The sequence below is a fragment of the Pantoea sp. MBD-2R genome (assembly GCF_039134845.1).
GTDB lineage: Bacteria > Pseudomonadota > Gammaproteobacteria > Enterobacterales > Enterobacteriaceae > Erwinia.
On record NZ_CP152417.1, the window covers coordinates 461,372 to 573,607 of the forward strand.

General features: G+C 53.1%; 111 protein-coding genes, 5 tRNA genes, 1 other RNA gene and 1 pseudogene (2 of these 118 only partly in view). 62 read left to right on the forward strand and 56 right to left on the reverse strand.

Features of this window, described 5'->3' with window-relative positions; genetic code table 11:
* Positions 1-692, reverse strand: partial view of a TolC family outer membrane protein gene (locus AAGQ96_RS01900; protein ID WP_147194247.1) — the 5' portion only. The gene continues 625 nt to the left of window position 1, outside the view; the window shows 692 of its 1,317 coding nt (coding positions 1-692); the start codon lies at positions 690-692; its stop codon lies beyond the left edge, outside the window.
* A gap of 2 nt (positions 693-694) precedes the next feature.
* Positions 695-1,357 (reverse strand): LuxR C-terminal-related transcriptional regulator, encoded by a 663-nt coding sequence (locus tag AAGQ96_RS01905; protein WP_342754690.1) that lies wholly within the window; start codon positions 1,355-1,357, stop codon positions 695-697.
* Positions 1,358-2,664: 1,307 nt separating this feature from the next.
* Here AAGQ96_RS01905 and AAGQ96_RS01910 point away from each other — a divergent pair.
* On the forward strand, positions 2,665-3,255 hold the full coding sequence (locus AAGQ96_RS01910; RefSeq protein WP_147194252.1) for a helix-turn-helix domain-containing protein: 591 nt from the start codon (positions 2,665-2,667) through the stop codon (positions 3,253-3,255).
* Between the two features lie 175 nt (positions 3,256-3,430).
* On the opposite strand, the gene AAGQ96_RS01915 is transcribed toward AAGQ96_RS01910, so the two are convergent.
* From AAGQ96_RS01915 to aspA, 5 genes are all read right to left on the reverse strand, one after another.
* Positions 3,431-3,506 (reverse strand) — tRNA-Phe (locus tag AAGQ96_RS01915).
* Positions 3,507-3,615: 109 nt separating this feature from the next.
* Positions 3,616-4,194, reverse strand: a complete 579-nt coding sequence (locus tag AAGQ96_RS01920) for a transcriptional regulator (protein WP_342754691.1) — start codon at positions 4,192-4,194, stop codon at positions 3,616-3,618.
* Positions 4,195-4,255: 61 nt separating this feature from the next.
* Positions 4,256-6,013: a protein-disulfide reductase DsbD gene (locus tag AAGQ96_RS01925; RefSeq protein WP_342754692.1), complete on the reverse strand. Its 1,758-nt coding sequence runs from the start codon at positions 6,011-6,013 to the stop codon at positions 4,256-4,258.
* 185 nt (positions 6,014-6,198) lie between these two features.
* A complete protein-coding gene (locus tag AAGQ96_RS01930) occupies positions 6,199-7,500 on the reverse strand; it encodes an anaerobic C4-dicarboxylate transporter (RefSeq protein ID WP_147194417.1) in 1,302 nt (433 codons plus the stop codon).
* 114 nt (positions 7,501-7,614) lie between these two features.
* Positions 7,615-9,048, reverse strand: coding sequence for an aspartate ammonia-lyase (gene aspA, locus AAGQ96_RS01935; protein WP_342754694.1), 1,434 nt, complete (start codon positions 9,046-9,048; stop codon positions 7,615-7,617).
* 337 nt (positions 9,049-9,385) lie between these two features.
* Between aspA and AAGQ96_RS01940 the strand changes: the two genes are divergently transcribed.
* The 4 genes from AAGQ96_RS01940 to AAGQ96_RS01955 all read left to right on the forward strand — a co-directional run bounded on the left by AAGQ96_RS01940 (position 9,386) and on the right by AAGQ96_RS01955 (position 12,616).
* Positions 9,386-9,847, forward strand: coding sequence for an FxsA family protein (locus tag AAGQ96_RS01940; protein ID WP_174822348.1), 462 nt, complete (start codon positions 9,386-9,388; stop codon positions 9,845-9,847).
* Between the two features lie 231 nt (positions 9,848-10,078).
* Positions 10,079-10,372 carry a co-chaperone GroES gene (locus AAGQ96_RS01945; RefSeq protein WP_147194426.1) on the forward strand — a complete coding sequence of 98 codons (294 nt, stop codon included), beginning with the start codon at positions 10,079-10,081 and terminating at the stop codon, positions 10,370-10,372.
* Positions 10,373-10,417: 45 nt separating this feature from the next.
* Positions 10,418-12,064 carry a chaperonin GroEL gene (groL, locus tag AAGQ96_RS01950; RefSeq protein ID WP_147194429.1) on the forward strand — a complete coding sequence of 549 codons (1,647 nt, stop codon included), beginning with the start codon at positions 10,418-10,420 and terminating at the stop codon, positions 12,062-12,064.
* 195 nt (positions 12,065-12,259) lie between these two features.
* Entirely contained in the window at positions 12,260-12,616 is a 357-nt protein-coding gene (locus tag AAGQ96_RS01955; RefSeq protein WP_147194432.1) for a DUF4156 domain-containing protein, read from the forward strand.
* Between the two features lie 175 nt (positions 12,617-12,791).
* Here the strand turns inward: AAGQ96_RS01955 and epmB are convergent, their stop codons facing one another.
* Positions 12,792-13,820 (reverse strand): EF-P beta-lysylation protein EpmB, encoded by a 1,029-nt coding sequence (gene epmB / locus AAGQ96_RS01960; RefSeq protein WP_342754695.1) that lies wholly within the window; start codon positions 13,818-13,820, stop codon positions 12,792-12,794.
* 41 nt (positions 13,821-13,861) lie between these two features.
* On the opposite strand from epmB, the gene efp reads away from it, so the two are divergent.
* The 3 genes from efp to AAGQ96_RS01975 all read left to right on the forward strand — a co-directional run bounded on the left by efp (position 13,862) and on the right by AAGQ96_RS01975 (position 14,850).
* Positions 13,862-14,428 (forward strand): elongation factor P, encoded by a 567-nt coding sequence (gene efp / locus AAGQ96_RS01965; protein WP_024965921.1) that lies wholly within the window; start codon positions 13,862-13,864, stop codon positions 14,426-14,428.
* 50 nt (positions 14,429-14,478) lie between these two features.
* Positions 14,479-14,610: an entericidin A/B family lipoprotein gene (locus tag AAGQ96_RS01970; RefSeq protein ID WP_147194438.1), complete on the forward strand. Its 132-nt coding sequence runs from the start codon at positions 14,479-14,481 to the stop codon at positions 14,608-14,610.
* A gap of 105 nt (positions 14,611-14,715) precedes the next feature.
* Positions 14,716-14,850: an entericidin A/B family lipoprotein gene (locus AAGQ96_RS01975; protein WP_147194441.1), complete on the forward strand. Its 135-nt coding sequence runs from the start codon at positions 14,716-14,718 to the stop codon at positions 14,848-14,850.
* Positions 14,851-14,882: 32 nt separating this feature from the next.
* On the opposite strand, the gene AAGQ96_RS01980 is transcribed toward AAGQ96_RS01975, so the two are convergent.
* The 5 genes from AAGQ96_RS01980 to frdA all read right to left on the reverse strand — a co-directional run bounded on the left by AAGQ96_RS01980 (position 14,883) and on the right by frdA (position 18,774).
* Positions 14,883-15,407, reverse strand: a complete 525-nt coding sequence (locus AAGQ96_RS01980; protein ID WP_147194444.1) for a lipocalin family protein — start codon at positions 15,405-15,407, stop codon at positions 14,883-14,885.
* 83 nt (positions 15,408-15,490) lie between these two features.
* The gene (gene frdD / locus AAGQ96_RS01985; RefSeq protein ID WP_147194447.1) at positions 15,491-15,847 is read right to left on the reverse strand and encodes a fumarate reductase subunit FrdD; all 357 of its coding nucleotides are present in this window, start codon (positions 15,845-15,847) and stop codon (positions 15,491-15,493) included.
* Between the two features lie 2 nt (positions 15,848-15,849).
* Entirely contained in the window at positions 15,850-16,251 is a 402-nt protein-coding gene (gene frdC, locus AAGQ96_RS01990; RefSeq protein ID WP_342754696.1) for a fumarate reductase subunit FrdC, read from the reverse strand.
* Positions 16,252-16,262: 11 nt separating this feature from the next.
* A complete protein-coding gene (locus AAGQ96_RS01995; protein ID WP_147194453.1) occupies positions 16,263-16,997 on the reverse strand; it encodes a succinate dehydrogenase/fumarate reductase iron-sulfur subunit in 735 nt (244 codons plus the stop codon).
* Entirely contained in the window at positions 16,990-18,774 is a 1,785-nt protein-coding gene (gene frdA, locus AAGQ96_RS02000; RefSeq protein WP_342754697.1) for a fumarate reductase (quinol) flavoprotein subunit, read from the reverse strand. Before frdA ends, AAGQ96_RS01995 begins: the two co-directional genes overlap by 8 nt.
* 269 nt (positions 18,775-19,043) lie before the next feature.
* Between frdA and epmA the strand changes: the two genes are divergently transcribed.
* A complete protein-coding gene (gene epmA, locus AAGQ96_RS02005) occupies positions 19,044-20,021 on the forward strand; it encodes an elongation factor P--(R)-beta-lysine ligase (RefSeq protein WP_147194458.1) in 978 nt (325 codons plus the stop codon).
* 62 nt (positions 20,022-20,083) lie between these two features.
* Here the strand turns inward: epmA and mscM are convergent, their stop codons facing one another.
* The 3 genes from mscM to rsgA form a co-directional block, all read right to left on the reverse strand.
* A complete protein-coding gene (mscM, locus tag AAGQ96_RS02010) occupies positions 20,084-23,419 on the reverse strand; it encodes a miniconductance mechanosensitive channel MscM (protein ID WP_342754698.1) in 3,336 nt (1,111 codons plus the stop codon).
* A 9-nt stretch (positions 23,420-23,428) separates the two neighbouring features.
* Positions 23,429-24,328, reverse strand: coding sequence for an archaetidylserine decarboxylase (asd, locus tag AAGQ96_RS02015; protein WP_342754699.1), 900 nt, complete (start codon positions 24,326-24,328; stop codon positions 23,429-23,431).
* A 96-nt stretch (positions 24,329-24,424) separates the two neighbouring features.
* Positions 24,425-25,486, reverse strand: coding sequence for a small ribosomal subunit biogenesis GTPase RsgA (gene rsgA / locus AAGQ96_RS02020; RefSeq protein WP_342754700.1), 1,062 nt, complete (start codon positions 25,484-25,486; stop codon positions 24,425-24,427).
* A gap of 96 nt (positions 25,487-25,582) precedes the next feature.
* On the opposite strand from rsgA, the gene orn reads away from it, so the two are divergent.
* From orn to AAGQ96_RS02045, 5 genes are all read left to right on the forward strand, one after another.
* Complete coding sequence (gene orn / locus AAGQ96_RS02025; RefSeq protein WP_147194468.1) at positions 25,583-26,128, forward strand: oligoribonuclease; 546 nt, start codon at positions 25,583-25,585, stop codon at positions 26,126-26,128.
* Positions 26,129-26,371: 243 nt separating this feature from the next.
* A tRNA-Gly gene (locus AAGQ96_RS02030) sits at positions 26,372-26,447 on the forward strand.
* A gap of 29 nt (positions 26,448-26,476) precedes the next feature.
* Positions 26,477-26,552 (forward strand) — tRNA-Gly (locus AAGQ96_RS02035).
* Between the two features lie 28 nt (positions 26,553-26,580).
* Positions 26,581-26,656 (forward strand) — tRNA-Gly (locus AAGQ96_RS02040).
* Between the two features lie 470 nt (positions 26,657-27,126).
* A tRNA-Gly gene (locus tag AAGQ96_RS02045) sits at positions 27,127-27,202 on the forward strand.
* Between the two features lie 315 nt (positions 27,203-27,517).
* Here AAGQ96_RS02045 and queG read toward each other — a convergent pair.
* Positions 27,518-28,657: a tRNA epoxyqueuosine(34) reductase QueG gene (gene queG / locus AAGQ96_RS02050; protein WP_342754701.1), complete on the reverse strand. Its 1,140-nt coding sequence runs from the start codon at positions 28,655-28,657 to the stop codon at positions 27,518-27,520.
* On the opposite strand from queG, the gene nnr reads away from it, so the two are divergent.
* The 15 genes from nnr (at position 28,656) to AAGQ96_RS02125 (ending at position 46,868) form a co-directional block, all read left to right on the forward strand.
* Positions 28,656-30,179 (forward strand): bifunctional ADP-dependent NAD(P)H-hydrate dehydratase/NAD(P)H-hydrate epimerase, encoded by a 1,524-nt coding sequence (nnr, locus tag AAGQ96_RS02055; RefSeq protein WP_342754702.1) that lies wholly within the window; start codon positions 28,656-28,658, stop codon positions 30,177-30,179. The genes queG and nnr overlap by 2 nt on opposite strands.
* Positions 30,176-30,649: a tRNA (adenosine(37)-N6)-threonylcarbamoyltransferase complex ATPase subunit type 1 TsaE gene (gene tsaE, locus AAGQ96_RS02060; RefSeq protein ID WP_342754703.1), complete on the forward strand. Its 474-nt coding sequence runs from the start codon at positions 30,176-30,178 to the stop codon at positions 30,647-30,649. The genes nnr and tsaE overlap by 4 nt, the downstream gene beginning before the upstream one ends.
* A gap of 11 nt (positions 30,650-30,660) precedes the next feature.
* Positions 30,661-32,322, forward strand: a complete 1,662-nt coding sequence (gene amiB, locus AAGQ96_RS02065; protein ID WP_342755510.1) for an N-acetylmuramoyl-L-alanine amidase AmiB — start codon at positions 30,661-30,663, stop codon at positions 32,320-32,322.
* A gap of 16 nt (positions 32,323-32,338) precedes the next feature.
* On the forward strand, positions 32,339-34,213 hold the full coding sequence (mutL, locus tag AAGQ96_RS02070) for a DNA mismatch repair endonuclease MutL (RefSeq protein ID WP_342754704.1): 1,875 nt from the start codon (positions 32,339-32,341) through the stop codon (positions 34,211-34,213).
* Positions 34,206-35,156, forward strand: coding sequence for a tRNA (adenosine(37)-N6)-dimethylallyltransferase MiaA (gene miaA, locus AAGQ96_RS02075; protein WP_147194484.1), 951 nt, complete (start codon positions 34,206-34,208; stop codon positions 35,154-35,156). The genes mutL and miaA overlap by 8 nt, the downstream gene beginning before the upstream one ends.
* Positions 35,157-35,260: 104 nt before the next feature.
* Positions 35,261-35,572, forward strand: coding sequence for an RNA chaperone Hfq (hfq, locus tag AAGQ96_RS02080; RefSeq protein ID WP_147194487.1), 312 nt, complete (start codon positions 35,261-35,263; stop codon positions 35,570-35,572).
* Between the two features lie 203 nt (positions 35,573-35,775).
* Positions 35,776-37,056, forward strand: coding sequence for a ribosome rescue GTPase HflX (hflX, locus tag AAGQ96_RS02085; RefSeq protein ID WP_147194490.1), 1,281 nt, complete (start codon positions 35,776-35,778; stop codon positions 37,054-37,056).
* A gap of 62 nt (positions 37,057-37,118) precedes the next feature.
* Positions 37,119-38,363 (forward strand): FtsH protease activity modulator HflK, encoded by a 1,245-nt coding sequence (gene hflK, locus AAGQ96_RS02090; RefSeq protein WP_147194493.1) that lies wholly within the window; start codon positions 37,119-37,121, stop codon positions 38,361-38,363.
* 1 nt (position 38,364) lies between these two features.
* Complete coding sequence (gene hflC, locus AAGQ96_RS02095; protein ID WP_147194496.1) at positions 38,365-39,369, forward strand: protease modulator HflC; 1,005 nt, start codon at positions 38,365-38,367, stop codon at positions 39,367-39,369.
* Positions 39,370-39,560: 191 nt separating this feature from the next.
* A complete protein-coding gene (locus tag AAGQ96_RS02100; RefSeq protein WP_147194500.1) occupies positions 39,561-39,761 on the forward strand; it encodes a DUF2065 family protein in 201 nt (66 codons plus the stop codon).
* A gap of 132 nt (positions 39,762-39,893) precedes the next feature.
* Complete coding sequence (locus tag AAGQ96_RS02105) at positions 39,894-41,192, forward strand: adenylosuccinate synthase (protein WP_147194503.1); 1,299 nt, start codon at positions 39,894-39,896, stop codon at positions 41,190-41,192.
* Between the two features lie 192 nt (positions 41,193-41,384).
* Complete coding sequence (gene nsrR / locus AAGQ96_RS02110) at positions 41,385-41,825, forward strand: nitric oxide-sensing transcriptional repressor NsrR (protein WP_147194508.1); 441 nt, start codon at positions 41,385-41,387, stop codon at positions 41,823-41,825.
* 19 nt (positions 41,826-41,844) lie between these two features.
* Positions 41,845-44,295: a ribonuclease R gene (gene rnr / locus AAGQ96_RS02115; RefSeq protein WP_342754705.1), complete on the forward strand. Its 2,451-nt coding sequence runs from the start codon at positions 41,845-41,847 to the stop codon at positions 44,293-44,295.
* 108 nt (positions 44,296-44,403) lie between these two features.
* Positions 44,404-45,138, forward strand: a complete 735-nt coding sequence (gene rlmB / locus AAGQ96_RS02120; RefSeq protein WP_147194514.1) for a 23S rRNA (guanosine(2251)-2'-O)-methyltransferase RlmB — start codon at positions 44,404-44,406, stop codon at positions 45,136-45,138.
* 101 nt (positions 45,139-45,239) lie between these two features.
* Positions 45,240-46,868: an isovaleryl-CoA dehydrogenase gene (locus AAGQ96_RS02125; RefSeq protein WP_342754706.1), complete on the forward strand. Its 1,629-nt coding sequence runs from the start codon at positions 45,240-45,242 to the stop codon at positions 46,866-46,868.
* On the opposite strand, the gene bsmA is transcribed toward AAGQ96_RS02125, so the two are convergent.
* A complete protein-coding gene (gene bsmA / locus AAGQ96_RS02130; protein WP_342754707.1) occupies positions 46,842-47,168 on the reverse strand; it encodes a biofilm peroxide resistance protein BsmA in 327 nt (108 codons plus the stop codon). The genes AAGQ96_RS02125 and bsmA overlap by 27 nt on opposite strands.
* Positions 47,169-47,219: 51 nt before the next feature.
* On the reverse strand, positions 47,220-49,154 hold the full coding sequence (locus AAGQ96_RS02135; RefSeq protein WP_342754708.1) for a Cache 3/Cache 2 fusion domain-containing protein: 1,935 nt from the start codon (positions 49,152-49,154) through the stop codon (positions 47,220-47,222).
* A 175-nt stretch (positions 49,155-49,329) separates the two neighbouring features.
* On the opposite strand from AAGQ96_RS02135, the gene yjfP reads away from it, so the two are divergent.
* Positions 49,330-50,079, forward strand: coding sequence for an esterase (gene yjfP, locus AAGQ96_RS02140; protein ID WP_342754709.1), 750 nt, complete (start codon positions 49,330-49,332; stop codon positions 50,077-50,079).
* A 54-nt stretch (positions 50,080-50,133) separates the two neighbouring features.
* Here yjfP and AAGQ96_RS02145 read toward each other — a convergent pair whose 3' ends face one another.
* Entirely contained in the window at positions 50,134-50,343 is a 210-nt protein-coding gene (locus AAGQ96_RS02145) for a hypothetical protein (RefSeq protein WP_147194528.1), read from the reverse strand.
* Between the two features lie 362 nt (positions 50,344-50,705).
* On the opposite strand from AAGQ96_RS02145, the gene rpsF reads away from it, so the two are divergent.
* Genes rpsF through rplI form a run of 4 tightly spaced genes read left to right on the forward strand, consistent with a single transcriptional unit; the run spans position 50,706 to position 52,149 of the window.
* Positions 50,706-51,101 carry a 30S ribosomal protein S6 gene (rpsF, locus tag AAGQ96_RS02150; protein WP_125290324.1) on the forward strand — a complete coding sequence of 132 codons (396 nt, stop codon included), beginning with the start codon at positions 50,706-50,708 and terminating at the stop codon, positions 51,099-51,101.
* Between the two features lie 6 nt (positions 51,102-51,107).
* Entirely contained in the window at positions 51,108-51,425 is a 318-nt protein-coding gene (gene priB / locus AAGQ96_RS02155; protein ID WP_147194531.1) for a primosomal replication protein N, read from the forward strand.
* A gap of 4 nt (positions 51,426-51,429) precedes the next feature.
* Positions 51,430-51,657: a 30S ribosomal protein S18 gene (rpsR, locus tag AAGQ96_RS02160; RefSeq protein WP_000135199.1), complete on the forward strand. Its 228-nt coding sequence runs from the start codon at positions 51,430-51,432 to the stop codon at positions 51,655-51,657.
* A 39-nt stretch (positions 51,658-51,696) separates the two neighbouring features.
* Positions 51,697-52,149, forward strand: a complete 453-nt coding sequence (gene rplI, locus AAGQ96_RS02165) for a 50S ribosomal protein L9 (RefSeq protein WP_147194534.1) — start codon at positions 51,697-51,699, stop codon at positions 52,147-52,149.
* Positions 52,150-52,197: 48 nt separating this feature from the next.
* On the opposite strand, the gene AAGQ96_RS02170 is transcribed toward rplI, so the two are convergent.
* Positions 52,198-52,746, reverse strand: a complete 549-nt coding sequence (locus AAGQ96_RS02170; protein ID WP_168199582.1) for a LysM-like peptidoglycan-binding domain-containing protein — start codon at positions 52,744-52,746, stop codon at positions 52,198-52,200.
* Positions 52,747-53,030: 284 nt separating this feature from the next.
* On the opposite strand from AAGQ96_RS02170, the gene fklB reads away from it, so the two are divergent.
* Entirely contained in the window at positions 53,031-53,651 is a 621-nt protein-coding gene (gene fklB, locus AAGQ96_RS02175) for an FKBP-type peptidyl-prolyl cis-trans isomerase (RefSeq protein WP_147194540.1), read from the forward strand.
* Between the two features lie 74 nt (positions 53,652-53,725).
* Here fklB and AAGQ96_RS02180 read toward each other — a convergent pair whose 3' ends face one another.
* Positions 53,726-55,666 (reverse strand): bifunctional 2',3'-cyclic-nucleotide 2'-phosphodiesterase/3'-nucleotidase, encoded by a 1,941-nt coding sequence (locus AAGQ96_RS02180; RefSeq protein WP_342754710.1) that lies wholly within the window; start codon positions 55,664-55,666, stop codon positions 53,726-53,728.
* Positions 55,667-56,008: 342 nt separating this feature from the next.
* Here AAGQ96_RS02180 and cysQ point away from each other — a divergent pair, with 342 nt between their 5' ends.
* On the forward strand, positions 56,009-56,749 hold the full coding sequence (cysQ, locus tag AAGQ96_RS02185) for a 3'(2'),5'-bisphosphate nucleotidase CysQ (RefSeq protein WP_342754711.1): 741 nt from the start codon (positions 56,009-56,011) through the stop codon (positions 56,747-56,749).
* A 38-nt stretch (positions 56,750-56,787) separates the two neighbouring features.
* Here the strand turns inward: cysQ and AAGQ96_RS02190 are convergent, their stop codons facing one another.
* Positions 56,788-57,348 carry a YtfJ family protein gene (locus AAGQ96_RS02190; protein ID WP_342754712.1) on the reverse strand — a complete coding sequence of 187 codons (561 nt, stop codon included), beginning with the start codon at positions 57,346-57,348 and terminating at the stop codon, positions 56,788-56,790.
* Positions 57,349-57,662: 314 nt separating this feature from the next.
* Here AAGQ96_RS02190 and AAGQ96_RS02195 point away from each other — a divergent pair, with 314 nt between their 5' ends.
* Positions 57,663-57,869, forward strand: coding sequence for a DUF1107 domain-containing protein (locus tag AAGQ96_RS02195; protein ID WP_147194551.1), 207 nt, complete (start codon positions 57,663-57,665; stop codon positions 57,867-57,869).
* Positions 57,870-58,025: 156 nt separating this feature from the next.
* Here AAGQ96_RS02195 and AAGQ96_RS02200 read toward each other — a convergent pair whose 3' ends face one another.
* From AAGQ96_RS02200 to AAGQ96_RS02210, 3 genes are all read right to left on the reverse strand, one after another.
* Positions 58,026-58,493, reverse strand: a complete 468-nt coding sequence (locus tag AAGQ96_RS02200; protein WP_342754713.1) for a DUF943 family protein — start codon at positions 58,491-58,493, stop codon at positions 58,026-58,028.
* Positions 58,477-59,325, reverse strand: coding sequence for a YPO3983 family protein (locus tag AAGQ96_RS02205; protein WP_342754714.1), 849 nt, complete (start codon positions 59,323-59,325; stop codon positions 58,477-58,479). The genes AAGQ96_RS02200 and AAGQ96_RS02205 overlap by 17 nt, the downstream gene beginning before the upstream one ends.
* 243 nt (positions 59,326-59,568) lie before the next feature.
* Positions 59,569-60,897: a hemolysin family protein gene (locus AAGQ96_RS02210; RefSeq protein ID WP_147194560.1), complete on the reverse strand. Its 1,329-nt coding sequence runs from the start codon at positions 60,895-60,897 to the stop codon at positions 59,569-59,571.
* Between the two features lie 552 nt (positions 60,898-61,449).
* Here AAGQ96_RS02210 and AAGQ96_RS02215 point away from each other — a divergent pair.
* Genes AAGQ96_RS02215 through AAGQ96_RS02225 form a run of 3 tightly spaced genes read left to right on the forward strand, consistent with a single transcriptional unit; the run spans position 61,450 to position 67,289 of the window.
* Entirely contained in the window at positions 61,450-63,165 is a 1,716-nt protein-coding gene (locus AAGQ96_RS02215) for an autotransporter assembly complex family protein (RefSeq protein ID WP_342755511.1), read from the forward strand.
* Positions 63,162-66,935: a translocation/assembly module TamB domain-containing protein gene (locus tag AAGQ96_RS02220; protein WP_342754715.1), complete on the forward strand. Its 3,774-nt coding sequence runs from the start codon at positions 63,162-63,164 to the stop codon at positions 66,933-66,935. Before AAGQ96_RS02215 ends, AAGQ96_RS02220 begins: the two co-directional genes overlap by 4 nt.
* Positions 66,936-67,289, forward strand: coding sequence for a gamma-glutamylcyclotransferase (locus AAGQ96_RS02225; protein WP_147194569.1), 354 nt, complete (start codon positions 66,936-66,938; stop codon positions 67,287-67,289).
* A gap of 93 nt (positions 67,290-67,382) precedes the next feature.
* On the opposite strand, the gene ppa is transcribed toward AAGQ96_RS02225, so the two are convergent.
* Complete coding sequence (gene ppa, locus AAGQ96_RS02230; protein WP_147194572.1) at positions 67,383-67,910, reverse strand: inorganic diphosphatase; 528 nt, start codon at positions 67,908-67,910, stop codon at positions 67,383-67,385.
* A gap of 11 nt (positions 67,911-67,921) precedes the next feature.
* The gene (locus AAGQ96_RS02235; RefSeq protein ID WP_168199583.1) at positions 67,922-68,089 is read right to left on the reverse strand and encodes a hypothetical protein; all 168 of its coding nucleotides are present in this window, start codon (positions 68,087-68,089) and stop codon (positions 67,922-67,924) included.
* Between the two features lie 143 nt (positions 68,090-68,232).
* On the opposite strand from AAGQ96_RS02235, the gene AAGQ96_RS02240 reads away from it, so the two are divergent.
* Positions 68,233-69,795: a methyl-accepting chemotaxis protein gene (locus AAGQ96_RS02240; protein WP_342754716.1), complete on the forward strand. Its 1,563-nt coding sequence runs from the start codon at positions 68,233-68,235 to the stop codon at positions 69,793-69,795.
* A 174-nt stretch (positions 69,796-69,969) separates the two neighbouring features.
* Here AAGQ96_RS02240 and fbp read toward each other — a convergent pair whose 3' ends face one another.
* Positions 69,970-70,968: a class 1 fructose-bisphosphatase gene (gene fbp, locus AAGQ96_RS02245; protein WP_147194578.1), complete on the reverse strand. Its 999-nt coding sequence runs from the start codon at positions 70,966-70,968 to the stop codon at positions 69,970-69,972.
* Between the two features lie 168 nt (positions 70,969-71,136).
* Here fbp and mpl point away from each other — a divergent pair, with 168 nt between their 5' ends.
* Positions 71,137-72,492, forward strand: a complete 1,356-nt coding sequence (gene mpl, locus AAGQ96_RS02250; RefSeq protein WP_342754717.1) for a UDP-N-acetylmuramate:L-alanyl-gamma-D-glutamyl-meso-diaminopimelate ligase — start codon at positions 71,137-71,139, stop codon at positions 72,490-72,492.
* Positions 72,493-72,582: 90 nt separating this feature from the next.
* On the opposite strand, the gene yjgA is transcribed toward mpl, so the two are convergent.
* A complete protein-coding gene (gene yjgA / locus AAGQ96_RS02255) occupies positions 72,583-73,125 on the reverse strand; it encodes a ribosome biogenesis factor YjgA (protein ID WP_342754718.1) in 543 nt (180 codons plus the stop codon).
* Positions 73,126-73,287: 162 nt separating this feature from the next.
* Between yjgA and pmbA the strand changes: the two genes are divergently transcribed.
* The 13 genes from pmbA (at position 73,288) to AAGQ96_RS02320 (ending at position 84,673) form a co-directional block, all read left to right on the forward strand.
* Positions 73,288-74,628, forward strand: coding sequence for a metalloprotease PmbA (gene pmbA / locus AAGQ96_RS02260; RefSeq protein ID WP_147194586.1), 1,341 nt, complete (start codon positions 73,288-73,290; stop codon positions 74,626-74,628).
* Positions 74,629-75,041: 413 nt separating this feature from the next.
* Entirely contained in the window at positions 75,042-75,380 is a 339-nt protein-coding gene (locus AAGQ96_RS02265) for a glycine dehydrogenase (RefSeq protein ID WP_342754719.1), read from the forward strand.
* Between the two features lie 19 nt (positions 75,381-75,399).
* Positions 75,400-75,762 carry an SFCGS family glycine-rich protein gene (locus tag AAGQ96_RS02270; protein ID WP_147194592.1) on the forward strand — a complete coding sequence of 121 codons (363 nt, stop codon included), beginning with the start codon at positions 75,400-75,402 and terminating at the stop codon, positions 75,760-75,762.
* Positions 75,763-75,764: 2 nt separating this feature from the next.
* Entirely contained in the window at positions 75,765-76,061 is a 297-nt protein-coding gene (locus tag AAGQ96_RS02275) for a DUF4312 family protein (RefSeq protein ID WP_147200498.1), read from the forward strand.
* A gap of 52 nt (positions 76,062-76,113) precedes the next feature.
* On the forward strand, positions 76,114-76,890 hold the full coding sequence (locus AAGQ96_RS02280) for a DUF4311 domain-containing protein (RefSeq protein WP_342754720.1): 777 nt from the start codon (positions 76,114-76,116) through the stop codon (positions 76,888-76,890).
* Positions 76,891-76,900: 10 nt separating this feature from the next.
* Entirely contained in the window at positions 76,901-77,545 is a 645-nt protein-coding gene (locus AAGQ96_RS02285; RefSeq protein WP_147194598.1) for a DUF4310 family protein, read from the forward strand.
* 19 nt (positions 77,546-77,564) lie between these two features.
* Positions 77,565-78,698: an amidohydrolase/deacetylase family metallohydrolase gene (locus tag AAGQ96_RS02290; protein WP_342754721.1), complete on the forward strand. Its 1,134-nt coding sequence runs from the start codon at positions 77,565-77,567 to the stop codon at positions 78,696-78,698.
* Positions 78,682-79,803, forward strand: a complete 1,122-nt coding sequence (locus AAGQ96_RS02295; protein ID WP_147194604.1) for a DgaE family pyridoxal phosphate-dependent ammonia lyase — start codon at positions 78,682-78,684, stop codon at positions 79,801-79,803. The genes AAGQ96_RS02290 and AAGQ96_RS02295 overlap by 17 nt, the downstream gene beginning before the upstream one ends.
* Positions 79,800-80,540 (forward strand): KDGP aldolase family protein, encoded by a 741-nt coding sequence (locus AAGQ96_RS02300; protein ID WP_342754722.1) that lies wholly within the window; start codon positions 79,800-79,802, stop codon positions 80,538-80,540. The genes AAGQ96_RS02295 and AAGQ96_RS02300 overlap by 4 nt, the downstream gene beginning before the upstream one ends.
* A gap of 99 nt (positions 80,541-80,639) precedes the next feature.
* Positions 80,640-82,550 carry a PRD domain-containing protein gene (locus AAGQ96_RS02305; RefSeq protein ID WP_147194611.1) on the forward strand — a complete coding sequence of 637 codons (1,911 nt, stop codon included), beginning with the start codon at positions 80,640-80,642 and terminating at the stop codon, positions 82,548-82,550.
* A gap of 102 nt (positions 82,551-82,652) precedes the next feature.
* Positions 82,653-83,306 (forward strand): hypothetical protein, encoded by a 654-nt coding sequence (locus AAGQ96_RS02310; protein WP_342754723.1) that lies wholly within the window; start codon positions 82,653-82,655, stop codon positions 83,304-83,306.
* The gene (locus AAGQ96_RS02315) at positions 83,293-83,997 is read left to right on the forward strand and encodes a hypothetical protein (protein ID WP_342754724.1); all 705 of its coding nucleotides are present in this window, start codon (positions 83,293-83,295) and stop codon (positions 83,995-83,997) included. Before AAGQ96_RS02310 ends, AAGQ96_RS02315 begins: the two co-directional genes overlap by 14 nt.
* A complete protein-coding gene (locus AAGQ96_RS02320; protein ID WP_342754725.1) occupies positions 83,987-84,673 on the forward strand; it encodes a protein phosphatase 2C domain-containing protein in 687 nt (228 codons plus the stop codon). Before AAGQ96_RS02315 ends, AAGQ96_RS02320 begins: the two co-directional genes overlap by 11 nt.
* A 65-nt stretch (positions 84,674-84,738) precedes the next feature.
* Here the strand turns inward: AAGQ96_RS02320 and dolP are convergent, their stop codons facing one another.
* From dolP to AAGQ96_RS02340, 4 genes are read right to left on the reverse strand one after another with little or no spacing between them, the layout of a single operon-like run.
* Positions 84,739-85,311 carry a division/outer membrane stress-associated lipid-binding lipoprotein gene (dolP, locus tag AAGQ96_RS02325; RefSeq protein WP_147194614.1) on the reverse strand — a complete coding sequence of 191 codons (573 nt, stop codon included), beginning with the start codon at positions 85,309-85,311 and terminating at the stop codon, positions 84,739-84,741.
* 10 nt (positions 85,312-85,321) lie between these two features.
* Positions 85,322-85,912, reverse strand: a complete 591-nt coding sequence (gene diaA, locus AAGQ96_RS02330; RefSeq protein ID WP_147194616.1) for a DnaA initiator-associating protein DiaA — start codon at positions 85,910-85,912, stop codon at positions 85,322-85,324.
* Positions 85,913-85,944: 32 nt separating this feature from the next.
* Positions 85,945-86,337 carry a YraN family protein gene (locus tag AAGQ96_RS02335; protein WP_147194619.1) on the reverse strand — a complete coding sequence of 131 codons (393 nt, stop codon included), beginning with the start codon at positions 86,335-86,337 and terminating at the stop codon, positions 85,945-85,947.
* Complete coding sequence (locus AAGQ96_RS02340) at positions 86,295-88,367, reverse strand: penicillin-binding protein activator (RefSeq protein WP_342754726.1); 2,073 nt, start codon at positions 88,365-88,367, stop codon at positions 86,295-86,297. The genes AAGQ96_RS02335 and AAGQ96_RS02340 overlap by 43 nt, the downstream gene beginning before the upstream one ends.
* A 62-nt stretch (positions 88,368-88,429) precedes the next feature.
* On the opposite strand from AAGQ96_RS02340, the gene rsmI reads away from it, so the two are divergent.
* A complete protein-coding gene (gene rsmI / locus AAGQ96_RS02345) occupies positions 88,430-89,287 on the forward strand; it encodes a 16S rRNA (cytidine(1402)-2'-O)-methyltransferase (protein WP_342754727.1) in 858 nt (285 codons plus the stop codon).
* Positions 89,288-89,319: 32 nt separating this feature from the next.
* Positions 89,320-89,816, forward strand: an RNA gene (gene rnpB / locus AAGQ96_RS02350) — RNase P RNA component class A.
* 336 nt (positions 89,817-90,152) lie between these two features.
* Here rnpB and AAGQ96_RS02355 read toward each other — a convergent pair.
* The 3 genes from AAGQ96_RS02355 to AAGQ96_RS02365 form a co-directional block, all read right to left on the reverse strand.
* Positions 90,153-90,503 (reverse strand): type II toxin-antitoxin system HicB family antitoxin, encoded by a 351-nt coding sequence (locus AAGQ96_RS02355; protein WP_147194628.1) that lies wholly within the window; start codon positions 90,501-90,503, stop codon positions 90,153-90,155.
* Positions 90,500-90,775: a type II toxin-antitoxin system HicA family toxin gene (locus tag AAGQ96_RS02360; RefSeq protein WP_342754728.1), complete on the reverse strand. Its 276-nt coding sequence runs from the start codon at positions 90,773-90,775 to the stop codon at positions 90,500-90,502. The genes AAGQ96_RS02355 and AAGQ96_RS02360 overlap by 4 nt, the downstream gene beginning before the upstream one ends.
* Before the next feature lie 79 nt (positions 90,776-90,854).
* A complete protein-coding gene (locus tag AAGQ96_RS02365) occupies positions 90,855-91,559 on the reverse strand; it encodes a pirin family protein (RefSeq protein ID WP_342754729.1) in 705 nt (234 codons plus the stop codon).
* A gap of 125 nt (positions 91,560-91,684) precedes the next feature.
* Here AAGQ96_RS02365 and AAGQ96_RS02370 point away from each other — a divergent pair, with 125 nt between their 5' ends.
* Positions 91,685-92,590: a LysR family transcriptional regulator gene (locus tag AAGQ96_RS02370; protein WP_147194638.1), complete on the forward strand. Its 906-nt coding sequence runs from the start codon at positions 91,685-91,687 to the stop codon at positions 92,588-92,590.
* A gap of 27 nt (positions 92,591-92,617) precedes the next feature.
* Here AAGQ96_RS02370 and AAGQ96_RS02375 read toward each other — a convergent pair whose 3' ends face one another.
* Complete coding sequence (locus AAGQ96_RS02375) at positions 92,618-93,604, reverse strand: glutathione S-transferase family protein (protein WP_342754730.1); 987 nt, start codon at positions 93,602-93,604, stop codon at positions 92,618-92,620.
* 358 nt (positions 93,605-93,962) lie between these two features.
* Between AAGQ96_RS02375 and AAGQ96_RS02380 the strand changes: the two genes are divergently transcribed.
* Positions 93,963-94,253 (forward strand): hypothetical protein, encoded by a 291-nt coding sequence (locus tag AAGQ96_RS02380; protein WP_342754731.1) that lies wholly within the window; start codon positions 93,963-93,965, stop codon positions 94,251-94,253.
* 202 nt (positions 94,254-94,455) lie between these two features.
* On the opposite strand, the gene AAGQ96_RS02385 is transcribed toward AAGQ96_RS02380, so the two are convergent.
* The 10 genes from AAGQ96_RS02385 to AAGQ96_RS02430 form a co-directional block, all read right to left on the reverse strand.
* Positions 94,456-94,848 (reverse strand): DoxX family protein, encoded by a 393-nt coding sequence (locus tag AAGQ96_RS02385; protein WP_147194643.1) that lies wholly within the window; start codon positions 94,846-94,848, stop codon positions 94,456-94,458.
* Positions 94,849-95,083: 235 nt separating this feature from the next.
* Positions 95,084-95,365 (reverse strand): YqjK-like family protein, encoded by a 282-nt coding sequence (locus AAGQ96_RS02390; RefSeq protein WP_147194646.1) that lies wholly within the window; start codon positions 95,363-95,365, stop codon positions 95,084-95,086.
* Entirely contained in the window at positions 95,365-95,757 is a 393-nt protein-coding gene (locus AAGQ96_RS02395) for a phage holin family protein (RefSeq protein WP_147194649.1), read from the reverse strand. Before AAGQ96_RS02395 ends, AAGQ96_RS02390 begins: the two co-directional genes overlap by 1 nt.
* Position 95,758: 1 nt before the next feature.
* A complete protein-coding gene (locus AAGQ96_RS02400; protein WP_147194652.1) occupies positions 95,759-96,064 on the reverse strand; it encodes a YqjD family protein in 306 nt (101 codons plus the stop codon).
* A gap of 42 nt (positions 96,065-96,106) precedes the next feature.
* On the reverse strand, positions 96,107-96,478 hold the full coding sequence (locus tag AAGQ96_RS02405) for a DUF1090 domain-containing protein (protein ID WP_342754732.1): 372 nt from the start codon (positions 96,476-96,478) through the stop codon (positions 96,107-96,109).
* Positions 96,479-96,654: 176 nt separating this feature from the next.
* Entirely contained in the window at positions 96,655-97,041 is a 387-nt protein-coding gene (gene mzrA, locus AAGQ96_RS02410; RefSeq protein WP_147194658.1) for an EnvZ/OmpR regulon moderator MzrA, read from the reverse strand.
* Positions 97,041-97,718, reverse strand: coding sequence for a DedA family protein (locus AAGQ96_RS02415; protein WP_342754733.1), 678 nt, complete (start codon positions 97,716-97,718; stop codon positions 97,041-97,043). The genes mzrA and AAGQ96_RS02415 overlap by 1 nt, the downstream gene beginning before the upstream one ends.
* A gap of 510 nt (positions 97,719-98,228) precedes the next feature.
* Positions 98,229-99,461, reverse strand: coding sequence for a serine/threonine transporter SstT (gene sstT / locus AAGQ96_RS02420; protein WP_342755512.1), 1,233 nt, complete (start codon positions 99,459-99,461; stop codon positions 98,229-98,231).
* A gap of 187 nt (positions 99,462-99,648) precedes the next feature.
* Positions 99,649-100,617, reverse strand: a complete 969-nt coding sequence (locus AAGQ96_RS02425; RefSeq protein ID WP_147194664.1) for a TerC family protein — start codon at positions 100,615-100,617, stop codon at positions 99,649-99,651.
* 250 nt (positions 100,618-100,867) lie between these two features.
* Entirely contained in the window at positions 100,868-101,863 is a 996-nt protein-coding gene (locus tag AAGQ96_RS02430) for a Gfo/Idh/MocA family oxidoreductase (protein ID WP_342754734.1), read from the reverse strand.
* A gap of 185 nt (positions 101,864-102,048) precedes the next feature.
* On the opposite strand from AAGQ96_RS02430, the gene AAGQ96_RS02435 reads away from it, so the two are divergent.
* A complete protein-coding gene (locus AAGQ96_RS02435; protein ID WP_342754735.1) occupies positions 102,049-103,740 on the forward strand; it encodes a chloride channel protein in 1,692 nt (563 codons plus the stop codon).
* Between the two features lie 4 nt (positions 103,741-103,744).
* Here the strand turns inward: AAGQ96_RS02435 and AAGQ96_RS02440 are convergent, their stop codons facing one another.
* On the reverse strand, positions 103,745-104,245 hold the full coding sequence (locus AAGQ96_RS02440) for a M48 family metallopeptidase (RefSeq protein ID WP_147194674.1): 501 nt from the start codon (positions 104,243-104,245) through the stop codon (positions 103,745-103,747).
* Between the two features lie 190 nt (positions 104,246-104,435).
* Between AAGQ96_RS02440 and AAGQ96_RS02445 the strand changes: the two genes are divergently transcribed.
* A complete protein-coding gene (locus AAGQ96_RS02445; protein ID WP_147194677.1) occupies positions 104,436-104,939 on the forward strand; it encodes a thioredoxin family protein in 504 nt (167 codons plus the stop codon).
* Positions 104,940-105,066: 127 nt separating this feature from the next.
* Here AAGQ96_RS02445 and AAGQ96_RS02450 read toward each other — a convergent pair.
* Positions 105,067-105,198, reverse strand: a pseudogene (locus AAGQ96_RS02450) (nucleoside triphosphatase NudI); the annotation flags it as partial.
* A 91-nt stretch (positions 105,199-105,289) separates the two neighbouring features.
* On the opposite strand from AAGQ96_RS02450, the gene rlmG reads away from it, so the two are divergent.
* Positions 105,290-106,417: a 23S rRNA (guanine(1835)-N(2))-methyltransferase RlmG gene (rlmG, locus tag AAGQ96_RS02455; protein WP_342754736.1), complete on the forward strand. Its 1,128-nt coding sequence runs from the start codon at positions 105,290-105,292 to the stop codon at positions 106,415-106,417.
* A gap of 30 nt (positions 106,418-106,447) precedes the next feature.
* Here rlmG and AAGQ96_RS02460 read toward each other — a convergent pair whose 3' ends face one another.
* The 6 genes from AAGQ96_RS02460 to AAGQ96_RS02485 form a co-directional block, all read right to left on the reverse strand.
* The gene (locus AAGQ96_RS02460; RefSeq protein ID WP_342754737.1) at positions 106,448-107,158 is read right to left on the reverse strand and encodes a polyphenol oxidase family protein; all 711 of its coding nucleotides are present in this window, start codon (positions 107,156-107,158) and stop codon (positions 106,448-106,450) included.
* Positions 107,159-107,218: 60 nt separating this feature from the next.
* Positions 107,219-109,225 (reverse strand): NADPH-dependent 2,4-dienoyl-CoA reductase, encoded by a 2,007-nt coding sequence (locus AAGQ96_RS02465; protein WP_342754738.1) that lies wholly within the window; start codon positions 109,223-109,225, stop codon positions 107,219-107,221.
* Positions 109,226-109,344: 119 nt separating this feature from the next.
* On the reverse strand, positions 109,345-109,773 hold the full coding sequence (locus tag AAGQ96_RS02470) for a type II toxin-antitoxin system VapC family toxin (protein ID WP_147194690.1): 429 nt from the start codon (positions 109,771-109,773) through the stop codon (positions 109,345-109,347).
* The gene (locus AAGQ96_RS02475; RefSeq protein WP_342754739.1) at positions 109,770-110,024 is read right to left on the reverse strand and encodes a type II toxin-antitoxin system Phd/YefM family antitoxin; all 255 of its coding nucleotides are present in this window, start codon (positions 110,022-110,024) and stop codon (positions 109,770-109,772) included. The genes AAGQ96_RS02470 and AAGQ96_RS02475 overlap by 4 nt, the downstream gene beginning before the upstream one ends.
* A 102-nt stretch (positions 110,025-110,126) precedes the next feature.
* On the reverse strand, positions 110,127-111,422 hold the full coding sequence (locus tag AAGQ96_RS02480; RefSeq protein WP_342754740.1) for a cytochrome c: 1,296 nt from the start codon (positions 111,420-111,422) through the stop codon (positions 110,127-110,129).
* Positions 111,419-112,236 carry the 3' portion of a GMC family oxidoreductase gene (locus tag AAGQ96_RS02485; protein WP_342754741.1) on the reverse strand. 796 nt of this gene lie beyond the right edge of the window, so 818 of the gene's 1,614 nt are visible here — the last part of the coding sequence; the start codon falls outside the window, past its right edge — the gene reads right to left on this strand; the stop codon is at positions 111,419-111,421. The genes AAGQ96_RS02480 and AAGQ96_RS02485 overlap by 4 nt, the downstream gene beginning before the upstream one ends.

Here is a 112,236-nt window from a genome sequence, read left to right on the forward strand (position 1 = left end):
AGCGATCTTTTAACAGGATGAAAGAGACATTGCATATTTGTTTCTTTTATCTCATCCGCAGCCAGGCCTGTTAACCGGTTAAAATCAATGTTGGCATGGTTTAGTTCGTTTTCAGCAGAAATCATCTCTGCTCTGGAACGATCAAAACTAGCTGCAGCTTCATCAACATCTAACTGGGTACCATCACCAATTTGCATGGCTCGTTTTGCTTTCTCTAACTGAATTTCATACGCTTTTACCTCTTGCTGCAGCGTTGCCAACTGCTTACGTGAAAAAATAACAGTAAACCAGGATTTACTGACATCTTGTATTAATTTTTGCTGAGAAAGTAAAAAGTTTGCATCAGCCAGGTCAGCCGTAGCATCGGCTCTTTTCCATGCGGCAAAACGCGAAATATCGAATATTGGCTGAGCGACATTTACACTGTAGTTATGCCTTTTTATACCAGCAGCATATGAAGCACCTGGCTGGTCCTGTTTATAATATGTTCCTGTTAAAGTAACTTCAGGTAGTAACCCTGCAAAGCCTTGATATCTTTTTTGGCCTTCAGCATCATGCAAATTAGCTGCGGCCCGGTACTCGGTGTCATAAGTACTGGCAGCTAAAATAGATTGCTGTAGTGTAATTGCATGAACGTTCGAAACAAAAAAAATTGCTGGAACAGTGAGTAAAGAAAATTTCCATATTTTCATATTTATAACATTCCATTCATATAAGCATACTTCAGCAGTTCAGCATTAGTCTTGATGTCTAATTTTTTCATGACATTCTGTTTTTGCGTAGCAATTGTACTAATCGCTCTGTTTTTCTTTGCTGCAATGTCGGAAAGAGAATACCCTTGCGTAACCAGGAAAAAAACTTCCCATTCTTTAGACGTGAGTGAGTTTTTCCCCTGATCATCGGTTGATTCGCGTAGTATTTTCTGAATCGACTTCGAAATAAATGGTTGTGTACTCTCTGATGTTAAATGGTGAATTGCTTTCTGAAACTCTCCCATATCATCTTGAGTACCGATAAGCGCATTAAATTTTCTATTAATTATTTGCTTAATAACTGCCCTGTTTTTTATTTGCACAAAAACCAATATCTTGACATTGTTCTTAGTGCATAAATTCTGAAAAAACAATAGCTCACTTGTTGTGCAGTTTTTGTAGAGAAAATTATAATCAGTAAATATTATATCAACTTCCCCATTGCTAATTTTTTTGATGAGCTCCTGGTGCTGGGCATGAGAAGTTACAGATATAGCATCTGGTTCAACTTTTTTCTTTATATACTCACAAATTGCATTATCAAAAATGACAAAGTCATAGTAAATAACAACGTTTACAATTTTTTTTACATCTTCCATATGCATTATTTCTCCTGGTACTTTATACTACATAAGTAAAGCTTACCTTTTGAATATTCTAAGGTTTAAAATTAAATATTACTTATGTTTTTTTTCGATACACATTCGTTCATTAGCAAGTAGCGGCTCTCTATTAAAATAAAAGGTAATTTTAACGCGTTGAACAACCCAACATTCTCATCCAATTTTATCAAAAGGCATGAGGCGGCCGTTCATCTTATAGATGAATTTATATTTTTTTAAATGGAAAGTAATGAATTTTTTTAATCGAGTACCTCCTCATTATAAGCTCATTTTGTATCAGAAATCATTCTTTCATCTATAAGCGGGATTGGCAATAGCAGACTTAAATTTGCTTACGAGAAATTTACGCCATAAAAATTTCATTATTGGCTGTTTGTATAAGTTTTAGGATATTTTTGGAGTTTCTTTCTTATTCATAGGGTTAAAAGACGTTGTGGAGTACATTTAGAAATTATCTGAATCTTATGTTATTGTTTTTTATGTGTTTTAATTTTTTCCTGTAAGGGGTAAGCGCCACTAAGTGTTAACATATAAGGTAATAAAACAGAGTCTTTTTATTTATTTTTTCCTGTGTAAATTTCTGGTTAGGCAGGGTGGTAGGGAGTACCTTATGTACTCAAATGTATTTGTCTGGTTTTACATTAATGCTATCCAAAAGTTTACTAAAAATTTCCTAAATGTTTATCTAAAGTGATGTGTGAGCGCCATTCAAGAATTCCAACTTCCTTTTTCTCATTGAAGTTATTAACCTGTCAAGCATTGTAGTAATAAAAAGAATAATTATTTTAAGAAAGAGTATAACATTTAATGCAAACTGACTATAAGAATGTTTCTTCAAGATGAGGAAAATCGTCATGAAAATGGCATACTATTGAAGTTTTTCTTACATGGGAGGATCTCTAACCTTTTTTTAAGATGATTTAGAAAGGATTGTTAATTTTTTGTTCTTATCTTGCAACAAAGAACATAAAATAAATATCTTGCTTTAGTTAGCTCAGATCCTGGTCGTTTTAGACTGTTATACAGATATCACGATGGAGAAGTTTATGGAGTCAACTTATCACGGAATGATTTTATTTTATCCGGATGCATACAGCAATAGCATGCCTGTCGCGTTATTGGGCATTTGTCACTGATATCTGGCAAGGCGGGAAATTTCTGATTCAGGCTCGTTTTATAATCAATGAATAATTGAGAAGAGTGCGATCGGTAAGATTTTCCATTGCCACGTATGATTATAAAAAATTAAATTTTTATTCGTAATTACACAGATAACATCTGGATTATATATGTTTGATTCCTATGAAAGTAATAAGAAACTCATTGAGTTACTGATGCCCATTGCCGTTAACTCAGAGCCTGATGAAATCTCCAGAGGAAAGCGGAGATATACTTTTTCAAAAAAAGGACAGCGTGTCGTATACCTTCTTACTGACGGAGATTTTTTTATAAAAGTGAGAGAGGGGAATAAGATAATGAGCATTGTGTCTGCTCCTCTTGTGACGGGATTCACACCTTACAGGGAAGATATGCCCTTATATCTTGAACGGGTGGACTATGGAAAAATAAAGCACGTCAGCTACGATGTGTTTTGGCAGTGCGTGAAAGAGCATGGCATGTTAGATGATGCGATGGCTATCCTGGCATTAGAGTATACGAATTTAATGCAGCATATTTCACTCAACCGGGACACCTCAGCGAGTGAAGTTCGGGCGCTCATTGAACGCTGGCAGACAATACCAGAACATTTGAAGAGACGATTTTCTGTGATGTACCTTATTGAAAACAGTTCTTATTTATCTAAAAGTTCGATCAGTCGGGTATTGAAAGATATGAGGGAGGAGGGAACGCTTGCTCTGGACCGAGGGAAATTTGGCTAATCTTCTTAAGATTTTGTGCAAATAAATTACTATAACAATAACAGTGAATATTGATAAAAAATTAATCCACATACTACCGATGCAGCTAAAAATTTGTTGAGACAGACTTTTTTGGAAGCCCATTTCTTTTCGGGTAAAAAGCAAAAACCCGCCGTAAGGCGGGTTCTTTAAATGATGGTGCCCGGACTCGGAATCGAACCAAGGACACGGGGATTTTCAATCCCCTGCTCTACCGACTGAGCTATCCGGGCAACGGGGCGCATTAAACCGTAAAGCCCGTCTTACGTCAATGGTTTTTCAAAAAAAACGACGAATTGCAGGTTAACTGGCTGCAATTCATCCATCCAGCACGAAAGACGTTCAGGCCAGCGCGCCATTTTTACGACACAGAGCAATACTCAGCACATCTTCAGCAAGAGAGCGGGCAACCACCACTTCCTGAACGTTGCGTTTTACCAACAGTCGACTGAGGCAACCTTCCAGTATCAGCTCCATCTGATGCGCCACAAGCGTAGGATTATCCAGCTCAAGCTGAGACAGCAAGTCATGGCTATATTGCCAGGATGCTCGTTTCTGCTGATCGGCGACCTGATGGACAGGATGGTCTGGCTGTGGGTAAAAGCTACAGGCGGCAACAAACAAACAACCCGGATAGCGGTTATTGTTTACGGCGTCTTCCAGAACCTGATAGCGCGCCAGCAGTTTCTGTTCCCTGTTTAGCGAGTCATCCAGCAGCAGTTTGCGCCGCCAGATGTCAATCTGCTGACTGTGATAGCGTAAGGCGTCATACAGTAGCGCCTCACGATCGGGCCAGTAGCGATGTAAATCCTGCTCCTGGCAGGCCGCAGCGTCCGCCATCATAGCGAAAGATGTTGAAGCGGCCAGCCCGTTTTGCTCGAGTACATTTAGCGCATGCTCGAGTACCTGTTCACGTTGCAAGTGACTCTCCTCTTGTATGCATTCTCAGGGCCGGAGCCGTGAGTTCCTTATCCAGTGTCGTTTACCGTGCCAGTTTCTGCAAATGCTGCATAAAAGTGGTGGCGTCCATAAAACCCGTGACGCGCGACTGAGGAATTTCATTTCCCTTAGCGTCAAAAAACAGAATGGTGGGCAATCCTAAAACGTTCAGCTGCTGTAATAGCTGGCTGTCATCACTATTATTCGCCGTTACGTCTGCCTGCAGCAATTGGGTTTTTCCTAATGCATGCTGGACTTCCGGCTGACTGAATGTGTACTTTTCAAACTCTTTACAGGCTACACACCAGTCGGCATACAGATCCAGCATGGTGATTCGTCCGTTACTTTGTTGCAGCACCTGGTCAAGCTGCGCCACATTATGGATACGCTTAAAGTCCAGGTGAACGGCGTCGGTTTGCCCAACAGGCGTAGCAAAGGCCCAATCCTGAAGCGGGCGAGCAGCGATGAGTGCAGCCATCAGCATCAGAATTTTTCCGCAACGCAGCCATCCGTTATTCGGTTTAACGCTGATAAATGCCCAGCCGAAAAATGCCACGGCCAGTACGCTCCAAAGACGCACGCCCCATGTTTCGCCCGTGACTCTTTCCAGCAAAAAAACCGGTAGTGCAAGGATCACAAAACCAAACCCTTCTTTTACCGTTTGCATCCAGGCACCGCTTTTCGGCAGCAGACGATTGCCAAACAGCGTTACGGCAATCAGCGGCAGTCCCATGCCTAACGCATAGAGATATAAGGTCCCCGCACCCGCCAGCATATTTCCGCTTTGCGCAATATAGAGCAGGATAGCGCTGAGCGGTGCCGTGGTGCAGGGTGAGCAAATCAGCCCCGCCAGCGCGCCCATTAAGAATACGCCAGGCAGCGAGCCGCCTTGCTGACGATTACTTAACAACGTCAGACGGGTTTGCAGTGAGGAAGGCAGCTGTAACGTGAAGAGACCAAACATTGACAGCGCCAGTAAGATAAATAACGTGGACAGTCCAATCAGCACGGCTGGAGACTGAAGGGCAGCCTGGAAGCGTAAACCGGCTGCCGCGACGACAATGCCCATCACCGTATAGGTCAGCGCCATTCCCTGTACGTAAATCATCGCCAGCGCAAACAGGCGGCGTAGCGAATAGCGTCGATTGCTACCCAGAATGATGCCGGATATCAGCGGATACATCGGTAACACGCAAGGCGTGAACGCGACGCCAATGCCGATTAAGAGCGCCCAGAGCGGCGAAAAAGGCAACTCTTCAGGCTGCTTTTTCTGCGCTGCATTCGCCGGTTTAGTGCGGCTGTCACCCGACGTCGATGCTGACTTTCCAGCCTTCATCTCCTGAGCATCTGTTGTAATACTGGATGCGTTAATCGGATCTAAGGGGACCGTGCGGGTTTCCGGTGGATAGCAAAAGCCTGCGGCGGCACAGCCCTGATAAGTAACGCTTACCGTGGCACCTTTTTCAGCCTGTAATAGCGTTAAAGGGATCGTCAAACTTTCTGGGTAAATTTCAGTTTTCCCGTAAAACTCATCTTCATGAGGTTTACCCGCAGGCAGCGTCCAGTCCGCCAGTGTGGCACCCTGGCTCTTAATATGGATTTGCTGGCGATAGAGGTAATAGCCAGGCTTAACCTGCCAGCTGAGCGTCAGGTTCCCGGCGCGTTGGCTGAAGTCAAAGCTGAAGGCCTGATTAACCGTGCCGAAATGCGTGCCGTTGCCTGGCCCGAACAAAGAGGCGTGGGCACCTGAGGACAGGATCATAAATAGCAGCAAAAAACAGTGCGTGAGGCGTTTAACCATGGCGGAACTCACTTTCTCCATCTGGGAATACATCCGAGAGCGCTAACTTACAGCACGCTCATGGTGAGCGGTACTGGCGATCTTTCGCGGGGCGCAGACTATATCATGACCTGATGGGTGGTGCTTTTACAGGATGTAAACGGTGTACCGGGCTGAGCGCATTAACACGCAGCCCGGTAAGCAGCCTAGAGAAGTAAATGGCCGAAGATAAAGCCGAATGCGACAGATAGCACAATTGCCAGCGTGCCGGGAACAATAAATGAATGATTAAATACGAACTTACCGATGCGTGTTGAACCCGTATCGTCCATTTCAACGGCTGCCAGCAAAGTGGGGTAGGTCGGCAGAACAAATAAAGCAGAAACGGCAGCAAATGAGGCCACAGCGGTCACGGGTGAAACGCCAAGCAGCAGCGCAGCAGGCATTAATGCTTTAGCCGTCGCGGCCTGTGAATAAAGTAATGTGGACGCGAAAAACAAAATCACGGCCAGCATCCAGGGATAGTCTTGCAGCAACTGACCGGCAAACTGCTGGATTTCACCGATGTGCGCTTTAACAAAGGTATCGCCAAGCCAGGCAACGCCCATGACGCAGATACAGGCACTCATCCCCGATTTGAACGTGCTGGCAGAGAGAATGCTGCTGGTATCGACTTTGCAGCTCAGGCATATCAGCGCGGCAATGGTCAGCATAAACACGACGATCGCTTCGTTGCGAGGTAAGACAGGATTAGCGATCAGCCCAACGGTTTCACTGATAGCGGTGGCATACAGCATTACGGCAAGGATACCGAACAGAAAAAGCAGTACTGAGCGCTTTGCGCCAGGTTTTTCTTCAAATACCGTCTCACCTCGCAGCACAACCTCACCTTTAGCCAGACGTTGTTGATAAACATCATCCTCTTTTAGCTCTTTACCAAGAAAGTTAGTCACCAGCGCCGTAAGGAAAATAGCGATCATCGTCGATGGGATAGCGACAGAAAGCAGTCCCAGATAGCTGATGCCTTTCGGCTCCAGGATACTGGAAAAGAACACCACGGCCGCAGAAAGAGGCGAGGCCGTTATGGCCACCTGTGAGGCTATGACCGCAATGGAAAGCGGACGGGAAGGGCGCACCCCCTGTTCTTTAGCAACTTCGGCGATCACCGGCAAAGTAGAAAAAGCGGTATGGCCAGTGCCTGCCAGCAAGGACATAAAATAAGTGACCAGAGGGGCCAAAAAAGTAATGTAGCGTGGATGCTTACGCAGGAGCCGCTCAGCAAGGCTAACGAGGTAATCCATACCGCCGGCAACCTGCATAGCGGCAATAGCGGCGATCACCGCCATGATAATTTCTATCACGTCGAAAGGAATGGCGCCGGGCTTAATCTGGAATCCCAGCGTAAGGATCAGTACTCCAACCCCGCCGGCAAGGCCGATACCTGGCCCACCGAGGCGTGCGCCTAAATATATCGCCGCCAGCACGATAATCAGCTCTGGCAAAATCATACGTTGCTCCATTGGTAGTAGTGTTAGTAACGGGTTGAAAATATGTAAACACAGGCAAAAAAAAGGGCACGTTGTTCGCTGAACTAACGTGCCCTTATGGCTTACCGGTGCATATTACTCATTGTCATCGGTATAGCGTTTGGCTTTATAAACCGGATACATCAGGTTCTGGGTTGAGAAAATATCGTCCAGTTCCGCTTCGGTCAGCAGCCCACGTTCCAGCACCACTTCCCGAACGCTTTTACCCGTTTCAGCACAAATTTTACCGACGATATCGCCGTTATGGTGCCCAATATAAGGGTTCAGGTAAGTGACGATACCAATAGAGTTAAACACGTAAGCTTCACAGACGGCTTTGTTTGCCGTAATCCCGTTGACGCATTTTCCCAGCAGGTTAGAGCAGGCGTTAGTCAGGATATGAACCGACTCGAACAGTGCCTGGCCAATCACAGGTTCCATAACGTTCAGCTGCAGCTGGCCAGCTTCAGAGGCCATAGTCACCGTAACGTCATTGCCGATGACCTTAAAGCAGACCTGATTCACAACTTCAGGCACGACCGGGTTGACCTTGGCAGGCATAATTGAGGAACCGGCCTGAAGTTCCGGCAGGTTAATTTCATTTAAACCCGCTCGCGGACCTGAAGAGAGCAGGCGCAAATCGTTACAGATTTTCGACAGCTTAACAGCCAGGCGCTTAAGCGCGCTGTGCACCATCACATAGGCACCGCAGTCTGACGTCGCTTCAATAAGATCTTCCGCCGGTACGCAAGGCAGGTTGCTGACTTCCGCCAGCTTTTTCACGGCCAGATGCTGATAACCTTCTGGCGTATTCAGGCGCGTACCGATAGCCGTTGCGCCAAGATTCACCTCCAGCAGCAGCTCACCGGTACGCAGAAGGTTTTTAATCTCTTCATTAAGCAGCACGTTAAAGGCATGGAATTCCTGCCCCAGCGTCATAGGCACGGCATCTTGTAACTGCGTACGGCCCATCTTCAGCACGGAAGAGAACTCGGCCGCTTTCCGCTCAAAGCCTTCACTCAGCTGTCCGATGGCATCCAACAGCTTCAAAATCGAGGTGTAAACGGCAATACGAAAACCCGTAGGGTAGGCATCGTTAGTGGACTGACATTTATTAACGTGATCGTTAGGATTAAGGAACTGATAATCCCCTTTCTGATGACCCATCAGCTCCAGACCGATATTGGCCAGAACTTCATTGGTATTCATGTTCACCGACGTGCCTGCACCACCCTGATAGACATCTACCGGAAACTGGTCCATGCATTTGCCGTTGTTCAGCACTTCGTCGCAGGCCTGAATAATCACATTAGCAATGTTGCGTGGAATGGTTTGCAGCTCTTTATTCGCCATTGCCGCTGCTTTTTTTACCATCACCATGCCGCGAACAAACTCTGGAATGTCGCTGATCTTGCTGTTACTGATATAAAAATTTTCAATCGCACGTAGAGTATGAACACCATAATAAGCATCGGCCGGGACTTCGCGCATGCCTAACAGGTCTTCTTCGATACGAATGTTATTTGCCATGAGAACCTTCTTGTAAGTGCTGCAGGATTATCATTATCAAAGGGGAAATTGGTCGTATAGAGCCCGGACAATATGGTAGCGGTTTGCGTGTGGCTGAGCACGATTATATTCAGCTTATCGACCAACTCCTGGAGGCGGATCGCGAAAAATTACGGTTTCTTTATCATGGCGTTAACTGTAGCGTATCCTGCCTGGCCCTGCGGGTTTACACGAATTTACTAAGCCAGCGTTGAAAAGCCCTGACGCGGCGCCCATTTCAAGCAGATACGATCGTTTTTTGATCCCTTTTACGCCTTCACGCTTGCGGCGGGATGGCCCGGACAGACAGGAGAGTGCGGTGCGTTGGTTACCGTTTTTAGTACTATTTATTCTTGCATGGATTGAGATTAGCCTCTTTATTCAGGTTGCCCACGTGCTCGGTGTGTTGCTGACGCTGCTGCTGGTGGTGTTCACTTCCTGCATTGGCATCTCGCTGGTGAAAAACCAGGGAATGAAAAATTTCATGTCCATCCAGCAGAAAATGGCGGCGGGAGAAAGCCCGGCCGCTGAGATGATGAAAAGCGTCTCGCTGATCCCGGCAGGCTTTTTGCTGCTGTTGCCTGGCTTTTTCACCGATTTTCTTGGACTGCTGCTACTTTTACCGCCTGTGCAAAAGTACCTGATGCTCAAGCTGATGCCGCATATCCGCGTGTGGCGTGGCCCGGGTGCAGGCCCGGATAGCGGCGTTACCGTTGATGGTGAATATGAACGCAAAGGCTCAAAGCTCATCGAGCACGACGATCGCCCCGACGATCGCTGATTTTTGCATATAACTGAATAGTGAAGATAAAGGCGCTCAGAGCGCCTTTTTACTTTTTTAGTTATAACGGTGGCGCTTATTTGTCTGTTTTTTACGCAGAAGAGAATTTTTTATTTTTTCCCCCTTGAAAGCTCTACTGGCTGTCCCTATCTCTTCCGTCACGAGCCCGGCGCCTGACGCCCGGCGTTCATCCCAAAAAGACTGATTGGACTTCTCAAAGGAGAGCTATCAATGAAAATTCGTCCATTGCACGACCGTGTTATCGTCAAGCGTAAAGAAGTGGAATCTAAATCAGCTGGTGGCATCGTTCTGACCGGCTCCGCAGCTGGGAAATCTACCCGCGGCGAAGTGCTGGCTGTTGGCAATGGCCGTATCCTGGAAAATGGCGAAGTGAAACCACTGGACGTTAAAGTGGGCGACCTGGTTATTTTCAGCGAAGGCTACGGTGCGAAAACTGAGAAAATCGACAACCAGGAAGTGCTGATCATTTCTGAAAGCGACATTCTGGCAATTGTTGAAGCGTAATTACGCGTAACTCACTGAACGAAACGAATTTAAGGGATATTGATAATGGCAGCTAAAGACGTAAAATTCGGTAATGACGCACGCGTAAAAATGCTGCGTGGCGTGAACGTACTGGCAGATGCAGTTAAAGTGACTCTGGGTCCAAAAGGCCGTAACGTAGTGCTGGATAAATCTTTCGGCGCACCGACCATCACTAAAGACGGCGTTTCCGTTGCACGTGAAATCGAGCTGGAAGACAAGTTCGAAAACATGGGCGCGCAGATGGTTAAAGAAGTTGCCTCTAAAGCGAACGACGCTGCGGGTGACGGTACGACTACTGCGACCGTACTGGCACAGTCCATCATCACCGAAGGCCTGAAAGCCGTCGCGGCGGGCATGAACCCGATGGATCTGAAGCGCGGTATCGACCAGGCGGTTATCGCTGCGGTTGAAGAACTGAAAAAACTCTCCGTTCCTTGCTCCGACTCTAAAGCTATCGCTCAGGTTGGTACCATCTCTGCTAACTCCGATGAAACCGTGGGCGAACTGATTGCTCAGGCAATGGAAAAAGTCGGCAAAGAAGGCGTAATCACCGTTGAAGAAGGCACCGGCCTGCAGGACGAGCTGGACGTGGTTGAAGGTATGCAGTTCGATCGCGGCTACCTGTCTCCTTACTTCATCAACAAGCCAGAAACGGGCGCAGTAGAGCTGGAATCACCATTCATCCTGCTGGCTGACAAAAAAATCTCCAACATCCGTGAAATGCTGCCAGTGCTGGAAGCCGTTGCGAAAGCAGGCAAACCACTGCTGATCATCGCTGAAGATGTTGAAGGCGAAGCGCTGGCGACCCTGGTGGTGAACACCATGCGCGGCATCGTTAAAGTGGCTGCGGTTAAAGCACCTGGCTTCGGCGACCGTCGTAAAGCTATGCTACAGGACATCGCGGTTCTGACCGGTGGTACCGTTATCTCTGAAGAGATCGGTATGGAGCTGGAAAAATCAACGCTGGAAGACCTGGGCCAGGCGAAACGCGTTGTGATCAACAAAGACACCACCACCATCATCGATGGCGTGGGTGAAGAAGCCACTATCTCTGGCCGTGTGACTCAGATCCGTCAGCAGATTGAAGAAGCAACGTCTGATTACGATCGTGAAAAACTGCAGGAGCGCGTCGCTAAACTGGCAGGCGGCGTAGCCGTACTGAAAGTGGGCGCAGCAACTGAAGTTGAGATGAAAGAGAAAAAAGCGCGCGTTGAAGATGCCCTGCACGCTACCCGTGCTGCGGTAGAAGAAGGCGTTGTTGCTGGTGGTGGCGTTGCGCTGGTGCGCGTTGCTGCGGTACTGGCTGGCCTGACTGGTCAGAACGAAGACCAGAACGTGGGCATCAAAGTTGCGCTGCGCGCGATGGAATCTCCACTGCGTCAGATCGTTTCTAACGCCGGTGAAGAGCCTTCTGTAGTGGCCAACATGGTGAAAGCTGGCGAAGGTAACTACGGTTACAACGCGCAGACCGAAGAGTACGGCAACATGATCGACTTCGGTATCCTGGACCCAACTAAAGTGACCCGTTCTGCTCTGCAGTACGCGGCATCCGTTGCTGGCCTGATGATCACCACCGAATGTATGGTGACTGACCTGCCGAAAGGCGACGCTCCAGACTTAGGCGCTGGCGGCGGCATGGGCGGCATGGGTGGTATGGGCGGCATGATGTAATCCCCCCACCGTTTGAAAGAAAACCCTCTGTCTCTGACAGGGGGTTTTTCTTTTTTGGGGGAAAATAGTATAAGTAAGGGCGCAAGAACTCACCGGGAAAACATTTTTTCGGCTGCCCGGCAGCAGATGTTGAGAGGTTTACCTGGACTTTCGGTACGATCAGGGATAGCTCTGATGACAATAATGGGGATTAAAATGCGGATTAACGTCTTGCTGGGACTTTCTGTAGCGGCAACGCTGCTGGTGGGCTGTAGCACCTCGACAACGCTCAGTTCGGCGGGTGAACGAGTGACTTTTACCGACCAACAACCCGCCAGCCAGTGCCAGCTGCTGGGGAACCTCACGGGTTCACAGAGTAACTGGTTCAGCGGAGCAGGCGGCGGCGAAAGCAGTTCGCTGCGTGGTGCAGCAAACGATCTGCGCAATCGCGCCGCAGAAATGGGCGGCAATGTTATTTATGGCGCAACCAGCCCGACCCAGAATATCTGGTCAAGTCTGGCACCGCTGGACAGCAAGATGAGCGGTCAGGTTTACAAGTGCCCGCAGGCATAAAAACGAAAAATGATAGTGTCCTGACCGCCGGCTGAAAGCATTGTTCATCAGCCAGCTCGCCCGGCATACAGCGGAGGATAATCCTCCCTGTATGCCTGCTTTTACCTCAGATGTTTTCTCACCCTGGTATCATCAGGATTACAGGGCCTGCGGGACCAGCCACGGCAAACGATCGCTATTCCTGACGCAGCTGCAAATCCAGCGGCGTTTTGCTTGGCTCGCCCCCAATTTCTCTTGCCAGCTTTGGCACCATATAGCCGGAAACCCGACGCAATAGCTCCCGAACTATCGCTCTGGCCTGCTCATCAGAGACATAGAAATGGGCTGCACCCTGAACCTTATCCAACACGTGCAGGTAGTAAGGCAGAATCCCCGCATCAAACAGCGCATTACTCAACGCAGCCAACGTCACCGCATTATCATTGATTCCGCGCAGCAAGACGCTCTGGTTTAACAACATGACGCCGGCGCGTTTTAGCTGCTGCATGGCCTCTCGCAGCTCGTCGCCAATTTCCTGAGCATGGTTGATGTGCGTGACTAGCAGCGTTTGCAGACGCGATTGCGCCAGACGCTGGCAGAGCGCGGAGGTGATCCTCGCAGGGATTACAACTGGCAAACGGCTGTGGATGCGCAGACGTTTCAGATGCGGGATCTGTTCCAGTTCGCTAATCAGCCAGTCCAGTTCGCTGTCTTTTGCCATCAATGGGTCGCCACCAGAGAAAATAATCTCATCCAGTTCTGGCTGCTGTCGGATATACTCCAGGGCCTGCTGCCAGTTGCGCTTGTTGCCCTGATTATCAGAGTAAGGAAAATGGCGGCGGAAACAGTAGCGGCAATTGACGGCGCAGCCACCTTTGACTAACAGCAGCGCGCGATTACGATATTTATGTAACAGACCCGGCACAACGCTGCTCTGCTCATCAAGCGGATCGGTACTGTAACCCGGTGCATCAACAAATTCCTGGCTTTGGGTGATGACCTGTAGCAGGAGCGGATCTTGCGGATCGCCTTTTTGCATTCTGGACGCAAAGGCTCTGGGCACGCGCAGGGCAAAAAGACGACGAGCTTCAGCGCCCGCCGCCAGCGCCGGGTGCGAATCGAGGCCTAAAAGTTGCAGTAATTCATTTGGATCGGTGATTACATCTGCAAGTTGATGCAACCATTCTTCTCGCGAAGGGTTATTTAGGGTTACAATGTGTGCCATTTTTTTGGCTAAGTACCAGTATTAAATTGTAGAGGGCCTTTATGGCGACTTATTCTAGCAACGATTTCCGTCCCGGTCTTAAAATCATGTTCGAAGGCGAACCTTACGCTATCGAATCCAGCGAGTTCGTTAAACCAGGTAAAGGCCAGGCTTTCGCACGCGTTAAAATGCGCCGTCTGCTGACCGGTACCCGTGTTGAGAAAACCTTCAAATCTACCGATTCTGCTGAAGGTGCTGACGTAGTAGATACTAACCTGAACTACCTGTACAACGACGGTGAGTTCTACCACTTCATGCATCCGGAAACTTTTGAACAGCACCCTGTTGAAGAGAAAACCGTGGGTGATGCAGCGAAATGGCTGCTGGATAATGCAGAGTGTATCGTGACGCTGTGGAACGGCAAACCGATTCAGGTGTTACCGCCAAACTTTGTTGAGCTGGAAATCGTTGATACCGATCCAGGCCTGAAAGGTGATACCGCAGGAACCGGCGGCAAGCCAGCAACGCTGTCTACCGGTGCCGTGGTTAAAGTTCCGTTGTTCGTACAGATCGGCGAAGTGATCAAAGTGGATACCCGTTCGGGTGAATACGTTTCTCGCGTAAAATAACCACTTATGGGCCTGGTTTCAGGCCCTGTTCCCTGATGGAGCCTGAGTAAATGATTAACTGGGTTAAGCTCATTGCTGTTGCCTTATTAATGACCAGCTCACTGAGCGCCTGCAATACGTTTCACGGTTTTGGTGAAGACGTCCAGCACCTGGGCGGCGCAATTTCACACGCAGCCAGCTAATTTTTCTTTCTTTACGATGTCCTGAGTAAGGTTGCAGAAGCATCCGGCTGAATTACGGCTATGCTTAAAACGCTGTACTTTACTTCTACTAAAAAGGACATGGTTATGTTAAAGAAAAGTATTGTCTCAATCCTTTCTGTTCTGGTGCTTTCATCCGTGCTTACCGCCTGTAACACCACGCGTGGCGTAGGTGAAGACGTGTCAGCCGGCGGCCAGGCAATTCAAAGAAGCGCTCAGTAAACGGTGTGCCGGTGCTCTGGCACCGGCCCTGATCACGTCTGTTTTACCCAAATCAGCTTAGTGACATCAAACCCCGCCTGACGGGCTTTCGCCGTCAATTCCTCTTTCACGCTGTTATCGATCTGCGGCGTCCGCGACAGGATCCACAGATAATCACGGTTCGGGCCACATATCAGCGCGTGCTGATAAGCGTTGTCTAACGCAATAACGTTATACCCACCGTAGAAAGGGCCGAAGAACGAGACTTTTAGTGCCGCCTGGCTTGGCGACCCCGTAAAGTACGCTTTACCGATACTTTCCTGCCAGCGCTGTTTCTTCACGTTGAAACCACGATTGACGACCTTAAGGCCACCGTCGTCACGTTTGCTATAGGTTGCTGTTACATGATCGAGGCCGCGTTCGAAGCGGTGATCCAGCCTGGCGATTTCGTACCAGCTGCCTAAATAAAGATCGGCGTTAAAGCCTTCGATGGGCGTGACGCCTTTCGGCGGCGTAGTGCTACAGGCGACGGAGAGAAGGGCGCCGGCACCTGCGGCCAGCATTTTCCAGAGAGACATAAGCGATTCCTTTTCATTTGAACAGCTTAAGTATAGGCGCGTTTTGCGCAGGCGGCATATTGCCGCCTGATAATAACCGACTGTCACAAGGTTAGAATGCCGATAGCCGTAACCACGGTCAGGATCGCGGCGAAGCCGTAAAAAACCCACTTACTGGCTGGAATATGCAGTTTCAAATCGTGCATGCCATGATGGAGCCGGTGAAGCGCGCACCAGATGGGCATCACAATCGCCAGAAACAAAAAGCCACGGCCAGTCAAAGACTGTGCAAGGCTTTGCAGATGCTCAAAACTAAAAGCGGATGATTTGCCCACGCTCAGCGGCAGTAAAATACCTGTAAGCAGCACAACAACCGGCGAGACGATTGCCGCCCACATGCCGCCCGCGCCAAAAAGCGACCAAAAAATCGGTTCGTCAGAGCGAGTATTTTTCGTTTGCATAGTTACCTCTGTAAAAGAAAAAACGCGGCCAGGAGTGCAAGGCTGACCAGAATCATGACAACCCATAACCCTTTGATCACCGGCGCGGGCGACAGCTTTTTATCCCCAATAACGATAACCGAGGCTTTGGGTGCCAGTTCAAACCAGGTTTTGCTGTGCAGCAGCGAGGCTGCCAGCGCCAGGACATTCAGTAACAGCACGACAGGATGCTGTAAAAAAGCGACGAAACTGGCCCAGCTTTCCGCGCCGTTTTTAAGCGCAAACAGGCCAAAGATTAATTCCAGGCTAAACCACAGTGCCGGGATGGCCGTCGCTTCACGCAGCATATAAAAGCGGTAGAAAGAGGATTTTTGCCACCAGTTAGCGGCAACCGGGGGATGATAAGCGTTACGTTTGGTGGTCATCGGATCGCTCCTTATTGCGGCCTGAGACTGGCAATCAAAAAGTCTTTCGCGCTTTCCACTTTGCTTTGCTGGATGGCGGCGGCGGGATCGACATGTTTCGGGCAAACCTCTGAGCAGAACCCAACAAAGGTGCAGGGCCAAACGCCGTTTTCACCGTTCAGCTGGGGCATGCGCTGTTTTTTCCCCCGGTCGCGGCTATCCAGGTTATAGCGGTGCGCCAGCGTGATGGCGGCGGGGCCAATAAATTCCGGGTTCAGCCCAAACTGCGGGCAGGCGGCGTAGCAAAGGCCACAGTTGATGCAGCCTGAAAACTGGTGATATTTCGCCATTTGCGCCGGGGTCTGCGCGTTGGGGCCGTCTTGTGGTGCGCGCGTGTTGCCGATAATCCAGGGCTTGATCGCTTCAAGGCTTTCAATAAAGCGGGTCATATCGACAATCAGATCCCGTTCAACGGGAAAATTAGCCAGCGGCTCGACGCGCATCCCTTTTGGATAGTTACGCAGGAAGGTTTTGCAGGCCAGTTTGGGAATATTATCGACCATCATTCCACAAGAGCCACAGATGGCCATACGGCAGGACCAGCGGAACGACAGGTCGTAAGCGAGATTATCTTTGATATAGCCCAGGGCATCTAACAGCGAAGTTTGTTCATCCCACGGCACCTCAAAAAATTCGCTACGGGGTAGCCTGTCCGTTTCCGGATTATAACGTTGGATCTCAATTTTGCAGCGGGGTAGTTCACTCATGTGGGATTGCCTCCTTCGTCTCGCCTTCAGCGCCATAAACCCGTTTTGCCGGCGGCAGACGGGTAATGTTCACCTCACCCCAGCCGATTTCCGGTGCACCCTGCTCGCGATAGTAGCTGAGTGAGTGCTTAAGGAAGTGCGCGTCGTCTCTTGAGGTACAACCTTCGTCCAGACGCTGGTGAGCGCCGCGCGATTCTTTTCGCTGGAAGGCCGCGTGCGCCATGCATTCTGCCACGTTCAGGCCGTGCGCCAGCTCAATGCTGTAAAGCAGTTGGGTATTGAAAACGCTGGAGGTATCGCTGATGCGCACGCGTTTAAAGCGCTCTTTCAGCTCTGCCAGTTTATCCATGGTGGTTTGCATCAGTTCCGGTGTGCGATAGATGCCGCAGCCTTCTTCCATAGTCATGCCCATTTCATCGCGCAGCGTTGACCAGCTTTCTTCTCCCTGCTGATTAACCAGCGCTTTCAGCCGTTGTTCACAATCACGCGCCTGAGCATCCAATAGCGAAGCGGGTTTTTTACGGTTTTCCAGCGCGCGCGCGGCCGCGTTTTCGCCTGCGAGCCGGCCAAAAACTACCAGTTCTGCCAGCGAATTAGATCCGAGGCGGTTAGCGCCGTGCAGGCCGACCGATGAGCATTCCCCCACGGCAAACAGCCCACGGATACGCGTTTCACACTCTGCGTTAGTCTCGATACCGCCCATGGTGTAATGCGCCGTAGGACGAATGGGGATGGGCGTGGTGACAGGATCGACGCCGACGTAAGCCTTACTTAATTCACAGATAAACGGCAGCCGCTCCAGCAGCTTTTTCTCACCCAGATGCCGTAGGTCCAGATGCACAACTTCGCCACGCGGTGTATGAATGGTGCGGCCTTTTTGTGACTCATGCCAGAATGCTTGTGAAACCTTATCGCGCGGCCCCAGCTCCATATATTTATTTTTCGGCTGGCCGAGTGGCGTTTCCGGCCCCATACCGTAGTCCTGCAAATATCGGTAGCCATCTTTATTCACCATAATGCCGCCTTCGCCCCGACAGCCTTCCGTCATCAAAATGCCGGAACCTGGCAGGCCGGTAGGGTGATACTGGACGAACTCCATATCCCGCAGCGGAACGCCATGGCGCAGCACCATTCCCATACCATCTCCGGTAACAATCCCGCCGTTGGTGTTATAACGATAAACCCGACCCGCGCCTCCGGTTGCCAGCACGACTGCACTGGCCTGTATCTGAATAAGCGTGCCTTCCATCATATTCATCGCAATCAGGCCGCGCGCTTCGCCGTCATCGACCAGCAGATCAAGCACAAAATGCTCATCGAAACGGGTTATCTGCGGATATTTCAGCGACGTCTGGAACAGCGTATGCAGCATATGAAAGCCGGTTTTATCCGCAGCGAACCAGGTACGTTCGATCTTCATGCCACCAAAACGACGTACGTTGACGGATCCGTCCTGACGCCGACTCCAGGGACAGCCCCAGATTTCAAGCTGCGCCATCTCCTGCGGGCAATGCTGAACGAAGTAATCTACCACATCCTGCTCACACAGCCAGTCACCGCCGGAAACGGTGTCATGAAAGTGGAGGTCGAAGCTGTCATGGGCCTGGCTCACGGCGGCCGACCCGCCTTCAGCCGCCACGGTGTGGCTGCGCATGGGATAAACTTTGGAAACAAGGGCGATAGAAAGGGCGGGGTTGGCTTCAGCAGCGGCGATGGCGGCACGTATTCCTGCGCCGCCTGCGCCGACTATCACCAGATCGGCAGTAAAGGTTTGCACGGTGTTCTCCCTGTCAGGCTGGATGAGGGGATTCCTCAGTTTTCAGGAGCCTCAGTATAAAACCGGCTATCGGGGCTAAACTTGATATGCTCAGGTATTTGAGTGAGAAATAAACAGCAAAACGCGCTGCGGACTGCTGTTTTTTTAACGGGCTGGAAAGGCATATCACCTTGCAGATAAACCGGGCCATCTATTTTATCTGTGCAGGTTTGTTTGTCCGGGCCGGGTCGGGTAGACTGCTTCACCCTGTGTGATTAGGAGTACAAATTATGAGCGATACGGCCAGCTGGCAGCCCAGCGCCCCGATTAGCAATTTATTGAAACGGGCGGCGATCATGGCGGAAATCCGGCGCTTTTTTGCCGATCGTGGGGTGTTGGAAGTCGAAACCCCGGCGATGAGCCAGGCTACGGTGACCGATATCCATCTGTTTCCTTTTCAGACGCGCTTCGTCGGCCCTGGTGCCGCCCAGGGGATGGATCTTTATCTGATGACCAGCCCGGAATATCACATGAAGCGGCTGCTTGCTGCGGGCAGTGGCCCGATTTTCCAGCTTTGTCGCAGCTTCCGTAATGAAGAAGCGGGCCGTCACCACAACCCTGAATTCACCATGCTGGAATGGTATCGCCCGCATTATGATATGTACCGGCTGATGAATGAGGTAGACGATCTGCTACAGCAGGTGCTGGAATGCGGAGCGGCGGAAACGCTCTCTTATCAGCAGGCCTTTATCCGCCATCTGGAGATAGACCCGCTCTCTGCGGACAAAGCTCAGCTGCGTGAAGCGGCGGATAAACTGGGCGTCGGCGATCTGGCGAACCGGGAAGAAGATCGCGACACGCTGTTACAGCTGCTGTTCGTGGTGGGCGTGGAGCCGCTGATTGGTAAAGATAAGCCGGCCTTCGTGTATCACTTCCCGGCCAGTCAGGCCGCGCTAGCCGAGATCAGCACCGAAGATCACCGGGTGGCCGAGCGTTTTGAGGTGTATTTCAAAGGGATTGAGCTGGCTAATGGTTTCCGCGAACTGACTGACAGCCGCGAACAGCGCCAGCGCTTTGAACAGGATAACCGTAAGCGCGCCGCTCGTGGCCTGCCACAGCAGCCGATTGATACTTATCTGCTGGATGCATTGGCTCATGGCATGCCGGATTGTTCTGGCGTGGCGCTTGGCGTAGATCGCATTGTGATGCTGGCGCTGAACGCGTCAGCGCTGAGTGAAGTGATTGCTTTCCCGGTTGGACGCTGCTGATTCCCATCAGACTGGCCGCCGACAGGCTCAGGAACCCATACTGCTGCTCCTGAGCCTGCTGCTTACAATCCCCCAGACTTATAGGTCCGTGCCGCAGGCGCGCCATTGCCAGCGGGTGTCTTTCGGCCCAACGTTTCCATCCGGACCTGGAAAGGTGGGAAAGGCATTTCCAAACCGTGCTCCTGATAACCGCGCAGGATCTGCTGATGCAGTTCATGACGCAACGGCATGCGATGGCCCATTTCTGCGGCGTGAATACGCAGCTCAAAGAGCTGGATGCCCTGTTGCAGATCGACCAGATAGGCTTCCGGTTGTGGGGTTTCCAACACGTACTGACAGCGTTTTGCCGCGGCTAACAGCACGTTGGTGACTTCTTCACTATTGGCTTCTGCCGCTGCCGGAATCGTCAGCACGACGCGCGTGACCGAATCTGACAGTGACCAGTTAATAAACTGCTCGGTGATAAAGGCCTTGTTCGGCACGATGATCTCTTTGCGATCCCAGTCGGTAATCGTGGTGGCACGCGTGTTGATTCGGGTGATGCTGCCCGTCAAATCGCGGATCGTCACGGTATCGCCAATACGAATCGGCTTTTCGAACAGAATAATCAGGCCAGAGATAAAGTTAGCGAAGATCTCCTGCAAGCCAAAACCTAATCCCACACCCAGCGCGGCGACCAGCCATTGTAGTTTTGACCAGTCGACGCCAATCATGGAAAAACCGGCCAGTCCGCCGACCAGGATCAGCGTGTATTTCGTCAGCGTGGTGATGGCATAGCCGGTGCCGGGGGTCAGATTTAAATGCTGAAGCAGCGCCAGCTCCAACAGCGCGGGCATGTTTCGCACCAGCTGCGTGGTGATAATCAGCACTAAAATAGCAATCAGTACCGATCCGAGCGTAATCGGCTGCAGGCTCTCCACGCCCTGCACCGTGGTGCTGGCATCCCACAGCCTGATGTTTTCCAGGAAGCCAAAGGCCGAGTGGATTTCCGACCACAGCACAATCACCGAAACCAGCGCAATAAGCGTCAGGATAGAACGCACCAGCCGCAGCGACTGGGCGCTGATGGCATCCAGATCGATAACCGGTTCGTCAACTTCCTGCGCTTCCGAGTTGTTTTGCGTGGCCGTAGCGTCTTCTTCACCTTTAGCACGTTGTGCAAGGATATCGGCACGCCGGTTGCGGGCACGATCAAAAGCGATGCGACGGCGCTGGATCAGCATCCAGCGGCGGATAATATGGTAGATGACCAGCAGCAGGAACCAGATGGCCAGTGAGGTTTCCACCCTTGCCAGCAGCGCCTGAGAAGTCGCCAGATAACCAATGCAGGAAGCCAGCGCGGCAATCAGCGGAATGCCGATCATCAGGTTCCATAAAAGATTCGTGACAAAGTTTTCGCCATTGCCTTCTTTATCGAGATAAAGCGGAATGCCCGCGCGTTTCAGGCTTACCGTAACAAGGCTCAGCGCACCGCAAATCAGGATAAAGCAGAGCCTTCCCAGGGTGGCTGAAAACTGCCGATCGTCAAGATTATCGAAGCCGATTAGCAGCATAATCAGCGGCACGACAAAGCCGATACACAGGGTATAAAAACGCATTGCGCGCGCGACCCGATTCTGTTGCCAGCGAAAATGGACGATAAACAGACCTTTGGAGCGAGCGAACCCGGCACTGATCATAAAGGCCCAGAGCAGCGGCACGGTCGCGGTGACGCCATCGCCAATCGCCACAGCAATCGGATAAGGCCAGGCGTGCTGAAGACCGTAGCCCAGCGCCATCCACAATACGGGCAGCGGCAGGGCGACCAGAATTGACCAGAAGACGGTACGAACCGTCAGGCCGAAACGATCCTGCGTGACCTTGCCCACCTTGCTGGCCGAACGATTGAGAAAATCACGGTAATGACGACGAGAACTGAGGCTGAAACCCACCAGCAGCAGGGCACCAAGAATCGGCAACACGGTTTCACGGCTGGTAAACATCATGACCAGCGCGCCGGCCATTTGCCCCAGCGTATCCAATGACAGCAGGCTTTTCAGATCGCGCACCAGATCGAGCGGGAAACTGAGATGCAGCGCGCTGACATCTGCCGTCCAGAACAGATAGCGGTGAGTCGCCTCTTTGACTTCTTTCAGCGCATCTTCGAGCTGGCCGTTGGCGACCTTCAGCTTGGTCACTTCGAGGATCAGATTATCGCTGCCTGAAAGCAAAGAACCGATCAGCTCCCGCTGCGTTTTGAGCTGAGCTTCCAGAATTTTACGCTGATCGGCCGTTAACGGCGTACCGTCATCCTGCCTGATTTGACGCAGCTGCTGCTGATGTTCAAGCAGATCCTCATAGTGCAGGCGTTGTACCCGCAACTGACCCATTTCGCTATCCAGCTGCTGAGGCTTTGGCATTTCCGGCAGGCGGGCGACCTGAGCCCGTAAAGCTTCGCCCAGTACGTTAGACACGCCCAGCCACTGCGACTGTTCGCGTATGGTACTTAGCGCCTGACGAACCTGAATCGTCTGGTTGACCGCCGTACGCTGCTGTGAAGCGACCAGATCCATGCGTTGAGCCTGCTGGTTCAGCGCGGCAGAGAGTTCACGGTTAACGCGAAACTGTTTGCTGATGTTCAGCGGCAGTTCGCCGCTGTTTTCCGCCAGCTGCTCGGTTTTCTCCAGCGCCTGCTCCGCCTCGTGTTGACGGCGACTGTTCAGCTGATTACGTAATTCCTGAAGATAAGCATCAAGCTGGCCTGCCTTGCGCTGGTGGATTTCGCCACGCATCCGCGCCAGCTCCTGACGGTTGTTGGCGGAAAGCTGGGCGAGTTCCAGTTCATCAACCCGCGCTTTCTGCGCCGCCGATTCGGCCTGGCGGGCAGCAAGCTGTGCCTGAGCCAGCGGAGTCGCGGGCGAAGGTTGACCTTGCAGACGACGTTCGATTTCATTTAAGGCACGTCGTGCATCGGTCTGCTGCTGGGGAAGCTGAGCAAGCGAATCGCTGATTTCTCTGGCCCGATCCTGCTCCTGCTGAGACTGACGGCCTTCTTCCAGCAGCTGGCTGCTAACCTGAAGGATTTCCTGATCCAGCTCTGCGGCCGTCATGGTGCTGCGAACGGTTTTAGGATTGTCAGCCAGCGCAGCCATCTGCTGGCGAAGCTCGCGCGAGATCTGCGGAAAATCATCAATGATTTGCTGATAATCACGGGTGTTGTTCAGCGACTTCTGCTGCTCATCCAGCCAGTTCAGCGTGGTTTGTAGAGCATCTATAGTTTCCGCCTGATTCGGCGTATCTTTATCCGACTTCGCCGCGTCAAGGGCCTGTTTGATCTGCGCGGTATCCGGTGCGCTGGCGGCCCAGGCGGGCTGGAGCAAAGCCCAGCCCAGTAAGAAAGGTATAATCAGGCGTAACATGCTTATCTACTATGGATGATGTAAAACTTCTTCTGCACTGGTTTTTTGCAGTGCAATGGCCAGCGTCTGACCCAGACGCGTTTTCGTTTCCGGCGTCAGGCTTTCTGCCAGTTTGACCTGGCCTGATGCAAACAGATTGATCACCGTTGAACCCAGCTTAAAGCGGCCCATTTCCTGCCCTTTTAACAGCACGACCGAACCCTCTGCATCCGCGCCCGGCCAGCTCCAGCGCTTAATTACGCCTTCACGCGGTGGCGTAATAGTACCGGCCCAGCTGGTTTCAATGCTGCCAACGATAGTTGCGCCCACCAGAATTTGCGCCATTGGGCCAAACTCGGTATCAAACAGGCAAATAACACGCTCGTTACGGGCAAACAGGTTCGGGATATTTTGTGCCGTTAGCGGGTTGACCGAATAGAGGTCGCCCGGCACGTAAATCATTTCACGCAGAATACCGTTACAAGGCATATGCACGCGGTGATAGTCGCGTGGTGCCAGATAGGTGGTCACAAACTCACCGTCACGGAACATCTCGCTCATCGCCGCATTCCCTGCCAGCAACGCTTCCAGCGAATAGGTATGGCCTTTCGCCTGGAAGATTTGATCGCCTTCTATATGGCCAAGCTGACTGATTGCGCCATCGGCTGGCAGCACCAGCAGGTTAGGATCTTTTTCAATCGGACGGGCATCGTCGCGCAGTGGACGCACGAAGAAATCGTTAAAGGTACGGTAGCTCGTGGTATCCGGCTTCTGCGCCTCTTTCATATCGACTTTGTAGAACCAGACAAAAACGTCGATAACGGCTTTAGTCAGCCAGCCTGCGCGCTTGCTGGCGCCCCAGCCAGCCAGTTCGGTCAGGCCTTTCTTAGGTAAAATGGCGTTCAGGCCGAGTTTAAGACGATCCAACACAGTAGCCTCCTGGCTTTCAGATCAAAATTAGGGGTGCGGAGTGTAGCAGTGCACGGCTATGCAAGCTATGCCGCCCACAAAGCGGGGCGGCAACGGTTAGTCATTGTTTTCAGAAAAGCTGCGACGCATTTTGAGCTGCATATCTGACATGCTGTCCAGGATGCGGTGATAGCTCTCAAAACGGGTAACATCGATCTCACCTTGTTCTACGGCTTCGCGGATCGCGCAGCCCGGATCGGTATCATGTTTGCAGTCGCGGAATTTGCAGTAACCTAAAAACTTACGGAATTCGACAAATCCACGGGTAATTTGTTCCGGTTCCAGATGCCACAAACCAAATTCACGGACCCCCGGGGAATCGATAATATCGCCGCCGGTTGGGAAATGGTAAAGGCGGGCTGCGGTGGTCGTATGCTGGCCAAGACCCGAAACGTCCGAGACGTCGTTGGTCAGGATCTCATTGGCGCTCAGCTCAAGGCCCAGCAGGGCATTAAGCAGGCTCGATTTACCCACGCCAGACTGACCGGCAAAAATGCTGATTCGACCGATTAACGCGGCCTCCAGGTCAGCCAGACCCTGCTTGCGCTGGCTGGAAACCATCACCACGCGATAACCGATTTTACGATAAATCGCCATTTGCTCATCAACAAACGCCTGGCCTGCTTCATCCAGCAGATCCGTTTTGTTGAGAACCAGCAGCGGCTCAACATCCAGCGTTTCGCTCGCCACCAGGTAGCGATCGATAATATTCAGCGAAAGCTCAGGCAAAATGGCGGAAACAATAAAGATTTGGTTGATATTTGCCGCAATTGGCTTTACGCCGTCGTAAAAATCGGGGCGAGTCAGTACCGACGTGCGCTCATGCACCGCTTCGACAATGCCTTTGACGGTCGCGCCGCCCTGAACGCCTGGTCGCCACAGTACGCGATCGCCTGTCACCAGCGAACGAATTGTGCGGCGGATATTACAGCGGTGAACGCTACCATCCGCATCTTCCACATCGGCGTGCATGCCAAAACGGCTGATCACCACGCCGTCCCGTGCCTCGCCAAACAGGCTGTCATCGGGTTCTGGCTTGTCGGCGCGCTGTTTCAGGCGACGATCGTGGTTGGCACTAACGCGACGTTGCTGACCTTTGGATAGTTTGTTTTTGCTCACTCTTCCTCTCACGGCTTGGCAGGCTTCGCCCTGACAGGGCAAAACGTTTATGATACACCCTTATGTTTGATGATATAAGCCACGGCGAGAATCCCTATGACTGCAAATGCCAGTAACCTGATTTGGATTGACCTTGAAATGACCGGGCTGGACCCGGAACAGGATCGTATTATTGAGATCGCCACCCTGGTGACCGATGCCGATCTGAACATTCTGGCGGAAGGGCCGGTGTTTGCTGTACATCAGTCTGACGCGCAGCTGGCGCTGATGGACGACTGGAATGTGAACACGCATACCCATAGCGGCCTGGTAGAAAGAGTGAAAGCCAGCCAGTATGACGACCGCAAAGCAGAACTGGCGACCATTGAGTTCTTAAAAAAATGGGTGCCGGCCAACAGCTCGCCAATCTGCGGTAACAGTATCGGCCAGGATCGCCGCTTCCTGTTTAAGTACATGCCGGAACTGGAAGCTTACTTCCATTATCGCTATCTTGACGTCAGCACGCTGAAAGAACTGGCGCGTCGCTGGAAGCCAGAAATCCTGCCGGGCTTTAAAAAGCAGGGCACGCATCAGGCTATGGATGACATTCGCGAATCGGTGGCAGAACTGGCTTACTACCGCGAACATTTCATTCAGCTGTAAGATTGCGGGCCGTTGGATGCAAAGCACCGACGTGTTTTGCTCTGTCTCCAGGCGATGAAAAATCTTATCTGCCGCCGCAAACGCAAGATTTGTCCGTTTTTGCCGATAAAACTAGCATTGTGCCGCTTTTATCGGCAGTTGAGCGGTGAATATAAAATTTTTGCGTTTACGGGCTTGCAGCGAGTCTCTTTTCTCGTATAATTCGCACCCCGTACCGGTAGAGTTTTTTGATCGTTACGCAGAGCGGGAATAGCTCAGTTGGTAGAGCACGACCTTGCCAAGGTCGGGGTCGCGAGTTCGAGTCTCGTTTCCCGCTCCAAAATGATTTAGATGTACTGCACCACCCAAGCGGGAATAGCTCAGTTGGTAGAGCACGACCTTGCCAAGGTCGGGGTCGCGAGTTCGAGTCTCGTTTCCCGCTCCAAAATGATTTGATGTACTGCACCACCCAAGCGGGAATAGCTCAGTTGGTAGAGCACGACCTTGCCAAGGTCGGGGTCGCGAGTTCGAGTCTCGTTTCCCGCTCCAATTTTTCACCTCCGGTTTTCTTTTTTGCTCCTGACTTAGTCGATAACCTATAGCGATTCGCTAACACTTCCGCTTTTTTGATATAACGCAGACCTTCTGTGTCACAGCGGATATGCCCGTTATCACCCTCGGTACAGACGGAAAAAAGCCGCCTTTGAGCAAAATTTACACCGAGTTCGAAAAATGAACTATTCTTCATCCTGCTACAGGAAGTGGGAAGGGGTGTAAGGATTATTTGATCAGAGGCGAATGCCAGCTAAACGCGGATCTGAAGACGACGGCAAGGCCCGCGTGACAAAGGCCAGACGCGTTCAGTAAAGCTGTTTATCGTGCAGTTTAATGGAAAAAAAACTTGTCATCAGGCTTTGATAAGTCCATAATCGCACCCACTTAGGCTTCTGAAAAGAAGATAGCCTTAAAAATCAATAAGTTAAGAAGGTTAAGCGACTTATTGATGATGCACTTCCTCAGCGGGAATAGCTCAGTTGGTAGAGCACGACCTTGCCAAGGTCGGGGTCGCGAGTTCGAGTCTCGTTTCCCGCTCCAAATTACGACATACCCTGGTATTCAAAATAACTTATCCACAGCGCGTCTGATGCTGTGCTTCGCTTTTTTTGACCTCCCCTGGATATTCCTCAACAGAGTTATCCACAGATTACGCCTGCCCGTTATTTGGCAAAAGAAACAGCGAAAGATTTTGCGTCTTATGTAACTCGCTGTTATTACTGCATATAATAATATGTCAAAATGTTATCTGGATCGCTTGTGCTTTCTGTGACGTTTGAATGACAACAGCTTTTTAATTTTATGCACAGCATGTGGAAAACTTTAGCAAGATGATGTGAAGGCGTTGTTGCTCGTTTATGCATCCCTTGGCAAACCCTTTTCTATCGATCGAACCAGACGCTTTTGTTGCCCGCTTTGGATTTCAACGGCGTTTTCAGCCCGTTTTTCCAGCTGCCGAGCCAGCGCCCAGTCAATATGCTCATCCAGCATCGCGTTCTCGCCTTTTCTGGCGGTGAGCACGGCCACGTTTTCAGCCGACCACGGGGCGTTGCCCAAAGCTACCGCGATATTCCTCAGCCAGCGCAGATGTCCAATCCTGCGGATTGCCGACCCTTCCGTCACGCGCAAAAATTTCGCTTCATCCCAGACAAAAAGATCGGCTAAAGGCGGTGCATGTAGCACGGCGCGAGGGCTGAAATCGTCCTCATCGGTAAGCTGACCATAGCGATTCCACGGGCAAATTAGCTGGCAGTCATCACAGCCATAAATGCGGTTGCCGATTAACGGCCGAAATTCTTCCGGGATAGCGCCTTCCAGCTCAATGGTCAGGTAGGAAATGCAGCGCCTGGCGTCCACGGTATAAGGTTCGACAATTGCGCCGGTGGGACAGGTTGTGATGCAGGCGACGCAGCGGCCACACTGTTCCTCCTGCGGTGAATCGACCGGCAAAGGAAGGTTAATCAGCAACTCGCCAAGAAAAAACCATGACCCGGCTTCACGATTGAGGATCAGCGAATGTTTGCCGGTCCAGCCAAGGCCAGCCTTCGCGGCCAGCGGCCTTTCAAGCACCGGCGCGGAATCGACGAAAGGACGGAATTCCGCCTCCTCACAGCGCTCACGAATTTTATCTCCGAGCTTTTTCAGGCGATTGCGCAATACTTTGTGGTAATCACGCCCCAGCGCATAGCGGCTGACATAGCCCAGCTGCGGATTTTTTAACGTACTGGCAAAGGCCGCTTTGGCGGGGAGATAGTTCATGCGAACGCTAATAACCCGCAGCGTGCCGGGCAGCAGTTCATGGGGACGCGCACGCATCATGCCGTGCCGGGCCATCCAGTCCATTTCACCATGATACTGTTTGTCCAGCCACGCCTGCAGGCGCGGTTCTTCCAGGCTGAGATCGGTATCGGCGATACCCACCTGTTGGAAGCCGAGCTCCAGCCCCCATTGTTTAATATCCAGGGCAAATTGAGAAAGATCGAGAGGATGCGACATGAAAAACCTGAACCCGCTAAATAACCCGACCAGTTTACCCTATTCTGTCTGGCCTGTAGAGGCGATGGCGCAACTGGAACGCGATGGGGCCGATGCGCTTGGCATCACGCTGTTTGAGCTGATGCAGCGCGCAGGGGAAGCCGCCTTTCATCGCATTCGCGCGATCTGGCCGGAAAAGCAGCACTGGCTGATCCTCTGCGGTCATGGCAATAACGGTGGGGATGGCTTTATTGTTGCACGCCTTGCGCAGTCGGCCGGACTGAACGTAACGGTAATCGCTTGTGAAGGCGCAAAACCGCTGCCAGACGAGGCGCAGCAGGCACGCGAAGCCTGGCTGAATGCAGGGGGCGACATTCACGAGCCTTCCGCCCTGTGGCCGGAGCAGGTTGATATTATTGTGGATGCGCTGCTGGGAACAGGCTTAAACAGCGCGCCTAAAGCGCCTTACCAGCAGCTGATCGCAAAAGCGAACGCGCACACGGCGCCAGTTTTCGCCATCGATATACCTTCTGGGTTAGTGGCTGCTAACGGTACAGCTCCCGGCGAAGTTATCTCAGCAGAACATACGTTAACTTTTATCGCCCTTAAACCGGGCCTGCTGACGGGCAAAGCCCGCGATTACGTTGGCCAGCTGCATTTTCATGCCCTGAGCCTGGATCCCTGGCTGAGCGGGCAGGACGCGCCGATTGCTCGCTACGATGCTTCTGCGCTGTCCGGCTGGCTCAAGCCCCGAAAGCCCACTTCCCATAAAGGCGATCATGGCAAGCTGGTGATTATCGGGGGCGATCACGGTACGGCAGGCGCGATCCGTATGACCGGAGAAGCCGCACTACGTGCAGGAGCAGGATTGGTGCGAGTACTCACTCACAAAGATAACCTTTCTCCGTTATTGACCGCGCGTCCTGAACTTATGGTGCAGGAGTTGACTGATGAAGCCGTCGATCGGGCGCTGGAATGGGCGGATGTGATTGTGATTGGACCTGGGCTGGGTCAGGGCGAATGGGGGAAAAAAGCCCTGAAAAAAGTGGAAAGCTCGCAGAAACCGATGCTTTGGGATGCAGATGCGCTTAACCTACTGGCAATCAACAACGATAAACGTCAAAATCGCATTATTACGCCTCATCCGGGTGAAGCCGCTCGCTTGTTGAATGTAAAGACCAGTGAAATTGAGAGCGATCGCTTACACTCAGCCCAACGCCTGGCGCAGCAATATGGCGGCGTAGTGGTACTGAAAGGGGCGGGTACGCTTATCGCCAGCGAGTCGGATGCGCTTGCCATCGCCGATGTCGGCAATGCGGGCATGGCGACCGGCGGAATGGGCGACGTGCTTTCAGGTATTATTGGGAGTTTGTTAGCGCAGAAGCTCTCGCTGTATGATGCTGCCTGTGCCGGTTGCGTAGCCCATGGTGCCGCAGCCGAAGCAGTATCACAACGCGTTGGTACACGTGGAATGTTAGCGACCGATCTGTTTTCCGAGCTGTATCTGTTTGTCAATCCAGAGATCCTGAATAGAAAAGAATGAAGACCTGTGTAATAGCATTGTCCGATGAGGCTGCCACCCTTGCTCTGGGAGCCAGCCTGGCCCGCGCCTGTGACGGCGCGGCAACACTCTATCTCTATGGTGATTTGGGGGCGGGAAAAACCACCTTCAGCCGGGGATTTCTCCAGGCGCTGGGTCATCAGGGAAACGTGAAAAGCCCGACTTACACCCTGGTCGAGCCTTATGTCCTGCCAGAGCGTCGGATCTATCATTTTGATCTTTATCGGCTTGCCGATCCGGAAGAGCTGGAATTCATGGGTATCCGTGATTATTTCAGCGGCGACTGTATTTGTCTGGTCGAATGGCCGCAAAAGGGCGAGGGCGTTCTGCCTGAGCCGGATATAGAACTCCATCTGAGCTATCAGGGAAAAGCGCGGCAAGCGGACATCACCGCTTGTTCGGTTGCCGGTGAATCGATGCTTCAGCGCATGGTTATGGAAAAGGGTCTTTAATAATGTTGCGCATGAAGTTTGGGCTGCTGCTGGCGCTGTTAGTTTCTTCTTTTTCCAGCCTCGCGGCTAACCTGTCAGATATTCAGGTTTCTAACGGCGATGACAAAGCGACCGTCACGCTGAGCTTTGGTGGCCAGCCGGTTTATGGTTTCTTTCCGCTGCATAATCCTGAGCGCGTGGTTTTGGATATTCGGCAAAGCGGCGTGGTCAGAGGATTACCGCTAACCTTTAGCGGTAACAATTTGGTTAAGCGTATTCGCTCCAGCCAGCCGAAAGACAGTCAGAGTATTCGGCTGGTCTTTGAGCTGACGCAGCAGGGCAAAACCCGCGCTTCTACGCAGCGTAATGGCAATAGCTACAATGTTGTCTTCACTATTGAAGGCAAACAAGCGGCAAGGCCTGCGCCAGCGAGAGCGCAAATCAGCACGGCTTCACGATCGGAGCCTTCCGTACCCGCCGACAATCCGTTTAAAGGTAACACCGTGACCGCCGTCAGCAGTGGCAACGAGGTTGCGGTGCCGGGGCTGGGAACGCGTTCGGTCAACGAGGCAGTGATTGTTGCTATCGATGCCGGACATGGCGGTCAGGATCCCGGTGCCATTGGCGCACGTGGGCTGAAAGAGAAAAACGTCACCATTGCGATTGCCCGCAAGCTGAAAGCGTTGCTGAACGCCGATCCCATGTTCAAAGGCGTAATGACGCGTGATGGTGACTATTTTATTTCTGTTATGGGCCGTTCAGATGTGGCGCGTAAACAGAACGCCAATCTGCTGGTCTCTATCCATGCGGATGCGGCACCAAACCGCAGCGCGTCAGGCGCTTCCGTCTGGGTGCTGTCTAACCGTCGTGCGAATAGCGAAATGGCAGGCTGGCTGGAACAGCATGAGAAACAGTCCGAGCTGTTAGGTGGCGCAGGCGACCTGTTGGCCAACAGCCAGGCCGATCCTTATCTCAGTCAGGCGGTACTTGACCTGCAATTCGGTCATTCGCAGCGAGTGGGCTATGACGTGGCGGTGAAAGTTATCGCGCAGTTACAGCGCGTCGGATCGTTACATAAGCGCCGTCCGGAACATGCCAGCCTGGGCGTATTACGCTCGCCGGATATTCCATCCCTGCTGGTGGAAACCGGCTTTATCAGTAATCCTTCGGAGGAGCGACTGCTTGGCAGTAGCGCTTACCAGCAGAAGATTGCCGAGTCGATTTATAAAGGACTCCGTAACTACTTCCTGGCGCACCCGCTACAAGCTATCCCAAAGGAGGAAAACCGACCGTTGCAGTCCGCAACGGCGGTTGATGTGCAACCGAATCCGGCTCCGGCAGAGACGCAATATTCTGGCGCAGTAACGCGTCATGTGGTTAAACGAGGCGAAACCCTGTCTGGCATTGCGGCCCACTATGGCGTAAGTATGGCGATGATGCGCTCGATGAACGCGTTGAAGAGAGATGTGGTCTGGGTCGGTCAGCGCCTTAAGGTGCCTGCTAACGCCAGCAGCCAGCAGGCCAGCGCCAGTGCCAGCAGAAGCAGGCCAACTCGCCATAAAGTGGTACGCGGAGATTCGCTAACGGCCATTGCTGTGCATTACGGCGTGAGTCCAAAAGCCATCATGCAGGCGAACAGGATGAAATCGCAAAACGTCATGTTAGGACAGACGCTGACCATTCCAACTTCTTAAATCACAAGGATTCTTTATGCCGATTCAGGTCTTGCCTCCTCAGCTCGCTAACCAGATTGCTGCGGGCGAAGTGGTGGAACGCCCGGCGTCGGTGGTGAAAGAACTGGTTGAAAACAGTCTGGATGCTGGCGCCACACGGATTGATATTGAGATCGATAAAGGCGGCGCTAAACTCATCCGCATCCGCGATAACGGCAGCGGGATCGGCAAAGACGAGCTGGCAATGGCGCTGGCTCGCCATGCCACCAGCAAAATTACCAGCCTTGACGATCTCGAAGCCATCGTCAGTCTGGGATTTCGCGGTGAAGCGCTGGCCAGTATCAGCTCGGTTTCACGTCTGACGCTGACTTCCCGTACGGAAGCGCAAACGGAAGCCTGGCAGGCCTATGCTGAAGGGCGGGAAATGGACGTGACGGTCAAACCGGCGGCTCATCCGGTGGGAACCACGCTGGAAGTGCTGGATCTCTTCTACAACACGCCCGCCAGACGCAAATTCATGCGCACCGAGAAAACCGAATTTAATCATATTGATGAAATTATCCGGCGCATCGCGCTGGCGCGGTTTGATGTGGCTTTCTCACTAACGCATAACGGCAAGCTGATACGCCAGTATCGCGGTGTCAGCGATACCACTCAACGTGAACGCCGCCTGGGTTCTATCTGCGGCACGGCTTTTCTTACGCACGCCCTGGCCATTGAGTGGCAGCATGGCGATCTCAGCCTGCGCGGTTGGGTTGCCGATCCGGCAGGTTCACGCGCGGTTAGCGAGCTGCAATACTGCTACGTGAATGGCCGAATGATGCGCGACAGGCTGATTAATCATGCTATTCGCCAGGCTTATCAGGATAAGCTCGGCGACGATCATCAGCCCGCCTATGTGCTTTATCTGGAAATCGACCCGCATCAGGTTGATGTAAATGTCCATCCGGCGAAGCATGAAGTGCGCTTCCATCAGTCCCGTCTGGTTCATGACTTTATCTATCAGGGCGTGGTGAGTGTGCTACAGGAAACCGGTGCAGAAACGCTGCCTGCCTCTGCGGAAGAAACGCCCGTGGAACGCTGGCAGCCTGCCAACAGACCGGCAGCCGGTGGCAATCACTTCTCGTCGCCTGCCCCCGTAAACGATACCCGTTCAGCCTCTTCTTCTTCGCAGACTAATCTGCGCGGTGACGGCACGGGCAGGGCATCGCCGGGTGCCTGGCAGCGACAGGAGCCGGTGTATCAGAAAAAAGAAGGGGCGGCTTATCAGCAGCTTCTGCGGACGCCTGAGCCGCCACGTGCGCAGGAAATGGCCCCTGAATTACCACGCAAGGAAGAGGCGCCTCTCAGCGCTCACAGCCAAAGTTTTGGCCGGGTATTGACGGTCTTCAATAATGATTTTGCGCTGGTAGAAGCCCGGGAACGCCTGGCCCTGATTTCGTTGCCTACAGCCAGCCGTTGGCTGAAACAGGCGCAGCTGGAGCCGGGGCAGGAGGGACTCAAACCCCAGCCGTTATTGATTCCGGTGCGCATGAAGGTCGCGAAGTCCGAGCGCGATGTGATTAGTCAGTACGCAGAGCTGCTCATACAGATGGGCATTGAGCTGCAAGCTGACGGTCAACATGTGACCCTGCGCGCGGTGCCTTTACCTTTACGGCAACAAAATTTACAAAACTTGATTCCAGACCTGTTAGGCTATCTCGCCGGACAGACTGATGCCTCTGCAACACAGGTGGCGCAGTGGATTGCACGTCATTCCACCGCCGATCATCTGCACTGGAATCACTCGCAGGCGATTGCGCTGCTGGCCGAGGTCGAAAGGCTTTGCCCACAGCTGATTAAATCGCCACCTTCTGGATTATTGCAGTACGTCGATATAGAACAGGCGATGAACGCCCTGAAGCATGAGTGAAACTTCTAAGGCTGGCCGGCCAAAGGCAATATTTTTGATGGGGCCAACGGCCTCTGGCAAGACGGCGCTGGCGATTGCTTTGCGTCAACATTTGCCGGTAGAGCTGATAAGCGTCGATTCCGCGCTGATTTATCGGGGAATGGACATTGGCACAGCCAAGCCTTCTGCCGAAGAACGGCGGCTTGCGCCTCATCGTTTACTGGACATCCGCGATCCTGCGGAAGCGTACTCAGCAGCAGAGTTTCGCCGTGATGCCCTGCGTGAAATGGCTGAAATTACCGAAAGCGGGAAAATCCCGCTGCTTGTTGGTGGCACCATGCTCTACTACAAGGCGCTACTGGAAGGATTATCGCCGTTGCCCCCGGCCGATCCTGAGGTGCGCCAGCGTATTGAGCAAAAGGCGAGTGAAGAGGGTTGGGATTCTCTTCATCGTCAGTTATGTGAAATAGATCCCATTGCGGGGAGTCGTATTCATCCGAATGATCCCCAGAGACTCTCGCGAGCACTGGAAGTTTTTTTTATTTCAGGTAAAACTTTAACGGAACTGACGAAAACAGCAGGTGAAGCGCTGCCTTACGATGTGGCGCAGTTCGCGATTGCACCCGATAATCGCGCACTGCTACATCAGCGGATTGCGCTGCGTTTTGAACAAATGTTGGCGTCAGGATTTGAAGCGGAGGCTCGGGCACTTTATGCACGAGGTGATTTGCATACGGATATGCCTTCCATTCGTTGTGTGGGTTATCGCCAGATGTGGTCATTTTTAGCTGGCGAGATCGATTACGATGAAATGGTTTATCGGGGGATTTGCGCGACCCGGCAGTTGGCAAAGCGCCAGATGACCTGGCTGCGAGGTTGGGAGGATGTTCACTGGCTGGATAGCGAACAACCTGATGCCGCGCTGACCAACGTATTGCAGGTTCTTAGTGCGAAGGCTGGGTGATTGTGTACAATTGGTGCGAAATCGTGCGCAAATTTTTACGCAGTATTTCAGAGTCCTTAGGGGTTCTTAAGTAGTAAACAACAAGCATATAAGGAAAAGATAGAATGGCTAAGGGGCAATCATTGCAAGATCCGTTCTTAAACGCACTGCGTCGCGAACGTGTTCCGGTTTCGATTTATTTGGTTAATGGTATTAAACTGCAAGGTCAAATCGAATCATTTGACCAGTTTGTTATTTTATTGAAAAACACGGTCAGCCAGATGGTTTATAAGCACGCTATCTCTACCGTTGTTCCGTCCCGTCCGGTCTCCCATCATAGCAATAACACGGGTGGCGGAAGCAGCAACTATCATCATGGTGGCAGCAATCAGGGGGCCGCTGGTCAGCCTCAGCAAGAGAGTGAAGACACAGAGTAATCACTGCTCTCAGGGCGGGTATACCTGATTCTTCAGGCCCCGTCCTGGCAATGACATCTTTATCTGTTCCAAACCGTCGCCAGACGCCGGAATACAGATAAAAAATACGCCTTTTCTATGACGTTAATGTGCATTTTGCATCTGATTTTGACGCAGTATGGCCATCGTAAAGCAGGTTTAACAAGGTTCTGAGAGGTTTTAGTTTGTTTGACCGTTATGATGCCGGTGAGCAGGCCGTACTGGTACACATCTATTTTTCCCAAGACAGGGATATGGAAGATTTGCAGGAGTTTGAAACTCTCGTCTCTTCCGCAGGTGTTGAAGCGCTGCGTGTTGTTACAGGCAGCCGCAAAGCGCCACATCCTAAATACTTTGTCGGTGAAGGGAAAGCCATTGAAATTGCCGAAGCGGTGAAAGACAGCGGCGCTTCCGTGGTGCTGTTCGATCATGCTTTAAGTCCGGCGCAGGAGCGTAACCTTGAAGCGCTCTGCCAGTGTCGTGTTATCGACCGTACCGGACTGATCCTGGATATCTTTGCCCAGCGCGCACGTACCCATGAAGGTAAATTACAGGTGGAGTTGGCCCAGCTTCGCCATCTCGCCACGCGCCTGGTTCGCGGCTGGACGCACCTTGAACGCCAGAAAGGCGGTATCGGTCTGCGCGGGCCGGGTGAAACCCAGCTGGAAACTGACCGTCGCTTGTTGCGTAATCGCATCACGCTGATCCTTTCCCGTCTTGAGCGCGTTGAGAAACAGCGCGATCAGGGCAGGCAGGCGCGTAACAAAGCTGACGTACCGACCGTTTCACTGGTTGGCTATACCAACGCCGGTAAATCGACGCTGTTTAATCGGATTACCGATGCTGAGGTCTACGTCGCTAACCAGCTTTTCGCCACCCTCGACCCGACCTTACGCCGCATTGACGTAGCGGATGTCGGGGAAGTGGTGCTGGCAGACACGGTTGGTTTTATCCGTCACCTGCCGCATGACCTGGTTGCCGCGTTCAAGGCGACGCTACAGGAAACCCGGCAGGCCGCGCTGTTGCTGCATGTGATTGATGCCGCTGATTTACGCGTGGATGAAAATATTGAAGCGGTGGAAGAGGTTCTGGAAGAAATTGAATCTGATGAAATCCCAACGCTGCAAATAATGAATAAGATCGACATGCTGGAGGATTTCGTTCCCAGGATCGATCGTGATGAAGAAAATATGCCTGTTCGTGTTTGGCTCTCCGCACAAACGGGCGAAGGCATTGCGCTGCTTTTCCAGGCGCTGACCGAACGTCTGGCGGGTGAAATAGCCCAGTATGAATTACGTCTGCCGCCTGAAGCAGGACGGCTGCGCAGTCGCTTTTACCAGTTACAGGCAATTGAAAAAGAGTGGAATGAAGACGATGGCAGCGTGGGATTACAGGTGCGCATGCCAATTGTCGACTGGCGGCGCCTGTGCAAACAGGAACCGTCGCTGGTGGATTACATTGTTTAACGCCCGACACGCGTATCCCGGCCCTGGGATAACACCGCACACACAATTAATGGAGTATAAACATGGCGTGGAATCAGCCCGGGAAGAACGGACAGGACCGCGACCCGTGGGGAAGCAGCAATAATCAAGGCGGCAACTCTGGGGGTAATAAGGGAGGACGTGATAAAGGGCCTCCTGATTTGGATGATATTTTTCGCAAACTGAGCAAAAAGCTGGGTGGCCTGGGCGGCGGTAAAAACGACGGTGGCAACGGTCAGCCGGCACCGGGTCGCGGCAGCCGACTGGTTGGGATTGTCGTGGTTGCAGCGGTCGTTATCTGGGCGGGCAGTGGTTTCTATACCATCAAAGAAGCCGAGCGAGGCGTGGTGACGCGCTTTGGCAAGTTTAGCCATTTGGTGGAGCCGGGCCTGAACTGGAAACCGACGTTTATCGATCAGGTGCGTGCTGTTAACGTTGAAGCGGTTCGCGAACTGGCGGCTTCCGGTACGATGCTGACTTCTGACGAAAACGTGGTGCGCGTTGAAATGAACGTTCAGTACCGCGTCACCAATCCAGAACGTTATCTGTTTGCCGTAACCAGTGCTGATGACAGCCTGCGTCAGGCAACAGACAGCGCTTTGCGCGGCGTAATTGGTCGCTCAACAATGGATCGCATCCTGACCGAGGGGCGTACCGTTGTGCGTAGCGATACCCAGCGCGAGCTGGAAGAGACTATTCGTCCGTACGATATGGGCATTACGCTGCTTGACGTCAACTTCCAGGCGGCTCGTCCACCGGAAGAGGTAAAAGCGTCGTTCGATGATGCGATTGCCGCCCGCGAAAATCGCGAGCAGTACGTGCGTGAAGCAGAAGCCTATGCGAATGAAGTTCAGCCACGCGCGAACGGACAGGCGCAGCGTATTTTAGAAGAAGCGCGCGCTTATAAAACCCGCACCGTGCTTGAAGCACAGGGTGAGGTTGCTCGCTTTGCTAAAATCCTGCCGGAATATAAAGCGGCGCCGGAAATCACGCGTGAACGCCTCTATATCGAAACCATGGAGCGGGTACTTAGCCATACTCGTAAAGTACTGGTTAACGACAAGGGCAATAACCTGATGGTTCTGCCGCTGGACCAGCTGATGCGGGGACAGGGTGCTGCGCCTTCTGGTGCAACTCAGGACAGCAGCAGTAACAGCCTGCTTCGTTTGCCGCCAGCCTCAGGCAGCAACGATCGCGCTGGCAGCTCGTCGTTCAGCCCGGACAACATTATGGATCAGCGTCGGGAAAATGCTCAACGCAACGACACCCAGCGCGAAGGGAGACAGTAAGATGCGTAAGCCATTAATCGTTGTATTGATTGTTGTGCTGGTGGTGCTGTACGCGTCACTGTTCGTGGTGCAGGAAGGGCAGCGCGGCATCGTGATGCGCTTTGGTAAGGTTCTGCGCGACGATGAAAATAAACCGCTGGTTTATGCGCCGGGCTTACATTTCAAGGTGCCATTCCTGGAATCCGTTAAGTCACTGGATGCACGCATTCAGACCATGGACAACCAGGCCGATCGCTTTGTCACTAAAGAGAAGAAAGATCTGATCGTTGACTCCTACATCAAGTGGCGTATCAGCGACTTCAGTCGTTACTATCTGGCGACGGGCGGCGGCGACGTTTCACAGGCGGAAGTGCTGCTGAAACGTAAATTCAGTGACCGTTTACGTTCTGAAATCGGTCGTCTGGACGTGAAGGACATCGTTACCGATTCTCGCGGCCGTTTGACTACCGATGTGCGTGATGCGCTGAACACCGGTAGCGCAGGTCAGGACGATGAAATTGCCACACCAGCAGCGGATGATGCGATTGCTTCCGCAGCGGCACGCGTTGAACGGGAAACCAGCAGCAAAGAGCCGTCGGTCAACCCTAACAGCATGGCGGCGTTGGGGATCCAGGTGGTGGATGTGCGGATTAAACAGATCAACCTGCCGACAGAAGTGTCGGACGCGATCTACAACCGTATGCGTGCAGAGCGTGAAGCCGTAGCCCGCAGCCAGCGTTCACAGGGTCAGGAAGAAGCGGAAAAACTGCGTGCTGGTGCCGATTATGAGGTGACGCGCACTCTGGCCGAAGCGCAGCGTACTGCTTTAATGACCCGTGGTGAAGGGGATGCCGAAGCCGCTAAGCTGTTTGCCGATGCTTTCAGTCAGGATCCTGATTTCTATGCCTTTATCCGCAGCCTGCGTGCTTACGATAACAGCTTCAACAGCAGTCAGGATGTGATGGTACTGAGTCCGGATAGCGATTTCTTCCGCTTCATGCAGTCACCTTCTAAAGTCACGCGTTAATCATGCTGTCTTAACCGGGAGCGAAAGCTCCCGGTTTGACTTCCCCTCCGACAGGCAAAACCAATCCCTGTCTGGCCTGTGCACCTCCTGAGTTTTTCTTTTCCCGTTAGCGTTCGCACGACGATCCGATATGCCATCACTGGCAGGTCGTGGCATACTACGGCTCTTTTATCAGGATCTTTCATCGCGTTATGAATGCAACTATTTGGATGGCACTGGCACTGGTGCTGATTTTGGAAGGACTGGGACCGGTACTGCTGCCGCGTATCTGGCGACGTATGATCCTCTCAATGGCGCAGTTACCGGACACGCTCCTGCGTCGCTTTGGCGGCGGGCTGGTGGTTGCAGGCGTCGTTATTTACTATATGGTGAGTGCCAGAAGCGGCGGCTAACGGGCAGGAAATGCGCCGTTCGACGCCCCACAGCACGTTCGGCAAAAAAGTACGCAATCGTATGCTAAAAGAGCTGAAAGACGGTTTTTACGGTGGTAGAATCCATTTTTAAGCAATCGGTGATTTTGAGAAATGGGTAAGAACGTCGTCGTACTGGGCACCCAATGGGGTGACGAAGGTAAAGGTAAGATTGTTGATCTGCTAACTGAGCGTGCAAAATATGTTGTACGTTACCAGGGTGGTCATAACGCTGGCCATACGCTAGTCATCAACGGTGAAAAAACCGTCCTCCACTTAATTCCCTCTGGCATCCTGCGTGAAAACGTGACCAGCATCATCGGCAACGGTGTTGTGCTCTCTCCGGCCGCACTGATGAAAGAGATGAAAGGTCTGGAAGATCGCGGCTTCCCTGTACGCGAACGCCTGTTTATTTCTGAAGCCTGTCCGCTGATTCTCGAGTACCACGTAGCACTGGACGTGGCACGCGAGAAAGCGCGCGGCGCGAAAGCTATCGGAACTACCGGTCGCGGGATTGGCCCGGCTTACGAAGACAAGGTTGCTCGTCGCGGCCTGCGTGTTGGCGATCTGTTCAACAAAGAAACCTTCGCGGCCAAGCTGAAAGAAGTGATGGAATACCATAACTTCACCCTGGTGAACTACTACAAAGTAGAAGCTGTCGACTATGACAAAGTGCTCAGCGATATGATGGCGGTTGCCGATATCCTGACCGGTATGGTTGTGGACGTTTCTGAACTGCTGGACGGCGCGCGTCAACGTGGCGATCTGATCATGTTCGAAGGCGCCCAGGGTACGCTGCTGGATATCGACCACGGAACGTATCCGTATGTCACCTCGTCTAACACTACCGCTGGTGGTGTGGCGACAGGTTCAGGCATTGGTCCACGCTATGTCGATTACGTGCTGGGTATCGTAAAGGCTTACTCTACTCGCGTGGGCGCAGGTCCGTTCCCGACCGAACTGTTCGACGAGACCGGCGAGTTCCTGTGCAAGCAGGGTAACGAGTTTGGCGCGACCACTGGCCGCCGCCGCCGTACCGGCTGGCTGGATGCGGTTGCCGTTCGTCGCGCCGTGCAGATCAACTCCCTTTCCGGTTTCTGCATGACCAAACTGGACGTGCTGGATGGCCTGAAAGAAGTGAAAATCTGTGTGGCTTACCGCATGCCTGATGGCCGCGAAGTGACCACCACCCCGCTGGCAGCAGAAGGCTGGGAAGGCATTGAGCCGATTTACGAAACCATGCCAGGCTGGTCTGAAACAACGTTCGGTGTGAAAACGCTGGATGGCCTGCCGCAGGCAGCACGCAACTATATCAAGCGTGTAGAAGAAGTAACGGGCGTGCCGGTAGACATCATTTCTACCGGTCCGGATCGCAGTGAAACAATGATCCTGCGTGACCCATTTGACGCATAAGCCGTCATTCAGGCCGGGCACTGCCCGGCCTTACTCATTCTCCCTGCGCTTTCCCATTCTGCTTCTCAATAACCCGCGCTTGCTGAAATAAAATGGCCTCGAATGCGAAGGCTGGTTTATCATCATTTATAACACTCATTTTTGAGCGGATTACTGGCGCTTTCAATACTGTCGCGCTTTTGAGGTCACTCTGTGCAGCTAACAAGTTTCACTGATTACGGTTTACGTGCGCTGATTTTTATGGCCGCTTTACCCCAGGGTAAGATGACCAACATTACTGAAGTGACGGAAACTTACGGCGTATCGCGTAACCATATGGTCAAAATCATTAATCAGCTCAGTCGGGCAGGTTACGTCTCCGCAGTACGCGGCAAAAACGGTGGTATCCGGCTGGGAAAACCTGCTTCGGAGATCGTGATCGGGCAGGTGGTCCGCGATATGGAACCGCTACAGCTGGTGAACTGCCACAGTGATTTTTGCCACATCACGCCAGCTTGTCGCCTGAAACAGGCGCTGCATGATGCCGTACAGAGTTTCCTTGCCGTGCTGGATAGCTATACGCTGGCTGACCTGGTTGAAGACAACCATCCGCTCTACCAATTGTTGCAGATTAAACAAACAATCCGCAACTGATGACAACGGAGGAACCGCAATGTCAAAAGATCCTTTTAAGGAACGGGAAGCTGAAAAATATGAGAACCCCATTCCCAGTCGCGAATTTATCCTCGCGCACTTAGATAAACGCGAAAAACCGGCTAGCCGCGAAGAGCTGGCGACAGAACTTTCAATTTCTGGCGAAGAGCAGACTGAAGCGCTGCGCCGCCGCCTGCGCGCCATGGAACGTGACGGTCAGCTGGTCTTTACGCGTCGTCAGTGCTATGCGCTGCCTGAACGTTTGGACCTGCTGCGAGGCAAAGTTATTGGCCACCGTGATGGCTTCGGCTTTTTACGCATCGAAGGCAGCAAAGACGATCTCTACCTCTCTGCCGAGCAGATGAAAATGTGCATGCACGGCGATGTGATTCTGGCGCAGGCAATGGGCGCGGATCGCAAAGGTCGTCGCGAAGCCCGCGTAGTTCGCGTGCTTGAGCCGCGTAACAATCAAATCGTTGGCCGCTACTTCACCGAAGCGGGCGTGGGCTTTGTGGTGCCGGACGACAGCCGTCTGAGCTTCGACATTCTGATCCCGCCGGAAGAGCTGATGAATGCCCGAATGGGCTTTGTGGTGGTCGTCGAGCTGATGCAGCGTCCTACGCGCCGCAGCAAAGCCGTTGGTAAAGTCGTGGAAGTGCTGGGCGACAACATGGGCACCGGCATGGCCGTTGAAATGGCGCTGCGCACCCATGATATCCCACACGTCTGGCCGCCAGAGTTGGAGCGTCAGATTGCGAAGCTGAAAGAAGAAGTGCCGGAAGAGGCGAAGCTGGGCCGTGTGGACCTGCGCGATCTGCCGCTGGTGACCATTGATGGCGAAGACGCCCGCGACTTCGATGACGCGGTATTCTGCGAAAGAAAACGTGGCGGCGGCTGGCGCCTGTGGGTAGCGATTGCCGACGTCAGTTATTACGTTCGTCCGGGCACCCCGCTGGATGACGAAGCGGTTAACCGCGGTACGTCAGTCTACTTCCCGTCGCAGGTTATTCCAATGCTGCCGGAAGTGCTGTCGAACGGTTTGTGTTCGCTGAATCCACAGGTCGATCGCCTGTGTATGGTTTGCGAAATGACCATCTCCGCGACCGGTAAACTGACCGGTTACAAGCACTACGAAGCGGTCATGAATTCCTGGGCACGCCTGACTTACAATAAAGTCTGGAGCATTCTGCAAGGCGATCAGGATCTGCGCGAGCAGTATCAGCCGCTGGTTAAAGATCTGGAAGAGCTGCACCGCATGTATCTGGTGCTGGAGAAGTCTCGTGAACAGCGCGGCGGCATCTCTTTTGAGACCGATGAAGCGAAATTTGTCTTCAACGCCGATCGCCGTATCGAACGTGTGGAGCAGGTATCCCGCAACGATGCGCACAAACTGATTGAAGAGTGCATGATCCTCGCCAACATCGCTTCCGCACGCTTTGTTGAGAAGAACAACGAACCGGCGCTGTTCCGCGATCACGATCGCCCCAGCGAAGAAAATATCAAAAGCTTCCGCTCCGTACTGAACGAGCTGGGGCTGACGCTTGGCGGCGGTAATAAACCGCATCCACTGGATTATGCCGAGCTGCTAACGCAGATTTCTGCTCGCCCGGATGCGGAAATGCTGCAAACCATGCTGTTACGGTCAATGAAGCAGGCCGTTTACGATCCGGAAAACCGTGGCCACTTTGGCCTGGCGCTGGCTTCGTATGCACACTTCACGTCGCCGATTCGTCGCTATCCCGATCTGCTGCTGCATCGCGCAATCAAGTATCTGCTGGCGAAAGAGAACGGCACGCTGGAAGGCAACACCACGCCAACCGGTGGTTTCCATTACGATTTACAGCAGATGCTGCAATTTGGTCAGCACTGTTCGATGACCGAGCGCCGTGCCGATGAGGCCACGCGTGACGTTGCCGACTGGCTGAAGTGCGACTTTATGCAGGATCAGGTTGGTGAAACCTTTACCGGCGTAATCTCCAGCGTCACCGGTTTTGGCTTCTTCGTTCGTCTGACCGATCTGTTTATCGACGGGCTGGTGCATGTTTCCACGCTGGACAACGATTACTACCGCTTCGATCAAATTGGTCAGCGCCTGATTGGCGAGTCCAGCGGTAAGACTTATCGTCTGGGCGATACGGTTGAAGTGCGGGTTGATGCGGTCCATATGGACGAACGCAAAATCGATTTTGCCCTGATCTCCAGCGCCCGTAAACCGCGTGGCGAAGGCAAAACCGAACGCGATCGCGCTAAAAAAGCGGCACCTCAGCACAGCGGAAAACGCCGTCGCGAGCAGAGCAAAAGGTCGAACTTTGAACCAGATAGCGCGTTCCGTAACGGCAAAGGCGCGGCTGAAAGCGCCAGCACCGGCGCGAAAAAAGAAAAAAAACCGAGAAAACCTTCGGATAAAACCCGTAAAATCGCCGCCGCTACCCGTTCAAAGCGCGCGGCGAAGAAAGACACTACTGCGTAACGCCGCGTCCTGCGATGTGGGTTAAACCACGCCAGGACGATTTGCGGAAACTGCGCGAGGGAACTGATGTTCCTCGCGCATAAAAATTTTCTACTGAGTAACTGATTAATGAGTGAAATTGTTTTTGGACTCCACGCCGTGCAGGCGCTGCTCGACAGCGACCCTCAGCGCTTTCAGGAAGTGTTTATCCTTAAAGGCCGCGACGACCGTCGCCTGCAGCCTGTGGTCAAAGCGCTTGAAGCTCAGGGGATTGTCGTCCAGGTTGCGAATCGCCAGTGGCTCGACAGCCAGGTTGAAGGCGGTGTCCATCAGGGAATTGTGGCGCGCGTAAAGCCGGGCCGTCAGTATCAGGAAAACGATCTGCCGGATCTGCTCGCCAGCCTGGATTCGCCTTTCCTGCTGATTCTGGACGGTGTTACCGATCCCCACAACCTTGGTGCCTGCCTGCGTAGTGCAGATGCAGCAGGCGTGCACGCGGTTATCGTGCCAAAAGACCGTTCCGCCCAGCTGAACGCGACCGCGAAGAAAGTTGCCAGCGGAGCAGCAGAAAACGTGCCGTTGATCCGCGTAACTAACCTTGCCCGCACCATGCGTGTGCTTCAGGAAGCAAACGTCTGGATCGTTGGCACGGCTGGTGAAGCCGATCACAACGTCTATCAGAGTAAAATGACCGGCCCGATGGCGCTGGTGATGGGCGCGGAAGGCGAAGGTATGCGCCGTCTTACCCGTGAACACTGCGATGAACTGATCAGCATTCCGATGGCGGGCAGCGTTTCCTCGCTAAACGTATCGGTTGCAACAGGCGTCTGCCTGTTTGAAGCGGTTCGTCAACGCAGTAAATAAATCGTTCGGGGCGTGACCTGCGCCCCGAAATTCCGCTCTTTCCCTCGCCTGTTCCGCTCTCTTTTGCATACTGATAGTGTCACCGCCAACAGGATGCCAAAATGGACGGGAAAACCCATACCGTTTTTAATCAGCCACGCCCCCTGACCAACAGCAATCTCTTCCTTTCTGACACGCCGTTGCGTGAAGCGGTTATGCGCGAAGGTGCCGGTTGGGACAGCGAGCTGTTAGCCTCTGTCGGCCAGCAGCTTGGGAATGCGGAGTCGCTTGAGCTGGGACGGCTGGCTAACAGCTTTCCGCCCGAGCTGCTGCGTTACGATGCGTGCGGCGAGCGGCTGGACGAGCTTCGCTTTCATCCTGCCTGGCATCTGCTGATGCAGGGGCTTTGCAGCAACCGCGTCCATAATCTGCCCTGGCAGGAAAACGCGCCAGCCGGCGCATTTGTTGCCCGTACGGCCCGATTCCTCCTGCATGCGCAGGTCGAGGCCGGCACGCTCTGCCCGGTAACGATGACCTTTGGCGCCATCCCGCTGCTGCAACACTATTTGCCTGCTGCTTTTCGCGACTGGCTGCCGCCGCTGCTTTCCGATCGCTACGACCCTCATTTGAAAAATGGCGCACAAAAGCGAGGCTTGCTGATTGGCATGGGCATGACAGAAAAGCAGGGCGGTACCGATGTGTTGAGCAATACCACGCATGCTGAACCGGTTGCATCGCGCGGGAATGGAGAAATATATCGCCTCACTGGCCATAAATGGTTTTTCTCCGTACCGCAAAGCGATGCTCACCTGGTGCTTGCCCAGACAAAAGGCGGTCTCTCCTGCTTCTTTGTGCCGCGTCTGCTGCCGGAAGGGGACAGAAACACCGTTCGGCTTGAACGCCTGAAAGAGAAGTTGGGCAACCGTTCCAATGCCAGCAGCGAGGCGGAGTTTTTTGCCGCGACGGGCTGGCTGATTGGTGAAGAAGGTGAGGGCGTCAGGCAAATCCTGAAGATGGGCGGCTCCACGCGTTTCGACTGTGCGCTGGGCAGCCATGCGATGATGCGTCGGGCGTTCTCCATCGCCCTCTATCACGCCCATCAGCGCCAGGTGCTGGGGCTAAATCTTATCGATCAGCCCTTGATGCGGCAGGTGCTTTGCTCACAGGCATTAGTGCTGGAAGGGCAAACGGCGATGCTGATGCGGCTCGCGCGGGCGTGGTCGATGGGCAATGACAACCAAGGCAGGCTGTTCAGCCGTTTGTTTACCCCAGCGGCTAAATATGTCATCTGCAAACGGGGAATCGGCTTTGTTGCGGAAGCGATGGAAGTGCTGGGCGGCATCGGCTATTGCGAAGAGAGCGAGCTGCCAAGGTTGTACCGTGAAATGCCGGTGAACAGTATTTGGGAAGGATCGGGCAACGTGATGTGCCTGGACGTGCTACGCGTGATGACGAAGCAGCCCGGCATAAATGAATTACTGACGGCAGAATTTGAAGCGGTAAAAGGGCAGAATCGGCACTTTGATCGCGGCTGGCGGCAGTTGCAGCTGATGCTGCGCCATCCTCATGAAAGTCAGGCCCGCTGGCTGACGGAACAGCTGTTCACCCTCGCCTGTGGCGTTCAGGTGATGACGAACCTGGAACCGGGCATTGCCGACGCATGGTGCCGGCAGATGCTGGATCCACGTGGCTGCCGCACCCTGCCGGAAAAAGTTTGTGAGCGGCTACTGCTGCGTGCTGGTGGACGTTGACGGGCCATAGAGCAGCGCCTTCGCATACCAGATACCCGGCATCACCGTTTCACTGACCAGCTGGATAACATACCATTTTGCTCCCGCTTCGTTAGCTTTAGCGGCAATCGCCCGCTCTGCGTCGTCCGGCGAGCCGCGTTCCGTTACGCTCACGGTGCCAATACGGGTCAGCGTCATGCTTTGGGCGCGAGTGATCTCCTGGGCCGTCGCACCAGCAGGTGGCGGAGGTTCAGGCGTGGTTCTAAACTGAGCACAGCTGGCAAGCAGCAGGGCGATCAAAACAGGCAGTAACCGGCGCATAGCCGCTCCTCAACAGTGGGGATAGCCTACAGTGTAAGCTATCCCGCCACTTTAAGCTTTTACGCGGAATATCTGCACCAGTTCGGTCAGATGATGGCCTTTACGGCTCAGCTCCTGCGCCGTCAGTTCGGACGTGGCGACCAGTTCCGTGCTCTGGTGAGTCGCCTGCCCGATATGGTTCATTGCCAGATTCACCTGACCAATACCGGCCGCCTGTTCTTTCGACGCCACATTGATCTCACTCATCAGCACTTTCACCTGTTCCATCCGGCCAACAATATCTTCCATCGACTGGCGGGTCTGCTCAGAAAGGTTATGGCCCTGCACCACTTTACTGAGCGAGTTCTCAATCAGGCCATCAATCTCTTTTGCCGCCACGGCGCTGCGCTGCGCCAGGGCACGAACTTCGGCCGCTACGACCGCGAAGCCTTTTCCGTGCTCGCCGGCGCGCGCCGCTTCCACCGCGGCGTTCAGCGCCAGGATATTGGTCTGGAAAGCGATTGACTCAATCACATGAGTAATGTCAGCAATGCTCTGTGACGCGCTTTTAATATCGGTCATGGTGACAACCGAACGCGAAACCGTTTCGCCGCCTTTCCCCACCGCCTGCGCGGCTTCGCCAACCAGCGTCAGCGCCTGAGAGACGTTAGCGGCGTTCTGTTCCACGGTAGCGCTCAGCTGTTCCATGCTGGCGGAAGTCTCTTCCACACTGGCGGCCTGACGCGTGATCTGCTCACTGATGTTCTCGCTGCTCAGGGCGATAGCATCGGTGCCGTCGCTGATATCCTGTGCGGACTCACGCACCTGAGAAACGATGCGGTTCAATCCATCGCCAATGCCGTTAATCGCCACAATCAGCTGTCCGACTTCGTCATGACGTTGGGTCTCCAGCGTAGCCTGCAAATTCCCTGCCGAGTAGTGCTGCGCCAGCTCGATAACTTGCTGTAACGGCTTACTCAACCAGCTACGGGTGACAAAAACAAAGCCCAGCGCAAACAGCACAACCAATGCGGAGCCAATCAGCAGGAACAGATCGCGCGTCTGTTCGATCGGCGCCAGCAGGCTGGCTTTGTTTACTTCGCCGAGGATCACCCAATGCCATTCCGGCAGATGATGCCAGGTCATAATCTGCGTTTCGCCCTGATTATCTTTAACTTCCAGGGTGCCGCGCGGCTGCGTTAACAGCTGTTGTTCCAGCGCTTCCGGCCAGGCGGGAAGTTTACCTTCACGCTCAGGATGGAAAACATACTGCCCACGGGTGCTGCCTTCAGCGTCGCTCAGAACAGAGAAGTGTCCGCTGTCGCCCAGCTTTTTGGCGAGGACTTTTTCACGGATCAATGCGTACTGTTTTGTAATATCGACACCAACAAACAGGATTGCCACCACCTGGCCGCTGCTGTCTTTTACCGGCTGATATTGGGTGATATAGCGTTTGCCAAACAGCATGCTGACACCCTGGAAGATTTTACCTTCCTGCGCCAGTTTCCAGGCCGGGCTTTGCCGATCCAGGCGGGTACCGATTGCGCGTTGCCCATCCTGTTTTCTTAATGATGTTGAGACGCGCAGGAAGTCGTCCCCCATGCGCACAAAAATGGTGGAGATCGCACCGGTTCTTTGCTGGAAATCATCTACCAGCGCTTCATCCATGTTCAGCGTTTTCGAGCCGTTACGCAAAACAGGTGCCTGCTCTGCACCCACGGCGATTTTTTGTGTATTGTCTAAGGAAAACGCCTGAGGCAAAAAGCTCTGGAACAGCGCGGTGTAGTTCGCCACTTCTTCGCTTAACGTACTGTTAAACATCGCGGCCATATCACCGATGCCATCGACCTGGTTTTCCATATTTTCCAGCGTCAATGCTTGTAGCTGTTTTGAGGCATTATGCGTCAAAGCCAGCGTCAGGATTAAAAACAGAGCGGCCACGCTCAGCGATGTAATGACCGACAGTTTGACGCCGAGGCTCCAACGGCGAAATGACAGGTGTTTCATAAATAGCCTTGTAGTTATTAGAGGGGTTAAAACGGTTAACGGCATTGCTGAGAAAATATTTAGCGGATAATTTTGTGAGCAGGCTTGCAAAACAAAGCCTAAAATCAAATTATGGTTTTTTGTTCTATCTGTCTGAATTTAATGCCAGATTTAACTGTGACATAAGGAAGATGCGATGATTGAAATCAGTACAGAATTTTTTGCCAATATTGAATGCCTTCACGCCGCTCCCGCAGGAAAACGGCATGAACCTTTACCAACGCTACTTTTTTTCCACGGTTTTACCTCTTCAAAAGAGGTTTACAGCTATTTCGGTGTTGCACTGGCTCAGGCGGGTTTCCGGGTCATCCTGCCCGATGCCGACCGACATGGTTCGCGTTACGATGGTGACACCGACGCTCGCCTCACGCATTTCTGGGAGATTCTTAAAAGCAATATTGATGAAGTTCCTCTCCTGGAACAGGCGCTGCGCGAAAAACAGCTGATTGACGGCGCGCGCTTTGCAGTGGCAGGTGCATCAATGGGCGGTATGACGGCGCTGGGCGCAATGGCGCGCTATCCGCATCTTGCCAGCGTCGCCTGCATGATGGGCTCCGGCTATTTTATGTCGCTGTCGCATACGCTTTTCCCGCCGCTGATGGCTAAAACGCCGGAGCAGCAGCAGATCTTTGCCGGGAGAATGGCTCCGCTGGCGGAATATGACGTCAGTGAACAGCTGGAAAAGCTGGCGGACAGACCGCTGCTGGTCTGGCACGGGGAAGCGGATGACGTCGTGCCGGCAGCAGAAAGCTTTCGGCTGGAGAAGGCGATGAGAGAAGCGAAACTCGATGCCAGACTGACGTTTTTAACGGAGAAAGGCATCGGGCATCGCATCACGCCGCCAGCGCTTAACGCTGTGGCAGCTTTCTTTAAACATCACTTATAGCGCGGGAGCCTGAGGCGCTTAGCCCCTTGCTTGCCGCATAGGTGTACGAAGTCCCTACAGCTGCGTCGCCAGTTTTTCTGCGGCGATGCTGGGTTCTATAAAGGCGGTACCGTCTATAGGTGAAGCGATACGGTTAATGTAGACGTAACTGTTCGCCGCTTTGCTGGTGGAGCTTTTCACCTGCTGCGCGCAGCCAGTTGTGCTGGCAAGGGCGGATGTGGAAAGTACGATTCCGAGTAAGGTGGCGATTGCGATGGTTTTCATGATTCAACTCCACAATCAGGGCATGCTTCTGACGCGAACGTCAGGGTCTTATTACAGGCAACGTGTATAGTTTAGCCCCGTCCGGCGTAAAGTGTATTAGTAATTCTTGCTCATTATTTTCGCCTGTCTGAACGTTTATTGCACTAACCGAGTGTTCTGAGGGACTTAACCAGGCCTCTCTGCCCGTGCGCAGCGATCGTTGACAAATAATTTACACCCCACGATGACTTTACCTTGAGTTTCCCGCACGCCGTAGTATGATTACGCGTCAATTTTTCAGCCGCACACAAACACGTTCCTTGCTTCCATGGGCCGCGGTTGACCCTGACAGGAGGCTGAATAATCCGTAAGGAGCAAATTCGATGCGTCATTACGAAATCGTTTTTATGGTTCACCCTGACCAAAGCGAACAGGTTCCTGGCATGATCGAACGTTACTCTGCCACCATCACTGGTGCAGAAGGTACGATCCACCGCCTGGAAGACTGGGGCCGTCGTCAGCTGGCTTACCCGATCAATAAACTGCACAAAGCGCACTACGTTCTGCTGAACGTTGAAGCTCCGCAGGAAGCGATCGATGAGCTGGAAACTAACTTCCGCTTCAACGACGCCGTTATCCGCAGCATGGTTATGCGCGTTAAGCACGCGGTAACTGAAGCTTCTCCGATGGTTAAAGCGAAAGACGAGCGCCGTGAGCGTCGTGAAGATTTTGCTAACGAAACCTCTGATGAAGCAGATGCTGGGGATTCTGAAGAGTAATTGACCGTGACGGCTAATCGGCTGACGCTGTCTGGCACCGTGTGCAAGACGCCGATGCGTAAAGTCAGCCCGTCAGGTATTCCACACTGCCAGTTTGTGCTTGAGCACCGATCTACGCAGGTGGAAGCCGGTTTTACCCGGCAAGCCTGGTGTCGGATGCCGGTGATTATCAGCGGCAAAGCCCATCAGGCCATTACTCAAAGTATAACGGTCGGCACGCCTCTCACCGTTTCAGGTTTCATTAGCAGCCATCAAGGGCGCAATGGGCTGAATAAGACGGTGTTGCATGCCGAGCAGATTGAATTGATAGATTCTGGAGACTAGCCTAATGGCACGTTATTTCCGTCGTCGCAAGTTCTGCCGTTTCACCGCGGAAGGCGTTCAAGAGATCGATTATAAAGATATCGCAACGCTGAAAAACTACATCACTGAAAGCGGTAAGATTGTACCAAGCCGTATCACTGGTACTCGCGCTAAATACCAGCGTCAGCTGGCTCGTGCTATCAAGCGCGCGCGTTACCTTTCTCTGCTGCCGTACACTGATCGTCATCAGTAATCGGCTGCTGTCCATTAACGACTTAAAGAGGATAAGGTAATGCAAGTTATTCTGCTTGATAAAGTAGCAAACCTGGGCAGCCTGGGTGATCAGGTTAACGTTAAAGCGGGCTACGCTCGTAACTTCCTGGTACCACAGGGCAAAGCTGTTCCTGCTACCAAGAAAAACGTTGAGTTCTTCGAAGCACGTCGTGCAGAACTGGAAGCCAAACTGGCTGACGTTCTGTCTGCGGCTAACGCACGCGCTGAGAAAATCTCTGCACTGGGCACCGTTACCATCGCGTCTAAAGCAGGCGACGAAGGTAAACTGTTCGGTTCCATCGGTACCCGCGACATCGCTGACGCTGTAACTGCAGCTGGCGTTGACGTGGCTAAGAGCGAAGTTCGTCTGCCGAACGGCGTTCTGCGCACCACCGGTGAGCACGAAGTGGACTTCCAGGTTCACAGCGAAGTCTTCGCTAAACTGACTGTAAACGTGGTTTCTGAAGCTTAATCGCTTCGGTTCCGCATAAAAACGCCGGCCTTGTGCCGGCGTTTTTGTTTACTGTGCCTGGAGAAAGGTGCCATCTGGCTGGCGCGTAAAGAGTACCTGTCCCTCATCGACCTCCACCGTAAGACCCGTCACCACGCCCTGTGCATTTAGTCGAATCCTGACCCGCTGGCCGGTTTGCAGATTACTCAATGGCTTGGTTGTGCCTTCAACCCGGGCCATCGCAAACACATCATTTACCGGTAAATTATGATCGCGGAATAATTGCGCCAGCGTCTGACCCGCAGCGATTTGGTAATCGTGCCATTGTCCCTGAGAATCGGCTGTTGCAGCGGTTTGCTGCTGCTCGTTACTATCCGGCTGCTGTCCGCTCAGCTCAGCCTGAATCGGGACGTCGGTTTCGCCTGAATGATAGGTTATCGGGCGCTGCGGCTGCTGCGGCGTGGGCGATGGCCACAGAAAAGCCAGTAACACCACAATGGCGGCAACAACGATGCCACGGCGATGAAAAAGGGGAAGGGGATCCATCCAGCGGGCTGAATCCGTCAGGTGCCAAAGCTTGTTAAACCATAAACGTGCTGTTGAAGATGCTTCAGGCATGGCATCGTCCTCCTTGTGCATTCTTCGCACCAGTAAAAACCGCTGAAACAGGCCACGCAGTGGATGCGGCTTTTTCTTTCGTCTGCGGGCAATATGCCCCATGTTCACCTCGATTAAAATATAGCTGATAACGCGTTGTCCGGACGGAGTTTAGTCCGTTAATGGGACAGGCGTATTGTTTCCTTTTGCGCAGGAAAAGTCACCTGAAGAAGATGGCGTTTTACGCCCGTTGCCTGCGCTGTTATGCTTCGTCCTCGGTTTTATCAATGATGAAAGGAAAATCCATGACAACCCCTTCTTTTGACGGCGTAGAAGCGCAGGCAAGTTACGGTATCGGTTTACAGGTCGGCCAGCAGCTGCTGGAATCCGGGCTACAGGGTCTGCAGCCAGAAGCGCTGCTGGCGGGTTTGCGCGATGCGCTGGAAGGGAATGCGCCGGCGGTACCGGTGGATGTGGTTCACCGTGCATTGCGTGAAGTGCATGAGCGTGCCGATGCCGTTCGCCGCGAGCGTCAGCAAGCGATGGCCGTTGAAGGCCAGAAATTCCTTGAAGAGAACAGCCAGCGTGAAGGCGTGAGCAGCACCGAGTCTGGTCTGCAGTTCAGCGTGATGACTCAGGGCGAAGGCGCAATCCCATCTCGCCAGGATCGCGTACGCGTTCACTACACCGGTAAGCTGATCGACGGCACCGTCTTTGACAGCTCCGTGGCCCGTGGCGAGCCGGCTGAGTTTCCGGTTAGCGGCGTGATCCCAGGCTGGATCGAAGCGCTGACGCTGATGCCGGTTGGTTCTAAATGGGAACTGGTTATTCCACAGAATCTGGCGTATGGCGAGCGTGGCGCAGGTGCTTCAATCCCACCGTTCAGCACGCTGGTATTTGAAGTAGAGCTGCTGGAAATCCTGTAAGAGTGCTGCTGCCGGAAAACGACGTTCGCGTTTTCCGGCAGATCAGGCTGGCTGAGTTTATGGTATCAGTGGTTTTATTCTTCTAATTTTATTTTATAAATCGCAAATCCAACTTCATCGTTACCTGCTCTCTGCAACTTATACTGCGAATGCTTTGTAATAAACTCAGCCGCTTTGGACAGGGGTGACGTTTCAAAACGAATATCCAGCGGAACCTTGCTGTTAATCTTCGCCAAACGCCAGTTATTGTCTGCCTGGGGTTTTACTTCTCCCTCAGCCTTCGTTTGCGCACTGATATAAGCCGCCACCACAGCGCGATTTTCATCGGGCGAGGCAAAGGCGACATGATCTTCACCGGTACCGGCGAATTTTCCGCCGTAGGCCCGATAGTTATTGGTTGCGACTAAAAAAGTGGCATGGGCATCGATCGGCTGGCCTTTGAACGTCAAATTGCGGATGCGTGACGTTTTATCATTTATCAGCTGGCATTCAGCGTCATAGCGTGGCGGTTGAGTCACATCTATCTGATAGTCAACGCCATCAATAACGTCAAAATTGTAGGTGCGGAAATCCCAGTTAATCAGCGACTGCGGTTTTGAGCTGCCCGGATCGATTTGGTTAAATTGTCCGGCAGAGCATTCCAGCCACGCTTTAACTTCCTCCCCACTCACTTTCATCACCACAAGCGTGTTGGGATAAAGATAGAGATCTGCCGCATTGCGAAACGTCAACGTGCCTTTTTCCACTTCAACATAGCTCGCCGGATCGTTTTTCCGTCCTCCTGCTTTAAACGGCGCCGCGGCGGAGAGCACCGGCAGGTTGGCCAAATCGGGGTCGCCCTGAATAAAATGCTCTACGTAGTCCCGCTGGGCATTATTAACGATTTGTACCGTGGGATCGTCCTGCACCAGCGACAGATAGCTGTACATCACGTCGGCCGACTTGCCAATGGGTTTACTAGCAAATTCGCGAGTGGCTTTGTGGTCATCTTCCAGAACTTTTATCAGCGCCGGATCTTCTGCCGCCAGCGATTTTTTAGCAGCCGTGTCATAAATGGGGCGCGCTTCGGCTTTGGCATCGCTAACCTGCCAGCGCCCATTATCATTATTCAGCACCAAATCGACGACGCCCAGATGATCGCCCCACATGCCTGGCATCACGGCGGGTATCCCGTTTAACGTCCCTTTGGCGATATCCGCGCCTTTGATGCTGGCGAAGTCCTTGCCGGGAAACACGGCATGAGCGTGACCAAAGAGGATGGCATCAATGCCGGGAACCTGGCTGAGATAGTAAACGGAGTTTTCTGCCATCGCCTGGTAGGGATTGCCGGACAGCCCGGAGTGGGGAATAGCAACAATTAAATCCGCGCCCTGCCTGCGCATTTCCGGCACCCATTTTCGGGCTGTTGCAGTGATATCTTCTACGGTGATTTTCCCCTGAAGGTTTTTTTTATCCCAGATCATTATCTGTGGCGGAACAAAGCCGATGTAGCCGATTTTCAGCTGATGAGGCTGGCCTTGCCGGTCCGTGACGCTAACCGGCTTGATTAAAAAGGGCGTGAATTTTGGCTTGCCGCTTTTAACGTCAATGATGTTGGCATTGATATAGGGAAATTTTGCGCCGTTGATGGCTTTTTGCAGATAATCCAGGCCGTAGTTAAATTCATGATTGCCCAGATTGCCCACCGTGTAATCCAGCGTATTCATTGCCTTATAAACCGGATGTACCTCGTTCTGCTGCAAGCCTTTTGCTGCCACGTAGTCGCCAAGCGGGCTGCCCTGAATCACATCACCGTTGTCTACCAGTACGCTATTTGCTGCTTCTTTGCGCGCCGCTTCAATCAGCGTAGCCGTTCTCACCAGGCCAAATTTTTCCGTGGCGGCGTCTTTGTAATAGTCAAAATCCATCATATTACTGTGCAGGTCGGTGGTTTCTAACAAACGAAAATCTACCGTAGCGGCGGGTAAAGTCCCGCTAATCAGCAAAGCGATGAGTGACAATGTGGGTTTGAACATTATTTTTTCCTTAAAATGGTTGGCCAGGCTCCATAGCCTCTCAAAAAGAGATGAAACTATTACTTTATGTCTCATAAATATGTGACCCACGACAAATATTTACCTCTTCTGTCTGCCAGAAGGTCACCTGCTGCATTTGTGAGGCAATCAGCAGTAAAACAGCAGCTTATACGGCAGTAAATGAATTATGCTGTGGGTAAAGAGAAACAAAGCCGGCCTGTTAGCTCAACAGCGCTCTGTGGCGATCAACTGCTATGATCACGTTATGGATTTTTGCTAACGGGAAGGGCGGTTCACTAACTGGCAAAAGCCGGTGCCAGGATGCTAATCAAGAGGTGAAAAATGTTAGATAATATATGCCAGCTGGCGCGGGAAGCGGGCGATGCCATCATGAAAATTTATGACGGACAGGCACCGCTTGATGTCGCGCATAAATCAGATGACTCTCCGGTAACCGCCGCGGATATCGCCGCGCATAAAGTTATTTTACAGGGATTATCAGCACTTTACCCTGACGTTCCCGTGCTGTCTGAAGAAGATCCGCCCGGCTGGGACGTGCGTCAGCACTGGCAGCGTTACTGGCTGGTCGATCCGCTGGACGGCACCAAAGAGTTCATCAAGCGTAATGGTGAATTTACCGTCAATATTGCGCTGATTGAAGCGGGAAAACCGGTGCTGGGCGTGGTTTATGCCCCCGCTTCTGACGTGATGTATTCTGCTGCGGAGGGCAAAGCCTGGAAAGAAGAAGGCGGCGTCAAATCACAAATCCACGTCCGTGAAGCGCATCCTCCGCTGGTCGTAGTCAGTCGCTCACATTCTGATACCGAGCTGGAAGATTATCTGAGCCATTTAGGCGAGCACCAGACCATTGCCATCGGTTCATCCCTGAAGTTCTGTCTGGTTGCAGAAGGTAAAGCCCAGCTCTATCCACGCTTTGGGCCGACCAATATCTGGGACACCGGTGCGGGCCACTCCGTAGCGATTGCCGCAGGTGCACATGTTCATGACTGGCAGGGTAAAACGCTGGACTATGCGCCACGTGAGGCGTTCCTGAACCCGGGCTTCCGCGTTTCAATATTTTAACAGGCCATTCGTCAGCAGAGGCAGAACAACTGTCTCTGCTACTTCTGTTGCAGTAGCTGGCGCACCAGCGTGATGACCTGCTTTGCCTCATCCTGAGTCAGGGCGCCATCTTTCGCGAAACGCACTTTTCCTTCTTTATCAAGCACGACAATCGCGGACCCTTCGTTTTCCAGCTGCCAGGCTTTTTTCGCCACGCCATTGCTGTCGATAATAAATTGCGACCAGGGAAACTGCTGCTTATTACTCTGAATGCTGCTGCGCACAAACATGCCGGTCCCGGGGATCGCGTCGTCGGTATTGACCAGCGTGGTGGTTTGATAGCGGTCGTGAGGGAAGCGGGCGGCTTTGATCGCTTCAATCAGCGCCGCATTCTTTTCCTTCGACGAGGCGCGGCCTGCAATATGCAACAGAACCCGGACCTTGCCCGGCAGTGCTGCGCTGTTCCAGTTCTGATAGGTGAATTTGTCCTGCTGGTAACGAAGCTCGCCACGGTCGTTGATGCCAACGGGCGGAACTCGCTCGCCCTGCACAAAATTATGCGCGCTGGCGGTTAGCGGCAGCAACAGGGCGAGCCAGGGGAAAAGACGGCCGTAATGCATGATGACTCCTTTTATCGATAATCAGATGGTTCGTCATGTTCCTGCAATATTAAACAGGGATGATGCGCCTGTCGCCAGGATATAACATCTTTGCAACACATAGCACAATTCTGTAGCCATTGAAGGTTTATACTGCTTGCACGTGTCCGCATGACAGAGCGTACTGTCATGGTGTGTAAAAACAGTAAAAAAATTCGCTTTTAGGACTTTTAGAAGCCGATATTGGTCTATAGTGAATCCACTTTGTGCTGCACAGATTCGTACCGAGCTTGGACACGACGCAGCACGTATCATTTTTCAGGAGTAGTAGCACGATGAAGATTTTCCAGCGATATAATCCGCTGCAGGTAGCCAAATACGTCAAAACGCTTTTTCGCGGCAGGATTTACATTAAAGACGTAGGCGCTTTTGAGTTTGATAAGGGTAAAATCCTTATCCCGCGTATCAAAGATAAACAGCACTACAGCGTGATGTCAGAAGTCAACCGCAAGGTCATGCAGTTGCAGCTCGATTTCAACTGAGTGCCCTGGTGTGATGATGACCGAAAGGCGCAAATTTGCGCCTTTTCTGTTGGCTGCTGAGCTTGCCCGTCACACAACAGGAAAGTCCGGCTACGTAGCTGTTGTAAACCGCTGTGGAGACGGATTTTCTTGCTATCAAAATGCGGGTGGGAGAATTTACTCATACTCATATTCGACCACCTCGCCATTTTCTTTCAGCAGGTAATTGTCACCATCATAGACAGTAAAGTGTATTCTGTTTTGGCTGTCATTATTAACAGAAAAAATGGCATCCTTTTCTATACAGTTGACTTTGGTCTTCATATCCTTAAAGCAGAGCCTGTCATATTTTCCTTCTTCTTTATAGCCATCCCCAAAAGACCAGAACATAATGGTGAAATTTCCATAAGAGGCCGGCTGGGGGATATTATATTTTGTTTTAAGTATCTCTTTGTTTTTTAGCCACCAGCTGATTTTTCCTCTGTCTGTAAAAGGAAAGTTTTTTACCAAAACATCACTGAAGTTATTTCTCTGATGGACAGCGATAACTTCTACAGGACTGAGTAACCGCCAAAGAACGTAACCGAGAAAAGAACCGCTAACCAAAAGTAATACACTGAAAAATTTCTTATTTTTTACTGTCACCGCGTCCTCCGGTAATATCTACTGTGGCAGTTATATTGGTCATAAAGGGTTTGAAACCGAACTGATTGTAGCGCTGGAGTACAAACCAGAGACGAAAAAAACGGAACTGGTTAAACTTGAACTGTAAAATATCGCTATCGTCCAGACCGAAGTGATCCTGTACCTGATAATGAATCACGGCACGGTAGCGCCCCTTCTCTATCTGTAAGGATTTAATCGTGATATGTGTAGCCCAGGTATCATGAACGGTGATGCCCATGCCGTTAAAATTATCCTGGAACCGGTCGAATTTCGGTAGCTTGCCACCAAGTACCGCATCGCTTAAATCTCCTTTTTTCCCAGGAGAATAAGTATTACTTGTCCAGTCTATAGTATCTGTTAAGGTCTGTTTTATACGTAGCAATGTACTGTTTTTAGACGTGTCCCGTAGAATATGCTCCTTCAATGCGCTGTCCAGCGACATGTCCTGAAAAGGTTTACCCTTGCCGTCCTGAAGATGGGTGATCATTTTGTCGATCAGGCTTTTGTAGGGGCCATATAGCGCGAAAGACTGCGAGAGGTGGCGGAATTCATCAAAAAGGATTTTAACGCACTCCTGGCGGGTAATTTTTTCGCCTGCGCCACGGGAGCCATAAAACATTGACTGCGGCTGGCTGAACGGGGTGACTTTTGTCAGCGTGTAGGGATTGACTCGGGTCGAAACATCCATCAGATGATAATGCGTTTTTAACTGCGCTTCAGTTAAGTCGCCACACTGCATATCACCGGCGCTGTAGTCGTCCATCCATTTTTGAGTTTTGAATATTGTGCAGGGAAACTGCAGTTCAACCATCGTAATACATTCCTTGTATTGTCTTTCGGTATCTTCTTTACACAGGATGAATATATTATGGCGGGCGGCAGGAGTCTATTTTTTCGCTTATCCTCCTGCCCGAATTCGGATTTTTGGCCGATTTCAGGCAGGAGATAATAAGCGATATTACCGTTGATATTTTAATCCATTACCAAAATGCCACGTAGTCTTTATTCACTTTGCAGAGACGTTTCATTCTGGCGTGGCCATGATAGTTTTCGTTTACTCTTCCACAATCTTTGTCAGTACAGCCGCCGCCGCCGTTGGGCGTGCATCAATTCGGGTCACCAGCAGCTGATCGATACGGTAACTGTCGATATCAACGACTTCGAATTTATAGCCGTGGAATTTCACAAAGTCGGTACGTTTAGGGATTTTGCGCAGCATATACATCATAAAGCCGCCGATAGTTTCGTAGTTTCCTGACTGTGGAAACTCGTCGATATGCAGTACGCGCATCACATCGTCAATCGGCGTTCCGCCTTCCACCAGCCATGAGTTTTCGTCGCGAGCCACAATCTGCTCTTCCATGCCCTGGCCGACCAGATCGCCCATCAGCGTGGTCATCACGTCGTTAAGCGTAATGATGCCGACCACCAGCGCATACTCATTCATGATCACCGCAAAGTCTTCGCCCGCGGTTTTAAAACTTTCCAGCGCTTCTGAAAGCGTTAGCGTATCCGGCACAATCAGCGCAGAGCGTATCTGCACGCCGCTGTTCAGCGCCATACTCTGATTGCCCAACACGCGCAGCAGCAGCTCCTTTGAGTCGACGTAACCGACGATATGGTCAATATCATCGTTACAGACCAGGAATTTTGAGTGAGGATGATTGGCAATCTTTTCTTTCAGGCTCGATTCGTCTTCGTTCAGATTGAACCAGACAACGTTTTCTCGTGAGGTCATGGAAGAGGGAACCGTGCGTGATTCCAGTTCGAACACGTTTTCAATCAGCTCATGCTCCTGCTTACGCAGCACACCCGCCAGCGCACCTGCCTCTACCACCGCATAAATATCGTCAGATGTAATATCGTCTTTACGCACCAGCGGGATTTTAAACAGGCGGAAAATGATGTTGGCACCGCCGTTAAAGAACCACACCAGCGGCCGGAAGATAAACAGGCAGAAACGCATTGGATTGATAATTTTTAGCGCAACCACCTCAGGCGCAATCATGCCCAGCCGCTTGGGAAAAAGATCGGCAAACAGAATGAAAAGGCTGGTGACCACGGTGAAAGAGGCAATAAAGCTGAGCTGTTCAGCCAGCACCGGGCTGGCTATCCGATCAAACAGCGAACGGAAAGCGGGGGAGAAGGCGGCATCGCCCACCACACCACCGAGGATAGCGACCGCGTTCAGACCAATTTGCACCACGGTGAAGAACATGCCGGGCGTTTCCTGCATTTTCAGCACGCGCTGGGCATTGATGTTGCCGTCATCCGCCAACAGCTTCAGCTTAATTTTGCGGGCGGCTGCCAGTGAAATTTCGGAAAGAGAAAAAAACGAGCTGATCGCAATCAGCAGGAAGATGACAAGCAAGCTGTCTAACATAGAACATCCATAAAATGGCTCGGCTTAGTGGCTTTCGGATGAAAGCGCGCCAAAGCAGGCCTTGAGTTAATTACCTGTCATTTTTGGCCTGGGCAGCGCATGAGAGAGAGGTTTATCTCCTTTCAGCGAGGCTGGGCTATCCGTGCCAAAAATGTCTGCATCCGCCGAAAGAGCCGGGGGCAGAATTCAGTCAACAGGCCACAACGGGGCCACAGCTGTGAATTATAGCTGTGGTGACGATTGCTTACAATTACGGCGCTAAGCAGAGTTTTCTTGCCGGAGAGCAGGAAAAGAAGGCTGAGATTAGTCTGAGTCGGGTGGAAATGTTTGTGTAACCTCCCTTTCGATCGTCATCCCGAGTTGTAACGTGTCGATTCTTTGCACACAATACGTCAAAAATTTGGCTTTTCGAATAAAAAGAGGTTCGGGCGCGATAAAAAGTTGCCATGCTTAGAATCCAAAGCCGTATCGTCATTCAGAGGTTGTGCCCAGCTGGAATCAGGGCCGGCAACAAAATCAGGAGTTAGCGTGCCACGAATTCATGTTTATTGCATGTTATGTCTGATCGCTGCCGCACCCGCCGCCCAGGCGGCAACGGTGCGCTTGCAGGTGACAGGATTGTCAGGGGAATTACAGAAAAACGTCCGTGCAAGGCTTTCTACCATCTCTGGCGAAGAAGTTTCCGCAGATGGGCGCTTTCGCGCGCGCGTTAGCGATGCCGTAAAAGAAGGACTGAAAGCGCTCGGTTATTACGATCCGACGATTGAGTTCGAGCTTCAGCCTCCGCCAGCGGGCGGCAAGCGGCCCGTACTGTTAACTAAAGTCACGGCGGGCGAGCCGGTGAAGCTGGCCGGTGAAACGGTAATTATTCGCGGAGAAGCCCGTACCGACGCGGATTACCAGGAACTTCTGCGCAGCGGCAAAGGGAAAATCGGCGGCGTGCTGAATCACGGCGACTACGACAGCTTTAAAAGCTCTCTGAGCAATATGGCGCTGCGTAAAGGCTATTTCGACGGTGACTACCGTAAAAGCCAGCTGGGCGTGTCCGTTGAGCGGCGCGAAGCCTTCTGGGATATCGACTACGACAGCGGGCAGCGCTATCGCTTTGGCGATGTCAGCTTTGAGGGATCGCAGATCCGCGAAGAGTATTTGCAAAACCTCGTGCCGTTTAAAAAAGGCGACTACTACAGCTCGCGAGATTTGGCCGAGCTGAACCGCCGCCTGTCCGCTACGGGCTGGTTCAACTCGGTAGTGGTCGCGCCTCAGTTTGATCAGTCCCGAAAAACCAAGGTTCTGCCGCTGCATGGCGTGGTCAGCCCGCGTACCGAAAACACCATTGAAACGGGCGTCGGCTATTCCACCGACGTGGGGCCGCGAGTAAAAGCCACCTGGAAAAGGCCCTGGGTCAACTCTTACGGCCACAGCTTTACCACCAGCGCCAATATCTCCGCGCCGGAGCAGCAGCTCGACTTCAGCTATAAAATTCCGCTGCTAAAAAATCCGATTGAGCAGTATTACCTGTTGCAGGGCGGCCTGAAAAGAACCGATCTGAACGACACTAAATCCGATTCCTCCACGCTTGCCGCGTCGCGCTATTGGGAATCGTCCACCGGCTGGCAGCGGGCCGTCAACCTGCACTGGAGCCTGGATCACTTTACGCAAGGTAACGTTACCAACACCACTATGCTGATCTACCCCGGCGTCAGTATTAACCGCACGCGTTCACGCGGCGGGCTGATGCCGACATGGGGCGATTCGCAGCGGTACTCGCTGGACGTTTCTGATACCAGTTGGGGATCGGACATCGACTTTGCCGTTGTGCAGGCGCAAAACGTCTGGATACGCACGCTGGCCGACAAACACCGTTTTGTCGCGCGTGGCAATCTCGGCTGGATCGAAACCAATGACTTTGAACGCGTCCCGCCGGATTTGCGCTTCTTCGCCGGTGGCGATCGCAGTATTCGCGGCTACAAATATAAAGGCATCTCGCCACGTGATGACGACGGCAAGCTGACCGGTGCCTCCAAACTGGCAACCGGATCGCTGGAATATCAGTACAACGTAACCGGTAAGTGGTGGAGCGCGGTGTTTATCGATTCCGGGGAAGCGGTCAATGACATCAAGCAAAGCAACGTGAAAACCGGTGCCGGTTTTGGCGTGCGCTGGCAGTCGCCGGTCGGGCCGATCAAACTGGATATTGCTCGCCCCGTCGGCGACAGCGAAGACAGAGACATACAATTTTATATCGGACTGGGGCCTGAACTATGAGTCGCTGGAAAAAGGTCCTTATTGGTATCCTGATTTTTCTGCTCGTGCTGCTGGGCAGCATTACGTTTTTAATCGCTACCACGCCTGGTCTGCACCTGCTGTTAAGCGCGGCCGATCGCTGGGTGCCTGGGTTGGCCATCAAGAAGGTCGAGGGCGGCTGGCGCAACCTCACGCTGAGCGGCGTGCAGTATGAGATGCAGGGCGTCACGGTGAACGCCGGTGAGTTTCATCTGGCGGTGCAGCTGGGCTGCCTGAAACAGAGCGCGTTTTGCGTTAACGATCTGTCGTTGAAAGACGTCAACGTTGTGGTCGACAGCAAAAAAATGGCGCCTGCTGCGCCAGCGCCTGCCGAAGAAGAGAAATCTTCCGGCGATCTCAGTACGCCTTATCCGATTACTTTACGGCATCTGGCGCTGCATAATATCAACGTGAAGGTTGATGACACGGCGATTTCACTGGCCGATTTCACTTCCGGTATCAACTGGCAGCAGCGTGCGCTGACCCTGACGCCGACGCATATCCAGGGGCTGCTGATCGCACTGCCGAAAGCAGCCAAAGTGGCGGATGAGCAGGTCGTGCAGCCGAAAGTTCAGCAGCCGAAAGCCGAGGAGCCGCCGCTGGGCGAAACGCTGGAAGCGATGTTTGCCAAGCCGCTGCTGCCAGACTTCCCCGACTTCAAAATGCCGCTGGATGTCGACGTGCAGCAGATCCTGGGCGAACAGCTGCGCATTACCGGTGATACCGATATCGCCGTAACCCGTCTGCTGGTCAAAGCGAAAACGCAGGATCGCCTGCTGCATCTTGAAACGCTGGATGTCGATTCGCCGCAGGGGCAGCTGAACGCGCAGGGTCAGGCGACGCTTGCCGACAGCTGGCCGGTTAACTTCACGCTCTACAGCTCGCTGAATCTCGATCCGATCAAGGGCGAGAAAATAAAAATGACCCTTGGCGGCGGTCTGCGCGAACAGCTGAACATGGCGCTTAACCTTTCTGGCCCGGTGCGGGTTCAGCTGGCTGCGCAAACGAAGCTGGCAGAAGCCGGGCTGCCGCTGGCCATGACGCTGCAAAGCCCACAGCTGCGCTGGCCGCTGACTGGCCCGGCGCAGTATCAGGCAGACAACGTTAATTTCAGTATCAAAGGCAAAGCGACGGACTATGTGATGTCGCTGAAAACGGCGCTGCAAGGCGAGGCCATTCCGCCTGCCACGCTGACGCTTGACGGCAAAGGCAACACCGAACAGTTCTCGCTCGACAAACTGCGGCTGGCTGCGCTGGAGGGCAACACCGATCTCACGGCGCTGGTGGACTGGAGCAAGGCTATTAGCTGGCGGAGCGAACTGACGCTCTCTGGTATCAATACTGCTCGCCAGTATCCTGACTGGCCAGCAAAACTGGACGGCAAAATCACCACGCGCGGCAGCCTGTATGGCGGAAGCTGGCAGATGCGGGTTCCCGAGCTGACGCTGCGCGGCAACGTGAAGCAGAATGCGGTAAGCGCTAACGGCTCGCTGTATGGCAACAGCTATAACCAGTGGAATATTCCCGGCATCAAACTGACGCTGGGCCGCAACAACATTAATCTGCAAGGTTCGCTGGGCGACAAGCTGGCACTGGATGCGGACATTGATGCGCAGCATCTGGATAACGCCCTGCCGGGATTGGGCGGCGTCGCCAAAGGCACGATTAAAGCGCGGGGCGATTTAAAAGCGCCGCAGCTGTTGGCCGATTTGACCGCGACTGGCCTGCGCTGGCAGGCAATGAGCATTGGCCGGGTTTCCCTGCAAAGCGATGTTCGTTCTGGCGAGCAGATCCAGGGCAAGCTGGCGCTGCGCGTGGAGCAACTGAAGCAGGACGCGCTGGCAATCTCCCAGCTGAATCTGGATGCCAGCGGCAGCGAAAAGCAGCATCAGCTAAAGCTTGTGGTCAACGGCGAACCGGTCGCGGGCCAGCTTCAGCTGAACGGCAGTTTCGATCGCCAGGCGCAGCGCTGGCAGGGTACGCTCAATAATACCCGCTTTGATACGCCAGTTGGCGAATGGCGGCTGTCACGAGCCATTGCGCTCGATTATCTCAACAGCAAGCAGACGGTCTCGATTGGCGCGCACTGCTGGCAGAATCCAAACGCGGAGCTTTGCGTGCCGCAAACCATTGAAGCCGGGCCTTCTGGCCATGCGAAAGTGGTACTTAACCGTTTCGATTTGGCGATGATCAAGCCTTTCCTGGGCGACGGCACCAAGCTTGGCGGCGTGTTCAATGGTAACGCGGACGTCAGCTGGACAGCGGATGGCGCGCTGCCGCAGGGGAGCGTTTCCCTGAAAGGCAACGGCGTGAAAGTTGAACAGGATGTGGATGGCAACACGCTGCCCATCGCCTTTGACACGCTGAATCTCAACGCGGCGCTGCGTAATGGCCGGGCACAGCTGGACTGGCTGATCCGTATTGCTAAAAACGGACAGCTGGACGGCAACGTACAGATCGCCGATCCCCAGGGAAGGCGCACGCTGTCCGGCAACGTCAATATTGCCAATATCGATCTGGCTATGCTCAACCCGGCGTTGATGAAAGGCGAAAAAGTCGCGGGCTTGCTGAACAGCAATCTGCGTCTGGGCGGCAGCCTGCAAAAGCCACAGGTTTACGGTCAGCTTGGCCTGAAAAACGTTAACGTGGACGGCAGTTTTATGCCGGTTGATCTGACTGCCGCGAACCTTAACATGATATTTAACGGCATGAGTTCAACGCTGGAAGGGCTGATACAGACTTCCCGCGGGCAGCTGACGTTAAGCGGCAACGCCGACTGGGCGCAGCTTGATGCCTGGCGCGCCCGCATCGCGGCGAAAGGAGACAAAATTCGGGTAACGGTGCCGCCGATGGTGCGGATGGATGTTTCTCCCGATCTGGAGTTCGAAGCTACGCCACAGGCGTTTAATTTAAACGGCCGCGTGGATATTCCCTGGGCGAGAATTATCGTGCAGGAAGTACCGGAAAGCGCGGTGGGCGTGTCGTCAGACGAAGTCCTACTGGATAAAAACCTCCAGCCGATTGCGCCAAAAAGCACCGCGATCCCGATCAACAGTAATCTGGTTATTCACGTCGGCGACGATGTCCGACTCAGCGCATTTGGTCTGAAAGCGAAGCTGAACGGCGATCTGAAACTGGCGCAGGATAAACGCGGCCTGGGGCTGAATGGGCAGATCAATATCCCTTCCGGGCGCTTCCATGCCTATGGACAGGATCTGATCGTGCGTAAAGGCGAGCTGCAATTCTCCGGGCCAGCGAATCAGCCTTACCTGAACTTTGAGGCAATACGTAACCCGGAAGCAACAGAAGATGACGTGACGGCTGGCGTTCGCGTCACCGGTCTTGCCGATGAACCCAAGGCAGAAGTGTTCTCTGACCCGACGATGTCGCAACAGGAAGCGCTCTCTTATCTGCTTCGCGGACAGGGGCTGGACTCCACCGGCAGCGACAGTAGCGCATTAACTTCCGCACTGGTTGGATTGGGGCTTGCACAAAGTGGGCAGGTTGTGGGTAAAATCGGGGAGACGTTTGGCGTGAGTAATCTCGCACTGGATACGGCTGGCGTTGGCGACAGTCAGCAGGTTCAGGTCAGCGGCTACGTACTGCCGGGTCTACAGGTAAAATACGGTGTTGGCATATTTGATTCACTGGCGACCTTAACCCTGCGTTATCGCCTGATGCCGAAACTCTATTTAGAAGCGGTGTCTGGAATTGACCAGGCACTCGATGTGCTCTATCAGTTTGAGTTTTAAATGCGAATAATTGTCTACGGCAGCCTGAGGCGTAAGCAAGGCAACAGTCACTGGATGACCAATGGGCAGTGGCTGGGCGATCATCAGATCGCTGGCTACGCGTTGTATAATCTGGGCCATTATCCCGGCGTCGTTGTGGGTGACGGCCTGGTCTATTGTGAGGTTTACCGGATAGATGCGTCCACGCTGGGTGAGCTGGATGCGCTCAGAACCAAGGGCGGTGAATACAAGCGCGAACTGGTGCAAACGCCGTATGGCAGCGCCTGGCTGTATGTCTACCAGCGTTCGGTAGAAGGTAAGCAACATATAGAAAGCGGTGACTGGTTGTTGCGCAACGCATCAGATCCAGCCTGATTGCTGACAAATAAAAACACCGCTCATTGAGCGGTGTTTTTTTTACTGCTTTGCAGCGCAGGGCGCACAAGGCAGCAGCGTTCGGGCGGCAAATTACTTCTTAGCGCGCTCGAAAGAGGCAACGATTTCAGCTTTAGCTGCTTCAGCGTTGTCCCAACCTTCTACTTTCACCCATTTGCCTTTTTCCAGCGCTTTATACTGCTCGAAGAAGTGAGTGATCTGAGCACGCAGCAGCTCTGGCAGGTCGTTCACATCTTTGATGTGATCGTACTCTTTGGTCAGTTTGGTGTGCGGAACCGCAACCAGTTTGGCATCTTCGCCAGACTCATCGGTCATTTTCAGCACGCCAACCGGACGGCAGCGGATCACTGAGCCAGGCTGTAATGGGTAAGGAGTTGGTACCAGTACGTCTACCGGGTCGCCATCCAGAGACAGAGTGTGGTTGATGTAGCCGTAGTTGCACGGATAGAACATCGCTGTAGACATAAAGCGGTCAACGAACAGGGTGCCGGAATCTTTATCTACTTCGTATTTGATCGGATCGGCATTTGCCGGGATCTCAATAACAACATAGATATCTTCTGGCAGGTCTTTACCCGCTGGAACCTGGTTCAAACTCATGGTTAATTCCTTTAGTCAGTCTTAATCAAGTGACGCTCATTATAGCCAACTGAATCTGAAAGTATCCCCCCTTTTTGGCCTTTAGGAATGCTCCAGTATTGCGCTGAAACGCCATCGACCGTTTTCGACAGATTGATAAAATGCCCGGTTTTTATCGTGTCGCGTTTCACCGCAATCATCGCTCAAAATTGATCCAGATCAACTAAAGACGTTTCACTGGCGATGCGAACCCTCCGACCGCTAAAGATCGCTTTTAGCGGCCCGATAAGTCAGTTGTGCTTATATATTTCGTCACAGAGACTCGATTGAGGATTACGCCGCAATGATGAAGAAAATTTCAATTCGCACAGGATTAACCCTCCTGATGATTACCATGACGCTGATGTTACTGGCGGTCAGCGTGATGGGCATTACCGCCATCAACAAGGGCAACCGCTCGCTGGATGTGGTTAATCGTATCCAGGGTGCTGAACTGAACAGCCTGTTTAGCGCCAATACTTATCTGTTACGCACCCGCACGATTTCTGCGTTAGCAGCCAGAAAGATGCAAACGGGCCAGACGGAGCAGGCCAGGGAAGTGATTAATCAGGCTGATGATTTTGTTCAAAATGCCAATGATGAATTCAGGCAGTTTATCAATGCCGGAACGGTGACCGCCCAGGGCAAGACCATGGCTGATGCGTTAGCGGCCCATTATCAGCGATACCTCGCCGAGGGAATTAAACCGATGATTGCTGCCTTACAGGCAAATGACCTCAATACTTATTATCAGCTGCTGGAAGAAAAGCTAACGCCGTTGAATACGTCGTTCAGGCAGTCGGTCGATCGGTTCCGTATGTTTGCTGACCAGACCACGAAGCAGCAGCTGGCTGAAGCGGCCTGGAATCAGAAAGTGCTAATGGCGCTGATCGTTTTTTGCGGTGTACTGACGGCAGTACTGCTGGCGGTCTCCTGGACGCTGATGCGGGAAATCCTGCTCAAGCCGCTGAATGTTGCCGTTGAACATCTGGAATCTGTTGCCGCGGGGGATCTGACTCAGACTCTGCCCGAGAGCGGGAAAAATGAGCTGGGCCGCCTGAATGGCGCCCTGGCTGCAATGCAGGCTTCGTTACAGCTTTCCGTCAGTCGGGTACGGGATGCCAGTCTGCAAATTGACGTGGGCAGCCGCGAGCTCTCTTCCGGCAACCTGAATCTTTCACAACGTACGGAAGAGTCGGCGGCCTCGCTGGAACAGACGGCGGCCAGCATGGAACAGTTAACCGCGACCGTGAAGCTGAATGCGGAGAACGCCTCTCAGGCACATCAGCTGGCGCAATCCGTTTCTGTCAGCGCCGGGCGGGGCAGCGATGCGGTCGGCCAGGTGATGGAGAAAATGCAGGAAATCACCCGCAGCTCAACACGCATTGGCGACATTCTTGGGGTCATTGATGGCATTGCCTTTCAAACCAATATCCTGGCGCTAAACGCGGCGGTGGAAGCCGCCAGGGCTGGCGAGCAGGGCAGAGGATTTGCCGTGGTTGCTGGCGAGGTTCGCACGCTGGCGCAGAACAGTGCGACGGCGGCAAAAGAGATCCGGGAGCTGATTGCCGAATCACAGAGCCGGGTCAGTGAAGGATCGCAGATGGCGACCCGGGCGGGGGAAACCATGGACAATATCGCCAGCGAAGTCACGCGCGTAACGTCACTGATGAGGGAGATCTCCAGCGCGTCGCAGGAACAAAGCCACGGTATTGAGCAGGTTAACATCGCGGTCACTCAGATGGATGAAGTGGCGCAACAGAACGCCGCGCTGGTGGAGCAGGCAGCCGCGGCTACTCAGTCACTGGAGGAGCAGTCCCGGCAGCTGGTTCAGTCAATGGCGGCATTTAAAATTAGTCTGGCGTGAGAAGGGGCAAACAGCTGACGAACCTGTAGCGTCGGTGGCAAAGGATTACGGGCCCGGCTCGGCCCGTAAAGCGCAGACATGGACGGCGCTTTTTATACACGCATGCTCTCTGTACAGAGCCATCTCGGGGATCGTTCAATCACCCGAGATGTTTTCAGCAACAGAACGGTGAGGTTATGCGTCCGGGAATTCGCGCAGGAAGCGTTCCTGATCCTCTACCATTTCGGTATTACCGACAAAGAACGGCGAGCGCTGGTGCAGCGTTTCCGGCACCAGGTCGAGGATACGATCGCGGCCGTCGCTGGCTTTACCACCGGCTTGTTCAGCCAGGAATGCCATGGGGTTGCATTCATACAGCAGGCGCAGCTTGCCTTTCGGATGGCTGGCGGTGCTTGGATACAAGTAAATGCCGCCTTTCAACAGGTTACGGTGGAAGTCTGCCACCAGTGAACCGATATACCGCGAGGTATAAGGACGACGGGAAACCTTGTCTTCTTCCTGACAGAACTTAAGGTACTTTTTCACGCCCTGTGGGAAGCGGATATAATTTCCTTCGTTAATGGAATAGGTGTAACCCTTTTCCGGGAAGGTCATTTTTTCTGCGCTGAGACAGAACACGCCCAGTGACGGATCGTAGGTAAAGGCATGCACGCCGCAGCCGGTGGTATAAACCAGCATGGTGGAAGAACCGTAGACAACATAGCCTGCGGCAACCTGCTGGCTGCCTGGCTGAAGGAAATCTTCCTCAGTAACCGGCGTGCCTGGTGGCGTAATACGACGATAGATAGAGAAAATGGTGCCGACAGAAACGTTGACGTCAATGTTGGAGGAGCCATCCAGCGGATCCATCAACACGACATATTTGCCATTTTCCACGCCTTCAAAGATGACGATTTCGTCTTCTTCTTCTGACGCGATACCCGCCACAATGCCACGCGCTTTCAGCGCGGCTTTGAGCTTCTCATTGGCAAACAGATCGAGTTTCATCTGCTGCTCACCCTGCACGTTTTCCACTCCGCTGGCGCCAAGAATATCGACCAGACCAGCCTTGTTGATGTCACGGTGAATGATTTTCGCGCCCAGTTTGATGGCGGAAATCAGTGCCGTCAGTTCACCAGTGGCGTGAGGAAAGTCGTGTTGTTTCTCGACTATGAATTCGCCTAACGTTTTCATAACACAATCCCTGAATCTGCGGTTGAACAGCAGCCTGCGAAACAAGCTGCCAACATATACCCGGGCAGTTTAGCCGAATGAAGGGTAAAGAACATAGGGCAAATCCGTTTCTTCCGCACGATGAGGACGGTACACTGTGCGCCGGACATTCCAGTTAACGGATCTTTTATGCGTATTCATATCCTCGGTATCTGCGGCACTTTCATGGGCGGTCTGGCAATGCTGGCCCGATCGCTGGGTCATGACGTTACCGGTTCGGATGCCAACGTTTACCCGCCAATGAGCACGCTTTTAGAAAAGCAAGGCATTGATTTAATTCAGGGTTACGACGCGTCCCAGCTCGATCCTGCACCCGATCTGGTGATCATCGGTAACGCGATGACGCGCGGTAATGCCTGCGTGGAAGCGGTGCTGGAACGTAACATTCCCTATCTTTCCGGGCCGCAGTGGCTGCATGATTTTGTACTGCGTGACCGTTGGGTGCTTGCCGTCGCCGGAACGCATGGAAAAACCACCACAGCGGGCATGGCAGCGTGGATTTTACAGGCTTGCGGGCTGGAACCGGGCTTCGTTATCGGCGGTGTGCCGGGGAATTTCGAGGTTTCCGCAACTTTAGGAAAAAGCCCATTCTTCGTTATCGAAGCGGATGAATACGATTGCGCCTTTTTCGATAAGCGTTCCAAATTTGTGCATTACTGCCCGCGTACGCTGATCCTCAACAACCTTGAATTCGATCATGCGGACATTTTTGACGATCTGCGCGCTATTCAGCGGCAGTTCCATCATCTGGTGCGTATCGTGCCGGGACAGGGCCGCATTATCCTGCCTGAACAGGACAGCAACCTGAAACAGGTGATCGCCATGGGATGCTGGAGCGAGCAGGAAAGCGTAGGGGAAACCGGCCGCTGGCAGGCGAAGAAACTGACGCCGGACGCCTCGCACTGGGAAGTCTGGCTGGATGGCGAGCGCGTGGCGGAAGTGAACTGGTCGCTGGTTGGCGAGCATAATATGCATAACGGCATGATGGCTATCGCTGCGGCACGGCACGTAGGCGTGAAGCCGGAAGACGCCGGACTGGCGCTGAATGATTTTATCAACGCTAAGCGTCGTCTGGAGCTGCGTGGCGAAGCCAACGGCATCAAGGTTTACGATGATTTTGCTCATCATCCCACCGCGATTTTGGCCACGATGACCGCTTTGCGCAGCAAGGTTGGTGGACGGGCGCGTATTCTGGCCGTGCTGGAACCGCGTTCCAATACCATGAAAATGGGCGTTAGCAAAGACGATCTGGCGCCGGCGCTGGGCCGTGCGGATGAGGTGTTCCTGCTACAGCCGCACCATATTCCGTGGCAGGTATCTGAAGTGGCCGATGCCTGCGTGCAGCCTGCGCACTGGAGCGCTGACGTAGATACGCTGGTCGAGATGATCGCCAAAACGGCACAGTCGGGCGATTATATTCTGGTGATGAGTAACGGTGGGTTTGGCGGCATTCATCAGAAGCTGCTGGACAGGCTGGCGAAATAATTCAGGCCGGGCGCCGGCGTTTTTATAGCAGCCAGACCGGCCGGTAATAGAGCCGGACAGTCTGGCCTGCCATAAAAGGCTCGCTGAGCCTTAAAAGGCTTCAGCCAGCTCGCGCAGATACTGGAAAATCTGGCGGGAAGCTTTTGGCGGCTTGTTAGTCGCTTTCTCTTTTTGCGCATTACGGATCATCTGACGCAGCTGCTGACGATCGGCATCCGGGTAGAGCGCCAATACGTCCGGCATCGCATCATCACCGGTTTCAATCAGGCGATCGCGCAGCACTTCCAGCTTATGGAACAGCGCAACCTGCTGGTTGTGACGGTTCTTCAGCTTGTCCAGCGCCTGACGAATAGGATCTTCTTCACGCGAACGCAGCATTTTCCCAATCAGCTGTAGCTGACGGCGACGTCCTTCTTTTTTAATCTTCTGTGCGAGCTCAATAGCGGCACGCAAATCATCATCCAGCGGGATTTTATCCAGCGAATTCTTACTCAGTTCAACCAGTTCGGCACCCAGGCGCTTAAGCTCCTCGGCATCGCGTTTGATCTCACTTTTACTGACCCAGATAATCTCTTCGTCTTCTTCTTCGTTATCTGGTACGTCATCGAGCCAGTCGTCGGGCTGTTTGGTCATGGGAGGCTCCCTAAAAAAGAGGCTAATGCTATCAGGAAACTCAGGGCACTGCGAAATTGTTCGCTGAGTCTGTTAGACTCAAATCATCCCTAATCACTAAAGAGTCTGGAAATCTGGCGATTTTTGCCCGGAGCAGCCCTCTGTTAATTATATGGTAGGTCAATGAAATTACTCTCCCAAGTTGCAGAACAGCGTAAAACCCTCGAACAGGCGGTAGCGACAGCACTCGAACTGGCTAAAGTCAGCACCGATGGGGCGGAAGTTGCCGTGACCAGAACCACCGGTATCAGCGTCAGCACCCGCTATAGCGAGGTGGAAAACGTAGAATTCAACAGCGACGGCGCCCTGGGCATCACCGTTTATCATCAGAACCGTAAAGGCAGCGCGTCTTCCACCGATCTCAGCCCCGACGCCATCAAGCGCACCGTGCAGGCGGCGATTGATATTGCGCGCTATACCTCGCCGGATCCTTACGCTGGCGTGGCCGATCGCGAACTGCTGGCGTTCGATGCGCCCGATCTGGATCTTTTCCATCCCACCGATCTCGATCCGGATCGGGCGATCGAGCTGGCGGCTCGTGCGGAAGAAGCCGCGCTGAAATCCGATTCACGTATAACTAACACCGAAGGCGGCAGCTTTAACAGCCACGTCGGTATTAAAGTGTTCGGTAACAGCCACGGTATGATCCAGGGCTATTCCTCCAGCCGCCATTCGATTTCTGCCAGCGTGATTGCCGAGGCGGATGGCGACATGGAACGTGACTATGCCTACACGATTGGACGCGCGATTGGCGATCTGCAAACGCCAGAGTGGGTAGGTCAGGAGTGCGCGCGCCGCACGCTGTCGCGCCTGTCGCCGCGTAAGCTTTCAACGATGAAAGCGCCGGTAATCTTTGCTGCCGAAGTGGCAACAGGCTTGTTCGGCCATCTGGTTGGCGCGATCAGCGGCGGCAGCGTCTACCGCAAATCGACCTTCCTGCTGGATTCAATGGGTAAACAGATCCTGCCCGAGTGGTTGACGATTCAGGAACAGCCGCATTTGCTGAAAGGACTGGCCTCCACGCCATTTGACAGCGAAGGCGTTCGTACCGAGAACCGTGACATCATCAAAGATGGCGTCCTGCAAACCTGGCTGCTGACCAGCTATTCCGCCCGTAAGCTGGGCCTGCAAAGCACCGGTCACGCGGGCGGCATTCATAACTGGCGCATTAACGGTCAGGGCGACAGCTTCGAACAGCTGCTGAAAAAAATGGGTACCGGTTTAGTGGTGACAGAACTGATGGGCCAGGGTGTTAGCGGTATCACCGGTGACTATTCACGCGGCGCGGCGGGCTTCTGGGTGGAAAACGGCGTTATTCAGTATCCAGTGAGTGAAATTACCATTGCCGGTAATTTACAGGAGATGTGGCGCAATATGGTCACGGTCGGCAGCGACATTGAAACCCGCAGTAATATTCAGTGTGGTTCCGTACTGATTCCAGAAATGAAAATCGCCGGACAGTAAATTTAGCCTGGCGGTTGGCTAAACGTTATTATCCGTCGCCTGAACCGGGCCAGTAGCGTCCCGGTTCAGGCAGTTAAAACAGGGCCTTCCCCACCTTTTATTTTCAGCACCCTGATTAATTTATAAGTTTTTCCAATAGTTACCCTTCGCTATCTTCTCCCGCGTTCTGTTCCTGAGGGAATATTCCGTATTGAAAGCGTTTTAACGCTGCATTTAACGTTATTACAGCTTCGAAATTCTGTCCCTACAGGAAAAAACGCTTTTTGTACCCGCGATCACATCCCTTGATGCAATTTCCGTTTTGAAACGGAAAAAAAGCTGCTCCACACAAAGCGTTCCCGGCGTTAGTTTCTTTTTATCGCAAATAAACTGCGCTGCTAATCAAAGCCGCGGCGGGAAATAAGGGGAGTGCAATGGCAGATGGAGCCGTATCAATAAACATGTCGGCTGAGGAGTGCGCTATTCAGGCGCTGGCGGACAGGGTGATGAGTCAGATTGCCGACCTGTTTTTCGCTCAACATATCACTCCCACGCCGGTACAGCAGCAGATGCTGGTCTCACATGTGCGGGCAATGGCGCTGCGTTCCCGGACCGGCGAACCTCTGCCGGAAGTCGAGGAAGCGCTGTTTGAAGACATCTCGCCCGACTCAATGACGCTGGCCCAGCAGGTCGTGGATCTGTTCGGCAATCTGCCTGTTGAAGAGGCCTGGCTTTTATCCGTGCACTTCGAAGTCGCAAAAAACGAAGGCTAACCCTGTTAAGGAAATCACTATGTCACAAATCATTGTAGTTATTGGCGATCGTTTGGGTAAAGGCCAGAAAGTCGCGGCCGGAATTGAAAAAGCCGGCGGTAAAGCCGTGGTGGTGCCGGGGATGGCCGCCGACATGAAGCTGGGCGACGTGATGAAGGCTGAAAATGCCACTTTCGGCATCTCCTTCTGCGGCAGCGGCGGCGCGGGTGCTATCACCGCGCAAAACAAATATGGCTATAAAGCGAAACACGGCATGCGTTCCGTCGATGAAGGCGTTACGGCAATCAATGAAGGCGCAACCGTGCTTGGCTTCGGCTTTATGGACAAGGAAGAGCTGGGAGAGCGCCTGGTTCAGGCCTGGAACAAGAAGTACGGTGCCTGATGATGAAGGAACAATTTGCGACCACGGTGAAGGTCAGCGGCAAGGGTGACAGTAAAGAAAAAGCCTTTGCCGATGCGCTGAGCCGGGTACAAAACACGCTATTAAAATCGACCGGTAAGGTGCTGCTGCGCATTGAACCCGCTGAGGTAAAAGTGGTGCAGGCGTGGCAGCAGGTCAGAAAAGAAAAATTCCTGTTTTTCTTTCTGGCGCGGGAGAGGCGGAGCTATGGCGTTGAACTGGAAATTACCGTCAACGTCAGCATTGTCGACACCGCAAAGATCGATTTTGCCACGCGATAAAGCTGGATGGACATGACCTGAAAACGTTGGCGCGATCAATAAGGAAAACCAAATGTTTTTAATCATTTTATTTAAGTCGCTCATTATCGGCGGTCTGGTTGGTGTCGGCGTTGGCGCGGGTGCGGCGCGAATGTTCCATGCGCCAACGACCCAGGGGATGGGCGCTTTTCGTACGCTGGGTGAACTGAATTCCTGCGAGGGCGATCCGGCTTCGCATTTCTCTTTCGGCCTGGGTTTTTTCTTTAACGCCTGGGCCTCTTCCGTGGCTGCCGGCTCGTTTACGCAGGATGTGGATCACCGCATCATCCCGAACTGGGGGGCGGCCGCGCTGATGGTGAAAAACCGTAACGTGGCTGAAACGCTGCACGATCCGAAAAAAATGGCCATTGCCTGCGGCCTGATCGGCATGGTTGTTGTCGCTTTTCTCAATTCTACCGCGTCTGCGGTGCCCGCCGCATTGCAGGTGACGGCGGTAAAAGTGCTGGTGCCTGCCGCTAACCTGCTGGTGAACACGGTGATGCCGGTGATCTTCTGGCTGGCCGCCATCGATGCCGGTAAAAAGTCGGGCTTCTGGGCCACCATTTTTGGCGGCCTTGCCCAGCTGATCATGGGCAATGCGGTGCCGGGCCTGGTGCTGGGCATTCTGATCGGCAAGGGCGTGGAGGAGAGCGGCTGGAACAAAGTGACCAAAATCATGATGTTCGCCATCGTTCTGCTGTTCGTTCTCAGCGGCTTCTTCCGCGGCTTCGATATGAAAATGCTGCAATCCTTCCAGCTGGGCGTCCCGGGCTGGCTTGAGATGATCCACAACACCCTGAGCGGAAAATAAGGAGATGACAATGGAAGCATCTAAAAGCGGTTTCTGGTATGCCGACTGGTCTTTCCCGATTTTCGTCGGGCTGCTCTCCGCGGGCGTGTTTGCCGGTACGCATATGTATTACGTCTACGGGCTGGGCGCGTTCAATGAAGTCGCCTTTGTTTCCATGCTGCGAGCCGGAATGGAAACCGGCGTCTATGGCGCGGTGGCGGCGTTTGGCGCCAGCTTTCTCTTCGCCCGAATCATCGAAGGCTCGCTGGTCGGCATCCTGGATATCGGCGGCGCGATCCAAACGGGGATCGGGCTGGGCGTGCCTGCATTACTGCTCGGCGCGGGCATTGTCTTCCCGGTTGCCAACTTTGCCGCATCGCTGGCTACCGGGCTGCTGCTGGGGCTGGCCATCGGCTACGTCATTATTTTGGCCCGTAAATTCACCATCAATAACAGCGACTCAACGTATGGCGCAGACGTGATGATGGGCGCGGGCAACTCGTCCGGGCGTTTTCTCGGGCCGTTAATCATTCTGTCGGCCATGGCCGCCTCCATTCCTATCGGGCTGGGATCGCTGATTGGCGCGCTGCTGTTCTATCTCTGGAACAAACCTATCACCGGTGGTGCCATTTTGGGCGCCATGCTGCTGGGTGCGATTTTCCCGGTTGCGCTGTGAGAAGCGGAAGGAGTGAGTGATGTTTGATTTGATTATTCGCCGCGCTCGCCTGGCCGACGGCAGCCTGACGACGATTGCCATTCACGACGGCAAAATCGCCGCGCTGGGCGAGCCACAATGGCAGGCGACGCAGGAGATCGATCTGGCCGGACGCTACTGGCTGAGTGCGGGCTGGATTGATTCTCACGTCCACTGCTATCCCAAATCGCCCATTTATCATGATGAAGCGGATCGGATTGGTGTGGAAACGGGCGTAACCACGGTCGTGGATGCGGGCAGTACCGGCGCGGACGACGTCGATGACTTTTATCAGCTGACGCGAACCGCCAACACTCAGGTTCATGCCCTGTTGAATATTGCCCGTACCGGCATCGTTACGCAGAACGAACTGGCGGATATGCAGCAGATCGACAAAGCGAGCGTGCGGGCTGCGGTTCAGCGCCTGCCTGGCTTTATCATCGGCATCAAAGCCCGCATGAGCAGTAGCGTCGTTGGCGCTAACGGCATCCAGCCGCTGATCGGTGCGAAAGAAATCCAGCAGGAAAACGGCAATCTGCCGCTGATGGTGCATATCGGTAATAACCCCCCCGATCTGGATGAGATAGCCGAGCTGCTGGGTCAGGGCGACATTATCACCCACTGCTATAACGGCAAGCCGAACCGCATTCTGACGCCGGCTGGCGAGCTGCGTGCTTCTGTTGCAAAGGCAATAAAACGCGGCGTGCGGCTGGATGTTGGTCACGGCTCGGCGAGTTTTAGTTTTGAGGTGGCGCGAGTCGCCATCGCTCAAGGCATTCTGCCGCATACCATCAGCTCCGATATCTACTGCCGCAATCGCCTTAACGGGCCGGTTTACACCCTGGCACACGTGATGTCGAAGTTCTTCAGCGTGGGAATGACGCTGCCACAAATAATCGCCTGCGTTACCCGTCATGCGGCAGAAGGGCTGCGGCTGCATAACAAAGGGAAACTTGCGGTGGGCTTTGATGCCGACCTGACCCTCTTTGACCTCAGCGAAGCCGCCTGCGTGTTCACCGATTCCGAAGGTAAATCGGAAGCGGGTGAAAAGCAGCTGGTACCGCTGGCCGCCATGGTTAAAGGGAAATGGTTTATTACTGACGAAGGGAAAAAGCATCATGTCTTCGATTTATGAAAAATATGGCTTAAAACAGGTGATCAACGCTTCCGGGCGCATGACGATCCTTGGGGTGTCAACGCCCGCCGCCGACGTGGTCGAAACGGTCAACTACGGCCTGAATCACTACTTCGAAATGAAAGATCTGGTCAATAAAACCGGTGCCTACATCGCCGGGCTGCTCGGCTCAGAAGATGCGGTCGTGGTCTCCTGCGCCTCTGCCGGTATTGCGCAATCCGTCGCGGCAGTGATTGTGAAAGACGATGACTGGCTGCTGGAAAACCTCCATGCGGCTCCGCTTACCGTGCCGCATGATATCGTGGTGCCCAAGGGCCATAACGTTAACTTTGGCGCACCGGTCGGCACCATGGTAGCGATGGGCGGCGGTCGCCTGGTGGAAGCCGGCTATGCCAACGAATGCAGCGCGGAGCAGCTTTCCGCCGCCGTCACGCCGCAAACTGCCGCCGTGATGTATATCAAATCGCATCATTGCGTGCAGAAAAGCCACCTTAGTGTGAAGCAGGCCGCAGAAGTTGCGCGCCGGCATGGCGTTCCGCTGATTGTTGATGCGGCCGCCGAAGAAGATCTGCAATGCTATTACCGCGAGGGTGCCGACCTGGTGATCTACAGCGGTGCCAAAGCGATTGAAGGGCCGACCAGCGGTCTGGTGATGGGGCGCAAAGAGCCTGTGGCGTGGGTAAAACGTCAGTCGATGGGCATTGGCCGCGCGATGAAAGTGGGTAAAGAAGGCATTCTTGGCCTGACTCAGGCCATTGAAAACTATCTGCGGCTGGAAAAAGCTTCCGGCGCACAGATGGTGGAAAAAATGACGCCGTTTATCGACAGCCTGAATGCCATTCATGGCATCAGCGCCCGGGTGGTGTGGGATGCAGCGGGGCGTGATATTGCCCGCACAGAGATCCATTTTGATGAGGCCACCCTTGGCCGCACCACGACTGAGGTGGTTCAGGCGCTAAAAACCGGTGACATCGCGATCTATTTCCGGGGGTACAAGGCGAACGAAGGCCTGGTAGAAGTGGACGTGCGCAGCGTATCGCCCAGTCAGTTGGAGATCATTGCCACTCAAATTAACCGTCTTTTATCGCAAGGAAACCCTGCATGAAGCTGACCCCGAATTTTTATCGTGACCGCGTCTGTCTGAACGTGCTGGCTGGCTCAAAAGAGAACGCCCGTGACATCTGGCAGGCGGCGGAAGGCCATGTGCTGGTTGGCGTGCTGTCGAAAAACTATGACAGCGTTACCCGCGCGGTAGACGATATGCGTGACTATGCGGCGCTGATTGATAACGCGCTCTCCGTTGGACTGGGCGCTGGCGATCCGAATCAGTCAGCAATGGTCAGCGCGATTGCTGCTGCCGTTCAGCCGCAGCACGTCAACCAGGTGTTTACCGGCGTGGCTACCAGCCGTGCGTTGCTGGGACAGGACCAAACCGTGGTCAATGGACTGATTTCTCCCACCGGTACGCCGGGACAGGTGAAAATCTCTACCGGCCCGCGTAGCTCGCAGGCACCTGACGGCGTCGTTCCGATTGAAACGGCGATCGCGCTGTTAAAAGATATGGGCGGCAGCTCGGTGAAATATTTTCCGATGGGCGGCCTTCAGGCGATTGATGAATTCAAAGCGGTGGCGCAGGCCTGTGCACAACAGGATTTCTGGCTGGAGCCGACCGGCGGTATCGATCTGCAAAACTATGAGGCGATCCTGACGATCGCGCTGGAAGCAGGCGTCAGTAAAATCATTCCGCATATCTACAGCTCGATTATCGATAAGGAAACGGGATGCACCCGGGCAGACGATGTCAGTAAGCTATTAACGATGACCAAAAAACTGACCGGCTAATCTTTCCGGCACGAGGAAAACTATGTTTACCGCTACGATCTTTGCCGTAATCCCTTTTTACCGTGCCGCCGGTGTCCCTGAGAAGATGGGGGAGAGCCAGTGAGATTTCCCAATTTACGTCTGGCTCAGCTGTTTGAGCTGCTACAAAACGAAACGCTGCCGCAGGATGAGCTGGCACGGCACTTTGCGGTCACGACGCGTACTGTCCGCACGGACATCACCGCGCTGAATGAGCTGCTGGCGGCGCACGGCGCGCGGTTTGTGTTAAACCGTGGCGCAGGCTATCAGCTGAAAGTGGACGATCGCGATCGTTACAACCAGCTACAATGCCAGACGGCTTCGCCGCTGCGGATCCCCCGCACTTCAGCTGCACGGGTGAACTATTTGCTGACCCGTTTTCTCACCTCGGCTTTTGCGCTCAAACTTGAAGATCTGGCCGACGAATGGTTCGTCAGCCGCGCCACGTTACAAAGCGATATGGCCGAAGTCCGCGAAAAGCTAAGCCGCTATCATCTGGTAATCGAAACCAAACCGCGCTACGGCATGAAGCTGTTTGGCAGCGAAGTGGCGATCCGCACCTGTCTGACCGATCTGCTTTATCATATCGCCCGTGAAGATACTGACGATCCGCTATTGAATCTGGAAGCGTTGAACAGCGGCATACTCGATACGCTACAGCCACTGTTGCATCAGTGCTTCAGCCGTTTCAGCATTAAAATGAGTGATGACAGCGAATTCTATCTGCGGCTGTACTGCGCGGTTGCGGTAAGGCGAATCAGTGAGGGCTATCCGTTATCTGACTTCAGCGCAGAAGATGTCGATCGCGACGTTCGGGCTGCCGCCCGCCATATCGTTAATCTGTTGCGTCCGATGACCGGCAAGGCAATTTCCAGCTCGGAGGAAGCCTATTTACGGGTGAACATTGCCGCGCGACGGACTGAAGATATCGCCGCCAGCGTCATCAGTCCGGATGATGGTGAATCGCTGGTGAACTACATCCTCAGCTATGTGAATACGCATTACAATTTTGATCTGCAAAACGATCCGCAGCTGCGGGCCGATTTACTGACGCACATAAAAACGATGATTACCCGGGTGCGCTACCAGATTGCTATCCCGAATCCGCTGCTTGGCAATATCAAACAGCACTACCCGCTGGCTTATGATGTCACTCTGGCCGCTGTAGCCAGCTGGAGTAAGTACACACCGTATAACATCAGCGAAAACGAAATCGGTTTTCTGGTACTGCATATCGGCGTCGGGCTGGAGCGCCATTATAACGTGGGCTACCAGCGTCATCCTAAAGTGCTGCTGGTGTGCGATACAGGCAATTCAACCGTGCGGATGATCCAGGCGATGCTGATGCGTAAATATCCGCAGATTATCGTCAGCAACATTGTCTCCCAGCGCGAATATGAGCAGCAGGTCGCGATCGATGAAGATTTTGTCATCTCTACGGTACGCCTGAGCGAAAAGGGGAAACCGGTGGTGGTGATGGCGCCGTTTCCGACGGAATACCAGCTGGAGCAGCTTGGCAAGCTGGTGCTGGTGGATCGTACCCGGCCTTACATGTTGGAAAAATTCTTCGATGCCGGGCATTTTCGCATTATCGATCGGCCAATGACGCAAACAGAGCTGTTCAGCGTTCTGTGCGATCAGCTGGAGCGGGAAGGCGTGGTAGATAAGCAGTTTTATGCGTCGGTTGAGGAACGTGAGGCGATAGTCAGTACGCTGCTGGGCGAAGGCATTGCGCTGCCTCATTCACTGGGACTGATGGCAAAAAAAACCGTGGTCTATACCGTACTGGCTCCTCATGGCATCCGCTGGGGCGATGAAACCGCCTGCGTCATTTTCCTGCTGGCTATCAGTAAAACCGAATATGAAGAGGCGATGGCCATCTACGATCTGTTTGTTACTTTTATGCGTGAGAGAGCGATGACCCGGCTGCGCGGCTGCGAAGATTTCGCCGGTTTTAAAGCGGTAGCGATGGACTGTTTGAGCAGGCTATAAGGGAAGAAATGACATTTTTGATGCATCTCTTGACACCGCAGAAATCAGATGCGACCTTCTGTCCACAGATTGCAATTTGTGGACAGGATGGATTTCAGAGAAATGAAAAGTCAAGATATCGTGATTTTGACCAAACTGATTTGCCTGAGTCGCTTAAAGGCCAGTGATTTACTGGTGGATGCGCCGGACCCGCTACTTTTTGGCTGGGATAACGATGAAAAACTTAATGAGACCCAGATTCAGCGCATCGACAATATTAATGAGGCTGATAACCGGCTGGAATATGCATTCACTGTCAGAGGCCTGGCCGAGGCGTTAGGCATCAGTAAGAGTGAAATCAGCAACAGCATCATGCGATGCGTAAACGTAAGCCTGGCAAAAATAAGCAGGGTCAATCAAAAACCCGAAGTGAATAAAAAAGTGTTTTTTAACTTCATTCGCTACGGTTTAAGGCTGGTATTTCCTGCCAGACCAGCAGAAATAACCCGCGGTATTCCAACCACATTTGCTGCCCCCGTGCTGAAGGAAAAATTACTGAGTGCGGGTGATTTGATTATGGTCTGGCCTGATGCCTTTGGCAGAGAGATGGGTCAGTCTGTGGCACCGCTCTATAAATCAGTTCCTTTTGCTGTACGCAAGGACCCTGAGCTTTATAGTTATCTTGCTTTATTGGATGCAGTAAGGTTGGGGAACCCGCGAGAAATGAATCTGGCACTGGAAAAAATACACGGAAAGTTTTTCAATGAATCCGACTAATTTTGAAACATTAAAAGAAATGATTATTCGGGTTGCTGAAGCGCTTGGACCAAAGCTTTTAGCAAGCACCGCCTTTGTGGGCGGCGTAACGACCGGGCTTCTCATTACCGATGAATATACACGTCAATCAGTCCGGGCGACCGACGATGTCGATTTGATCACTAGCGCATTAGGCTATGCGCAGCATGCAAAATTTGAGGAGGAGTTACGCCAGCGAGGTTTTCGTGATGACGTGGAAAGTGACGTTATTTGTAGAAAATGTCTGGGTAATCTCAAAGTCGATTTTATGCCGACTGATGATACATTGGGATTTACCAATCGTTGGTATCAACGTGCGTTGACTGAGGCACAAGACTTTGAATTAAAACCGGGTTTAACCATCAGGCTCCTTTCTCCCGTTTACTTTATCGGTACTAAATTGGAAGCCTGGAACGGACGAGGTGAAGGCGATCTTCTTTGTAGCAGAGATCTTGAGGATATTTTTAACCTTATTAACGGGCGTGAAACCCTGATTGAAGATATTCGGGAAAGTGAGCCTGCGCTTCTGCAATATATTTCAGATGAATTCAGAAAGCTGATAGATGAAGAGGATTTTGATTACCTGCTACAGACAACGACCAATGGTGACAGGGCCAGGATGACATACCTGTTCGAGCGCATTACAAAAATTATTGGTTTGTATGATGAATGAAGGGATCCTTATTACCCTCAAGGGGACAGAGCGGGCATCTAACCAGGATTTTGCAACCTGGCACATCGGGCAAAGAAATGAGATATGGATGATAGCCGATGGGGCGACAGGTGCGAAAGATAGCGGGCTTTTCGTCTCGACTTTTTGTGAGGAAATCATCCAGAATTTGGCTTCTGTATCAGATAAAATTTTGCCTGCAGTTGTTTTTGATTCAATAGAGACCATCCATTCCAGCATCCGAAAAAAATTTGTCTGTTCTAAAGGAAGCTTCCTGCTTTTCATCGTTGATCGCGAGACGAAAGAACAACACTGTTTTTTTCTCGGCGACTGTAGAATTGGAACTTTGACAGAGGGAAATATTAAGTGGTCTGTACTTCCTCATAACATGGTAGTGGCGAAACAAATTACCGATGAACACAAAATTTGTACGCTGCCGGAAAGAAATATTCTTTTTAGAAAATTATCAGGACGCCGGCTTGAACGCCCGGAATATCTTCAGCTGAGATTAGATCTTTCGCTACCTGTGATTTTGGCAACGGATGGATTCTGGAGCCTTTTGCCAGTGAATCTCCCGGAAGAGATATCGCATTCATCCTTCCATAGCCACCTTGAAATGAAAAAAAATCGTGCAGATGACCTGACAGTTTTGCTTCGTGTAAGAAAAGGGAATCAGTGAGAAAAGGGTAAGGCTGGTGGAAAAGATGCCGCCCGTGCGCTGCTGCGCACAGGCGGAAGCGGAGGTTACTTCAGGATGGTAAACGCGGTGGTCACGTGCTGCACGCCACTGACCCGGCTGGCGATATCGGCCGCGGCTTTCGCTTCCTCATTCGTCACCAGACCTAACAGGAATACCTCGCCGTTTTCCGTCGTCACCTTAACGTTTGATGACTTAACCTGATCGCTCGACAGCAGGTTGGAGCGCACTTTGGTAGTGATCCAGGTATCGGAAGAGGCGGTACCAAAGCTGGCTTTGCTGCCGGTACGGATTTCGTTATAAACCTCCGTTGCGCCATCCACGCCGACCGCAATCTGTTTCGCCCGGCTGGCGATGTCAGCCGTCGGTGCCTGTCCGGTTAGCAGGACTTTGCCCTGATAGGCAGTAGGGACGATATGGGCATCGTTTTTAATCTGCTGATCTTTAGAAAGCGCATTGCTGACGCGCAGTTCCAGGGTACCGTCATCAACCTGAGTGCCAACAGTACGAGGATCCGTGGCGGATTTGGTTGCTACCGCAGCGCTGCCGATGACGGCCGCGACGCAACCCTGTAGCATCAGGGCGGTAATCACCACGGCCATTGCTGAGAATACCTTCATTTAAGCTCCTTTAAGCGTCCTGGTGGGGAAACAAGGTGTTATCGATTAAATCGCACAGGCAATTTACGGTTAACATATGCATTTCCTGAATCCTCGCGCTTCGGTGCGAGGGAATGCGAATCTCCACGTCCTGTGGTCCCAGTAAGCCGGCGAGTTCGCCGCCGTCATAACCGGTAAGCGCAATAATCGTCATATCGCGTGTTACCGCTGCTTCAACTGCCTTCACAATGTCACGGCTGTTACCGCGTGTTGAAATGGCGAGCAGAATGTCGCCAGCATGGCCCAGTGCACGAACCTGCTTGGCATAAACTTCATCGTGCAGACGATCGTTGCCAATTGCCGTTAGCAGCACGTTATCCGCGCTTAAAGCGATAGCGGGAAGGCTGGGACGCTCGGTCTCAAAACGATTAATCATGCTGGCCGCAAAATGCTGGGCATTGGCGCTGGACGTGCCATTGCCACAGCTCAGAATTTTGTTGCCGTTCAGCAGCGACTGCACAATGGTCATCGCGGCGCGAGAAATCGCATCCGGTAACGCTTCTGCCGCGGCGATCTGTGTTTGAATACTTTCGGTAAAACAAACTTTTATTCTTTCCAGCACGTTTTTCACCTGGTAAGTCGTAGGCGGAGGTTTCACTCCGCCGTAAAGGCATTAGGCAACCAGTCGATCTGCGTGCCGGTTATCGCAATGACATCAAAGCGACAGTCCGCGCTCTCAAAACTGGTTCTGCGTCCATTCAGCCAAAAGGCTGCGGCTTTTAGCAGTTTTAGCTGCTTGCTGCGGGTCACGCTGGCTGCTGCACCGCCAAAAAGCGCATTGCGGCGATAGCGGACTTCCACAAAAACCCAGGTCGTTTTGTCGCGCATAATCAGGTCGATTTCTCCAACCCGAAAACGCACGTTCGCGGCGACAAAGGTTAATCCTGCTTGCTCCAGCAGGCGGCGGGCCTGTTGCTCATAGCCCGCCCCCGTTTGCTGACGACTCAGGATGCCGGAACGATTTGTCCCTGACGATACTGGCTCCATGTCAACTTCCTGTTGATAACGCAATCCGTTGTCGCGCTCAGATTGCCGGTTTCGCCCTGAATCTGGAAGCCCGGCAGCTGGCGCACTTCGCTAAAGTGGTTAGCCAGTGTCCAGGCATCCACGCCCATGGCATACAGGCGAACCAGCGAGTAGTCATTGTTAAAGTTCTTCGCGGCCTGCTGTAACAGCGCCGGGTTGTTGCCAGACAACAGTGGCGCATCGCTAAACTGTACGCCTTCCATCTCCAGGCGGAAGTCCGGGCCGGAACCCGCCTGGTAGCTGCGTGAGCTGGCATAAATTTGTACCATGCTGCGGCTGCTGACGCGCATAGAGATCATTGGTTTGATCAGCGCCATTTCATCCTGTGTTGCCACGATATAAACCGAATCAACGTTGCCGCTGTCGCTGACCGGCGCGGGCTGTACCGGAGGCTGACCGGTAACGTTCGCATTCTGAGGCTGCTGCTGCGGTTGCAGCGTAACAGGTGTACCGGTCAGGCGCAGGCCTGCACCGCTGTTAATCCCCTGCTTTAGCTCGCCCGTGGAGCCAAACTGCTGTTGCAGCACGGTGCTACCGCCCAGCTTCTGCCATTCCGTTGCGAAAGCTTTGTTGACGCGATCGCCCAGCGCGCTGCGTGGCACCATTAACAATGGCGAGCGTTTGCCCTGATCCCACATATGATGGGCAGCATCACGCGCTTCGTCTTCAGGAGAAAGCGCAAAATAGCAAAGATTCGGACGGTTCTGTACCGACTCTGGCTCATTCAGCGCAAGGATATTCAGCGGAGTCTGAACGGAAGCTAACTGCTCAACGTTATTCTTAATCAGTGGGCCAACGACCAGGGTTGCGCCATCTTTTTGTGCCTGTGCCAGTACCTGATCGACAGGTTGAGAACCGGTGTCGTATACCTGTACCTGGGTTGAACTGGATGGCGCGGCGGTTTGCGCGACGTTAGCGTTTTGTGCAGCAGGCGCTGCCGGCTCCGGCGTGGATGCTGGCGTCGCTGCGGCATCCGGGCTGGCGGAAGGGCTGACCGCGGCGTTGGCATCCGCTGGCGCAGCTGAATTCTCGCCGCCTGCCTGGGTCGGAGCCTGAACGGGCGCCGCGGCGCTTCCGATAACAGGCTGCGCGGCGGCTGCGGGCTGTGCTGTGCCATTCTGCGTCAACGTGCCGTTTCTGGCGTCGTCGAAGCCTTTCTTGATCGCATTAGCGAAAATTTGCGCCTGGCCGCTTAGCGGCAGCAGCAGGGCGATTTTTGCGGTCGACGCCTGCTGGAAATTTTGCACCTGAGTCAGCGCTGTCGGCAGCATTTTCGCCGCAGGATTATAGGGATAGCGCGTCTGCCAGTCGCTGATACCGGCTTTCAGCATATCCGGGTCGCTGCTGTTAGCCTTGTAAACGTTCAGCAGATCCAGCCAGCCTTGCAGCGTATTTTCATCCGCGTTGATCACCAGACTGTTAATCTGATCGGGCGTCATTTGCACCAGCGCCTGCCAGGTCGCATCAATATTTTTTTGCTTATCGGCGGGGGTGGTCAGCAGCGGCTCCTGAGCGATATAAGCGCGCAGCAGCGCCAGCGAAGGACGGCCCTGGCTGCTGTTAATCTGAAGCTGCAAATAGCGGGCCTGTTGGTCTTTCGACAATGAGGCGGTATCCACCTTTTGCAGAAGCTGGCCTGCGCCGTTCAGATCCTGCTGGGCGATTTTAAGCTGTGTCTGAAGTAACAGGGCTTCCTGGCGCTGAGTGTCGCTGAGCTGCTGTGGCAGGCTGGCGAACTGATCGTTGGCCTGAGGGATCTTCCCTTCGTTCAGCAATGCGCGGATAGCAAGTAATTGCCAGTCAACCTTGTTATCATCTGAACTTTGCTGCATTTGCTGCAGGTAAGAATCGGAAGTGCCAGTGGCTGCGGCCTGCACATCCGCCTGAGGCGTTTGCGGACCCTGGCCGGAACAACCGGCAAAAATCAGGGCGGCCAGCAGAACAGCCAGGTTGCGTCCTGCTTTGTTATGAATGACTTTCGAAGGAAGCATACTGTATCCAGTTATGTTTTTTTCAAGATGCTCAATATTAAATCGGCTATTCGGATCAAACAATGAAACAACGCGAAGAGATTTCTGCCAGCACGCTTTATATCGTTCCAACACCGATTGGGAACCTGGGCGATATCACCCAACGTGCTCTGACGGTGCTTTCAAGCGTCGATCTGATCGCAGCGGAAGATACACGTCATACCGGACTGTTGCTACAACATTTCGCCATCAATGCGCGCCTGTTCGCATTGCACGATCATAACGAGCAACAGAAGGCGGAAACGCTGTTGGCTAAGCTGCGCGACGGGCAAAGCATAGCGTTAGTTTCTGATGCCGGCACGCCGCTGATTAACGATCCGGGCTACCATCTTGTCCGTCTTTGCCGTGATGCAGGCATTAACGTTGTTCCATTACCGGGTGCCTGTGCAGCGATTACAGCATTAAGCGCCGCGGGGCTTCCGTCCGATCGATTCTGTTACGAAGGGTTTCTGCCAGCAAAAAGCAAAGGTCGCTGCGATACGCTGCGGGCGCTTGAGCAGGAGTCGCGCACGCTGATTTTCTACGAATCAACCCATCGTCTGCTGGAGAGTCTACAGGATATGGTGGCGGTATGGGGAGAGGCGCGTTATGTGGTGCTGGCGCGAGAAATCACCAAAACCTGGGAGTCGATTTATGGCGCGCCGGTAGGAGAGCTACTGGCGTGGGTGCAGGAGGACGAGAACCGCCGCAAAGGCGAGATGGTGCTGATTGTAGAAGGCTACCATGCTCAGGAAGATGCGCTGCCGCCTGAAGCGCTGCGTACGCTGGCGCTGTTGCAGCAAGAGCTTCCGCTGAAAAAAGCCGCCCAGTTAACGGCAGAAATCCACGGTGTGAAAAAGAATGCGCTGTATAAATATGCACTGGAACAGCAAGAGGGGTGACAAAGCGCGCGGAATGCCCTATTATCCGCGCCGAAGCTGACCAGACAGTCGCCGCTTTGTTGCCGTCCTCCTTCGGGGGAGACAGACAGAGGGGAGGAAAGTCCGGGCTCCATAGGGCAGGGTGCCAGGTAACGCCTGGGGGGCGCAAGCCCACGACCAGTGCAACAGAGAGCAAACCGCCGATGGCCCCCCCAATAGATTTCAGGTTGCAGCAAGGCGGCAACCGCATGAATCCTCAGGAGCTTAGTTAACTAAGTGACTGGGGTGAATGCGGGAAGCCAACGCAGCAGCCGCCTGAAAGATGCAGGGGATGTGGGATCAGGTAAGGGTGAAAGGGTGCGGTAAGAGCGCACCGCGCGGCTGGCAACAGTTCGCGGCACGGTAAACTCCACCCGGAGCAAGGCCAAATAGGGGTTCACAAGGTACGGCCCGTACTGAACCCGGGTAGGCTGCTTGAGCCAGTGAGCGATTGCTGGCCTAGATGAATGACTGTCCACGACAGAACCCGGCTTACCGGTCAGCTTCACACTCATTCAACAAAAAACCCCGCTCCGGCGGGGTTTTTTGTTATGCGCAGCAGCAAAAAAGCAGATGACTGTCCACGACACTCTCTATGAAAAGAAAGCGGCTTGCCGGTCAGCTTCACACTCATTCAACAAAAAACCCCGCTCCGGCGGGGTTTTTGTTATGCGCAGCAGCAAAAAAGCAGATGACTGTCCACGACACTCTCTATGAAAAGAAAGCGGCTTACCGGTCAGCTTCACACTCATTCAACAAAAAACCCCGCTCCGGCGGGGTTTTTTGTTATGTGCGGCGGCGAAAGGAAAGATAACTGCTTGCGACTCAGTTCTGCTGCGCATTTTATCTATATAAGACTCAGCTGCGCTTCCAGGATTTCGATAATAAAGGCATTCAGCGATTTTCCTTTTTCAGCAGCGGCCTGCGTCAGTTTTTCTGCGAAAGACTCGTTATAGCGTAAGGTGAACGTCTTTGTTTTTTCCTGCCTGACGTAGGGATCAATCCCTGCCTCGCGGCAATCATTAAGATATTCACTCAGCGAGATTTCGCCCTCTCTTTTTAATCCTTCAACGCTGTCAGCGACAAAATCACAATAGCCACTCAGCCCTAAAAATTTACCGCGCATCGCATTGAGTTCCGGAACAAAACTGACTACGGCGGGTTGTCCGGCTATTTCAAAAAAGTTTGTTTTGCTCATGGCTTAACTCCTGTACTTTCTAACCATTCCCGCAGACTTACAATTGCGTCCCTATCCGTATCAGGTAGAGGATGCGGCCTGTGAAATTTAGCGATACTGTCGTTCAGGATAAACCTGCATCGTGAGCCGTTTCCCTCAGTAACCCGGCCGCCCAAAGCTTTGATCAGCGACTCGATATCACTCCATTTGATATTAACCGGAGGAGGCGACGTAAATATCTTATTAAGCGTGCATTGATGCTTCTTCCGTAATGCAACCATTAGCTGTTCCATAGCGACACTTGATGACGCTATTGTCTGACTTAAACGCAATGAAGTCAATTTTTGAAGTCAAAGCCACTGGCGGCAAGCATTAAACCGGTAAATCAATTACCAGCGCTCGCAGCGGCGTATCGGCTCGCAGCGTGACGCTTTGTTCTTCGCGGATAAATGCACCGTCGCCGCATATCAGTTTTTCTTCGGCTTCAGAATGGGTGACGGCACTCAGGCTGCCGTGGATAGATTGCAGATAGGCACGTGAACCGTGCAGTTCAACGGTGTAACTCTCGCCCGGCTCCAGCAGAAGATGATGGATCCACACCTGCTGACGCAGTTGCAAACTGCCTTTTTGCCCGTCAGGAGAAGCCATAAGGGTATGGCGAGCATGCTCATCAACAGTCATGCGCTGCACCGCGGCGTTTTCTCGCTCCGGGCAGGCATCCAGCCACAGCTGCATTCTTGTCAGCGGCCGATCTTTACTTAAATTATGTTCGCTGTAGCTGATAGTCGGTTGGGTGGCGAAAAGTAGCGCTTCTCCCTGCCGGGCCGTGACATGATTTCCGTCACTGTCGCGATACTCCGCCTCACCTTGCAAAATCAGATTCAGCACGTCGACCTTTGGATAGGTTCTGGGTTGAAAGGAAGCCCCTGGTGTCAGCACTTCCTGGTTGAGCACGCGCAGTGACGCGTAGCCCATTAACTGGGGATCAAAATAGTGACCAAAAGAAAAGGTATAGCGCGCCTGCAGCCAGCCGTAATCAGCCTTGCCACACTCTTGCGCGGTGCGACTGGTAATCATGTTGTTCTCCTAATCGGCTGGTCTGCTACGACCGTTTATTATGTTGCTATGGTAAGTTGCTGGACGCAGGAATGTTAGCCAGTTAATCTGCTGGCTATATTCAAATTTCCTGACAGAGAATCACTATGGCTAAAGATCGCGCTCTGACGCTGGAAGCGCTACGAGTGATGGATGCCATCGATCGTCGTGGTAGCTTCGCGGCGGCGGCTGATGAGTTAGGCCGTGTCCCTTCCGCACTCAGCTACACCATGCAGAAGCTGGAAGAAGAGCTGGACGTTGTTCTGTTCGACCGTTCTGGTCATCGTACAAAATTTACCAACGTTGGGCGGATGCTGCTGGAACGTGGCAGAGTGTTGCTTGAGGCGGCGGATAAGCTGACGACGGATGCGGAAGCGCTGGCCCGCGGTTGGGAGACGCATCTGACGATTGTCACTGAAGCACTGATCCCGTGCGAATATCTCTTTCCGCTGATTGATAAACTGGCTGATAAAGCGAACACGCAAATTTCACTGGTAACGGAAGTGTTAGCCGGTGCCTGGGAGCGGCTCGAGCAGGGACGAGCCGATATTGTGATCGCGCCCGATATGCATTTTCGCGCCTCATCAGAGATCAATACCCGCAAGCTTTACAGCATCATGAGCGTGATTGTGGCGAGTCCTGGCCATCCTATTCATGACGAGCCGGAACCCCTGTCTGAAGTGTCACGAGTGAAATACCGTGGCATCGCGGTGGCCGATACGGCACGAGAACGACCTGTGCTTACCGTACAGCTGTTGGATAAGCAGCAGCGGCTGACCGTCAGTTCGATTGAAGATAAGCACCGTGCGTTACTGGCCGGGCTTGGCGTTGCTTCAATGCCCTATCCGATGGTAGAAAAGGATATCGCCGAAGGCCGTTTGCGCGTGGTCAGCCCTGAATATACAAAAGAAGTCGATATCATCATGGCCTGGCGTCGTGACAGCATGGGCGAGGCGAAAGCCTGGTGCCTGCGGGAAATCCCTAAGCTGCTGGCGAAACGCCATTCATTATAGACAGGCAGCCACTTTGGCTGCCCTTAATTAGCGAAAACGCGCGTCACGTCCGTGCGGTTCGTCCCAGTCAAATGCCGGTCCTGTTGAAATAACACCAGACGGATTAATGGTTTTGTGGCTGCGGTAGTAGTGGTGGCGGATATGGGCTAAATCCACGGTTTCCGCCACGCCCGGCAGCTGATAAATCTCCCGCAGAAAACCATTTAAGTTCAGGTAGTCACCGATACGATGTTTATCACATTTGAAATGCGTGACGTACACCGGATCAAAGCGGACCAGCGTCGTCCACAAGCGTAAATCCGCTTCGGTCAGCCTGTCGCCAGTCAGATAACGATGCTGGCCAAGCATCTGCTCCAGCCTTTCCAGGGAGTGAAACAGAGCGGTAACGGCTTCATCATAGGCTGCCTGGGTGGTTGCAAACCCCGCTTTATAAACGCCATTATTCACCGTATCGTAAACCCAGCTGTTCACCTCATCGATTTTCCCACGCAGATCGGCCGGATAGAAATCGCCTGCGCGTGCGCCCACCGCATCAAAAGCGCTGTTGAACATGCGTAGGATATCTGCTGACTCATTACTGACAATGGTGTTTTGCTGTTTGTCCCAGAGTACCGGCACGGTAACGCGTCCAGTGTAGTCTTTATCGGCATGTAAATAGAGCTGATACAGAAAGTCGTTTTGATAGAGGCTGTCGCCGGTTGCGGCCGCAAAATCTTCATCAAAGGTCCAGCCATTCTCCAGCATCAACGGATGCACCACCGAAACGGCAATCAGGCTTTCAAGCCCTTTCAACGTACGCATGAGTAAAGTGCGATGTGCCCACGGACAGGCGAGAGACACATAAAGGTGATAACGGTCTGCCTCAGCGCGAAAACCGCTTTTACCCGTTGGGCCAGCAGAACCATCGGCGGTTACCCAGTTGCGCCAGACGGATTCAGAGCGCTTGAAGCGGCCGCCGGTAGATTTGGTGTCATACCAGTTATCATGCCAGACACCGTCGATTAGCTGTCCCATACAAACTTCCTCATATTAAAATTACCGATTATTACTCAATAAAATATAACCTGGTATAGCCAGGATGTCGGGTTTACATTGAAATAAATTTTAATCAGCGCGTTTTGAAGAGGATTTTTATTGAGTAAAGATTGAATTGCATCTCTTTTTTTTGGGGTGAATATGATATTTATTAGTGCTGTAATTTCTTTATCGATCTTTAAATTAATTTTTCAAATTAACTTTTGGCTCTATTTGGGTTTTTTAATTTTGGTCATTAACGCGATCTGCTTAGTATTATGGTTGACTTTACTATCTCTGCCAATAAAATTACCCTGTTCTGTAAAATCACAGGACGTAATATTGACAAGGAGAGGTTATGCGCGAGTTAAACACTCGGGAAGTTGAAGCTGTTTCAGGTGCCGGTTTTTTTGCTGATTTAGGTAAGAGTATTGGCAGTGCTATTGGCGGAATTGTTGATTTAGGCACTTCTGCTGGTGGTTTGACGACAGATGCAACAACGGCAGGCGGTACGCTGGGTTCTGGCATTGGCAGTATTCTTGAGCTGGATATTGTCAGCGCCATCAGCAATATTGGATCGGGGATTGTGGGTATCATTAACGTTGGTATCAGCGCCATATCACAAATTGCTGCTAAAAAGTCATCCTGATTATGCATCTCAGCCATAAAAATTTTTTTAAAACGACGACTTATTTTAAGGGTGCTTCCTGAAGTTTCCATATTAACCGTTATTTCCACGGCAGGATAAATGGAAGGCGTTAAATAAGATTCTGATAAAATTATTTTGCATCTAAATGGCTTAGAACTTAAAGCAGGACCTCATTTTGTCCTGCTTTATTTTATTAGCTAAATTAGCTCTTTTTGCGCCAGATCCGGTCGATGCTGTAAGCACCCGGGCCGGTAATAAACAGCAGCAGGTAGCCACCGGCAATACTCAGGTTCTTCATAAAGTTGATGGAGTTGCCATCAACGCTAAAGTTGGTATGGAATACCAGTGCGGTAATGAGGGTAAAAATTGCTGTAGCAATTGCCGTAAAGCGCGTCAGAAAACCAAACAGAATTGCCAGTCCACCGCCAAATTCCAGCAGGATTGTTAACGGCAGAAAGAAGCCGGGTACGCCCATCGCTTCCATATATTGTTGAGTACCCGCGTAACCGGTAATTTTACCCCAGCCAGCTACGATAAACAGCACCGGCAGTAAAATACGCGCCACTAAAAAGCCCACATCTTCTGATTTTTTCATGATTAATCCTGGTAAGTTTTTATGGGTTGAAAAAATTCCAACCTCTCTTAGCCCAGTGATGATGCTGTATTAGCGGTCATCGCCGTTCGTTGAAGAGGATAATATTCGCGAAAGGAAATCATTGTAAGCGAGTTAAATTGCTAATGTTTTTCAGGAAAATTGATTGAGATTTCAGACCCAGGGACAGCCGGGTCTGAAGAGATAAAGCGAGACAAGATTACTAAGAAAGAAGGGGTTAGCGGTTTGGCAGGAAATTGCGCACCATCCGCCAGGTACTCCATGCGCCAAGGCCGCGTTTAGCCCAGCGGGTAATAAAACGCGGATTACGCACTGACCAGATTGCCATCAGCCCGCTTCCTACCGCAAAGTAGCGACGTAAACTGACAACGGTCAGCCAGCCGCGATCGTAACGGGCGGTGCTTTCAAGCCAGTATTTCGTATTGATACTGAGATCCAACCGCTGCTGATGGATCTGGCGCAGCAGTTCGGCTTTACGCTCGTTACGTTCACGGCTCATTACTCGTCCTCCAGTAATTTACGATCGGACTTTAGTTCCTTGCGCGTAGCGTTAAGGAGCGTGGAGCGCCGTGACTTAGCCAGCGTCCAGAGTCCGAAGATAATAGCGAGAGCGAACAGCACGGCGGTCGTGATGCCAATTGCCATCAGGCGATATTGCGCATCAACTGCCCAGATAATCAGCACCATCAGGCTCATCAAACCGAAAGCAGTAAAGAGCATCGTCAGGCCAATCATAATCAGCATCTGGATTAGATTCGCTTTCTCTTCCTCAAGCTCAACAACCGCCAGCCTGACACGGGTTTCGACTATCCCTACCAGCGTAGTGATAATGCGCTGTCCAATGTTAACGACCCCTTTGCCGGGGCCCTGGCTCTGCTGATAATCCGCCATCTTATCGACGCGTCAGCAAGACACCGAGCACCACACCAATGGCGGCACCGATACCTACGCTGGTCCAGGGATTTTCACGCACGTAAACGTCAGCATGATCGGCGACTTCACGTGAAGTCTGCGCAATACGGTCGCCGGAGTCACCCAGACGAGCGCGGGTGTCTTTCAGCGCGCTTTGAGCTTTGCTGCGCAGTTTATCCAGCTCGTTTTTAGACTTTTCGCCGGTGTTGCTGAGAACTTCTTCCAGCGTATCAGCCAGGTTTTTCAGTTCTGCACGCAGATGCTCGGAAGTGGTATCTTTTGACATAATAAACTCCTTTAACAGTCAGTAATGAGTATCCTGGGCCGATCAGTACGATGCTGCCAGGACTTCCTTTAGTTCACGTTTTGCTTCTGCCAGCTTTTGTTCACGCTTTGCAATTTTTTTACTGTCATCGCCGTCAGCTTTTTCCTGATCCAGCTCTTTCTGCCGCTCATCCACTTTCTGCTGATGCTCTTTAATCTTTACCTGATGATTATCGCGCAGCTTTGCATCCGTACAGCCCGCACGTGCTTCCGTTAACGCACGCTCCAGTCCGGTGACACGACGCTGATTATCATGCTGGCGCGCCAGGTCAATTTCATGCTGTATATCCTGCTCTTTTTGCAGGCAAAGCGATTCGGCCGCCTGAGCGAAAGTGGTCAGGGTTAAGAGGCTGAGTCCCAGGATCCGGTATTTCATGATGGTTTTGACCTTCCATTGTTTGGGGCGCTCAAATGCCCCGGTTAGTCCTGTTGTGCATAGAGGTTAATTCTGGCTTCATTAAGCATAGTCAGAAAACCTGAAAAGCTCAAAAAGAGAGAAGATTCTTAGAGATAGCGATGCCCGTAGCACTGAGCGACGGGCAAAGGCGAGGATCAACCTACTGACTGCTTATGCAGGCTGATACGGCTTATCCATTCAGATGAAGAGGGTTGCTCAAGCTGGGCGATATCAAAACCTTCAGGAAGCAGTTCGCGCAGCACTTTTTCCGCGGCGGTACTCTCTTCCAGCGAATCAAATTTGATGATCAGCGAGTTATTATCCGGGGTGATGCTTTTGATATGAATCCCTTCGGCGTTCAGCCGCTGATAAACATAAAAACCATCGGGTAACACGGTGCCCTGACGTGATGCACGTATCTGTAAAGCGGTTTCGCTACGAAATAAAGCCGGCAGCACCGTCACCACTATAAGGGCAAATATCCCTAAAACCCCTATACCGATCAGCCGGGGTGAGGCGTAGTGTTTAATCACATTCCACATTATGAGTTTCCTTTCTCATTGTTAATACTACGCTTTTTTTTCCATAAAACGTACAGTGAACCAAACAGCCCGAAGACCAGCAGCACCAGCGGCAGCAGCATCAGACAGAACATCAGCTGATCTTCATATTTACGAAAAAGGGGGGTTTTGCCAAGGCCAAAGCCGAGCACGGTGAGAATGAGCACCCATAATAGCGCACTCATCCAGTTGAAAAACTGGAAGCGGGCATTATTCAAACCGGACAGGCCAGCAATCGTTGGTAATAGCGTTCTGACAAACGCAATGAAACGCCCCATCAACAGTGCGGAAAGGCCGTGACGGTGGAATAACTGATGCGCGCGCTGATGATACTGTGCGGGCAGGTGTGACAGCCATTTTTGGACGGTAGGCGTATTCCCCAGCCAGCGTCCCTGTATATAGCCGATCCAGCTGCCAAGGCTGGCAGCGACGGTAAGAATAAGTAAGGCAAGGGGGAACGTCATTGTGCCTTTGGCAATCAGCACGCCAACCAGGATTAGCAGGCTGTCGCCTGGCAGAAAAGCGGCCGGAAGCAGGCCGTTTTCCAGAAACAGAATCACAAACAGAACGCAGTAAATTGCCCAGACCAGTGAAGGATTAGCCAGCAATTCATAGTCCTGATGCCAGAGGGCGTGGACTAATTCTTTTAAAATATCCATTGAGTGTTCCTGAACATCATTGTTAGCCATGTTCTGGCGGCGTTCTTCACATTTTTTATCGTTAGTATGCGTTCGGAACAGTGTCTTAACACGGGCAACTTTAAAGGATTTGCAGTAATGGCCTGTGGTAGTCATACAGTAAAGCGGCCAAAAAGCGCTTAACTGTAACAAAACGCTGTCAAATGAGACAGGGGAAACCCGATGCCTGGGATGTTTTACAGGCGCAACATGAGTGTGCAAAGAAGTTTTACACAGGCTGACATAATTGCCAGTATTGTGGCGGCGACAATGGTGCCCGCGTGCAGCAGAAAGGGTTATTTTAAGGCATTTGGCGGAGATTGGCTGTCCAAAGCGGATTTTCAGTAAACATAGCGTCTCCACGATGGCGTGGGGGCATGAGCCTGTAATAAAGCGTTACGGGCGATGGTCGGCGGCCGACAGAGGGCCGCCTTTTGCGTCTTTATGGAAGGCCTGGGTTTCCCACGCCAGCTCCCTGGCCATACAGGCCACCTACGCTTCTTGTTCTACCTGACGTTCTTCGGCCATACAGGCCGCGGCGGTAAACAAAATATCTGCTGAGGAGTTCAGCGCGGTTTCCGCGGAATCCTGCAACACGCCGATGATAAAGCCAACGGCAACCACCTGCATGGCGACTTCGTTAGGAATGCCAAACATATTACAGGCAACCGGGATCAGCAGCAGTGAACCGCCAGCTACGCCGGAAGCGCCACAGGCGCAGACAGAAGCCACGAGGCTCAGCAAAATCGCCGTGCCGGTATCGACGTGAATGCCCAGCGTATTGACTGCCGCCAGCGTTAGCACGGTGATGGTGATCGACGCGCCCGCCATACTGATGTTGGCGCCAATCGGAATCGATACGGAATAGGTATCTTCATCCAGACCCAGCTTCTTCGCCAGCGCCATGTTAACCGGAATATTTGCGGCAGAGCTACGGGTGAAAAAGGCGGTTACGCCACTTTCGCGCAGGCAGGTAAACACCAGCGGATAAGGATTACGGCGAATTTTCCAGTACACTAAAATCGGGTTAACGACCAGCGCCATCAGCAGCATACAACCCAGCAGCAGGCCGAGCAGATGGGCATATTGCCACAGCGCGGAAAAGCCAGTTGAGGCCAGAATCGAGGAGACCAGGCCGAAGATACCAATCGGTGCGAAGCGGATCACAATCCGTACCAGATAAGTGACTGCATTAGAGGCATCGTTCAGGAAAGCACGCGTCGTGTCACTGCTGTGTCGAAAAGCAAAACCCAGACCAATTGCCCACACCAGAATGCCGATATAGTTGGCATGCATCAGCGCATCAATCGGATTAGAAACCATACTCATCAGCAGTCCGTTCAGCACGGCCAAAATGCCTGACGGCGGCGCGATCTCGTTGTTGGCAGCGGTCAGCGTTAGCGTTTGTGGCAAAAGATGGCTAAAGACGACGGCGACGATTGCAGCAAAGAAAGTGCTCAGCAGATAAAGAATGACGATAGGACGGATATTGGTTTTTTGTCCGTGCTGGTGGTTAGCGATAGAAGCAATCACCAGCACCAATACCAGCAGAGGCGCGACGGCTTTCAGGGCGCTAACAAATAGCGTACCGAGCAGGCCGACAGACAACGCGCTTTCTTTTGAAAACCAGGCCAGCGCAACGCCAGCAATAAGGCCAATCATAATTTGGGTAACCAGACCTGCCTGCATCAGGCGCTGGAACAGCCCGGAACGACTCTTTTCCATACTCATATAAAACCAGATGTGAAAGTGATGTGAATGCGCGTCAGCGTCGACTGCGCTGAACATAGCGGCATTTCCGTGTTTGCGCAGGCAGTATAAGGAAATGTGATGTCAGGGGAAGCGAAAAATGCCCGATAACGGCTAACTGCGCCGTTACCGGGGTTAAGGTTGTAATGCAGTAAAAAACTTATTAATGGCCTTTACGCTGGTCGTTACGATGGTTCACCCATGCGTTAATCAGCAGCGTCAACGCCAGAATGCCACCGACGACGCTTAACGAAATCGCAACCGGAATATGATAGAAATCGACAATCAGCATTTTGAAGCCGATAAACACCAGCACCACGGCCAGGCCATATTTCAGCATAGAGAAACGTTCGGCCACGTTAGCCAGCAGGAAGTACATCGCACGCAGGCCCAGAATAGCGAACAGGTTCGAGGTCAGTACGATAAAAGGATCGGTGGTGACGGCAAAAATAGCCGGAATACTGTCGACGGCGAAAATCACATCGCTCAGTTCGACCATGATCAGCACCAGCATCAGCGGCGTGGCATACAGCAGACCATTGCGGCGAACAAAGAATTTCTCACCGTCCAGCGTGTCGGTCATGCGCAGATGCTTACGCAGCCAGCGCACCACGGGTTTCTCGCCAACGGCCCCTTCGCCTTCTTCGCCCGCCATCGCCATTTTGACGCCGGTGAACAGCAGGAACGCGCCGAACAGATAAAGGATCCAGCTGAACTCGGAAACCAGCCAGCTTCCGGCAAAGATCATGATAGTACGCAGGACAATGGCACCGAGCACGCCGTAGATCAGCACGCGCCGCTGTAGCGCCGCCGGAACGGAGAAGTAGCTGAACAGCATCAGCCAGACGAACACGTTATCAACGGCCAGCGCTTTTTCCAGCACGTAACCCGTAAGGAAGGCCAGCGTTTGGGTATGGGCTACTTCCGGCCCGACAGTACCTTGCAGATACCACCACAGACCCGCAGCAAACAGAAGCGAGAGGGAAATCCAGACCAGCGACCAGAAGGCGGCCTGTTTAAGAGACATGGTTTGCGCACCACGACGACCCTGCAAAAGCAGATCGATCGCCAGCATAATCAGTACGACAACAGCGAAGCTGCCCCAGAGTAACGGCGTGCCGACACTATTCATAACGGTATCCTGTACAAAATAAAATGGCCAACGTTGGAAGACGTTAGCCACAGTATTGTTGCTGTATGCAAACCTCGCCTCCCGGCAAGGTCTCACTTACAACACAGGATGGGATCCTGGCTGCCCGGTAACCGGGTGCTGACGCACCGTAATGACGACTAACCGGCAATGAAGTTACTCCCCTTTGCTGCGCTGAAGATAAGCGCAACAGGGAAGCGGGTCAATGCTGTTCAGTCATATTTAGAAATATTTACACTACGGGATGAGGTAACTCATCTGCCGGGAAAACCACGCCGGTCTGGTGACGGATCTCCGTCAGCAGTTTTGCCGTCGAGCGGCTGGTGGTGAGGCCAGGATGATTCACCTCATTGTTTTCCACCAGCCGGACAAAAGCTTCTGCCTCATACAGCAGCGGATTGATATGCTGTGGCTGGCTCAGATCCTGCGGTTTTGCGCCACGTGGCACAAAGCGAATACCCTGACACTCGGCAATCTGCTCAATAACCAGCGAGCCTTCTTCGCCCTGAATTTCACTCGGAATTTCTGACTGACTGATTTTTGAATGAAGCAGCGTGACGTCGAAATCGCCGTAGTCCATGACGACTGTACCGTGCCCGTCAACGCCGCTGGCGAGCAACGATGCTGTCGCGCTAACGGCATACGGTTCGCCCCAGAGGGCGATCGCCGTGGCCAGACAATAAAAGCCGATGTCCATAATGGAGCCATTCGACCAGGCAGGGTTAAACGTATTGGGATTTTCGCCGGCCAGATAGCGTGAATAGCGGGAAGAATACTGGCAGTAGTTAAAGACAACCTTACGCAATTTTCCCACTTTTGGCAGCGACTGCTGTAGGATCAAAAAATTAGGCAGACTGGCGGTTTTAAAGGCTTCAAACAGAACCTGTTGATTGTCGCGCGCGCAGGCAATCATCGCTTCAACTTCCCGGCTGTTCGATGCCAGCGGTTTTTCGCAAATCACATGCTTCTGATGCTGTAAAAACAGCAGCGTCTGCTGGCAATGCAGCGCGTTAGGGCTGGCGATGTAAACCGCATCGACATCGTCAGACTGCGCCAGCTGCTCCAGCGAAGTAAAAAGATGCGCTACCGGATAATCACTGCTGAAGGCCTGAGCCTGTTCCAGCGTACGCGAATAGACAGCCGTCAATTTCATTTTGCCAGTTTCATGTGCGGCATCGACAAACTGGCGGGTAATCCAGTTAGTTCCTACGACAGCGAAGCGAATCATTGTGGGTTCCACAGGCTAAGAATAGCTAAAACGAAGGCCGTTCTGACTCACGGCATGAAATATCAGAGTAGCATGTGAGATGAGAGGGGCAATGCTAAAAAAAACGATGCACTGACTATTTGATTTTTAACGTATCTTCTCGCACGCTAAGCACAGACAGGCCGTTTCCGGGGTAAACGAACACAATGAATAGTGGCAGTAAACATGCACTCAACTGGACCAGCATTCTGGTCGCGATCCCGACCGGTTTTGCCGCTTCGCTGGTAACGCTGGGATTCCGGCGGGTCATTGAACTGATTAACTCACTGGTGTTTGGCACTCGACAGGATGTGACTCAGGCGATCGGCGTTTATCCGTGGTACTTCTGGCCGCTCATTGTCGGTATCGGTGGGCTGATTGCCGGCTTCTTTCTGCGCTATGCTACCGCGATTGAGCAAAAAGAGACGGTGCGCACCGATTATCTGGAAGTGATCAACGCCCGACTGGATGCGGTGCCAACCAAAACCTCGTTATTCCGCGCGCTCTCCTCAATTGCCAGCATCAGCAGCGGCGCTTCCATTGGGCGTGAAGGGCCAATGGTGCAGCTTTCCGCGCTGTGCGGCAGCCTGATGGGGCGGCTGTGCTTCAAAAATCTGCCGCTGAAGAACACCGATGTTGTGGCAATGGCCGCGGCGGCTGGCCTTTCATCGGTCTATCATGCACCGCTGGCGTCAGCGATTTTCGTCGCGGAGATCGCGTTTGGCATCTCGGCTCTGCAACGGCTGATCCCGCTCATTATCTCCTCGGGCGTTGCGGTATTGACCATGTGGACGCTGGGCTACCGTTCGGCTATTTATCCGTTTTCGCATGCGCAGTTTGAGCTAACGCCGGGCACGATTGCACTGACAGTGGTGATTGGCCTGCTGGCTGGTTTGATTGGTTGGACGATGATTTGGCTGATTGCCCAGAGCCGAAAACGTTTTGCCAGGCTTAAAAGTCTGCCGCTGCGGCTGGGGGTGGGCGGCGTGCTGGTGGGCATACTGGCTATTGCAACGACTAACGTGCTGGGCAACGGTTACGAAGTGATTGTGGAAATCATGGCCGGTGGCTTCGTCCTGAAAGGGCTGTTGATCTTGCTGGCCTTGAAGATGATAGCGACAGCCGTTTCCGTTGGCTCCAATGCGGTCGGCGGCCTGTTTACGCCTTCGTTGCTGATTGGCGCGGTGCTGGGCGTGCTGGTGGCAACGCTCGCCAGCCATGCGGGATTCCCGGTGGGCAACGCGGTTATTTTTGCTGCGGTAGGCATGGGCGCGGTGCTGGCCTCGGTGAGTCAGGCGCCGCTAATGGCGATGCTGATGGTGCTGGAAATGACGCTGAACAGCAGCCTGCTGTTTCCAACAATGATTGCCTGCGTACTGGCTTCGATGACGGTTTACCGCCTGCAATCCAGCAGCACCTATCCGGTAATCAAAAATCACTTCAGCCGCTCCGATGCTAAATTCGATTTTGATAACGGCATTATTTCGCAGTTTATCGTCTCCGGTGCCGCGCTGATGCCGGACGACTCTGTCGGTAAAGCGCTGGCGGTCAGCTCGCTAAAGCGTGAACGCTTTGTCTATGTCATTAGCGAAACAGGCCAGTTTTTAGGCGCGGCTTCTATCCACGATATCTCGCGCAAAGTGCTGGATAAAGAGATCACCCTGGATTCGCCGGTCAGCTGCGTGACGGATGCTGCTTTTCCCACTATTTTTGCTAATCAGACGATTACGGAAGGCTGGGAAGCCTTCGCCCGCGGCACGCTGGAGCGGCTGCCGGTACTGAACAATCCTCACGAGCGGAAATATCTGGGGGCACTGACCAAAACCAGCCTGATTCAGAAAGCGAAGGATTTTCTGTGATATGTCAGGCTTCTTTACCGCGCAATGCCTGCTCGGTTAGCCACAGACGCGTATCGAACTCCAGCTGATGATATTGCGGTTCCATATGGCAGCAGAGCTGATAAAAGGCTTTGTTATGATCTTTCTCTTTAATATGCGCCAGTTCATGTACCACGATCATTCGTAAAAACGCTTCTGGCGCTTGCTTAAAGATGGTCGCCACGCGAATTTCTGCTTTCGCCTTCAGCTTGCCGCCCTGCACGCGGGAAATCGCGGTATGCAGACCCAGCGCGTGCTTCATCACTTTGATTTTGCTGTCGTAAATCACTTTATTCAGCGGCGGCGCGTTGCGCAGGCACTGGTTCTTCAAGTCCAGCGCATAGTCATATAGCGCTTTATCGCTGGTAATGTTGTGGCTGTCGGGATAACGCTTTTGCAGCACTTCACCCAGCCGCTGCTGATCGATCAGCTGCTGCACCTGAGAGAGCAGTGACTCCGGATAACCCTGTAAATACAAAAAAGACACGGACGGCCCTTACATTGCGTTGCGCCGATTACCGGCAGCAAAACCGGAATTTTACCATGCGCATGAGGCGATCGGCTAACCTTCATCCGTCTTCCCGCTTAAGCGCCGTGGTGCGGGTATCTGATTGCAAGCATGGGTGCCTTTTCGCATACTGTCAGCTATTCCGGCAGAGCGCCCAGACGAGAGAATCATGATGATTAATTTTAAAGAGTTGTTCAGCGCGGGAGCGAGCTTTAACGCATTCGCCACCACCGGCCTTGCTGGGGAAATCAAGGCGGTGGAAGAGGCTCGCACTAAACTGGCATCACTGCCCGAGTCCCTGAAAGAAGAGGTGCGGGCTGTTCAGGGTAATTATTATCTGCTTACCGCCGCAGAGCTTTGGTGCCCGGACTGCCAGCGCAACGTTACGGCCATGCAGTTTCTCAGCGAGCTACAGCCCACAATCCAGCAGGCGATCATCAGCAAAAGTCGTGCTGAACGTAGCCTGATGGCGGCGCTGCAGCTGGAGAAAATACCGGTGCCTTTTACCGCCATCCTCAATGCAGATTTTGAACTGCTTGGCACTTTTGTTGAAAGGCCGCAGGCGGTTATCAATGGCGATGACGAGGTTCTGCAACGCTATCGGCAAGGCGAGCTGCTGGGCGAAACCGTGAAAGATATCCTCGCCGTCATTCAGCAATCAGCAGCGGCTTAATCGGCGTGATGGCAGCCACGGCATCGCTGAATTAAGCTGCCGTGGGCGGCCGTTATCTGCAACGCATTGCTGCCGATCCGTAATATTCAGCGGTGAATCATGCGTAATTTTTATCGAGGATTGCATATTAAATGAATCCTTTTTGGATAAAGGTGACCCGAGTCGCCTCATTTAAATCCATATTCTTCATGGTCTCAGGCGATACCCAAATAACTTCCTGAAATTCTTCGTTAAACATAATATTCCGATTAGCACTAACATAGCGGCAACCGGCCAGTTGTAAGAAAAACGTTTACTGTCGGGCCGTTTTAGGGGATAAATCGCGGGAATTTTACCAAGCCGGAGATCCCATGAGCCAACTCGAACTGAGCCACCGCACGCTGACGCTGCATCGTTTTCCCCAGATGCGCGAAGAAAGCCCGTTGCAGGCGTGGGATGCCGCCGACGAATATCTGCTCAGACAGATTGCCGATACGCCAGCCAACGGGCCGACGTTAATTTTTAATGACACCTTCGGCGCGTTGGCCTGCGCGCTGGTGGGAGAAGATCTCTACAGCATCAGCGACTCGTGGATCAGCCAGCAGGCGACGCGGCAGAACCTGATGAATAACGGCATGGACGAAGGCGACGTACACTTCATCGACAGCCTCGCACCGCTGCCTGTTGCGCCTGCTCGCGTGCTGATCAAGATCCCTAAGACGCTGGCGCTGCTGGAACAACAGCTGCGTGCGCTGCGCGCTGTTGTCACCCCGGAAACACAGGTTATTGCCGCTGGCAAAGCGAAGGATATTCATACTTCCACGCTGCAACTGTTTGAGCGCGTACTCGGCAAAACCACCACCTCGCTGGCAGTGAAAAAAGCCCGTCTGATTTACTGTACGCCGGCGCTGCCTGAACTGGCTGATGCGCCTGAGACCTTCTCATGGCCGCTGGACGGTACCGATTATCACATTCATAACCATGCCAACGTGTTTGCCCGTAGTGGCCTGGACGTCGGTGCGCGTTTCTTTATGGATAATCTGCCGGAAAACATTGAAGGCGAAATCGTCGACCTGGGCTGCGGCAACGGCATCATCGGCCTGCTGGCGCTGGAACAGAACCCTGCCGCCGAGGTGCACTTTATTGATGAATCCTGGATGGCCGTTGCCAGCAGCCGGATGAACGTAGAGGTAAACCGTCCGCAGGATGTTGATCGCAGCCACTTTGCGGTTAACAACTCGCTGGCGGGCTTCCCGTCCGATCGCCTGCATGCGGTACTTTGTAACCCGCCGTTCCACCAGCAGAACACCCTGACCGATCACATTGCCTGGCAGATGTTCCGCGATGCGCGTCGCTGCCTGCAATACGGTGGCGAGCTGCGCATCGTCGGCAACCGCCATCTGGATTACTATCGTAAAATGAAGAAGCTGTTTGGCAACTGCACCACCGTCGCCTCTAACCAGAAATTTGTCATCCTGCGTTCAGTCAAATTACGCTGATTCTACCGCCGCATCCTGCTGATGCGGCGCCTATCGCCGCTTTATCCACGAAAATCGCTGCTGATAGCCATGCCTGAAATGGCTGTTGCGGCGATAGCTCGCCTGTTCTTCCGCCATGCAATAGGTGCAGATGCCGCTCAGTTCGATTTGCGCTTCCGGCACGCCTTCCCGTATCGCCATACGTTTTGCCAGCAGCGGCAAATCAAACCATATTCCCTGCGTGGTAGCGATCGCCTGGGGCCGGACGGCCTGTGGATTGACGCTCTGCTGGGTTGAGCAGGCCAGCAGTGGCGTCACATTGGCAGGATTTTGCTGACGAATCTCAGCGAGACGATCTTCGCCCAACTCGTAACAGCAGCAGCCAATTGACGGGCCGATAGCGATCAGCAGGCTGTCTGGCGTAGCGCCACGGCTGTACAAACGGTGAATGGCGTTGATCAACACGCCGCCGAGCGCGCCGTTCAGCCCGGCATGTACAGCAGCCACCTGTTGCGTGCGCGTATCGGCAATCAGCACCGGCAGGCAGTCGGCGGTGTAAACCGCCACGGGACGGGTGCCGCTGGCGATCAGTCCATCGGCCTGCTGGCTTTTTACCGGCAGGGCTTCACTGTCCAGCAGCACGCGGGCGCTGTGGCGCTGATGATTATAAATGCTTGTTTCCGGCGGCTGCTCACCGGCGGGCAGGAAGCGATGATCGAGCCAGTCGGGGGCGGAGAGCAGGGAGGAAGTCCAGGTCAGCATGCGTGTTTCCTTTATTCAGCGGTCGGCTGAAAGCAGTCTACCATTGCCACCGAGCTACCGTTATATCGTCAGTGCCAGCCGTGTACCTTGTGCTATCGCCCGACGGGCATCCAACTCCTGCGCCACGTCGGCACCGCCAATTATATGCACCCTTTTTCCGTTAGCGGTTAGCGCTGCCGCCAGTTGGCGATTCGGCTCCTGACCTGCGCAAATGACTACGTTATCCACTTTCAGTACCGCAGGCTGGCCTTCGCGCCAAATATGCAGTCCCCGATCGTCGATCTTCAGGTATTGCACGCCGCCCCACATCTGCACCTGGCGCATTTGCAGACTGGCACGATGGATCCAGCCAGTGGTTTTTCCCAGTCCGGCACCCGGTTTGCCGGGCTTGCGCTGGAGCAGCCAGATCTGACGCACGGGTTTGGGCGGTTCAGGCGGCACCAGGCCGCCAGGCTGTTGTAAGGTTTGATCGATGCCCCATTCCTGGCAGAAGGCAGCGATGTTCAGGCTGGTGGATTCACCATGCTGGCTGAGATACTCGGCGACATCAAAACCAATCCCGCCCGCGCCGATAATGGCCACGCGCTGGCCGACCGGTTTTTTATCACGCAAAATATCGAGATAGCTGAGCACGCTGGGATGATCGATGCCGGTAATCTCCGGCGTGCGTGGTAAGACACCCGTCGCCAGCACCACGTCGTCAAATTCAGCCAGATCGGCAGCGCTTACCGTCTGGTTCAAATGCAGCACCACGTTGTGGATTGCCAGCTGACGCGAAAAGTAGCGCAGCGTCTCACTAAACTCTTCTTTGCCGGGGATCTGGCGCGCCAGATTGAATTGCCCGCCGATCACAGACGCGCGATCGAACAGCGTAATCTGATGACCACGCGCGGCCGCGTTGACGGCAAAGGCCAGTCCGGCAGGCCCGGCCCCAACCACCGCGATGTTTTTTGGCCGGGCTGGCGTCATGACGATTTCTGTTTCATGGCAGGCGCGGGGATTGACCAGGCAAGAGGTGATCTTGCCAGCAAATATCTGGTCGAGGCAGGCCTGATTACAGCCGATGCAGGTATTGATCTCATCGCTACGACCAGTCTGCGCTTTTTGCACAAACTGCGCATCGGCCAGAAAAGGCCGCGCCATCGAAATCATATCGGCGCAGCCATCATCGAGCAGAGCCTGCGCCACGTCAGGATGATTGATACGGTTGGTGGTAATTAACGGAACATGTAAATGCGCTTTGAGCTGCTTTGTCACCCAGCCAAAAGCGCCACGCGGCACCGAAGTGGCGATGGTCGGGATACGGGCTTCATGCCAGCCAATACCGGTATTGATCAGCGTGACGCCCGCCTGCTCAATAGCCAGTGCCAGCCGCAACGTTTGCGGCAGCGTATTGCCCTGTTCAACCAGATCCAGCATCGAAAGCCGGTAAATAATAATAAATTTGCGGCCCACCGCTTCCCGTACTGCCCGAACGATCTCAACGGCAAAGCGCATCCGGCGCACTTCGTCTCCACCCCATTGATCGCTGCGGTGATTGGTTCTGGCGGCGAGAAACTGATTTATCAGATAACCTTCGGAACCCATAATTTCCACGCCGTCATAGCCCGCCTCCCTCGCCAGCGTGGCGCAGCGGGCGAAATCAGCGATCAGCGCCAGAATATCTTCATGGTTTAAAACATTAGGCGTAAACGGATTGATTGGAGCCTGAAGCGGGGAGGGCGCAACCAGCGAAGGCTGGTAGCTGTAGCGGCCTGCGTGGAGGATCTGCATGGCAATTTTGCCGCCTGCCTGATGCACGGCATCGGTGACCTGGCGATGAGGTTCCAGCTGCGCCCGACAATTCAACACGGAAGCACCCGCCATCACCACACCTTCCGGTGAAGGCGCAATGCCGCCGGTGACAATCAGCGCCACGCCCGCAGCGGCGCGTTCGGCGTAGAAGGCTGCAAGGCGACGTGCGCCATCAGCGTGTTCTTCCAGCCCGGTATGCATCGAGCCCATCAGCACGCGATTTTTCAGCTGGGTGAAACCCAGATCGAGGGGAGAAAACAGAGAAACGCCCATAGCAGCCCGCGAATAAGTGGTCGGATGAGTTTCACTGTAGCGGTGAAAAAGGCGGGCGGAAAGTTGTGAATGCGGGAGTGTGATGCAGCGCCAGGAATTCTTCCGTGATGCGTGAATCGCTACTGGATCCAGCCCCACGGATTGAGCACCTTTACGCCCAGACCTTCGAAATCCTGCGTGTTGCGCGTCACCACGATCATCCCGTGACGGTAAGCCGTTGCGGCGATCATCGCATCGTTGGCTGAACGATGATCCGGCACATGGAGGCTTGCGCAGTACAAGGCCGTTTCAGTATCGAAAGGCAGGACGCGACCAGCAAACTCCCGCAATACGGCCGATTCAAACCAGTTGCGCAGCATGTTGCCTTGAGAGCTGTCCCGGCGTGAGACCTGGAGAATGCCTTTCTCTATTTCCATCAGGGTGATGGCAGAGACAAACATGTCTCCCGCTTCTACCGTCTCTGTCCACTGAGCAACATGGACGTCCATCTTCGGCGTCCTTGCCTTACGTAATTCAGATATCACATTGGTGTCGAGCAAATATCTCATGAAAAATCCACGTCCCTGAATCCGATGTTTCCACGTTCTGGTTCAAAATCAAGTTCAGCCACGCCCGGCATCGCCAGCGCGTCCTGAATATTACGTCGTGAACCGGTTAGCTTTTTGTAGTCGGCAAAGGTGAGCAACACATGGGCTGGCTCACCGCGATCCGTAATATAGACTGGCCCGCTTTCAGCCAGTTTCTTCGCCTGCGAGACTTGCTGATTAAAGGTGCGGCTGGAGAGAGTGGTGATGGTCATCGCCGTCTCCTTGTTATGTAGGTACATATCTACATAATACGCCGAACGAATAAAAATTCAACAGCCATTGAGGGTAAATCAATCACTTCAACCCGGCAATGTTTAACGCATCGCACTCTCACCCTGACCATAAACCGGCGGCGAAGCCAGCTTCGCGGCCTTGCGCAATTCAGCGACCTGTTTCGCGGTCACGCTGGCGGCAGAAGGGTTGCCGAACTGACGGCTCACGTAATTACTGACGTCGGCCACCTGCCGATCGCTCAGTTCAGGCGCAAAAGGCGGCATAAAGATTTCGCCCTCAGCCATTCGACGATGAACGCCGTTCAGCACCACAGAAACCAGATTGCGGCTGTCGCTGGCGCCGGTCGTTGTATGGCTGTAAAGCGACGGGTAAGCGCTAAAACCCTGGCCGGAGCCGCCGCCCTCCGCGCCATGGCAGCTGGCGCAGCTTCCGGCAAAAACGATGGCGCCAGCATCGGCCTGTTTCGTTCCCCGCAGCGTGGCCAGCGAACCCGCTTCACCCCACTGGTTGCGAGGCTTGCTCTGGGTGCTGTCGCTGGCGGGCTTAACGGTACGCAGGTAGCGCACAATATCACGCAGATCCTGCTCAGGAAGATATTGCAGGCTGTGCTCTATCGCTTCGGCCATCGGCCCTGAAGCGCTATCCTGACCGGCGACGAAACCGGTTTTCATGTAGTCGACCAGCTGGTTTTCACTCCAGCTGCCAATGCCGGCATGCTGGTCAGGCGTGATATTCCAGGCGATCCAGCCGCCAAGATCGCCGCCCGCCAGCGGCCGATCGCGATCCATGCCTTTAGTCAGATTGCGCGGTGTATGGCAGGTGCCGCAGTGCGCCAGCGCTTCCACCAGATAGCGGCCATTATTCCATTCTGCGCTCTGGCTGGGATCCGAGTGGATCTCACCCTGATCGAGGTTCAGCCATTTCCAGAAACGTAGCCCCCAGCGCTGATTAAAAGGAAACGGCAGCCGGGTTTCTGGCGAAGGTTCATGCACGCCGGGCAGGGATAACAAATAAGCGCGGATTGCCAGTACATCCTCACGCCGCATTTGGCTGAATGAGTCATACGGCATGGCGGGATAAAGCTGTTTGCCGTCTTTACCCGTTCCTTCCCGCACGGCCGCCACAAACTCTTCTTCGCTCCAGCTGCCAATGCCGTACTGCCGGTCGGCAGAGATATTGCTGCCGTAAATCTGCCCGAATGGCGTACTCACTGCAAAGCCACCGCCAAAAGGTTTACCGTTGGTCGCCGTATGGCAGGCCGCGCAGTCCGCCGCCGTAGCCAGATATTTTCCCCGCTGGATTTGCGTCTGGTCAGCGTACACCGGTAACCCGCAGCCTGCGGCCAGTGCGCAGAGCAACAGCATTAACATTTTCATGCGTTCACTCCCAGGCTTGCCAGCACGCGGTCCGCCATCAGCAGCGCCAGCGCCGTGCCGGTCAGCGTGGAGTTCACGGTAGAGGCGGAAGGCATGATGCCCGTTCCGGCAATAAACAGGTTGGGATGATCGTGCGTGCGACAGTCGGCATCTACCACGGAGTTATGCGCCTCTCTGCCCATGATCATCGTGCCGGTAATATGCTGATTGTTATCGTAACTACCTCGTTTGCTGTAGATCGCTTCGGTGCCGCCCATTTTGCTGACGATGCGCTGGAAATCCTGCACCGACTGGTCGTAACCCCGATGCACATACTCTGGAAAACGGTAATAAACCTCCAGTTTGGGAATGCCCCAGGCATCTTTTGCCGTTTTGCTGAGCACCACGCGGTTCTCCGGTTCTGGCAGCATCTCCAGCAGGCATTTGAGCTGCACAAAATGGGCGGCCTGCCACGCCAGTTTGTCGTTCAGCGCTTTGCCGTAATAGCCGCTTCGCACCAGACGTTCGGTGAGATAACGCACCGGAGAGGTATTCGCCAGATCGATCCGCAGCGCCGAACGTTCAGCCCTGAAAGCACCGTCTCGCATGTTATTGATGCTGCCGGGCCGCATCGGACCCCGACCAAACCAGACCGGTTCGTCAGCATAGAACTCAACGGAAGAACCCGGATGATCCATCAGGTTGCGACCTACCATGCCCGAGCTGTTAGCCAGCCCGTGGGGAAATCGCTCGCTGGTGGAAAGCAGCAAAATTTTGGGGCTTTCGATGCCGTTAGCGGTAAGAACAAACTGCTTGCCCGTTACGCGATGGCTGG

What these genes read in the sequence shown, in the direction of transcription:
- AAGQ96_RS02265 (WP_342754719.1), top strand. Translation starts at nt 75,042, where the DNA reads ATGGCAGATGGAGCCGTATCAATAAACATGTCGGCTGAGGAGTGCGCT.
- AAGQ96_RS02125 (WP_342754706.1), top strand. Translation starts at nt 45,240, where the DNA reads ATGGACGGGAAAACCCATACCGTTTTTAATCAGCCACGCCCCCTGACC.
- cysQ (WP_342754711.1), top strand. Translation starts at nt 56,009, where the DNA reads ATGTTAGATAATATATGCCAGCTGGCGCGGGAAGCGGGCGATGCCATC.
- fbp (WP_147194578.1), bottom strand. Translation starts at nt 70,968, where the DNA reads ATGAAAACGTTAGGCGAATTCATAGTCGAGAAACAACACGACTTTCCT.
- fklB (WP_147194540.1), top strand. Translation starts at nt 53,031, where the DNA reads ATGACAACCCCTTCTTTTGACGGCGTAGAAGCGCAGGCAAGTTACGGT.
- AAGQ96_RS02240 (WP_342754716.1), top strand. Translation starts at nt 68,233, where the DNA reads ATGATGAAGAAAATTTCAATTCGCACAGGATTAACCCTCCTGATGATT.
- pmbA (WP_147194586.1), top strand. Translation starts at nt 73,288, where the DNA reads ATGAAATTACTCTCCCAAGTTGCAGAACAGCGTAAAACCCTCGAACAG.
- AAGQ96_RS02310 (WP_342754723.1), top strand. Translation starts at nt 82,653, where the DNA reads ATGAAAAGTCAAGATATCGTGATTTTGACCAAACTGATTTGCCTGAGT.
- AAGQ96_RS02425 (WP_147194664.1), bottom strand. Translation starts at nt 100,617, where the DNA reads ATGAATAGTGTCGGCACGCCGTTACTCTGGGGCAGCTTCGCTGTTGTC.
- AAGQ96_RS02430 (WP_342754734.1), bottom strand. Translation starts at nt 101,863, where the DNA reads ATGATTCGCTTCGCTGTCGTAGGAACTAACTGGATTACCCGCCAGTTT.
- queG (WP_342754701.1), bottom strand. Translation starts at nt 28,657, where the DNA reads ATGTCGCATCCTCTCGATCTTTCTCAATTTGCCCTGGATATTAAACAA.
- bsmA (WP_342754707.1), bottom strand. Translation starts at nt 47,168, where the DNA reads ATGCGCCGGTTACTGCCTGTTTTGATCGCCCTGCTGCTTGCCAGCTGT.
- AAGQ96_RS01970 (WP_147194438.1), top strand. Translation starts at nt 14,479, where the DNA reads ATGATTAACTGGGTTAAGCTCATTGCTGTTGCCTTATTAATGACCAGC.
- AAGQ96_RS02370 (WP_147194638.1), top strand. Translation starts at nt 91,685, where the DNA reads ATGGCTAAAGATCGCGCTCTGACGCTGGAAGCGCTACGAGTGATGGAT.
- AAGQ96_RS02395 (WP_147194649.1), bottom strand. Translation starts at nt 95,757, where the DNA reads ATGGCGGATTATCAGCAGAGCCAGGGCCCCGGCAAAGGGGTCGTTAAC.
- AAGQ96_RS02415 (WP_342754733.1), bottom strand. Translation starts at nt 97,718, where the DNA reads ATGGATATTTTAAAAGAATTAGTCCACGCCCTCTGGCATCAGGACTAT.
- epmB (WP_342754695.1), bottom strand. Translation starts at nt 13,820, where the DNA reads ATGGCACACATTGTAACCCTAAATAACCCTTCGCGAGAAGAATGGTTG.
- dolP (WP_147194614.1), bottom strand. Translation starts at nt 85,311, where the DNA reads ATGAAGGTATTCTCAGCAATGGCCGTGGTGATTACCGCCCTGATGCTA.
- rlmG (WP_342754736.1), top strand. Translation starts at nt 105,290, where the DNA reads ATGAGCCAACTCGAACTGAGCCACCGCACGCTGACGCTGCATCGTTTT.
- AAGQ96_RS02295 (WP_147194604.1), top strand. Translation starts at nt 78,682, where the DNA reads ATGTCTTCGATTTATGAAAAATATGGCTTAAAACAGGTGATCAACGCT.
- AAGQ96_RS02460 (WP_342754737.1), bottom strand. Translation starts at nt 107,158, where the DNA reads ATGCTGACCTGGACTTCCTCCCTGCTCTCCGCCCCCGACTGGCTCGAT.
- AAGQ96_RS02375 (WP_342754730.1), bottom strand. Translation starts at nt 93,604, where the DNA reads ATGGGACAGCTAATCGACGGTGTCTGGCATGATAACTGGTATGACACC.
- AAGQ96_RS02335 (WP_147194619.1), bottom strand. Translation starts at nt 86,337, where the DNA reads ATGGAGCCAGTATCGTCAGGGACAAATCGTTCCGGCATCCTGAGTCGT.
- rplI (WP_147194534.1), top strand. Translation starts at nt 51,697, where the DNA reads ATGCAAGTTATTCTGCTTGATAAAGTAGCAAACCTGGGCAGCCTGGGT.
- frdC (WP_342754696.1), bottom strand. Translation starts at nt 16,251, where the DNA reads ATGACCACCAAACGTAACGCTTATCATCCCCCGGTTGCCGCTAACTGG.
- mscM (WP_342754698.1), bottom strand. Translation starts at nt 23,419, where the DNA reads ATGTTACGCCTGATTATACCTTTCTTACTGGGCTGGGCTTTGCTCCAG.
- sstT (WP_342755512.1), bottom strand. Translation starts at nt 99,461, where the DNA reads ATGGAAAAGAGTCGTTCCGGGCTGTTCCAGCGCCTGATGCAGGCAGGT.
- AAGQ96_RS02340 (WP_342754726.1), bottom strand. Translation starts at nt 88,367, where the DNA reads ATGCTTCCTTCGAAAGTCATTCATAACAAAGCAGGACGCAACCTGGCT.
- AAGQ96_RS01905 (WP_342754690.1), bottom strand. Translation starts at nt 1,357, where the DNA reads ATGCATATGGAAGATGTAAAAAAAATTGTAAACGTTGTTATTTACTAT.
- AAGQ96_RS02180 (WP_342754710.1), bottom strand. Translation starts at nt 55,666, where the DNA reads ATGTTCAAACCCACATTGTCACTCATCGCTTTGCTGATTAGCGGGACT.
- AAGQ96_RS01945 (WP_147194426.1), top strand. Translation starts at nt 10,079, where the DNA reads ATGAAAATTCGTCCATTGCACGACCGTGTTATCGTCAAGCGTAAAGAA.
- hflK (WP_147194493.1), top strand. Translation starts at nt 37,119, where the DNA reads ATGGCGTGGAATCAGCCCGGGAAGAACGGACAGGACCGCGACCCGTGG.
- AAGQ96_RS02380 (WP_342754731.1), top strand. Translation starts at nt 93,963, where the DNA reads ATGCGCGAGTTAAACACTCGGGAAGTTGAAGCTGTTTCAGGTGCCGGT.
- AAGQ96_RS02100 (WP_147194500.1), top strand. Translation starts at nt 39,561, where the DNA reads ATGAATGCAACTATTTGGATGGCACTGGCACTGGTGCTGATTTTGGAA.
- mpl (WP_342754717.1), top strand. Translation starts at nt 71,137, where the DNA reads ATGCGTATTCATATCCTCGGTATCTGCGGCACTTTCATGGGCGGTCTG.
- rlmB (WP_147194514.1), top strand. Translation starts at nt 44,404, where the DNA reads ATGAGTGAAATTGTTTTTGGACTCCACGCCGTGCAGGCGCTGCTCGAC.
- AAGQ96_RS02215 (WP_342755511.1), top strand. Translation starts at nt 61,450, where the DNA reads ATGTTATGTCTGATCGCTGCCGCACCCGCCGCCCAGGCGGCAACGGTG.
- AAGQ96_RS02405 (WP_342754732.1), bottom strand. Translation starts at nt 96,478, where the DNA reads ATGAAATACCGGATCCTGGGACTCAGCCTCTTAACCCTGACCACTTTC.
- AAGQ96_RS02135 (WP_342754708.1), bottom strand. Translation starts at nt 49,154, where the DNA reads ATGAAACACCTGTCATTTCGCCGTTGGAGCCTCGGCGTCAAACTGTCG.
- AAGQ96_RS02390 (WP_147194646.1), bottom strand. Translation starts at nt 95,365, where the DNA reads ATGAGCCGTGAACGTAACGAGCGTAAAGCCGAACTGCTGCGCCAGATC.
- groL (WP_147194429.1), top strand. Translation starts at nt 10,418, where the DNA reads ATGGCAGCTAAAGACGTAAAATTCGGTAATGACGCACGCGTAAAAATG.
- AAGQ96_RS02145 (WP_147194528.1), bottom strand. Translation starts at nt 50,343, where the DNA reads ATGAAAACCATCGCAATCGCCACCTTACTCGGAATCGTACTTTCCACA.
- AAGQ96_RS02170 (WP_168199582.1), bottom strand. Translation starts at nt 52,746, where the DNA reads ATGCCTGAAGCATCTTCAACAGCACGTTTATGGTTTAACAAGCTTTGG.
- AAGQ96_RS02285 (WP_147194598.1), top strand. Translation starts at nt 76,901, where the DNA reads ATGGAAGCATCTAAAAGCGGTTTCTGGTATGCCGACTGGTCTTTCCCG.
- AAGQ96_RS02235 (WP_168199583.1), bottom strand. Translation starts at nt 68,089, where the DNA reads ATGATTGCGGTGAAACGCGACACGATAAAAACCGGGCATTTTATCAAT.
- AAGQ96_RS02275 (WP_147200498.1), top strand. Translation starts at nt 75,765, where the DNA reads ATGAAGGAACAATTTGCGACCACGGTGAAGGTCAGCGGCAAGGGTGAC.
- AAGQ96_RS02205 (WP_342754714.1), bottom strand. Translation starts at nt 59,325, where the DNA reads ATGGTTGAACTGCAGTTTCCCTGCACAATATTCAAAACTCAAAAATGG.
- yjfP (WP_342754709.1), top strand. Translation starts at nt 49,330, where the DNA reads ATGATTGAAATCAGTACAGAATTTTTTGCCAATATTGAATGCCTTCAC.
- AAGQ96_RS01955 (WP_147194432.1), top strand. Translation starts at nt 12,260, where the DNA reads ATGCGGATTAACGTCTTGCTGGGACTTTCTGTAGCGGCAACGCTGCTG.
- AAGQ96_RS02475 (WP_342754739.1), bottom strand. Translation starts at nt 110,024, where the DNA reads ATGACCATCACCACTCTCTCCAGCCGCACCTTTAATCAGCAAGTCTCG.
- hflC (WP_147194496.1), top strand. Translation starts at nt 38,365, where the DNA reads ATGCGTAAGCCATTAATCGTTGTATTGATTGTTGTGCTGGTGGTGCTG.
- tsaE (WP_342754703.1), top strand. Translation starts at nt 30,176, where the DNA reads ATGAAGACCTGTGTAATAGCATTGTCCGATGAGGCTGCCACCCTTGCT.
- rpsF (WP_125290324.1), top strand. Translation starts at nt 50,706, where the DNA reads ATGCGTCATTACGAAATCGTTTTTATGGTTCACCCTGACCAAAGCGAA.
- mutL (WP_342754704.1), top strand. Translation starts at nt 32,339, where the DNA reads ATGCCGATTCAGGTCTTGCCTCCTCAGCTCGCTAACCAGATTGCTGCG.
- AAGQ96_RS01995 (WP_147194453.1), bottom strand. Translation starts at nt 16,997, where the DNA reads ATGAGTGAACTACCCCGCTGCAAAATTGAGATCCAACGTTATAATCCG.
- AAGQ96_RS02290 (WP_342754721.1), top strand. Translation starts at nt 77,565, where the DNA reads ATGTTTGATTTGATTATTCGCCGCGCTCGCCTGGCCGACGGCAGCCTG.
- rpsR (WP_000135199.1), top strand. Translation starts at nt 51,430, where the DNA reads ATGGCACGTTATTTCCGTCGTCGCAAGTTCTGCCGTTTCACCGCGGAA.
- mzrA (WP_147194658.1), bottom strand. Translation starts at nt 97,041, where the DNA reads ATGTGGAATGTGATTAAACACTACGCCTCACCCCGGCTGATCGGTATA.
- AAGQ96_RS02105 (WP_147194503.1), top strand. Translation starts at nt 39,894, where the DNA reads ATGGGTAAGAACGTCGTCGTACTGGGCACCCAATGGGGTGACGAAGGT.
- AAGQ96_RS02400 (WP_147194652.1), bottom strand. Translation starts at nt 96,064, where the DNA reads ATGTCAAAAGATACCACTTCCGAGCATCTGCGTGCAGAACTGAAAAAC.
- hfq (WP_147194487.1), top strand. Translation starts at nt 35,261, where the DNA reads ATGGCTAAGGGGCAATCATTGCAAGATCCGTTCTTAAACGCACTGCGT.
- AAGQ96_RS02190 (WP_342754712.1), bottom strand. Translation starts at nt 57,348, where the DNA reads ATGCATTACGGCCGTCTTTTCCCCTGGCTCGCCCTGTTGCTGCCGCTA.
- frdD (WP_147194447.1), bottom strand. Translation starts at nt 15,847, where the DNA reads ATGCAAACGAAAAATACTCGCTCTGACGAACCGATTTTTTGGTCGCTT.
- AAGQ96_RS02320 (WP_342754725.1), top strand. Translation starts at nt 83,987, where the DNA reads ATGATGAATGAAGGGATCCTTATTACCCTCAAGGGGACAGAGCGGGCA.
- AAGQ96_RS01925 (WP_342754692.1), bottom strand. Translation starts at nt 6,013, where the DNA reads ATGGTTAAACGCCTCACGCACTGTTTTTTGCTGCTATTTATGATCCTG.
- AAGQ96_RS02480 (WP_342754740.1), bottom strand. Translation starts at nt 111,422, where the DNA reads ATGAAAATGTTAATGCTGTTGCTCTGCGCACTGGCCGCAGGCTGCGGG.
- AAGQ96_RS01930 (WP_147194417.1), bottom strand. Translation starts at nt 7,500, where the DNA reads ATGATTTTGCCAGAGCTGATTATCGTGCTGGCGGCGATATATTTAGGC.
- AAGQ96_RS02210 (WP_147194560.1), bottom strand. Translation starts at nt 60,897, where the DNA reads ATGTTAGACAGCTTGCTTGTCATCTTCCTGCTGATTGCGATCAGCTCG.
- AAGQ96_RS02385 (WP_147194643.1), bottom strand. Translation starts at nt 94,848, where the DNA reads ATGAAAAAATCAGAAGATGTGGGCTTTTTAGTGGCGCGTATTTTACTG.
- AAGQ96_RS02360 (WP_342754728.1), bottom strand. Translation starts at nt 90,775, where the DNA reads ATGGAACAGCTAATGGTTGCATTACGGAAGAAGCATCAATGCACGCTT.
- AAGQ96_RS02445 (WP_147194677.1), top strand. Translation starts at nt 104,436, where the DNA reads ATGATGATTAATTTTAAAGAGTTGTTCAGCGCGGGAGCGAGCTTTAAC.
- AAGQ96_RS02280 (WP_342754720.1), top strand. Translation starts at nt 76,114, where the DNA reads ATGTTTTTAATCATTTTATTTAAGTCGCTCATTATCGGCGGTCTGGTT.
- AAGQ96_RS02220 (WP_342754715.1), top strand. Translation starts at nt 63,162, where the DNA reads ATGAGTCGCTGGAAAAAGGTCCTTATTGGTATCCTGATTTTTCTGCTC.
- epmA (WP_147194458.1), top strand. Translation starts at nt 19,044, where the DNA reads ATGAGCGATACGGCCAGCTGGCAGCCCAGCGCCCCGATTAGCAATTTA.
- AAGQ96_RS02225 (WP_147194569.1), top strand. Translation starts at nt 66,936, where the DNA reads ATGCGAATAATTGTCTACGGCAGCCTGAGGCGTAAGCAAGGCAACAGT.
- AAGQ96_RS02355 (WP_147194628.1), bottom strand. Translation starts at nt 90,503, where the DNA reads ATGAGCAAAACAAACTTTTTTGAAATAGCCGGACAACCCGCCGTAGTC.
- AAGQ96_RS01910 (WP_147194252.1), top strand. Translation starts at nt 2,665, where the DNA reads ATGTTTGATTCCTATGAAAGTAATAAGAAACTCATTGAGTTACTGATG.
- AAGQ96_RS02365 (WP_342754729.1), bottom strand. Translation starts at nt 91,559, where the DNA reads ATGATTACCAGTCGCACCGCGCAAGAGTGTGGCAAGGCTGATTACGGC.
- ppa (WP_147194572.1), bottom strand. Translation starts at nt 67,910, where the DNA reads ATGAGTTTGAACCAGGTTCCAGCGGGTAAAGACCTGCCAGAAGATATC.
- AAGQ96_RS02195 (WP_147194551.1), top strand. Translation starts at nt 57,663, where the DNA reads ATGAAGATTTTCCAGCGATATAATCCGCTGCAGGTAGCCAAATACGTC.
- aspA (WP_342754694.1), bottom strand. Translation starts at nt 9,048, where the DNA reads ATGGCAAATAACATTCGTATCGAAGAAGACCTGTTAGGCATGCGCGAA.
- AAGQ96_RS02315 (WP_342754724.1), top strand. Translation starts at nt 83,293, where the DNA reads ATGAATCCGACTAATTTTGAAACATTAAAAGAAATGATTATTCGGGTT.
- rnr (WP_342754705.1), top strand. Translation starts at nt 41,845, where the DNA reads ATGTCAAAAGATCCTTTTAAGGAACGGGAAGCTGAAAAATATGAGAAC.
- rsmI (WP_342754727.1), top strand. Translation starts at nt 88,430, where the DNA reads ATGAAACAACGCGAAGAGATTTCTGCCAGCACGCTTTATATCGTTCCA.
- AAGQ96_RS01975 (WP_147194441.1), top strand. Translation starts at nt 14,716, where the DNA reads ATGTTAAAGAAAAGTATTGTCTCAATCCTTTCTGTTCTGGTGCTTTCA.
- AAGQ96_RS02465 (WP_342754738.1), bottom strand. Translation starts at nt 109,225, where the DNA reads ATGGGCGTTTCTCTGTTTTCTCCCCTCGATCTGGGTTTCACCCAGCTG.
- AAGQ96_RS02470 (WP_147194690.1), bottom strand. Translation starts at nt 109,773, where the DNA reads ATGAGATATTTGCTCGACACCAATGTGATATCTGAATTACGTAAGGCA.
- AAGQ96_RS01980 (WP_147194444.1), bottom strand. Translation starts at nt 15,407, where the DNA reads ATGTCTCTCTGGAAAATGCTGGCCGCAGGTGCCGGCGCCCTTCTCTCC.
- AAGQ96_RS02300 (WP_342754722.1), top strand. Translation starts at nt 79,800, where the DNA reads ATGAAGCTGACCCCGAATTTTTATCGTGACCGCGTCTGTCTGAACGTG.
- AAGQ96_RS02270 (WP_147194592.1), top strand. Translation starts at nt 75,400, where the DNA reads ATGTCACAAATCATTGTAGTTATTGGCGATCGTTTGGGTAAAGGCCAG.
- yjgA (WP_342754718.1), bottom strand. Translation starts at nt 73,125, where the DNA reads ATGACCAAACAGCCCGACGACTGGCTCGATGACGTACCAGATAACGAA.
- miaA (WP_147194484.1), top strand. Translation starts at nt 34,206, where the DNA reads ATGAGTGAAACTTCTAAGGCTGGCCGGCCAAAGGCAATATTTTTGATG.
- AAGQ96_RS02435 (WP_342754735.1), top strand. Translation starts at nt 102,049, where the DNA reads ATGAATAGTGGCAGTAAACATGCACTCAACTGGACCAGCATTCTGGTC.
- nnr (WP_342754702.1), top strand. Translation starts at nt 28,656, where the DNA reads ATGAAAAACCTGAACCCGCTAAATAACCCGACCAGTTTACCCTATTCT.
- efp (WP_024965921.1), top strand. Translation starts at nt 13,862, where the DNA reads ATGGCGACTTATTCTAGCAACGATTTCCGTCCCGGTCTTAAAATCATG.
- amiB (WP_342755510.1), top strand. Translation starts at nt 30,661, where the DNA reads ATGAAGTTTGGGCTGCTGCTGGCGCTGTTAGTTTCTTCTTTTTCCAGC.
- orn (WP_147194468.1), top strand. Translation starts at nt 25,583, where the DNA reads ATGACTGCAAATGCCAGTAACCTGATTTGGATTGACCTTGAAATGACC.